This is a genomic window from Glycomyces tarimensis, from assembly GCF_054776215.1.
The window spans coordinates 189,457-303,854 of record NZ_BAAHCB010000004.1 but is presented as its reverse complement, the minus strand read 5'-3'; the positions used below and the strand labels follow the sequence as shown (position 1 = coordinate 303,854).

Genomic DNA, 114,398 nt, shown 5'->3' with positions numbered 1-114,398 from the left:
CGCACCCTCGGCGGCCACCGGCTCTACCCGGCCCAGACGGTGACTCGGCTGCGGCTGATCAAGGCGGCCCAGCGGCTCGGGTTCACACTGGACGAGATCGCCGAACTGACCGACCCGCAGCGGCATCGCCGTCGTCCCGACGGCGGCCTCGCCGCCGGTGCGCGGACCAAGCTCGCCCAGGTCGAGGCGCGCATCGCCGACCTCGAGGCCGTCGCCGAGCTGCTGCGCGCGGCCCTGTCCGCCGGCTGCGACGACCTTGACGCCTGCGCGGCCACGCCCGAGTGCCCGCTCCCGTTCCCCGAGCGCAGACCCGGGCCATGACCGCATTGGTAGGGTCGCGCCCGTGGACATCGCCCGGTCAATCTTCCTGTTCATCCTCGCGGCCCTCGCCGAGATCGGCGGGGCCTGGCTGGTCTGGCAAGGGGTCAGGGAGCACCGCGGCATCCTGTGGATCGCCGCCGGGATCATGGCCCTGGGCGCCTACGGCTTCGTCGCCACCTTCCAGCCCGACCCGCATTTCGGGCGCATCCTGGCCGCCTACGGCGGTATCTTCGTCGCCGGCTCCTTGGCCTGGGGCATGGTCGTCGACGGCTTCCGCCCCGACCGGTGGGACGTGATCGGCGCGTCCATCTGCCTGCTCGGCGTAGCCGTCATCATGTACGCCCCACGCGCCTGACCGCCACTATGCCAAGGTGAACGCATGACGACTCGCGCCCAACTCCGCAAGAGCGCGCTTTCGCACCCTGGAGTGTCCGAGAGCGGACCGGTATTCACCGTCAGCGGCGAGGAGTTCGCGTCGCTCGATGCGAACGCCCACGTGCGACTGCGGCTGCCGCCCGCCGAATCCGAGGACATGGCCTCCCAGCATGCGACTGCCGAACGAGCGGGCGACTTCGTGCGCCTGCCCATCGAAGACATCAACGGCCAGGCTCTCAACTACTGGGTGCGGCGCGCCTGGCTCGCATGCGCGCCGCCGGAGCTCGCCGCCAAGGCATCCACCGCCGAGCAAGCCGGCGCAGGCGAGGTCGGCGACCTGCCGAAGGGCATAGGGCGGCCGGCCACCCGGGCGCTGGCGAATGCCGGCATCACCACACTCGACCAGGTAGCCCGACTCTCGGATGCGGACCTCAAGGCGTTGCATGGCGTCGGGCCCAAGGCCGTGCGCATGCTCCGGGAGGCGCTCGACGCCCGCTGACTCCTCGGCACGACCGGCCTCACCGTCCCCGGTCATACCGGGGAATGAGCCGCTTTCGCGGCCTACTCCCGAAGTTTCGGGGCAAAGGCGACTCCGGGAGGATGTCGCGGCGACGGCGATCGCCCTAGCGTCGGTGCCGAACCGACTCGAGGAGGAAGCCATGCGAATGCCGAAAGCGGCCAAGATCGCCATCGCCGGCGTAGTCGCGGCCGTGGCGATGACCGGCGGCGTCGCCGTCGCGAGCGCCGACGAGTCCGCCGGCGTGCAGGACGAGGCGACGACGCGGGAGCGGGACCAGGCCGCGTTCGACGAAATCCGACGCCAGCAGGAGCAGGCGTGGATCGACCAGGACGGCGCGGCCTTCGCCGCGACCTTCAGCGAGGACGCCGACGTGGTCACCTTCAGCGGCGACCACCTGTCCACCAGGGACGAGATCGCCGAGGGGATGCAGTACTACTTCGACAACTACATCGTCGACTCGCGCCTGAACATGATCAGCGAACACGTGCGCTATGTGGAGCGCGACGTGGTCGTGATCGTCAGGACAGGCTGCATCATCAACGAGGGCGAGAGCGAGTGCCGCGAGGATTCATACTCCACGAACACGAACGTCCTCACGCGTGAACGAGGCCGGTGGCTCCAGACCTCGTTCCAGAACACGCGCCGGTTCGACTTCTGATCGAAAGCCGAAACGGGCCGTCACGGCGATGCCGTGACGGCCGTTCGCGGCGGGAATCGGCTCAAGTCCGACAGGACCGTCCGGTCGGCCACTGGCGCTGGATGCCGCCGGCAGAGGCGTGTGCGTCATCTGCTCCCGGATCGCCGCCGATGCCGCGGCGCGCGCCAGGTCCGGATGCCGACTAAGCTGTGTGGCGTGCCCCCTCGCATACGCGCACCGCGTTTCTCCCCTGTGCTCCTCGCCGCCGGACTGACCCTGCTGTGGCACATCGTGCTGTTCACGGCCGCGGAACTCGTCCCCGGGCAGTCGCGGCCGCATCTCGGCGCCGCCCTCATCACGCTGTGCACCCTGCCGGTCGTCGTCCTGGCGGCGGTCGCCATGGGGAACTGGCGCTACAGCGGTCTCGCGCCGGTCGACTCCCGCCCGAGTAGACGTCGCGCCGTCCGGCTCGTCGCACCGCTGTTCCTGGTGAGCCTCGTTTACACCGTGCCCGGCATCGAAGGCAGCACCGAGACCCTTCTCTACCTGACCCTCTACTGCCTGGCCGTAGGCCTGACCGAGGAAAGCCTGTCGCGGGGCGTGGTCCAGCGGCTCCTCGCTCCGCTCGGTCATGTGCCCGCGGCCGTCTGGGTGGGCGTCCTCTTCGGTCTCGGCCACGCGCTGTCGGGCGTGTGGTTCGGCAGGGATCTCGGCGACACGCTGTTCCAGGTCGTGAGCACCGCGGCCTTCGGCTTCGGATACGCGGCCACTCGGTTCCATCTGGCCACGGTCTGGCCGCTGGTCGCCTCGCACGCGGTCTACAACTTCTCGCAGTTCGCCAGCCCCGGAGCGGCCCCGTGGCCGGTCCAGGCGGCGGTCGCGGCCGGTTTCATCGCTTACGGGATCTGGCTGCTTCGGCTCCTCGATCGGCATACGACGCCGCCACCGAGCAACCGTCGAACGACTCCGGCGGCAGCGGCGACTCGCCGCATGAAGCCTGCACGCCCAAAGCGGCCCTAAGCTGACTCCCTGCCCAGCCCGAGCAGCGCCAGAGGACGTCCTTGCCGAGACCCCGCGCCACGACCTCGTGACGTCGGTGGTCCTCCCAATCCTCCCGGCTGAGCCGCTAGCGCCGGCTGACGACGCGCTCGACCGTGAATGCCGGCGGCGGCCACATCGGCGAGAGCCGCCAAGTCCTCGAAGTCGAGCAGTCGCAGCTCCAAACGCTCAGTGCGAAGCCGCAAGCGACAGATCGGCAGGCGATCGGTGAGCATCCGCGGATGCTCCGCGCTCGCGCACGACCTCAGTCCACGCGTGGACCGCCTACTGCTCCTCGAAGGCCGGCTCGAGTGGCAGCATGTCGAGGAGCGTCTTCGTCATAGCGGCGAATCGCTCGGCGTTCGCCGGATCGAGCGTCTCCAGCCCGAGCGGGACAGGTTTGCCTCGGTCGATCGCCGTGAGCGGCGCCGAGGGCGGATTGTCGATGAACCCGTGGATGGGCGCGATGGATTGCTCGATCGGGCGCGCGGCGAACTTGGCTGCGATCCTGATGAAGAGGCGCGCCGCGCTCGGCAGTGGGGTGAGATCGCCGCTCTGGGTGAAACCGGGGTGGTACAGCACGTATGGGGCGGGGCTGTCCGGCTGCGAGCTGTAGGCGACGCCGAGCAGGTCATTGGCGCGACCGGCCTGGAGTTGGGCTGCGATCATGCTGTACTTGCGCTCGAGCTGGAGGTCGTCCCAGTGGACCTCCCCTTTGGTCATGCCGACGCCCGCGACGTTGACGATCGCCGGAGCCGCGCTTCTTCGCAACAGTGGAGCGAGCTCATGGCTGAGCACGAAGCGACTGAGATAGTAGAGCGCGAAGGTGCGTTCGAAACCCTCCTGGGTCACGGTGCGCTGCGGCGACTGCCGGTTCGCGAAGAGGCACAAGGCATCGATAACCTGGTGGCGTGCGGCGATCTCGTGGATCGCCCGCCGTGTGGCTTCGACACTGGACAGGTCCGCCTGGACGAAGTGCACCCGGTCGGAGGCGTCGATCCGTGCCGCATCGGCTACGAGCCGCCGGCCTTTGGCGGGATTGCTGCCAATGGCGACGATCGAATCGCCGCGTTCGGCCCGGGCGAGGGCCAGCGCACGCCCCATCCCATCGGTGCCACCGCTGATGACGATGACATGGCGGTCTGGCGCAGTCGGTTGCGAGACATGCATATGCGTCTTCCCCAGGTAGTTACCTTCAGTGCGTACTACGATTCTCGGTAACCCCTCGCGGCCGCACAAGGAGGCAGTTTGATGTCCGGTACGCACACGGAGGTTCCTTCCATGGTCAGCGCGGCGCTGCCCGATCCGGTGCCGGCCGACGAGTACGAACAGTGCCCGGTCACCGACGTCCTCCGCCGGGTCGGCGACAAGTGGTCGATTCTGGTGATCGTGCTGCTCGGGAAGCGCCCGTACCGGTTCAACGAGCTCCAGCGCGGGATCGAGACCATCAGCCAACGGATGCTGACGCGCACGCTCCGCGCCTTGGAGAGCGATGGACTGGTGCATCGCGAGGTGTTCCCGACCAAGCCGCCCAGTGTCGAATACAGCCTCACACCGCTCGGTGAGACCCTGCTGGTACCCCTCTCGGGTCTCGCCGATTGGGCCGTCGAGCACGGGCCGGACATCGCGGCCGCGCGGTCGTCACAGAATCCAGAGCGCGACTGAAACCGTGCCCGGCCATGCGACGGCCGCCTGACGCAGTGGGCCTCTCGCGTCAGTGCGGGTCTTTCGCTGCGGCGCCTTCGGGTCCGAGCACGGCCAGGAACGCCAGGGCCTCGGCGTCCGGGGAGCCTGCGGGGGCGCTGTAGAGCACCAGGTGCTGATCGCGATCGGCAAGGTGGAGCGTGTCGCAGTCGACCGTGACGGCACCGACGACAGGATGCTGGAAGGTCTTGGTGAGCATCGGCGAGGGCTGAACGTCGTTGCGTTCCCATAGGCGCGCGAACTCGGCGCTGCCGGTGCGGAGCTCATCGACGAGTCCGGCGATGGCCGGGTCGGAGGGGTACCGGGCGAGCGCGGACCGCAGCTCCATGACGGCATGCTGCCGGAACTCGGCAGCGTCTGCGATCCCGTACAGCGGATCGTCGGCGGGCGACGCGGGCAGGAACGCACGCCGCGCGAGGTTGCGGTCCTCGGGGGCGCGGTCGTCGAAGTCCTCCATGAGCCCCGCGGCGAGGTCGTTCCCAGGCGAGCACATCGAACGCGGCGGATATCACGAACCCGGCGGTCTGCGGGAGCCGTTCCAGAAGGGCGAAGATGCTGGGGCGCACGTCGCGGCGGTGCAGGCCCGTGCGGTTCGGGGCCGTGCCGGCGAGCAGGTGCAGGTGATCGGACTCGGCGTCCGTGAGCCGAAGAGCGCCCGCGATCCCGGCCAGCACCTCGGCCGACGGGCGCGGTGCCCTGCCCTGTTCAAGCCGGACGTAGTACTCGGTGGAAATGTGCGCGAGGACGGCGACCTCTTCGCGGCGCAGGCCGGGAGTGCGGCGCCGGGGACCGGAAGGCAGGCCGACGTCCTCTGGGCGCAGTCGTTCGCGTCGACTGCGCAGGAATGCGGCCAGCTCATGCTTGTCCATAGCTCCAGTATGCGCCGCCCGGTGTGGCTGAGCCTGGTACCGACGATGCCTGGATACGGATCGGCGGGCGAAGGACGCTGAAGCCATGACCGACAACATTGACGCCACGCCCATCGGCCTGCTGGCCGGCAAGATCGTCTTCATCACCGGCGCCAGCCGCGGTATCGGCGCGGCCGCCGCCCGTCTCTTCGCCGCCGAAGGCGCCGCCGTCGTGCTCGCCGCCCGCGGCATCGACGCACTCGATCGCATCGTGACCGAGATCCGCGCCGACGGCGGCACCGCCGACGCGGTGACCGTGGACCTCGCCGACCGCGACAGCATCCGCGCGGCGGTGAACCGGGTCGAGGAACTGCACGGGCGGTTGGACGGCGCGTTCAACAACGGCGGCGTCCTGCAACAGCCCGGTCCGCTGGACACAACCAGTGAGGAGGACGTCGAGGAGCAGTTCGCGGTGAACTTCCGGGCGCACTGGGCCGCGATGAACGCGGAGGCGGCGCTCGCGCGAAAGAGCGGCGGCGGGGCGATCGTGAACACCTCCAGCATCGGCTCCCGCCGCTCCAACCCGCTCCTGCCCGCCTACGGCGCCATGAAACGGGCGCTGAACAGCATCACCGAGACCGCCGCCGTGACCTGGGCTCCGGAGGGCATCCGAGTCAACGGCATTACGCCGGGCGGCACCGCCACAGAAATGATGCACGGGTGGGAGAAGGCGACGCCCGGGATCATCGCGGGGGCCACTGCCGCCACGCCGATGGGGCGCATGGCCGAGCCACGCGAGGTCGCCGAGGTCGCCGCCTGGCTGCTGAGCGACCGCGCCTCGATGGTCACCGGCGCGATCGTCCCCGTCGACGGCGGAGCCGGGGCGTGACCGAGCCGCACGCGGCGGTGCTCATCTCGGGTGCCAGTCGCGGCATCGGTCAGGACGCCCTTGGAGCCTGCCGCCGGCAGAGGGGGCGCGGCTGAGGTGCCGCACTGATCAGGTGTGCGAACCGACGTTGAGGACCCGGCCTGACGAATCCCGGTAGAAGAACCGGGTGACGCCCCACTCTTCGGAAGTCAGCGGGTGAACGATCGCTACGCCGGCCGCGACCGCGGCGTTGTACGCCGCGTGCACATCGTCGACGAAGACCGAGACGTCCGGGTTCACGCTGGCAGTGGCATCGGCGGTCATGAGATTCAACTGACGCCCTTCGCCGTCTGCGAGAGTGACGATCCAGCCGTGGTCCATCACCACTTCCAGCCCGAGCACCTTGGTGTGCTCCTGCACCGCAGTGGCAAGGTCGGTGACGGTCAGGTCCGGGACGATCCGCTCGATGTTCATCCGACCAGTAGATCATCCCCGCCGCGCGGCGCTTCCTTGCGTCTCGGGGAGGCGGAGGCCGAGCTGCCTTACCGAATTCGGATTCCGACCGACTGGAGGGCACTCTCCACCGTGAGTTCCGCACAAGCGGAGCATGTCCGATCCGCTGGCATGGAATCCATGCGTCGAGAATTCTTTACACGCAGAACGCTATCGCATTACGCCCGATAACTGTGATCACGCTCATCGTCAATTGACAGTGGAAATCGAATGATCGCGCGTGTTGATGGTTGACCTGCTATGAATCGCATGTCAAGGTCCTCGTACGCGCAGTGCGCGCACTTCCGAATCCAATCGAATAATTCAGCGGCGGGCCGCCGCTCTAAACGCCAATCCAGTTCGGCGGCCCGCCTCCCATACCAGAGAGGCGAACCTCCCATGGTTAGAGCCAGCCTACGCGAAAACACGCCTGGCGCAAGCGACCAAAACACCTTCGAGCGACACCGCAGCGGCCCCGATTCGGGCCTGACCGAGGTGCCCGGCGACGGCTTCTACGACTGGGCCGGCCGCCGCCTCTTCCTGCCCGACGGCTCCCCCGATCCGGCGACCCCCGGCGTGTACCGCCACGAGTACGACCCCCGCACCACCGACCCGAGCGCACCCGACTCGGACCCGGTCTCCCCCCGCTACGAACCACCGCACCTGCGTCACCGGCCAGGCGACACTTTCGAGATCGGCGGCAAGCCGCACGACGCACTCGACCCCGGCCCTTACGGCACTCCCGGCTGGCGTCCCGACCAGCGCACCGGCAGACACCGCCGCGGAGAACTGCCCGAGCCGCTCCAGCCCGAACCCGCGAAGCCCAGCCCCACTCCGCGACAGCGCCGCCGGCTCCATGCCGAGCCCGACATCGATGAGCCCTACCGGTTCTCCAAACTGCGGGAAGACGCCTGGGACCGCTGGCTGATCGACTCCGAACCGCTGGCCGCCGCGCACACCACCAGGTACTCCGCAGCCGAGCGCGAATGCGGCCGGACCATCGCAGTCGTCATCCGCCTCCTCCGCTGGATCACCACAGTGCTCAAAGGATCCGCGACCGCACCGAGCGACAACACCGACCTCCTGGATACCCAACTGGTCGAAAGCCTGGGCCGAGTCCAGTTCGCTCCGGCCGAACGCACGCTTCAGCCCGCAGGCCACTACACCCTCGAATGGGAGCGGCGATTCGACTCACTCAACCCGGTGGCGGGAGGCGGTGTCCTGTGAGCCGCTCGCGCTTCGCTCCACACCAGATCCGCACTCGATACCTCCACGCGCTCACCGCCCTGCCGATCTCTGTGCAACTCACTGACTCGCCCGACCCAGCGAGCCTGACAGTGCTCGGTAGCGAGACCATCGCGAACCGGACCGTCGACTTCGGCACGATCGCCACGGCCCCGCGCATGTGGCTCGCGTTCGCAGCGACCGATCCGGCGTTGCTCGGTTACGTCACGGGCCTGGCCCTCGGCGAGCCCGAGCTGTGGGTCTGCGAAGCGACACACCGACCCTGGGTGCTCCAGGGCACCAATACTCGTGAGCTCAAACAAGCAGCAACGAGAATCTGGTTCGCCTGCCAACGAGCCTGCGACGGCTGACTCCGCATTGCCGGGGCGGGCAACTCGGCTCGCCCCGGCATCGCCACCCCGAAATGCCGGAGGCAGCACTGACCCAGGCCGCCCGCCAAATCCCGCGGAGCCAGGACGGGCTTACCGGCCAAGCAACGAACTGATCGCCATCTTCATGGATGAGCGCGATACCGACGGATTCGATGAGCTCTTGGCGATCGCGTGGCTGAGGGGAACGAACTCGCGGTCGAATTTCGGCCAGCGGTTTGGGGCTCGGGCGGCTTGGCTTGGGTGATCCGTTCGCTTGCCTTGGAGGTCGGGATGCACGTCCGTGCTGAGTTGAAGGTGCTGTATTTCGGGACTCCCGTGGTCGTGATCAGCAGTCGGAATGAAGATGGGTCGGCGAACCTGGCTCCCATGTCTTCTGCCTGGTGGCTGGGGCAGTCGTGCATGTTGGGCATGGGAGATCGGGCGAAGACCACCGAGAATATGGTGCGGGAGCGCGAGTGCGTGCTGAACCTCGTGCCGAGCGACATGGCGGGCGTCGTCGATCGCCTGGCGGATTTGACCGGAGTCGAGCGGGTCCATCCTCGGAAGGTCGCGAAGGGCTACCGCTTCGAGGCCGACAAGTTCGGTGCCGCCGGGGTGACGCCGCAGTCCTCGGAGCTGGTGCGGGCGCCGCGGGTATTGGAGTGTCCGATTCAGTTGGAATGTCGAGTCGCGGAGGCGCACTCGTTCGCCGGGAGCGCCACGGCTTTCGAGGTCGAGGTCGTGCGGGCTCATGTCGAGGAGCGATTGCTGGTGCCGGGGACCGACTATGTCGACCCGATCGGATGGGATCCGCTCATCATGAAGTTCTGCGAGTTCTTCGGGGGCGGCGAGAATGTTCATTCGTCCCTGTTGGCCGCCAATTGGAACATGCCGCATCCGAGCCTGCCCGCGATTCCTTGACGGGGTGCCGCTGTACTGGTATATCTCCCCTACGCGCCAGTAGGCGCCGCAGCTGAGGGAAGGTCGGCCATGGACAGTGACGTCGTGGTGGTTGGGGCGGGACTCGCGGGACTGGTCGCCACCGCCGAGCTCGCCAGCTTGGGGAAGACGGTCGTCCTCGTCGAGCAGGAGGGCCCGCAGTCCCTTGGCGGGCAGGCGTTCTGGTCCTTCGGCGGATTGTTCCTGGTGGACTCGCCCGAGCAGCGGCGCATGGGGATTCGCGATGCCCGCGACCTGGCTTGGCGGGACTGGCTCGGGAGCGCCGGATTCGACCGGGACGAGGACCACTGGCCGCGCAGATGGGCCGAGGCCTATGTCGATTTCGCCTCCGGCGAGAAGCGGGCCTGGCTGCACGGCTTGGGCGTTCGGTTCTTCCCCGTGGTCGGCTGGGCCGAGCGCGGTGGCTATACCGCTGAGGGGCATGGGAACTCCGTGCCGCGCTTCCACATCACGTGGGGCACGGGGCCCGGCTTGGTCGAGCCCTTCGCGCGGTTGGTGCGGGAGGCCGTGGACGCCGGGCGGGTCCGGCTCGCGTTCCGGCATCGGGTCGACCGGCTGGTCACTTCGGACGGGGTCGTCTCCGGGGTGAGCGGCGCGGTCCTCGCCGACGACGAGGCCCCTCGCGGGGCTTCCAGCAGTCGCGATGTCGCTGGGGAGTTCTCCTTCGCCTCCGAGGCCGTTGTCGTTACCTCCGGGGGCATCGGCGGGAACTTCGACCTGGTGCGGGAGCACTGGCCGGCGCGGATGGGCACGCCTCCCCAGCGGCTCGTCTCCGGGGTGCCCGCGCACGTCGACGGGCGCATGCTCGGGATCGCCGCATCGGCGGGCGCCAACCTCATCAACCGGGACCGCATGTGGCACTACACCGAGGGCATCCAGAACTGGGATCCGATCTGGCCCCATCACGGGATTCGGATTCTGCCGGGGCCTTCTTCACTGTGGCTCGACGCCACTGGGCGACGGTTGCCCTCTCCGCTGTTTCCCGGATTCGACACGCTGGGAACGCTCGAGCACATTCTGAGCACCGGGCATGAGTATTCATGGTTCGTACTGACGCAGAAGATCCTCGAGAAGGAGTTCGCCCTTTCGGGGTCGGAGCAGAACCCGGATTTGACGGGGAAGAACATCAAGCTCCTGCTCAAACGGGTGCTGCCGGGTGCCCCGGGTCCGGTCGAGGCGTTCAAGGAGCGCGGCGCCGACTTCGTGGTGGCCGACACGCTTCCCAAGCTGGTCGACGGGATGAACGCGGTTACAGCAGAGCCGCTGTTGCAGTTCGACGCGGTCAAGGAGGCCGTGGAGGCCCGTGACGGCGAGATGGCCAACACGTTCACCAAGGATCTGCAGGTGACCGCGTTGCGGGGAGCCAGGAACTACCGGGGTGACAGGCTCATTCGCGTCGCTGCACCGCACCGACTGCTCGACCCGAAGGCCGGTCCGCTCATCGGCGTGCGCCTCAACATTCTGACGCGGAAGACCCTCGGCGGACTCCAGACCGATCTGGACGGCCGTGTGCTTCGTGGAGACGGCACCCCCCTGCCCGGCCTCTACGCCGCCGGCGAAGCAGCCGGCTTCGGCGGCGGCGGCATGCACGGCTACCGGTCCTTGGAGGGCACGTTCCTCGGCGGATGCCTGTTCTCCGGCCGCCAGGCCGCCCGCGGCGTCGCCGCATAGCCTGTACGGCGGCGCTGAGAGATGCCTCACGGCCCAGGGCGTCGAGCGCGCGGTGCCTCGCGTGCGGCCCTTCGGGTCGGGGCTCGGATCCTTCTGCGAGGTCGCATCCCCGTTCTAAGGTGGTTGTGGGCTTCTCCTGCCCACCTGCCAGACTGAGAAGGAATCACCTACCTACCGTGGTCCGCTATCATCCAAAGCTCTGTGGACACGAACCCCGCCCCGTCTCACCGGGAACGTCCGAGACAACGGCCGATACGAGCCCGAGAGCCGCGGATCGGCACCTCTATCACGTGGATGGTTGAGCATGAGCGACTATGAACGCCGCGACCAGTACCCCGCCCCCGGCCCGCCCGCCCCGCATGCAGGGCGCGTCGAGATCGGAGGGGTGACCGGCGGTGGCAATGTGGGCCGTGCCTCAGTCGTCTCGGCGGTGCGCGCCCGCACCCCCGAGGAGCCCAAGCCCAAGAAGAAGCGCATGTCGATGCGCCGCCGCCGCGTCTACGCCGCCTTGATCCTGACCGGTCTCATGCTCCTCGGCTCGGGCACCGTCGTCGGCGCCGCGTTCTTCCAGAGCGTCCCGCTGCCGGACGAGCTCAACTTCGGCGAGTCCACCACCTTCACCTACGCCGACGGCTCCACCGCCGTCGCCGGCTACGGCGAGTTCACCCGCAAACTCGTGGACGATTACGACGATCTGCCCCGCCCCGTCGTCTGGTCGCTGCTGGCCCTGGAGGACAAGAACTACTTCGAGCACGAGGGCGTCGACTACAAGGGCACCCTGCGCGCGTTGGTCAACAACGTCACCGGCGGCGACACGCAGGGCGCCTCGACCATCAGCCAGCAGTACGCCGGCATGGTCGCCGAGATCCGCGACGACATCTCTTACGGCCGCAAGGCCCGCGAGGCCATCATGGCCATGAAGCTCGAGCAGAAGTACTCGAAGGAGGACATCCTCCTCCACTACCTGAACCTCAACTTCTACAACCGCGGCGCTTACGGCATCGCCGCCGCCACCGAGGTCTGGTTCGGCGCGAAGCTCGAGGAGGTCACCTGGGGCCAGGCGATGATGCTGGTCATGCAGGTCAAGGCCGGCGACGGCTCCTTCGACCCACGGGTGGTCGAGGAGGGCGACACCGGACCGCTCGACCGCTGGACGCACGGCATGGAGACCCTCCTGACGCTCGAGGACCTCACCGAGGAAGAGAAGCAGCTCGTCCAGGAGGAGCTCGACGCCGGCATGCCAGAGACGCGCGAGCAGACCGAGAACCCGGGCTCGTGGGGCCACGACACGCCCACCGGCTTCATCACCAACCCCACCGACGGCTACATCTGGGAAGAGCTCGAGAGCCGCTACGGCCTGTCCCAGGAGCAGTTCTACGGCAAAGAGGAGGGCACCGGCGGTTACACGGTCGTGCTGACGATCGACCAGGCCGTCCAGGAGCAGGCCGAGGCGACCGCGAGCCGCGGCGACCTCAAGCGGGCCAAGAACGACGACGACGAGTACATCGACGAAGAGGGCAACGTGGTCGACGAGCCGGCCGCCGCCGACGAGTACCGGAACGGCGACGGCTTCTTCGAGTTCGAGAACTCCAACGAGAACGCCGCGCTCTACGACTACCACGAGTCCATGGCCAGCGCCGTCGTCGCCGTCGAGCCGGGCACGGGCCGCGTGCTCGGCTACTACGGCGGCGACAACGGCCTCGGCATCGACAAGGCCGGGCTCGAGAACCCGCACCCGCCGTCGTCGACCTTCAAGATGATCACCGCCGCCACGGCGATCAAGAACGGCGCCTCGATCGACTCGTGGTGGAACTCGGACTCCCCGCGCGAGTTCGAGACCCTCGAAGGCATCGGGGAGGGCGAGAACGAAGGCAAGCTCACGAACGCCGGGCGCGTCGAGAACACCGACATGACCCTCACCGATGCGGTTCGCAAGTCCCGCAACACGCCCATGTACGCCATCGCCGAGAAGTACGGGGCGACGGCGATCCTCCAGACGGCCGTGGACATGGGCCTGCGGACCCTCCAGGACACCACGACCGGCGACATCTACCGGTTCTACAAGGAGTCCGACGGCTCCATCACGTACTCGCGCCACAACACCGTCGAGAATGAGGACGGCTCGTTCGTGACCGACGCGAACGGCAACGTCGACCCGCTCGCCTCGGTCGACGGCTACAACGACGACGGCACGCCGGTGCGCACTCCGGTCGATCCGGACATCCGCAACGAGCCGTTCTACTACCACATCGCCTTCGGGCAGTTCCCGTCCAGCGTCCTGGACGTCGCCACCGCTTACGCCACGATCGCCGCCGACGGCGTCTACCACGAGGCGCACTTCGTGGAGGCGGTCTACAACCGCGACAACAACCTGGTCGAGCCGATCCGCCCGATCGAGCCGGAGCAGGCGCTGGACGCGAGCATCGCCCGCAACCTCCAGTGGGTCGGTTCGGAGATCAGCGGCGAGGGCAACCAGTTCCACCGCCCCTACACCGGCAAGACCGGTACGTGGCAGGCGGGCGACGAGTACGGCAGCGACGCGAACGCCCACACCTGGTACGTCGGCGCGATCCCGCAGCTGAGCATCGCGGCGTGGGTCGGCAACGTCACCGCCGAGTCGGCGCCGCTGCTGAACAAGGACGGCGGCACCGACGGCGTGTTCGGTTCGACCCTGAGCTATCCGGTGTGGGAGCAGTTCATGTCCGGAGCCATCGAGGCGAAGGGCTACGAGGAGCAGGGCTGGACCGACGCGACGCACGTCGGCAGCCCGATCGTCGACGACATCCTCAACGAGGACAACACGATCGATCCCGACAGCCCGTACTGCGCCGCGAATCCGACCGACTCGCGCTGCGGCCAGCAGCACGAGGGCAACGGGAACGGGAACGGCAACGGGTGCGATCCGATCGCCGAATGGCTCGGGCAGTGCCGCGACGACGATGACGAAGGCGGCGGGAACGGGAACGGGAACGGGAACGGCAACGGCAACGGCAACGGCAACGGCAACGACGATTAGTCAGGCGAAGGCGAAACCCTCGCCGCGGTAGGTGGGGACCTCGTCGACGATCGTGGCGTCCGCGATCAGCTGCATGGTGTTGACCCGCTCGGCGAGCTCCCCGGCCTTGGCGTGCCGCATCCAGACCCTGGAGCCGAGCTCCAGGTCGTCCGCGGCCCTGCCGCGCAGCGGCGTCTGGACCTCGCCGGCGCCCTCGGTCTTCGAGTACGCCAGCCCCGTGGGAAAGGTCGGCTTCGGCAGGCGGTCCCAGCCGGGCACGCCGGAGGCGATCCAGCCGCCGCCGAGGGCGGTGACGAGGCCTTTTCTGGGACGGCGCACCACCGGCAGCGCGAAGAACGCGGCCGGGAACGGGCGGATCGAGCGGTAGCCGTCGAACAGCGCCGGCGAGTACAGCCCCGATCCCGCGGCGATCTCGGTGACGGACGGGTCGGCGGCGGTCGAGACCACCGAGCCGGTGCCGCCGCCGTTGACGAACTCGATGTCGGCGACGCTCCTCACCGCGGCGACGGCCTCGGCGCGGCGCTCGGCCAGCTCGGTCTTGGAGAAGCGCTGCATCAGCCGCACCAGCGGATACTGGAGTGCTGCGGCCCGGAAGGCGTCCTGGACGCCGGCGATCTGGCCTTCGTAGCCCATGATCCCGACCAGTCGCACGCCCGGGCGCTTGTCGATCTCCTGCGCCAAGGCGAGGGCGTCGTCCGGCGAGTGCACCGGCGAGCGGCGCGCGCCGATGTGGACCCGCCCGCCGAGCAGTTCGAGCGACACGTCCAGCTCCAGGCACAGCCGCAGCGGCCGCGACGGGCTCGGGTCGACCGTTCGCTTCAGGAAGTCGAGGTGCTCGACCGAGTCGACCATGATCGTCACGCGCCGCGCCAGCTCCTCGTGCTCGGCGAGGTGGCGCAGGGCGTCGGTGTTGGCGGTCGGATAGGCGACCACGACGTCGTCGAACTCCTCGGCGAGCCACAGCGCCTCGGGGAGGGTGTAGGCCAGGACGCCCTTGAAACCGGGCTGTGCGAGCGCCCGTCGCATGAGCGCGCGGCACCGCAGCGACTTGCTGACCAGGCGCAGCGGCTTGCCGATCGCGTTGCGGCGCAAGATGGCGGCGTTGGTGTCGAAGGCGCCGAGCTCGACGACGGCGAAGGGCGGCTGGAGCTTCGCCGTCGCGCGGTCCAGCTCGGCGAACAGGTGCTCCATCGAGCCGATGTTGGGTACGGTCGCGAGGCCCATGCGCTTTCCCTCCTGGTGGGTGTGCGGTTAGATGAAAGCTACCGTTACGTAGAGCGCAGACGAACCGGAGACCCTATGGCTACCTCTCCCTGGCGGAACTGGTCCGGCACCGAAACCGTCGAACCCGCCCGGACGGTGAAGCCCCGCAAGGTGAGCGAGATCGTCGAGGCGGTGCGGACGGCCGCCGACGAGAGGCTGCGGGTCAAGGCCGTCGGCGCCGGGCACTCGTTCAGCGGTATCGCCGCGCCCGAGGGCGTCCTGCTCGACATGGGCGATTTCGACGGCGTGGTCCGGGTCGACACCAAGACGAACCTGGTCACCGTCGAGGCCGGGATGCCGCTGTGTCGGCTCAACGAGGTGCTCGACGCGCACGGACTCGCCTTGGAGAACATGGGCGACATCGACTGCCAGACGGTCTCGGGGGCGATCTCGACCGGCACGCACGGCACCGGCGACCGGTACCGGGGGCTGGCGTGGCAGGTGCGCGGCCTCCAATTGGTACTCGCGGACGGCAGCGTGGTGCGCTGTTCGCGGGAGCAGCGGCCCGAGCTGTTCGCGGCGGCACGGATCGGCCTGGGCGCGCTCGGGATCATCACCGAGGTGACGATCCAGTGCGTGCCGGCGTTCCTGCTGCAGGCGGTGGAGGTGCCGATGCGGCTCGACGCGGTCCTGGGCGGCCTGGACGAGCTGGTGGCCGAGAACGACCACTTCGAGTTCTACTGGTTTCCGCACACCGACCGGACGCTGACCAAGCAGAACAACCGCTTCGCGATGGACGTGCGGCGGCGGCGCCCGACGCGCCTGAGCTACTGGTGGAACGAAGGCTTCACCGAGAACATGCTGTTCGAGGCGAGCAACCGGATCGGCGCGCGCTTCCCGCGCATCGTGCCGCAGCTCAACCGGGTGGCGGGGCGGGTGTGGAGCGCCCGCGACTACACCGACGTCTCCCACAGGGTCTTCACCTCGCCGAGGACGGTGGTGTTCCGCGAGATGGAGTACGCCGTCCCCCGCGAGACGCTGCCGGAGGTGATGCTCTCCCTCAAAACCCGCGTCGACGAGGGCGACCTGAACGTCTCGTTCCCCGTCGAAGTCCGGTTCGCGGCGGCCGACGAGGTGTGGCTGTCGACAGCGCACGGCCGCAAGACCGCGTATGTCGCGGTCCACCAGTACCACCGGCACGACCACGAGGCCTACTTCAAGGCCGCGGCCGAGATCTTCGACGCGGTCGGCGGCCGCCCGCACTGGGGCAAGATGCACTGGCTGGACGCCAAGACGATCGCCGAGCGCTACGACCGGTTCGAGGACTTCCTGGCCGTCAGGGACGAGGTCGACCCGGAGCGGCGGTTCGCGAACGCCTACCTGGAACGCGTGCTCGGCGACTGAGCTTCGGGGTCCCAGTCGAACGGCAGGATCTCGAACGCGTCGAAGCCGGGTGTGAGCGGTCGAGACCAACGGTGAGACGAGCAGCGTCTCGGTTTCCATGATGAGTTCGGAGACCCTCGTGCTGCGGCCGGTCTTCGTCGAAGGCGGCCAGCACCGCCGACGTATCGGCGACGACGATCATCGCTTCAGCGAGCGCCGTTTCATGCTCTCGTAGATCGCTTCGTCCATCTCGTCCACCGACAGCGGGCGCTCACTGCGGTACTTCGGCAGCGGTGGCAGCCGTCGATCCTGCTTCTCGATCTGAAGCAGCCCTTCATCGATGAATCGGCGGATCAGCTCGGCCTTCAGCACACCGGCCCGCCGCGCGACCGCTTCAAGGCGGAGATCCGCGGCCTCATCGAGGTAGACGGTGCTCTTCTTCCGGCCCATGCCATCGATGGTACCGCCCGTTACGGCCCCGGCGCGGCAGTCGGAGTCCGGACCTGGGTTGTCGGCTTGGTGGGTTAGGTTGTTGCCGTGCCAGATGTGCAGTACCGAACACTCGACTCACTGAACGACGCCGAGCTCTATGACCTGTACGAGCCTCCAGAGGAAGACTGGTTGCGGGTCAACTTCGTCTCCAGCGCCGACGGCGCGGCCACGCTCGAAGGACGCTCCGGCCCGCTGTCCGGCACCGCCGACAAGCGGGTCTTCAAGGTCCTGCGCGCCCGCTGCGACGTCCTCGTCGCCGGCTCGGGCACGGTCCTCGCCGAAGGCTACGGTCCGCTCGAACTCAGCGCCGAACGCGTCGCATGGCGGTCCGAGCGCGGCCTGCCGGACGTCCCGATCATGGCGGTCGTCTCCCGCTCGGCCCGGCTCGACCCGGGCGCGCCGCTGTTCACGCAGGCCGCCCGCCGACCCATCGTGATCTGCGCCGCCGACGCCTCGGTCGAGCAGATGGCCGAGCTGCGGGAGGTCGCCGACGTCATCGCCGTCGGCTCCGGCGCGGTCGACTACCGCGCCGCGATCACCGCCCTCCACGAGCGGGGCCTCAAGCAGATCCTGTGCGAGGGAGGGCCGACCGTCTTCGGCGGCCTGATCGCCCAGGACGTGGTCGACGAGTTCGACCTGACGGTCTCACCGCTGCTGGTCGGCGGCGGCCCCATCCGCGCCGCCGAAGGCCCGGTCTCGGAGGCGGCGCGCCAGATGCGGCTGGGCCACGTCCTCGAAGCCGGGGGCAACCTGATCCTGCGGTACCTGCGAGGATGAAGCACATGACTGATTCGGTCGGCAGGGTGCTCGGCACCGAGGACGCCACGCCGCTCTCCTTCTGGGTCGGCGTCGGCCCGGAGGCGTACGCGCAGCTCGACGACGTGCTCACCACCGAACGGGAGGTGCCCGGCATCGGCACCGTCCGCATCTCGGGGGTCGTCACCGCCGTCCGCTCCCGCCACGAGGGCGCCCAGTTCGACTCGGACGTGTTCGACATCGCCGGCGGGCTGCTGCCCGCCCAGGTGCAGGAGGCCGCCGAGGTCACCGTGACCCGTGTCGAGCCCGAGGTGTTCGTCCCGCCGACGCCGGGCGCGGCCGTCGAGCGCGCCACCGGCGCCGAACGGGACCGGGCACTGTACTTCGACGGCATGGAGCGCCAAGTGCCGCTCGGGTTCTCGCGCGACGGCCAGCCGGTGTTCCTCAACGCTGACTTCCTCGACGGCACGCGGGGCGCGCACGTCTCGATCTCCGGCATCTCCGGCGTCGCCACGAAGACCTCGTTCGCGACGTGGCTGCTGTACGCGCTGCTGCACTCCGGAGCGATCGGCGCCGAGGCCGCCAACACCAAGGCGCTGATCTTCAACGTCAAGGGCGAGGACCTGCTCCTGCTCGACCACGACAACACGAAGCTCGACGACGAGATCCGCGAATCGTACCGGCGCCTGGGCATGGCGCCCGGCGCGTTCAAATCGGTCGAGGTCCTCGCGCCGCCCAGGGAGGGCGACAACAACGGCGTCCCCGACGTCGCCTGCCGCTCCACCGGCGTCGACGCGTTCTACTGGACGCTCGCCGAGTTCTGCTCGGGCGGCCTGCTGCCGTTCGTGTTCGCCGACGCCGACGACGACCGCCAGCAGTACACGATGGTCGTCCACCAGGTCGCCGCCCGGCTGCGCAAGGAGGCCCGCCCCAAGGACAACGGCGCGGTCGCCGTCGACGGGCAGCTCCTCACCACCTACCGGGACCTCGTCGACCTCATCTGCGAGCGGCTCTCCGACGACGAGACCCGCACCGAATGGGCCGGCTCGGCCATCGGCCTGGGCACGGTCAACGCCTTCATCCGCCGCCTCATCGCCTCCGGGCGCGACATCGGCCGCCTCATCCGCGGCGACCTGCCCCCCAAGGGCAAGGTCGTCTCCTCCGAAGCCCAAGTGACCGTCGTCGACCTGCACAACCTGCCCGACCGCGCCCAGCGCTTCGTCGTCGGCGTCGTGCTGCGCGGCGAGTTCGAGCGCAAGGAGAAGGCCGGGACGGCCCGGCCGCTCCAGTTCGTCGTCCTCGACGAGCTCAACAAGTACGCCCCCCGCGAGGGCACCAGCCCCATCAAGGACATCCTCCTCGAGATCGCCGAGCGCGGACGCTCACTGGGCGTCATCCTCATCGGCGCCCAGCAGACCGCCAGCGAGATCGAGCGGCGCATCGTCTCCAACTCCGCCGTCCGCGTCGTCGGCCGCCTCGACTCGGCGGAGGCCACCCGGCCCGAGTACGGTTTCCTCACGCAGGCGCAACGCCAGCGCGTCCTCATGGCCAAGCCCGGCACGATGTTCGTCGGCCAGCCCGAGCTGCCCGTGCCGCTCGTGGTCAACTTCCCGTTCCCGGCGTGGGCCACCCGCCCGGCCGAAGCCGGATCCGCCCCGGCCTCCTCGGCCCGGTCGGTGACGGCCAAAGTCGACCCGTTCGATCTGGCCGACGACGATGACGACATCCCGTTCTAGACCAACTGAGGGCTTACAAGTTCGGAAGGAGCTGAGCCTTGCGGATCCTGCACACCTCCGACTGGCATGTCGGCGTCACGCTCAAGGGCCGCTCGCGGCTCGACGAGCAGCGCACCGTGTTCAAGCAGATCGTCGACATCGCGCGCGAGGAGCGCCCCGACGTGGTGATCGTCGCCGGGGACCTGTACGACACCGCCTCGCCTTCGAGCGCCGCGCAGAAGGTCCTCACCGGGACGCTCTCGGCGCTGCGGACCACCGGCGCCGAGGTCGTCGCGATCTCCGGGAACCACGACAACGGGCCCGGCCTGGAGGCGCTGCGCGAATGGGCGGCCGCGGCCGGCATCCACCTGCGCGGGCGCATCGGCAAGGCCGCCGACCACCTCGTCACCGGCGAGACCGAAGACGGGGAACGCTGGCGGCTCGCGGCCCTGCCGTTCGTCAGCCAGCGCTACGCCGTGCGCGCCGCCGAACTGTTCGAGCTCAGCGCCGCCGACACCGAATCGGCCTACGCCGACCACCTGCGGCGCATGGTCGCCGCGCTCTCGCAGAACTTCACCGCCGACGAGGTCGACCTCATCTGCGGGCACCTCACCGTCGTCGGCGGCAAGGTCGGCGGCGGCGAGCGCGAGGTCCACACCGTCGCCGACTACGCCGTCCCCGCCGCGATCTTCCCCTCCTCCACCAACTACGTCGCCCTCGGGCACCTGCACAAGGCGCAGCAGATCCAAGGGCCGTGCCCGATCCGCTACTCCGGCGGGCCGCTCGCGGTCGACTTCGGCGAGGAGGACCACTCCCCGAGCGTCACGATCGTCGACGTCACCGCCGACACGCCCGCCCGCGTCCGGCAGGTCGCGCTCACCGAGGCGGTGCCGCTCAAGACGCTGCGCGGCACGCTCGACGAACTCCGCGAGGCCGCAGTGGACGATCGGGCGTGGCTGCGCGTGTTCGTGAACGAACCGGCCCGGGCCGGGCTGCGCGGCGAGGTCGCCGACCTGTTCCCGAGGGCCGTCCAGATCCACATCGACCCGGTCATGCGCCTCGACGCGACCAAGCCGAGGGAGCGGCGCTCCGGGCGCAGCCCCGGCGAGCTGTTCGACGCCTACCTCGCCGAGACCGGGCACGACGACCCGGCCGTGGCGAAGCTGTTCGCCGAGCTCTACGAGGAGACCCAGACCGTCGCGGCAGAGGAGACCTGATGCGGCCCATACGTCTCGACATGCACGGCTTCGGCTCCTACGCCGAGGCCTCCACGCTCGACTTCACCGACGTCGACTTCTTCGCGCTCACCGGCCCCACCGGCGCGGGCAAGTCCACCGTGCTCGACGCGATGTGCTTCGCGCTGTACGGGCGCACGCCGCGCTGGCGCAACAACACGACGCAGAACGCGATCGCGCCCTCGGCGACCGAGGGCCGGGTTCGCCTGGTCTTCGCCGCCGCCGGTATGCACTACGTGGCCACGCGCATCCTGCGCCGCGACAAGAACGGCAACGTCAAGACCGCGATGGCGGCCCTCGAGCAGTTGCCAGAGGGCGTGGACCCGGCCGACGACGACGAACTGGTCGAGGGCCTGGGCAAGGCGCTCGCCGGGAGCCCGTCGACGGTGAGCGTCGCCGCCGAGCGGATCATCGGCCTGCCGTTCGATCAGTTCACCAAGTGCGTGCTGCTCCCCCAGGGCGAGTTCGCCGAGTTCCTCCACGCCACGGCCGCCGACCGGCGCAAGATCCTCGAGAACCTGCTGGGCCACAGCGCCTACCGGCGGGTCCAGCAGCTCGCGGGGGCCAAGCGCGACACCGCCGCCACCGCCCAGCGCACGCTGGAGGCGCAGTTGGCGAAGATCCCGCCGGTGACCGATGCGGAGCTCGCGGACGGCTCCCTGCGGGTCGAGCGGCTCGAGAAGCTCACCGAGCCGGTGCGCGACAAGGCCGGCGCGCTCGACGGCCTCAACGCCGCCGTCGAGGCCGCGCGGCGGCGCCTGAGCGAAGCCGAGGCGAATCTCGCGTCCCTGACCTACATCAAGCGGCCCAGCGGGGTCGACGACATCGCCGCGCAGGTGGCCGACGCCGCCGCCCGCGTCGCCGCGAAGGCCGCCGAGGTCGAGTCCACCGAGGCCGAGGACGAACGGCTGCGCGCCGAGCTCGACGGTCTCGATCTGACGCTCATCGAACGCCAGCTCAAGGCCTGGGAGGAGCTCGCCGAGACCGACGCGAGTCTGAAGACCGGCCGCGAGCTCACCGACGAGCTGCGCCTCCAGTACGACGAGGCGAAGGAGCTTGAAGGCGCGGCGGCCGAAGAGGTCGAGATCCAGCACGCCGCCGTCCACAAGGCGCGCATGGCCGACCTGGCCGGGACGCTCCGGGTCGAACTGGTCGAAGGCGAGGACTGCCCCGTCTGCGACCGGCCCGTCGCATCGATCCCCGGGCGCGACCTGTCCGCGGCGCTCGAAGAGGCGCAGCAGGCATCACAGCGGGCCACGGCCGAGTACAAGGACGCCCAAGGCGCCGTCGCGAACCTTCAGGCGAGGCTCGAGAACTACGAGGAACGGCTCCTCGAGCTCGACCTCAAGAGGAAGCGCCTGCTCAAGAAGCTCGAAGGCGTCCCCGAGGCGCCCGAGCTCCACGCCCGCCGGGAGGCCGCCACCGAGGCGACGCGGCTGCTGAGCGGCACCGCCGCCGCGCTCAAGGCGGCGCGGCGGGCGCTGCGCGAGGCCGAGAAGCGCCGTGCCGCGGCCGACGAGCAGCAGCAGCGCGCATGGCGCGAGTTCGGGCACGCCCGCGACCAGGTCGCCGTGCTGTCCCCGCCGCCGGCCGGCGACGACTTGGCCGCGAGCTGGCAGAGCCTCGTCGAGTGGGCCGACGCCGCGCTGGAGAGGGCCTCGGCCGAACGCGAGGCCGCGCGCGAGGAGATGCAGGGCCTCGACGGGCGCGCCGCCACGCTCAGGGCCGAACTGCTCGCCGCGATGGCCGAGTTCGACGTCAAGGCGCCGATCACGGGCACGGGGGGCGACTACGTCGCCGCGCACGCCGCCGCCGTCGAATCGGCGCGGGCGTCCTTGGCGAACCTGCGCGACGCCCGCAGCCGGCGCGTGGAGATCGACGCCGAGGCCCGCAAGTTCGCGCGCGAGGCCGAGGTCGCCAAGGAGCTCGCCAAGCACCTGGAGGCGCGCCGGTTCATGGAGTGGCTGCTGAGCGAGGCGCTCGACGAACTCGTGGCCGGGGCGACGGTGATGCTCAACCGCATCACCGGCGGCCAGTACGACCTGATCTACCGCGACCAGGACTTCTGGGTGGTCGACCACCACGACGCCGACATGGCCCGGCCCGCGCGGGGCCTGTCGGGCGGCGAGACGTTCGCGGCGTCGCTCTCGCTCGCGCTCGCGCTGAGCGATCAGTTGGCGAGCCTGTCGCGCGACGGCGCGTGCCTGGAGTCGATCATCCTCGACGAGGGTTTCGGCACGCTCGACCCCGAGACGCTCGATGCGGTCGCCACGACGTTGGAGGCACTCACGGTCTCCTCCCAGCGCACGGTCGGGCTCGTCACGCACGTGGTCGACCTGGCCGAACGAGTCCCCGTGCGCTTCCGCATCACCAAGGACGCCAAGGGCTCCCACGTAGAGAGGACCATTGAGTTAGTCGCGCAGCGCCGGAAGGCGCCGGCTCGCCCACGTCAAGGCCGCGCTGAGGGCCGCCAGCGCGATCATGGCGAGTCCGAACACGGTCACGGCGTCACCGAACCCGATGGCGTCGCTGAGGTACCCCACGCTCAGGGTCAACGACCCGGCGACCGCGTACACGCCGATGTTGAGCGCCGCATTCGCCTCGGCGAGCCGCTCCGATGGGATGTCCCGGTTCAGGAGTGCGAGCCCGCCGAGCATGCCCAGGCCCTGGCCGAGGCCGGCGAAGACGGCCGCGACGACCAGCAGCGGCACCGATGCGGCATGGACGGCGCCGATCAGGGCCGCCATGCAGGACCCCGTCGCGGTCGCCGATGCCCACAGCAGGGTCCGCAGTCGCAGTCCGCGCAGTGCGAACTGCCCGCCGGTGGAGGCCACGAATGCTACGAACGCGACCGTCCCGGCCACGATCAGGTTGTCGGTGTCGAGCAGCTCGGCGAGGAGCGACGGCGAGAGGGAGAGGACGAATGCCGTCGCCACCATGCCGGTGCCTGCGGCGGCGACGCCCAGGAACAGCTCCCGACGATTCGGGCGCGGCACGCGCGGCACGCGCACCCAGCCGCCGCCCCGGTCGGCGGGCCGACCGAGCGGTGCCCGCGCCACGACGGCGATCGCCGTGCCGAGCAGCACGATCTCCACGATGAAGATCGTGACGGTGGGTCCGGGAGCCGTCTCCGCGAGGATGCCGGCCAGCAGCGGGCCGATGGCCGAACCGACGGCGAGGCCGACCGAGCCGAGGACCGCCGCGAGCCGCTTGCGGCCCGGCCCGGCGAGATCGGAGATGGCGGCCGTCCCCGCGGAGACGAGCGCGCCGGACGCGATGCCCGTGAGGACCCGTGCGAGCGACAGCGACGCCACGCCGGAGGCGGTGGCGAACACGACGGCGGCGACCATCGCCAGCCCGAGCGCGGGAATCAGGACGACCTTGCGTCCGAAGCGGTCCGATACGAGGCCCGAGACGAGCAGCGAAACGCCGAGCCCGACCATGTACCACGTGAACACGGCGGTGATCGTGCCTCGGGAGAAGCCGAATTCGAACTGCCAGACGACGTAGAGGGGTGTGACGCCGTTGGACAGCATGAACACCGTGGCGATGGGCCAGGCGGCCGACCGGGCCCATGCGGCCGAGCCCGTCTGCGACGGGGTGACTGTCGGACGGACCACGGTGCGGCTCCCTCGCTATTCGGCGGGCGAAACCGCCCGCGGCCCACGGGGAAGCCTCACCACGCGGAGCACGGCGGCTCTCCGAAGGGCGGTACCGGACTAGTGTGGAGCACAATCGCATCCGGAGCCGCTTTCGAGGGAGATTGAGTCTTGCAGATCACCGTCGACGCCTGGGACCCGTCCTTCGCCGACAACTCCGAGTCGCCCTCGCGGTCGGACTCGGCGACCGTCAACACCGAGGTCGAGATGCCTGCGGGACTGTGGGCGCCGGTCGACGCCCCGTCCTCGGGGCCGCGGCGGCTGCTCGTCGTCGACGGCGTCCGCCGCATCGACGCCCGTGTGGAGCTCACCGACGAGAGTGGCCGCTGGCCGGGCATGTGCGTCTCGTGGGCCGCGGGAGCCGTGGCGTGTGATCTCGACGGCGGCGCGTCCGCTGTCACCGAATCCGCCGTCGAGCGCGGCCTGTTCGCGCCGCTCGATCCCGGTTTCGACTTCGGCCAGTACCCCTACAACAAGACCGACGCGGCGGAATCGGCCGATCTCATCGCCGCGAGCCAGGCCGCCATGACGGCGCTGGAGGCGAAGGTCGCCGCGTCGGTGGCGACGCACGCCGAGCTGTCGGTGCTCGACGGGACCTTGCGCGGGCGCACCAGGCTGCCCAATGCGGTCGGCTACATCAAGAGCCACCACCGCTCCTATCTGCAGGCCCCGCTGAACGGGGTGGTCGAGCGGCTGCGGCCCGGCCAGCGCACGCCGGTCTTCCATCTGATGACGACGTGGCCGCGCTACTCGTGGTATCTGCGGCTGCCGGGCGCGAGCTCGCGCGGCTGGGCGGGCGTGGCCCGGATCGAGGCGGCCGACGGACTCGGCGAGGAGGCGGCGATCGCGCTCGCCGACGCGACGGCGGCGGCCCTGCCGCCCTTGGGGTCGGCCGCGCACAAGGACGCGCGCGCGCCGCAGAACCTGACCCCGATCGCGGGGTTGGAGCGGCGCCTCAAGCGCAAGCTCGGCGACGCGCGGCTGCTGCTGCGCTCGGTCCGGCAGCGCTCGCACGCCGGTTCCGGCGATATCATCGCCGAATGAATGCTGAGACCTTGGCGGGCAAGGCGATCCACGGGACCGCGAGCCTGTCGCGGGATCTCGAAGCGCCGCCCGAGCGCGTCTTCGCGGCCTTCGCCGACCTCGAGGTGCGGGGCCGCTGGTTCCGTATGTTTCCTATGAGCTGCGGGTCAACGGCGTGCGCCGCAACGCGTGGCTCGTGACCGTCAGGTCGACGATGTTCTCATGCGGATCGTCCGCCATGACACCTCCGGGGGAATCGGATTACTCGTTCGAGCGAGTAACGACCGATTCCCCCGGAGGGTTTGGGATTGTCTGACAAGCGACAGGAGCGTCTAGTACCAGCCGTTGGACTCCGAGTGCGACCACGCGCCGCACGGGCTGCCGTAGCGGCCCTGGATGTAGTCCAGCCCCCAGGCGATCTGGGTGCTGGGGTTGCTCTGCCAGTCGGAGCCGTGTGAGGACATCTTGCTGCCCGGCAGGGATTGGGGGATGCCGTAGGCGCCCGAGCTCGGGTTGGAGGCGGTCTCGTTCCAGTTCGACTCGCGGTCCCACAGGGACTCCAGGCAGGAGAACTCGCCCAGGCCCCAGCCCGCGTCGAGCGTCATGGTGCAGCCGATGGCCTTGTTGCCCGAGTACTCCGAGCAGTCGGCGGCGATGCTCACCGAGGGACCCGAGGAGGACGCTTCTTCTTGCTCCGCGGGCTCGGCCGGCTCGGCGGGCTCCTCTTCTTCGGGGATCTCGGCGGCCTCGGTCTTCTCGACGTCCTTGGTGCCCTGCTGCTTGACAGGGATGATCGTCTCCAGGGTCGGGACGTCGCGCCACTCGTAGTCGGTCTCGACGGCTTCGGTGACGATCTCGGAGGCGAGCTGTTCTTCCTCGCTCCGGTCATCGGTCTTGGTGATGGCCGCACCAGCGGTGGTCGCGGAGCTGAGCGCGACGACGGTGGCGGCTATGGATGCGAAGACTCGGTTCCGGACGAGGTGGCTAAGCCCTGGGGTGGACTTCTCGACGGCCGCGTGCTTCGCCTGGGTCAGCTTCTTGGGTGTAAGCACGCGCGTAAGGCTAAATGCGCTTCTGAACGGCTCTCTACCGGTGAGTAATGGCGCCATTACGGCACACTTGCGTATGGGAGCGAAGCCATTGCTAGTCCGTTTCGCCCGATACCGCCACTATCGTATGCATTGCGGCGGGCGCCTGAAGCAAGGCCGTTCTCGCTCATCCGTTCGGCCCATTGACGCCGCCGTTTTCGCCAGAACTTGGCCTACCAAGGTCTACAGAGGTCAATCTCACATCTGTCAGAAACGGTCTTTCCGCTGCTCACGGAGCGTTCATAGTCAGTCGCAGACAATGTCCAAGCGGGCGATTCGCGCCTCGCTCCGCGCGTCGATCACGTCGAGTTCGACGGAGCAGCCGCCTGCTGACCCGTCGTAGGAGATCCGGTGCGCCACCAGGTCCCCGGAGACGAGCTCCTCGTCAGGGAACCGCTCGCCAGTGGCGGATTCGGCCGCCATCTCTTCCAGCTCGCCGAACGCCGTGTCCTCCTCGACAGAGAAGATCCCGGCGAACCCGTAGGTGGCGGACGGGTTGTACGGGGGCGCCAGCAGCCGCGAGCCTTCAGGAACCGCCCCGATCGACTCGTCCTTCCCGAAGAACGGCAGCTCAGCGCCGGGGACCAGCTCGCCGGCGTCGATCGCGGGCGTCGAGACCGGCGCGTCGCCCTCGGGCGCCTCGGCGTCGGCCCAGCGGGTGCGCAACTGTTCCTCCTGCTCCCGAATCTCCTCCTCGCTCATGTCCTCATAGAGCGGATCGTCAGCGAGGTCCGGGACGATGTCGAACCACGAGAAGGCGCCCAACTCCACTCGCAGACGCGGATACGGCTCCTGCTCCTCGGGCCGTTCATCGACCTCCAGGCGGGTCTCGATCTTGGCGAAGCCGTCCTCGGCCCGGCCGAACAGCGAGCAGTCGTAGCGCGACTCCGATTGCGCGCAGACGGACCGTTCATCCTCGCGCACCACCGGACGCAGGCCCTTGTCGGTCATCTGCGCGTAGAGGTCGCGCAGGACGTCGTGCGCGTCGCCGGTGACGAGGAATTCGGCCCCGACCACGTCGTTGTTCTCGGGCATCCCCTCGTACTCCAGGTCTGGTCGCGGGAAGGGGGTGCCGAGCAGGACCGTTCCCTCAGGCACTTTCCAGCCCTCCCAGAACTCGACGCCGGCTTGGACGTATCCGGGGGCGCTCAGGTCGAGTTCGGACTCGGCTGGACCGGCATCGCCGCCGCATCCGCTGACGGCCAGCGCGATCGCGGCCGAAGCGATCCCGAGCACGGTTCGAAGTGACCTCATCGGCCCAGTCTAGGGGCGACATGCCCGCCCCAGGGCCGGCGCGCGGTCACCCCCCTTCGGTCGGCCCTTCAGTGATAGTCGGGGTCGCCGTGGGCTCGACGCCGGGCGACGTCGCCTCCTCCGTCTCCGTGGGCTCCGTACCGGGCGACGTGAGCTCTTCCGACGGCCCGGTCGTCGGCGACTCGTCGCCCTCGGACGGTTCCCGGGGCTGGCACAGCGGGTACTGGTAGCCGTAGCGGCCATCGTCCACATGGTCCGAGCGCGGCCCCGATGTCTCGGCGCCGGGAAGCGCCGTCCCATCATCGAAGGGGTCGGGGCGCATGACGTTCTGGCACGAGTACGGATCGCCGATACGCAGCGGCACCCCGTCCTGGTCGAACAGGTAGACACCGGTGAGCAGCTCACCGTTCTCGTCGTAGACGTAGACGTCGGTGACATGGCCGTACTCGTCGTAGTACTCCACGTAGTGATTGGTGGGGGCCAGATCCACCACCCATCCGCCGAGCCAGGAGTACTGCAGGGCCACGAACGCGGCCAGCGCGACGCCTCCGGCGGCCACCAGGCGCTGATTCCGGCGGCCCCATCCCTCGGACTTCTTCCCCAGCCGCAGTGACGCCCAGACGAACGCGAGCGTGATGGCGGCCAGCAGGATCAGGCCGGGGAGGGAACCGAACGGCGAGTAGAAGATCTCGCCGGCGGTCCACCAGACGAACAGCATCGCCGCCAGCACGCCCCGCAGGACCCACCAGCCCGGCTTCAGACTGCGCCGGAACTCCCCGACATCGCCGACTCCCGCGCTGGCGGCGAAGCGCCCGGCCGCGCTCCGGGCGCGTCGGGTCACGGGCGCGGCCATCGTCGTGAAGCCGCGCTTGAACCGCTGCCTCGCGCTCTCCCGGTCGACCTCCACGGTCTCGCGAAGCTCCCGGGCATAGGCTTCAGGGCTGCCGAGCCGATCGGTGAGGGTGACGCCCGGCTCCAGCTCGGCGGCCACCTCGGTGAGGTGCGCTTCCAGATCGCTCACGAGGTCGTCGCGGATCGCGGCGGGCAACTCGGCCAGGTGGCGCTCGACCGCGAGCTGGTAGGCCGCGATTTCAGCGGTGTGCGGAGGAGTGTCGGTCATGATTGGCCCTTCTTGGCTGTGCCATTCGCGGCGGTGTCGAACAATGCCCGCATCTTGGCGCTGACGTCTTCCCAGGCGTCGCGCATCTGACGGAGGTATTTCCGGCCGGGCTCGGTCAGCGCGTAGTACTTGCGGTGCGGACCCGAGCCGCTGGGCTGGACGTAGGTGGACAGGTAGCCGGCCCGGTAGAGCCGGCGCAGCGTCCCGTACACCGAGGCGTCGCCGAGCTCGTCGAATCCGGCCGTGCGCAGGCGGTGCAGGATCTCGTAGCCGTAGCCGTCTTCGGTCTCCAGGACCCGCAGCACGATGATGTCGAGCAGGCCCTTGAGCATTTGCGATCTGTCCACGCTTAAGACAGTACCATGCATTGCACAGTAGTGAGGTCTGGAAAACGGCGAACCGGCCCCGCCCCCGTGGGGCGAGACCGGTTCTCAGCGTTCTCCTTAGAGCGTCGCCCGGGCGGCACGGAGCCTGGCGAGGCTCACGTCCTTGCCCAGCAGCTCCATCGACTCGTACAGCGGCGGCGAGACCGTCTTGCCGCTGATCGCCACGCGCACCGGTCCGAAGGCCTTGCGCGGTTTGAGGCCCATGCCCTCGACCAGCGCGGCCTTCAGCGCCTCCTCGATGTCCCCGACCGTCCACTCGATGCCCTCGAGCGCGGCGATGGAAGCGTCGAGGACCTCCGCCGCGTCGTCCTTGAAGGTCTTCTTCGCGCTCGCCTCGTCGATCTCGACCTCGACGCCGCAGAACAGGAACCGCAGCATCTCGGCGGCCTGGCTCAGTGTCGAGCAGCGCTCCTGCACGAGCGGGACGGCCACGTCGAGGACGTAGCGCTGCTCGGCGTTCGGCTGCTCGGGGAGCAGATCGCGTTTCTGGAGTTCGGGCACGAGCATCGCGGTCAGCTCGCCGGCGTCGCTCATGCGGAAGTGCGCCGAGCAGATCGCGTCGAACTTCTTCTCGTCGAACCTGGCGGGGTTGGACTTGACGTCGTGCAGGTCGAACGCGTCCAGGAACTCCGCGACGGTGAACACGTCCCGGTCCCCGCTGATCGACCAGCCGAGCGTCGCCACGTAGTTGAGCACGCCCTCGGGCAGGTAGCCCTCCAGCTTGTACTGGAGCAGGTTCGAGCGCGGATCGCGCTTGGACATCTTCTTGCCGCGCTCGTCCACGATGAGCGGCAGGTGCGCGTACTCCGGGACCCCGTCGGCCAGGCCCAGCTCTACCAGCGCGCGCCACATCACGATCTGGCGCGGCGTGGACGACATCAGATCCTCGCCGCGGGTGACCATGTTGACCTTCATGAGCGCGTCGTCGACCGGGTTGGTCAGCGTGTACAGCGGCGAGCCGTCGGCGCGGGCGATCACGTAGTCCGGCACGGTCCCGGCGGGCGTGTTGACCTCGCCGCGGACGGCGTCGACGAACGTGATGTCCTCGTCGGGCATGCGCATCCGGTAGACGGGCTTGCGGCCCTCGTCGCGGAAGGCCTGCTTCTGCTCCTCGGTGAGGGTCCGGTCGAAGTTGTCGTAGCCGAGCTTCGGGTCCTTCCCGGCCGCCTTGTGGCGGGCCTCGACCTCCTCGTTGGTGGAGAACGCCTCATAGGCGTAGCCGCCCTCGACCAGGCGCTTGATGACGTCGGCGTAGACGTCCGAGCGCTGCGACTGCCGGTAGGGCGCGTGCGGCCCGCCGATGTCGGGCCCCTCGTCCCAGTTCATGCCGAGCCACGACAGCGCCTCGACGAGCTGGTTGTAGGACTCCTCGGTGTCGCGCGCGGCGTCGGTGTCCTCGATGCGGAAGACGAACTCGCCGCCCTTGGCCCGCGCGTACCCCCACGAGAACAGGCAGGTGCGGACCAGCCCGACGTGCGGCAGCCCGGTGGGGCTGGGGCAGAAGCGGGTGCGGACGTTACTCACTTGGGACCACCTTGTTGGTCAGCGTGCCGATGCCGGCGATGGAAACGGAGACGGTGTCGCCGCCCTCGATCGGACCGACGCCGGCCGGGGTGCCGGTGAGGACCACGTCTCCGGGCAGCAGCGTCATGACCTGGGAAACGTAGGAGACGAGCGTAGCCGGGTCGAAGACCATGTCCTTGGTCGATCCGAGCTGGCGCACCTCGCCGTTGACCTCACAGCGGATGTCGGTCTCGGCCACGTCCGCGTCGGTCTCGATCCAGGGCCCGAGCGGGCAGAACGAGTCGAAGCCCTTGGCGCGGGTGAACTGGACGTCCTTGCGTTGCAGGTCGCGCGCGGTGACGTCGTTGGCACAGGTGTAGCCGAAGATCGAGGCGGCGGCGGCCTCCTTGTCGGCGCTGCGGGCACCGGGGAGCCCGACGACGACGGCCAGCTCGGCCTCGTGGTCGACCTGATCGGACACCGCGGGGAGGCGGATGGCCTCGCCGGGGCCGATGATCGAGGTCGACGGCTTGATGAAGATCAGCGGCTCCTCGGGCACCTCGTTGCCGAGCTCGGCGGCGTGCTCGGCGTAATTGCGGCCGACGCACACCACTTTGGACGGCAGAATGGGGGCGAGCAGCCGCACGTCCTCGAGCGCCCACCGTTGGCCCGTCAGCTTGACCTGCGCGAAGGGGTGGCCGTCGATCTCCGCGGCGGTCGCGCCGGGGCCCTCCCCCTCGAGTACCGCGAACGACATGCCGGTGGCGTGAGCGATCCGTGCGATGCGCACACTGCGCCCCTCTCTAAGACTGATTCGAAGCTTCCGGGCTCAGCTTAGTTCGCGGCGCGGGGACGGTGAAGTCGCTATACGATCAGCAGGGACGGCACCACAATGAGCGCCGTGCCCAGCAGCGCGCCGACGACGACGCCCATGCCGAGCTTGCGCAGCCTCCCCGAAAGGCCGATGGCGAAGCCGAGCGCGAAGGTCAGCGGCGTGGCGATGAGGCAAGAGATCGCCGAAGAGACGAGTCGGACCGTGAGCGAGGTACCGACATTGTCCACCAGGACGAAGCCGAGGGCCATCGCCAGGAGGACGAGGATCACGAGGCCGAGGAACAGGCCCGAGACGAATCGACGCCGCGAATACACCGCCGATTCGGCGGCATAAGCCGCGGCGCGGGCACGATCGGTCTTGTAGGAAGTCACACTGCAACTCTAGTACGGCACGGCCAGTGAGGGCGTGCGCGCACTGGTACCGGACTCGCCGCGTCGGATCCGACGCGCACCGCGCAGGCCGTGCGAAACTGCCCGGATGCGCCGACTGATCACGCTCTTCGCACTGTCCGCCCTGGTGCTGTGCGCCCAAATTCCGGCGGGCGCGACCGACTCCGAACTGCCTCGTACCACCGCGTCGTTCAACGACGACGTCCGCAAGGTCGCCTACGACGGCGACGTGATCTACGCGGGCGGCATGTTCACCCGCGCCCGCGACGTCGACGGCTCCTTCGCGACCCGCCACTACCTGGCGGCCGTCGACTCGGCGAGCGGCGGGCTGCTGCCGTTCGCCCCCGTGCTCGACGGGCAGGTCTACGACGTGATCACCACCGCCGACCACCTGTACGTCGCCGGCGACTTCCGCCGCGTCGACGGCGTCTCGCTGCCGCGTCTGGCGCGCTTCGCGCTCGACACCGGCGAGCTCGACGAAACGTGGAGGCCGAACCCGTCGGCGACGGTGTTCGCCGTCGAACCGGTCGGCGACACGGTCTACCTCGGCGGGCGCTTCGGCTCCGTCGGCGGGCACGCCCAGTGGTACCTGGCGGCGGTGAGCGCCTCCGACGGCGCCCCGATCACGTCCTTCGCCCCGCGTCTCCAGGAAGGCTCGGTGCGCGACATCGAGTCGGGCCACGGCCGGCTGTACGCCTCGGGCGGGTTCAGCTACGTCGAAGACGACAAGAAGTTCGGGAAGCTCGCCGCGTTCGACCCGTCCACCGGCGGCCTCGACCGCTCGTTCCAGGCCACGGTGTACGTGCTCACGCGCCAGATCGCCCTCGACGGCGAGCACGTGTACGGGGCGCTGGACGGGCGCGGCGGCGAGATCCGCGCGTTCGACCGCTCGGGCGAGGCCCTGTGGCACCAAGGCGTCGACGGCGGCATGCAGGCCGTGACGGTGTGGGGCGGCGTCGTCATCGGCGGCGGGCACTTCGACCTCGCCTGCGAGACGAACAAATCCGGGCCGCGGGGCGAGTGCCTCGACGGAGTCAAGGCCGAGCGCGGCAAGCTTCTGGCCATCGACCGGGACGGGAACCTGCTGCCGTGGAACCCCGGAGCGAACGGCGTCATCGGCGTGTGGGACCTCAAGACCCATCCCGAGGGCACGAGCCTGGCCGTGGGCGGCGCGTTCACCACCTTCGGCGGCGGCTCGATGGAGCAGAAGCGGTTCGCCGTCTTCGACTGACCGGCAGCGCGAGAGCGGCCCCGGGACTTGTGGTCCCGGGGCCGCTGTTCGCTTGCGCTACCGGCGGTTGAGCCCGTAGGCCAGTCCCTCGGCGAGGGCGTTCCAGGACGCCTCGATGAGGTTGGGGGCGACGCCGACCGTGGTCCACTCGGCTTCGCCGTCGCTCATGGTGATCAGGACGCGCGTGACCGCGTCGGTACCGGTCGAGCCGGCGAGGATGCGGACCTTGAAGTCCGACAGGCTCAGTTCGGCCAGGCGCGGGTGGCGCGCGGCCAGCGCGCTCCGCAGGGCCGCGTCGAGGGCGTTGACCGGGCCGTTGCCCTGGGCGGTGGCGATGACGCGCTCGCCGTCGACGTCGAGGCGGACGGTGGCCTCGGAGACGGTGGCGCCCTCGGGGTCGTGGTCGACGATGACGCGGTAGGTGTCGAGCGCGAACGGGCGCGGCAGGCCGCCGGAGAGCTCGTCGCGGACGAGCAGCTCGAAGGAGGCGTCGGCGGCCTCGAACGACCAGCCCTTCGCTTCGAGTTCCTTCACGCGTTTGGTGATGCGGTCGAGCGCGTCCCTGTCGCCGGACAGGTCGACGCCGAGCTCGCGGCTCTTGAGCTCCACCGAGGCGCGCCCGGCCATCTCGGTGACGAGGATGCGCATGTCGTTGCCGACGACCTCGGGTTCGATGTGGTTGTACAGCGCCGGGTCGGCCTTGATCGCGGAGGCGTGGATGCCGGCCTTGTGCGCGAACGCGGCGTGGCCGATGTAAGGGGCGTGCTCGTTGGGAGTCATGTTGGCGATCTCGGCGATGGCGTGCGAGATGCGGGTCATCTTCTCGAGGCAGCCGTCGGGGAGGACCTTCATGCCGAGCTTGGTCTCGAGGTTGGCGATGACGGTGAACAGGTCGGCGTTGCCGGGGCGCTCGCCGTAGCCGTTCGCGGTGCCCTGGACGTGCATGACGCCGGCCTGGACGGCGGCGAGGGTGTTGGCGACGGCGCAGCCGGTGTCGTTCTGCGCGTGCATGCCCAGGCGGATCCGCTCGGCGGGCAGGTGGGCGGCGAGGCGCGAGCGCAGTTCGGTGACGGCAGCGGTGATGTCGGCGGGGATGCGACCGCCGTTGGTGTCGCACAGGACGACCGCTTCGGCGCCGGCTTCGAGCGCGGTGCGCACCACCAGGGTGGCATAGGCCGGGTCGTGGCGGAAGCCGTCGAAGAAGTGCTCGCAGTCGATGAACACCTGCCGGCCGTGCTCGCGGCCGGTGGCCACGGAGTCGGTGATCATCGTCAGATTCTCGTCGGCGGTGGTGCGCAGGGCCTGCTCGACATGGCGCATGTCCGACTTGGCGACCAGGCACAGCACTGGTGCGCGCGAGTCCAGCAGGGCGCGGAAGCCCGGGTCCTCGACGGCGGTGGTGCCGGCTCGGCGGGTCATGCCGAAGGCGACGAGCTTGGCGTGCTTGAAGTTGAGCTCTTCGGCCGCTCGAGCGAAGAATTCGGTGTCGGAGGGGATCGCGCCGGGCCATCCGCCCTCGATGTAGTCGACGCCCAGCTCGTCGAGGAGCTCGGCGACGGCGAGCTTGTCGGCCACCGAGTAGCGGAGGCCCTCCATCTGCGCGCCGTCACGGAGCGTCGTGTCGAAGACGTGGAAGTCCTCGACGTTGTGTGTTTGCGTCACGTTGTGCTCCAGGTAGTTTCAGATCCGATTGGGCTGCTGCGAGGGCCCGCCTGAACGATGACTTGGCCCCAACGAAAAAGACCCCCTGCGGACGCAGGAGGTCTGGCGCTCGGCGGTGGCATCTATTACCGGTGCTCCGCCAGGCGCCCGCAGCGAATAATGAGCTGGAAGGTCACGGTTGGAAGTATGCCACCGGTCACCCGCGCGAGCCAGGACTTCCCGCGATGTGAGACGCGAGGTGTCACCATTGGGTGCGCAGCGTCTTCCGGCGCCACCACAGCGTGAGCACCGCGCCGGCGGTCACCGCGGCGAGGCCGCCCACCGCGGCGGCCGCGATGCCCGCGCCGGTCTGCGGGAGTTTCGGCTGCGAGGCCTGGCCGACCGGGGTCTCCTGCCCCGGCGGCGCTTCCGAAGGCACCGAGCTCGGTGTCGGGGAGGGCGAACCGGAGCTCGCGAAGCGCCACTCCTGGCTGTGCAGCGACTTCTCGACGTCGTGCACCTCGACCGCCTGACCGTCGGCGACGGTGTTGCTCGGAGCCCCGAGCATGTGCCCCTCCGGTGTGATGAACCGCGCGTCGTGGTGGCCGGCCCTGGTGTCGGTCAAGACCTGCCACCACGGCTCCTCGACGCAGTCGACCAGCTTCACCGGCGCGGCGATCGCGCCCTCGGCCATCGCTTCGGCCGCGAGGCACTGGCCCGTCTCGTCGTGGACGATGGCGATCGCGCCCTCGTAGTCGGGCTCGGCGACGTTGTCGCGCTCGGGCGGGACGAGCCGCCACAGCGTCTGCCCGCCCTCGGCGAACACGGCGCCCTCGTCGGTCCAGGTCATCGGCAGATCGGGATGGTCCTTCAAGTACAGCAGGGCCGGTTCCTCAGGCAGCTCGACGGCGTTCGCCGGAGCCGCCCAGGACAACAGCGCGACGGCCGCGAAGGCGGCGGTCCGGATCAACAGGGTACGCATACCCGAATTAGATCAAATTAGGATGTTTCACCTTGTTGCAGGCGGATTCGCCCCCGGATCTCGCTCGCCGCGTCCCCGGCGGCACGCAGCCGATCGGCCGCGTCGGTCAGCGTCTCCAAGGTGGCGTCCGCCGAGCTCGACGCCAGCGCCTCTCGCAGCCCGATCGAGCCGGCCAGACACTCGCCGGCGGCGGCGACCATGTCCTCATAGGCGTCGACCCCCGCGACCAGTCGCTGCACGAGGCGGTCGCGGTCGGCCTCCAGGTGTTCGCGCCTCGGACCCGAGGCGACACTCATCGCCTGCTCGACGTCGCGGACCGTCAACGCCAGGTAAAACAACTCGGGCCCGGCCGTCGCGGCCCCGCCCAGCGCCGCCGTGGCCTCCGGGTTGCCCTCCAGCCGCTGGGCGAGCTGCTCGGCGGTGGCGCTGGCCCGTTCCAGGCGCTGATAGGGACCGAGTGCGGCGCTACGGCGGAACTGCGAGCGCATCCGGCCGCGGCGCAAGGCGTCGGCGGCCTCGCCGAAGAAGCCGCGGGCCTCCTGGCGCAGGCCGGTCGGGCCGTGGAGTTCGAGCGATATCCGCTCGGCGGGCATCACCAGCGACAGACGCCGGTAATCGAGCCAGCGGACCGCGGCGAGCGCGGTCGACAGCCCCGCGGTGACGACCCAGACCCCGTCGGAGCCGGTGACGCCGTCGAAAGGGACGAAGAACGCCGACCCGGCGACGGTGGCGCCGGAGACGGTCGTCCAGAACCGCGCCGCGGACAGCCGGGACCGCAGGCGCCGAGCGGCGCGCTTGCGGGCCTTGGCGTCCACGGGGCGTCGTCCTCCGGTGGCTTACTGAGTCTTGGCGGAGTCGGACTCGGCCTCGGCGGTGCCGTCGTCATCGCTCAGGCTGGCGCGGATGTCGGCGAGGCGGGCGTTGGTCGCCGATTCCTTGGACTCGACGGCGGGGGTGGAGGACTTGTCGGAGCCCGACAGCTTCTCGCCCTCGAGGGAGGCCCGGATCTGCTCCAGACGGGAGGCGCCGGCCATGTCCCGGGTGGCGCGATTGACCTCGAGCATGCGGCCCTCGACGGAGCTGCTGGCCAGTTCGGCGCGGCCCATGGCGTTGGAGTAGCGGCCCTCGATCTTGTCGCGGATCTCGTCGAAGTTCGGCACGTTGCCCGGGGCGGCGGTCTGCGACATCGATTCCAGGGACGAGGCGATGGTCTCCTGCATCTTGGCCTGCTCGAGCTGGCCGAGGAGCTTCGTGCGCTCCTGGAGCTTCTGCTGCAGGACCATCTGGTTGTTCTCGACGGCCTTCTTGGCCTGGTCGGCGGCATTCAAGGCCTGGTCATGCATGGTCTTCATGTCTTCAAGGGACTGCTCGGTGGAGACCAGCTGGCCGGCGAGGATCTCGGCGGTGGACTCGAATTCCTGGGCCTTCTTCTCATCACCTTCGGCACGCGCCTTGTCCGACAACACCAAAGCCTGCCGCGCCTGCGCCTGCAAACGCTCCATTTCGGCCATCTGCCGGTTGAGCTTCATTTCCAGCTGGCGCTGGTTCCCGATAACCGAGGCGGCCTGCCCAACCAGCACCTGGTGCTGCTTCTGCGCTTCCTCGATCGCCTGCTGGATCTGGATCTTGGGATCAGCGTGCTCGTCGATCTTCGCGCCGAACAGCGCCATCATGTATTTCCAGCCCTTGACGAACGGATTGGCCATTATCGGGGTCCCTTCGGTGATGTCTGCAACGCCGACTTCCTTATAGTGTCGGACATCCCCGCCAACAATGTGCGACAGGGTGACGCCTCAATCGCCAAAACTACATCATCGGTGGCGTTCAGGCGGCTGCGCGGACAGCCGAATCGGTCACTTCGCCACGACGGTGACGGGGACGCACTTGCGCGATGGAAGTAGGCGACGCCGGCGGCGCGTGACGGCGGCGGCGCGACTGCTCCTCGGCGCCCTCCTTGTCACGCGGCAGCGGCAGCACCGCGACCGAACGCCCTTGCGCGGGCACGCTGTCGTCCCTCTTTTCGTGGGCCGCGACCTCGAGCGACACCTCCGCGAGGACCTCACTCAGGCGGACCTGCAGGGCCCCGCACACCGACGCGAGGAGCTCGCTGGACGGTTCCTTGTGGCCGCGCTCGATCTCCGAAAGGTAGCCGAGGCTGACATTGGCCTGCTTGGAGACGTCGCGAAGGGTCCGCTTCTGTGCGCGACGGCGCCGACGCAGGGTCTCGCCCAACAGTTCCCGCAACAACACCATCGAACTCTCCTCCACGCCGCTATCGCTCTCACGAGCCTAAGTGGGTCCTGCAAGCCTAGCGCGTCGCCCCCGGCTCGCTCCCCCTCAATTTAAAGGCTTTCCAGAGGTAATCAATTCCCGTCCCGACCGTGAGGAACACCGCCGCGCCCATGAGCACCGGCCCGATCAGGTCGAGCGGCTCGGGCCACGGCCACAGATACCAGGCCACGGCCGCGATCTGGAGCACGGTCTTGAGCTTCCCGCCGCGCCCCGCCGCGATCACCGCGTGCCTGAGCACCGCCACGCGCAGCGCTGTGATGCCCAGCTCCCGCAGCAGGATCACCACGGTGACCCACCACGGCAGCACGTCGTAGAAGCTCAGCAGCACCAGCGCGGTGCCGATGAGGGCCTTGTCCGCGATCGGATCGGCCATCTTCCCGAATTCGGTGACCAGACCGCGCGAGCGCGCCAGCCACCCGTCCACGAAGTCCGTGGCCGAAATGAACACGAACAGCACGCACGCCAGCATCCGCCAGCCCGAGTGCTCCATGCCCGAGACGATCACGCACACCGCGAAGAGCGGGACCATGAAGATCCGGGCCACCGTCACGACGTTGGCGATGTTCCACGGCGACACCGGCCGGGGCTCGGACTTCACCAGGATTCCTCCACGACCTCGGCGACAAGGTCGACGCCGCTGGAATCGACGACCTTCGCCGTCACGAATTCGCCGACCTCCAAGCCCTCGACCTCACCGACCAGCGCGATCGAACCGTCGACCTCGGGCGCCTGATGGGCGCCGCGGCCATCGACTCCATCGTGTTCGACCGACTCGACCAGGACCGTCATCACCTCGCCGACACGGTCGGCGGCGCGCTGGCTGACCAGCTCGTCGACGAGCATCGACACGCGCGTGACCCGCTCGGCGACGACGTCCTCGTCGACGTGCCCGTCGAGCGCGACCGCCTCGGTGCCGTCCTCGTCGGAGTAGGCGAAGACGCCGGTGGAGTCCAGGCGCGCCTCCGAGAGGAAGCCCATCAGCTCCTCGACGTCCTCCTCGGTCTCCCCGGGGAAGCCGACGATGACGTTCGTGCGGGCCCCGGCCTGGGGCTCGCGTTCACGGATCTGCTGAAGCAGCGCCAGGAACGACTCGGTGGAGCCGAAGCGGCGCATGCGGCGCAGCACGGTGGCCGAAGAGTGCTGAAAGGACAGGTCGAAGTACGGGACGACCTTGTCGATGCGGCACATCGCCTCGATCAGCCCCGGGCGCAGCTCGGCGGGCTGAAGGTAGGACAGCCGGATCCACTCGATGCCGTCGATCGCGGCCAGGGACTCGAGCAGGTGCTCCAGAGCGGCCGGGTCGGACAGGTCCTTGCCGTAGGAGGTCGTGTTCTCCGAGACGAGGTTGAGCTCCCTGACGCCGTCCGAGGCGAGCCAGGCGGCCTCGGCGAGGATCTCCTCGGGCGTGCGGGAGACGAAGGAGCCGCGGAACGACGGGATCGCGCAGAAGGTGCAGCGCCGGTCGCAGCCCGAGGCCAGCTTGAGGTTCGCTACCGGTCCCTCGGAGAGCCGGTGCCGCATCACCGTCAGATGGGCCGGGGCGCCGGAGAGCTCGGCGGCCTCGGAGGCCTGCTCGGCGCGCGAGTGGCCGGGCACGACCGCGGCGGCGTCCTGGCGCGCGGCGGGCGCGAGCGGCAGGAGTTTGCGGCGGTCGGTCGGCTGGTGCGACTCGACCTGGCGGCCGGCGAGAATGTCGTCGAGCCGGGCCGCCATGTCCGGGTAGTGGTCGAAGCCGAGAACGGCATCGGCCTCGGGCAGGCTCTCGGCGAGCTCGTTGCCGTAGCGCTCGGCCATGCAGCCGGTGGCGACCACCTTCGCGCCGGTGTTCGAGGCGTCGAGCAGCACGTCGATGGACTCGGCCTTGGCCTGCTCGATGAATCCGCACGTGTTGACCATGACCACGTCGGCGTTCTCACCGTCGTCGGTGATGCGCCAACCACCGGCCGCCAGTCGGGCGGCCAGTTCTTCCGAATCGGTCTCGTTGCGGGCGCAGCCGAGCGTGAGGACCGCGACGCTCTTGGCGGCCGGGTGAGCTGATGACACCACAAAAGCGTACCTACCGACGCGCGCCGACTGCCCGGGCGGCGGCCCGGGCCACAGTGATTCCCACACGGTAAAGTGGCGCACCTCTCCCGACTCGCCCGATTCCGCGAGAAAGCCCCCAAGATGGCCACAGTGCTGTACTATGCTTCTCGCGCCATTGCGTCGATGCCATAGGCTGGTCTCATGTCCCTCATTGGCATCGCCCCTGCCCGCCCCCGCGCCCTCCGGAGAACCGCCGCCGTCGCCGCCGCGGCGCTCGCCGCGCTGACCCTGAGCGCCTGCGGGGCCGCCCCGACCGGCACCCTGAACACCCGCGCCGGATACACGATCTCCAGCACCGACATTCCCGTCTCGATCTGTCCCGAGGGCGACGAATCGCGTCTGGCCCCTGACGAGGGCGCCCTCATCGGCGCCCACTTCGCGCTCCGCGTCGAATGCGTGATCTCGTTCGAGGAGTTCCCCGAGGACTTCCAGCTCGAATATCTGTTCGGGGAGGACGCACAGCTCTACCCGCCCGCCGAGGGGCACGAGTTCACCATGGTCCAGTTCGCACCGGACCCGGGCGTCGAGGGCCTGTACGAGGCCGACTCGCAGACCGACTTGACCGCCGAGCTCGCCATCGGCGAGGAGCAGTGGACCTTCGACGGGGAGGTGCCGCCGCCCGGCTCGGTGTACCTGGCCGTCGCCGAGACGGACGCGGCGGTCTCGCTGGCGGTCACCGACGCCGAGCGCACCCAGTCGATCGACCTGCGCGAGCGCACCCGTTCGGACATCGTCCAGGCGCTCTACCACGGCTCGCGAAACGAGGTCACGACCGAGTACGTGGAGAACTCGATCGATGCGTACACGACGAGCGGCAACTATGAGTACTGGGTGGAGGACTGGGTCTACAGCACCAACTTCGTCGCCACCCGATCGGTGTACACCCCGGGCGAGGGCTGGGTGGCCGAGCTCGACAGGGCGGTGCTGTCGATCAGCTTCGTGTGGCTGCACTCCGGCAGCGGCCTGGTCTGGGAGATCGACCCGGCCGACACCTTGACGGTCTCCGGGCCCGACGGGGAGATGGCGGCGGCGAACGTCGACTTCGAGACCGAGGACTGGGACGAGGACGGCGAGCTCAGGTACTACAGCATGACCTACGACATCCCGGCCGACGCGCTGGCGTTCGACCTCGTATTCGCACCCAGAGGGCCGATCGCCTGGCCCGACGAGGGCGTCGACATGCCGATCTCGGGAGAGAAGACCCACGAGCTGTCGGTGGACTTCTCCTAGATCCTCGCCGGTCGGTGCAGTCGGCGACGTTCGGGATGCGTTGATGGACGCTGATGGACGCTGATGGACGCTGATGGACGCCTGGGGAGCCCGGCAATGGAACTTATCCGGGTGGCGGGAACGGTGTGGGGTTGATGGTTGCGCTGCGCTAAAGGCGTCAGCGACGAAGAGGTGAGTGCTTTGTGGAGGCCGCGTTGGCGGGCGTGGAGGTCCACTTTGGGTGCGGGCCGAGGTGACGGTGTCAGTGTGCCTCCGGTTTGCCATGCGGGGCAAGGCTTCTCGTGGTTCCGGGCGGCGGAAACGTGAGTGTTTTCCCACCCTAATGGGTGATGACAAAGGCTTTGTGACCTGGGAGAATAGAGATATAGCACGAACCAGCGGAAACAGCAGGTTCGTACGAGACCTCAAGGGAGGTGTCAGATGGCCAAAGCGACCAGGAAGCCCAGCAGGACCGAGCGGAGCGAGCGGGCAGCGGCCATCCACACCCACCTTGATGAGGCCGCCGCGTTGATGAACTCGGTGCACGCGCGGGTGCTGTCGGACGTCATCGACGCGAAGGCATGGAACATTCACCGCGACTGCGATGGCTTCTCCGCCCTGCGCGAATGGTTGGTCTCGACCTTCGACTTCCACCTGCGCGTCGCCGCCGACCTCGCCGCGATCGCCCGCACGGCAGGGAAGTTCACCGTCCTCGCCGAGACCGCCACCTCCGCTGCGGCGCGGATCGACCGGGTCGCGGCAGCCGTGCGCCGCCTGGACGCGACCAAGGCCCTGCGGGTCTACGCCCGGACTCCCTACAAGGAGCCGGTGCCCTCCCCGTTCGACGTCGAGACGCTCTGCCCGACGCCGGAGCACCTGATCGCGCAGTACTGCATCCACGCCACCGTCAAAGACGTCCACGCCCAACTCGACGAACTCCAAGCCGCCCTCGACTCCGGTGAGGAGCTGTTGGACGGGCTGGGGCAGCAGTCGTTGCAACGCCTGGATCTGGTGGAGACCGAGAACGGCATGTTCGTGCTCTCGGGCCTGCTGTCGGCCGACACCGGGAAGCTGTTCGCCAAGCTGTTGACCACCGCCGTCCCCCCGCCGCGTCAGGACGAGGTCGACGCCGACGGGTCGCTGCCGCCTGCGGCGAACCGCCGCGCCGAGGCCTTCCACCAGGTGCTCGCGGCCCATGGGAACGACCCGCACGCGGCCAAGCGGCACGGCCACACCGCCACCCTGCACCTGTCAGTCGACATCGACACCCTCGCCGGACACGACACCGGACGCGTCGCCACTCTCGAAGGCGACCCGATCAGCCTGGGTAAGGCCCGCCTGCTCGCCTGCGAAGGCCTGGTCATCCCCAACGTGTTCAACTACCGCACCGGCGAAGCGATCGAACTCGGCCGGGCCCTGCGCCTGCCGAACTCGGCGCTGCGCAGGAAGCTGGAACTCGAGCAGCCCGGCGGGTGCGCGTGGACCGGCTGTCTCGCACCGGTCCAGTGGACCGAAGCCCACCACATCCGCCACTGGGCGAATGGTGGACCGACTGTGGCGGAGAACCTGATCCTGCTGTGCCGGTTCCACCACGGCCGCATCCACACCCCCGGCTGGACCATCACCAAAACCGGACCCGGTAAGGCCCTGATCGTCCACCATGAGGGGCACGAGGACACCGACCCCGACCTCACATGCGGCTGCGCCGACTGGCGGACTGACGCGGACTTGGATGCCGACTTCAGCGACGACATCGCGAACGCCTTCCCCACCGGCCTGTACCCCGAAGAATGGTCGGAGACACTGAAACCCGACCTCGAAGCCGCTGCCGAACAGGCCGAGACCGAGCAGGTCATGGCCGCCGCGAAAACCGCACGCGCCAAACTGCGAGCACGCTTCACCACCCCGACACCCCGGCCTGAACCCGCGACCGAACCCGAACCGGCTTCAGCACCGACACCCGACCCGGAGCAGGGCCAGAGGCGGGAATACGAGACTTCGACACCACTGACCGAGGCGAAGCAGATTCGCGAACCGGTCGGGGCCGCACCGGCACCGGACTACGGACCGCCGCCGGTCTTAACCCGCCCGCTGCGGGATGCCGTGGCGGGGAAGACACCTCATAGGCCGCCAGCTCGAAACCGACAACGGCTTCGAGCACATTCCCATGCCCACACCCCGAACCGGACCACAGATCCCTCGAATCCGCCGCGCAGCCAGTCCCAATCCGACCCGGCACGGCACCACCGACCACCTCCGCGCCGACCAACCCGACACCAGCCCACCTCCCACCGCTTTTGTCGCCGCCATAGCGCAGCCGGGCCATCCACGACACCGACCCCGCCAACGCCCCCGCGACCATTGCCGGACTCAACAGGCGACCCCGCCCGACCACACCGTGTGCCCCACGGCCCTGGTGCATTCCGGCGTACTTCTCGCCGAGGCGGAACCATTGCCGCTAATTTCGTTGTGAGTCTGCGTTGGCTGCTCGTCCGTCCCTGACCGGGGCCGCACCAGGATCGGTCCGCAGTTCTCTGTACAGCGCCCAGCACATGCCGAAGAGGATGAACGTGTACGGGAGGGCCACGAGCGTGACGGCGTCCTGGAGCGCTCTGAGCCCGCCCACGGCCAGCAGCACTGCCGCGACAGCGCCGATGAGCACGCCCCAAGTGACCACGACCCAGCGGTTGGGGCGCATCCTCCCCCGGCCGGTCAGCGTGCCGAGGACCAGGGACGCCGAGTCGCCTCCGGTGATGAAGTACAGGCCGACCAGGACGATCGCGATTCCGCCGGTGATCTGGGCCAGAGGCATGGTCTCGAGAAGGCTGAACAGGGCCGTCTCGAGGCCCTGGTCCAACGACGCGACCAAATCGGCCTCACCGCTGAGCTGCGTTCGCACGGCGGTGCCGCCGACGACGGCGAACCAGACCGCGCAGCCGGCACTCGGCACCAGCAGCACACCGACGATGAACTCCCGGATCGTTCGTCCTTTGGAGACCCTGGCGATGAAGGTGCCGACGAACGGCGCCCAGCTCAGCGCCCAGGCCCAGAAGAACAGCGTCCAGTTCGCCAGCCATTCCTGGTCGGCGAAGGCGCCGGTCGTCGTCGCCAGCGAAGGCAGCTCGTTGAGGTAGGAACCGACGGTGGCGGGCAGCGAATCGAGCACATAGACGGTCGGGCCCACCGTCAGCAGGAAGGCCAGCAGCACCGAGGCGAGCACGATGTTGGTCGTGCTCATCGCCTTGATGCCCCGGTGGACGCCGCTGAACGCCGACACTACGAACGCGAGCGTCAGCGACCCCACGACCACGGTCTGGGCCGTGAGCGACGGCGAGAGTCCGAAGACCGACTCCAGGCCCGCCGTGATCTGCAGCGCGCCCAGTCCCAGGCTCGTCGCCGAACCGAACACGGTGGCGAACACGGTGAGCAGGTCGATCAGCTTGGCGGCCGAGCCCTCCGGTCCGCCTCGGCCGAGCAGTGGCACGAAGACCGACGAGATCCGGTTGCGGCGGCCCTTGCGGAAGGTCACGTAGGCCAGCGCCAGCCCCGTCATGCCGAACACCGCCCACGGGTGCAGAGTCCAGTGGAACACCGCCTGGCGCAGCCCGTCCTGCGCGGCCTGGGGCGTCCCCGCCTCGGCGCCGCTTTCCGGCGGCGGAGCGCTCAGATGCGACAGCGGCTCGGCGGCGCCGTAGAACACGAGCCCGATGCCCATGCCCGAGGCGAACATCATCGCCATCCACGGCAGGGTGGCGAACTCGGGACGGTCGTCATCGGCGCCGAGGCGGATGCGCCCGAATCGGCTCACGGCCACCGCCAGGCACAGGAGCACGAACAGGTTCAGCGCGCTGGTGAAGAGCCAGCTGAACTGGGCGATGACCCAGTCGAGCGCCGTGGAGGAGACGCGGCTGACCGTGTCGGGCGCGAGCACTCCCGCCGCGACCACCGACAGGACGAGGCCGGCCCCGACGGGGAACAGCAAGCCGTCGATGGCTCGGCGACGGTCGGCTTCCGAGCGCTCCGAGGAGGGTGTGGATTCAGCCATAGGCCTCGCATACCCGACCGCACCGGTCAGCAATCAGGGTGTATTCGAGCGCGCTCGGTCAGCCGCTCGCGGGCGGTGGCTTCTCGCCCTGGGCGATTATCGGGAACTCCGCGGTGGTCGAGAGGGTCTCGGCGATGTGGTCGCGGCGGCCGACGGTGGCGATCCGGTCCCAAGCGTGCGGGACGGCTCTCAGCATCGCCTTGAGCGGCTGCGGTGCGGCGTCGACGAAGACCTCACAACCGTCCTCCGCTCGGGTGCATGTCATGACGGCGTGGGCGCCTCGGCGGGTGTCGATGAGCGGCACCAGCGGCGCGAACGGGCTCTCCTCGCCCTCACGCAGCGACTCGGGAGGCTCGACCGGTCCGGGGACCACGGCGCTCACCCTGACACCCTCGATGTCGGCCAGTTCGCGCCTCAGGCAGTAGGTGATCGAGCGCATGGCGTCCTTGGCCGCGAGATACGCCAGGTGCATGGGCGGGCCCGGTCTGGAGAGGACGGACGGCACGTTGACGATGACGCCCGAGCCCTGCGATCGCAGATACGGCACCACCGCGTGCACGCCTTGGTACGTGCCGAACAGTCGGCGCTCGACGCGTCTTCGCCAGGAGGTGTCGGGGAACCGCTCGGCGGCGAGCATATTGATCGAGGCGGCGTTGACCCACGCGTCGATGCGCCCGAAGCGGCGGTGCACATCGGAGGCTATGGCTTTCATGGCGGCGGGGTCGGCTTCGTCGGCGGTGCGCACGAGCACGGCCGCGGCGCCGCGGCGGCATTTGGCCGCGACATGTTCCAGCGCCCCCTTGCGGCGGGCGATGAGCACCACGGCGGCGCCCTTGCGGGCGAAGGCCAAAGCGGCCTCGCGACCGACCCCACTGGACGCTCCGGCGACCGCCACCACCAGGCTTTTCATGTTTCTCATGGCCGTGCCGTACCCCGGAAGTGAATGTTTATGCAGCGGCGTCAGTGCCATTCCGAAGGGCGTTGGGCCACAAGGGACTGAAAGCGCCGGCGGGGCGTCACTCGCCTCGGATGGAGGCGATGACACCGTCCAGGTCGTCGGGCTTGACGAGCACGTCCCGCGCCTTGGTGCCCTCCGAGGGGCCCACGACGCCGCGAGTCTCCATCAGGTCCATCAGCCGCCCGGCCTTGGCGAAGCCGACTCGGAGCTTGCGCTGGAGCATCGAGGTCGAACCGAACTGGGTGGTGACGACCTGCTCGACCGCCTGGCACAGCACGTCGAGGTCGTCGCCGATGTCGGCGTCGATCTCCTTCTTCGCCCCCGGCGGTGCCGTGACCTCCTCGAGGTACTGCGGCTCCATCTGGGACCGCGCGTGCTCCACGGCCGCCTCGATCTCCTCGTCGCTCACCCAGGCGCCCTGGATGCGCTCGGGCTTCGAGGCGCCCATCGGCAGGAAGAGCCCGTCGCCGCGCCCCACGAGTTTCTCGGCGCCCGGTTGGTCGAGGATGACCCGCGAGTCCGACAGCGAGGAGGTCGAGAACGCCAGCCGGGAGGGCACGTTCGCCTTGATCAGGCCCGTGACCACGTCCACCGACGGCCGCTGGGTGGCGAGCACGAGGTGGATGCCCGCCGCGCGGGCGAGCTGGGTGATGCGCACGACCGCGTCCTCGACGTCTCTGGCGGCGACCATCATGAGGTCGGCCAGCTCGTCGACGATCACCAGCAGGTACGGGTGGGGGCGCAGTTCTCGCTCCGATCCGGGGTCCGCCTTGATCTCTCCTGCCCGGACCTTCCGGTTGAAGTCGTCGATGTGGCGCACGCCGGCCTTCGCGAGGTCCTCGTAGCGCATGTCCATCTCCTTGACCACCCACTGGAGCGCGTCCGAGGCTTTCTTCGGGTGCGTCACGATCGGGTGGACCAGGTGCGGGATGCCTTCGTAGTTGGTGAGTTCGACGCGCTTGGGGTCGATCAGGAGCAGGCGCACCTGCTCGGGCGTCGCCCGCATGAGCAGGGACGCCAGCAGCGCGTTGATGCACGAGGACTTACCGGAGCCGGTGGCGCCGGCGATGAGCATGTGCGGGGTCTTGGTCAGGTTGGTGAGGATGTAGCCGCCCTCGATGTCCTTGCCGAGCGCCACGATCATCGGGTGGTCGTCGGACAGTGCCGCCTTGGAGCGCAGGACGTCCCCGAGCGCCACGTCCTCGCGGTCGGTGTTGGGGATCTCGACGCCGATCGCGCTCTTGCCCGGGATCGGGTTGATGATGCGGATGTCGGAGCTCTTGACGGCGTAGGCGATGTTCTTGGAGAGCTGGATGATCCGCTCGACCTTGACGGCCGGGCCGAGCTCGATCTCGTAGCGCGTGACGGTGGGGCCGCGCGTGAATCCGGTGACGGCGGCGTCGACGTTGAACTGCTCGAAGACCTCCTGGAGTGCCGCGATCACGGTCTCGTTGGCCTTCGAGCGCTTCTTCGCGGCCGGGCCGGTGCTCAGCAGCTCCATCGGCGGTCGCCGGTAGTCGCCGTCCATCGCGGCCGTGCCCTCGGAGAGCGTGGGCTGCTCGACGCGCTTGGGCGGCGTCGTGTGCGTCGGCGGTTCGCGCTTCGGCTCGGGCTTAGCCTTGGCCTCGGACTCCGCCTCGGCCGCGGCGGCCTTGCGCTCGGCCAGCTCGTCGGCGCTGAGCTCGGGGACCTCTTCGGGCGAGAGTCGCGGCAGGACGGTGGTGGCGCGGTGGACGTTGCGGGCCTCTTCCTCCTTGAGGCGCTTGGCCTCCTCGCTGGCGCGCCGGGAGCGCGGAGTCGGCTCCTCGTCCTCGTAGGTGTCGACCTTGCCGGTGGCGAGGTCCCACAGCATCATGATCTTGCCGGGCACCTGGTTCAACGGCGTCGCCGTCGCGACGAGGACGCCGAACAGCAGCAGGAGGAACAGCAGCGGGAACGCCACGTACGCCGAGACGCCCATGGCCAGGCCGCTGCCGACGACCCACCCGATCTGGCCTCCGGCGGCCATGCGCTCCTCCATGTCGGTCGGCAGGCCCGAGATGAGGTGGAGCATGCCGAGACTGGCGAGCCAGATCGCGGTCCAGCCGACCAGGGCCCGCCCGTGGGCGTCCTCTGGCGGGCTCTGTCGCATGACGCGCAGTCCCCACAGGACGAGCAGGACGGGCAGTGCCCGGGTCGCCAGGCCCAGTGACCAGTCGAGGCCGAACGCGAAGTGCTCGCCGATCGGTCCGGCGACGTCGAACCAGACCGCGCAGGCGAGGACGATGGCGACGGCGATGAGGAGCAGGCCGAGACCGTCGCGCCGGTGAGCGGGGTCGATCTCACGGGCGGTGGAGGCCTCCTTGCCGACCGATCGCGCCATCCAGCCGGTGGCGCGCGCGGTGCCGACCCACAGTCCTCGCAGTCCGAGGCCGACGGCCTCGATGGGACCGGGGATCGCGTCGGCGCGGCGCTGCTTGGCGGTCTTGCGGGCCGCGGTGGACTTCTTCGCCGGCTTCTTGGCCGCCTTCTTCGCGGTCTTCTTCACCGGTTTCTTGGAGCCGGAGCCGCCAGACCGCCGCGCGGAACCCGCGGTCCGCTTGCGGGCGCTCTTTCGCGCCCGGGAAGTCCTGGCCATCATGTCTCATACGTTACCGCCCGCACGCGCCCGCTCGTAGTCGCGAGGCGCGAGCGGGGCTGCGACTAATGTGAGCGCATGCCGAAAACAGTTCTGGTGACCGGCGCCGGTCGCGGGCTCGGGAGAACCCTGGCCGAGCGTCTCAGCGCCCGCGGTGACACCGTCATCGCTCACGCCCGCAGCGAGTCCGCGCTCGAAGGCGTGCCGTGCGAGCGGCGGCTCGTGTTCGACCTGTCGCGTCCCGAGACCATCGCGCGCGCGGTGGCCGAGGCGGGCATCGAGCACCTCGACGCGCTCGTCCACAATGCCGGGGTCGCGCACGTCGCGCCGGTGGCCGGCCATCGCCTGGAGTGGTGGCACGAGACCATGGCGGTCAACGTCGTCTCCCCCGCCGAGCTGACGCGCGCCCTGCTGCCGGCGCTGCGGGCCTCCAGCGGGCACGTCGTGTTCCTGAACTCGGGCGCCGGGCTCGCCGCCGGCTCGGGCTGGAGCTCGTACGGAGCGAGCAAGCACGGCCTCAAGGCGCTGGCGGACGCGCTGCGCGCCGAGGAGCGGGCCGCCGGCGTCCGGGTCACGAGCCTGTATCCGTCGCATTTCGACACCGACATGCAGCGCAGCGTGCGCGAGCAGTCGGATTCCGACTACGACCCCGAGCGCGCCACCAGTGTCGATTCGATCGCGAAGGCCGTGGTGGACGTGCTGTACATGCCGACGGACATGGTCGTCAACGACGCTCGGATCGAGCCGCCGAACCCGCTGCCGATCCGCCCGAGGGCGTGAGCGGCGCCGATTCGCCCGTTCCCCGGGGGGCGCGGCCGACCGGTAGCATCGGCACGGTGAACGCCATGCCCCCCGAGGAACCCGATCGCCGACACGCGCCCGAGATGTCGTCCCCGGTGCCGCCTGCCCCGCAGCCCGAGCAGCCGCCGTCCGTTCGTCCGCAACCCGATTCGCCTTCACCGGTCGGGTTGATCGTCGCCGGCGCGGGCCTGATACTGCTGTGCCTGTCGGTGCTGCTGCCCCGCGTCGCGATCGACCTCGGCGGAGAGGCCGACTTGTCCTATTTCGGTTTCACGCAGCTCAGCGGCGAGCAGTTCGGGATCGACACGGCCACGGTGCTCCTCAGCGTGGCGCTGCTGTGCGTGGTCGGCCTGAGCGCCTCCCGCGTTCCGGCGCTGCGCTGGCCGAGCAGGCTCGCCGCCGTCGGGATCGCGGCGCTCACGGCCGCGTTCGCCTACCACCCGGTGACGGTGCTTCGGCAGACATTCGAGGCGTACGAGTCGGACGACCCGTCCGGGCAGATCGACGTCAGCGCCGACAACGGCATGTACATCGCCCTGTTCGCGGTGCTGCTGCTGGCGGTCAGCGCGTTCCTGATGCAGCGTCGGAGCCCCGAGCCGGTCGATGCGCAGCCGACCGCCCCGGCGCCGCCTCCGCCGCCGGGCGTCAATCCCACGATCAAGGTCACGCCGGACAACTGACCGGCGACGACGCGAGGAGGGGGACCGCAGGACGGCGGTCCCCCTCCTCGTGCGCGTTTCTCAGACCTCGAGGACGTGCGGGACGATCATCGGGCGGCGGCGGTAGGTGTCGTTGACCCACTTGCCGACGACCCGGCGCAGGATCTGCTGGAGCTGGTGCGGGTCGGAGACGCCGTCGGAGGCGGCTCGTTCCATCGCGTCGTCGATGAGCGGCAGGACGCCCTCGAACGCCTTCGGGTCCTCGGAGAAGCCGCGGGCCGAGACGGTCGGGCCGCCGACGACCTTGCCGTTCTCGGAGTCGATGACGACCGTGGCGGCGATGAAGCCGCCGTCGCCGAGGACGCGGCGTTCGTTGAGGACGGGCTCGCCGACGTCGCCGACGGACAGGCCGTCGACGTAGACGAGGTTGTTCGGAATGTGCCCGACGAGGCGGGCCCGGCCGTCGACGAGGTCGACGACGTCGCCGTTCTCGACGACGATGACCTGGTCGGCCGGGACGCCGGAGTCGATGGCGAGGCGCGCGTGCGCCTGGAGATGCCTGGACTCGCCGTGGACGGGGATCATGTTGGAGGGCTTGACGTTGTTGAGCACGTACAGCAGCTCTCCGGCGGGCGCGTGCCCCGAGACGTGGACCTTCGCGACGTCCTTGTGGATGACGGTCGCGCCGGTGCGGGCCAGGCGGTTGATGACGCCGTAGACGGCGGTCTCGTTGCCAGGCACGAGCGAGGAGGCGAGGATGACCGTGTCGTCGGGCTCGACGGTGATGTGCCGGTGGTCGCCCGAGGCCATGCGCCCCAGGGCGCTCATCGGCTCGCCCTGGGAGCCGGTGGACATGTACACGATCTCGTCGTTCGGGAGCCGTACGGCCTCGTCCATGTTGACCAGCAGGCCCTCGGGGATCTTCAGCAGGCCGAGGTCGCGGGCGATCGCCATGTTGCGGACCATCGAGCGGCCAACGAAGGCGACCCTGCGGCGGTGCGCCCATGCGGCGTCGAGCACCTGCTGGACCCGGTGGACGTGGCTGGCGAAGGAGGCGACGATGATGCGGCCCTTGACGTCCTCGAACAGCTTGTCCAGGACCGGGCCGATCTCGCGCTCGGAGGTGACGAACCCGGGGATCTCGGCGTTGGTCGAGTCCGAGAGCAACAGGTCGACGCCCTGGTCGCCGAGGCGGGCGAAGCCGGCGAGGTCGGTGATGCGCCCGTCGAGCGGCAGCTGGTCCATCTTGAAGTCGCCGGTGTGCAGGACCAGGCCCGCGCCGGTGCGGATCGCGACGGCCAGCGCGTCGGGGATCGAGTGGTTGACGGCGAGGAACTCCAGGCCGAACGGACCCCGTTCGATCGTGTCGCCTTCGGCGACGATGCTGCTCACCGGCTTGATGCGCCGCTCGCGGAGCTTCGCCTCGACCAGCGCCACGGAGAACTTGGAACCCACCAGCGGAATGTCGTTCTTGTGCTCCAGGAGGAACGGGATGCCGCCGATGTGGTCCTCGTGCCCGTGGGTGATCACGATCGCCTCGATGTCGTCGAGGCGGTCGAGGATGGGGGTGAAGTCCGGCAGGATCAGGTCGACGCCGGGCTGCTCGACGTCGGGGAAGAGCACGCCGCAGTCGACGATGAGGAGCCGTCCTTCGTATTCGAACAGCGTCATGTTGCGGCCGATGGCGCCGAGGCCTCCGAGGGGGAGCACGCGCAGGCCGCCTTCCGGCAGCTTGCCGGGTTCGCGGAGATTGTCGGGTCGGGTCAGACTCATCAGACGTCCTTGACGGTAGCGAGGTTCTCGGCGATGAAGTCGGCGATCACCGCGTCGGCGGGCGTGAGCGGCAGACGCGGCTCGCCTCCGGGGAGTCCGCGTTGGGCCAGCGCGCATTTCACGGCGGTGACGCCCTGGGCGGGGCCCTGGAGGGCCCGCATGGCCGGGAGCAGTGCGTCGTTGATCTGGGAGGCGCGTTCGACGTCGCCGTCGTCGAAGGCGTCGAACATGGTGTTGATGTGCTTGCCGACGAGGTGGGCGATGACGGAGACGACGCCGACCTGCCCGGTGGCGTAGGCGGCGAGGTTGAGCGCGTCGACGCCGCAGTAGAAGGCCAGGCCCGTGGCGACGCGGATGCGCTGGCTGGCCGAGAGGTCGGCGGTGGCGTCCTTGCAGGCGATGATGCGCGGGTGGTCGGCGAGGCGGAGGTACGAGGATTCGGTGATGGGCACGCTCGAGCGCGGCGGGATGTCGTAGAGCATGCACGGCAGCTCGGTCGCGTCGGCGATGGCGTTGAAGTGGGCCTCGATGCCTTCCCGCGGGGGCCGCGAGTAGTACGGGGTGACCATCAGCAGGCCGTTCGCTCCGGCCTTCTCGGCCTCCTCGGCGAGCTTGACGGAGTGGCGGGTGTCGTAGGTCGAGGCCCCGGCGACGATGTGGGCGCGGTTCCCCACGGCCTCGACGACGGTCTCGATGATCTGGGCCTTCTCGGCGTCGGTGGTGGTGGGCGATTCACCGGTGGTGCCGTTGAGGACCAGTCCGTCGCAGCCCTGCTCGTCGACGAGGTAGCGGGCCAGTTCGGCCGCTCCCGGGACGTCGAGTTCGCCCGACGGCGTGAACGGCGTGATCATGGCCGCCAGAGTGCGCCCGAATGGGCGGGTCACGTTGCGCATTTGTTTTCACCAATACTGAATTGAGGCGGATCGGGTGCGTCGTCGCCCGGCCGCTCGTTCGTTTCACTGTCTCAAGTTTCGCTGCCTGCCGTGCTGCTTTACGGTGGCTTCCAACGTCTGCGCCCCGGTCAGCCCTCGGTGACGTACGGGCTGTGGGCGACTTCGGTGCCGTCGTCGAGCGAGGCGATCGCGAAGTCGGCGAAGATGTTCGCGGCTTTGTCCTGGAGCTGCCGCAGGCATTCGATGGCCAACGCGCGGATCTCGACATCGGCGTGCTCGGAGGCGCGCATGGCGATGAAGTGCCGCCAGGCGCGGTAGTTGCCGGTGACGACGATGCGGGTCTCGGTGGCGTTGGGCAGTACTGATCGCGCCGCCTGGCGCGCCTGCTTTCGGCGCAGCGTGGGGTTCGCGATGTCGGCGAACTTCTTCTCGAGGCCTTCGAGGAGGTCGTTGTAGGCGCCCTGGGCCGCCTCGGCGGCGGCCAGGAAGCGCTCGTGGAGTTCGGGGTCGTCGGCGATGACGTCGGGCTCGACCATGGCCGCGGAGCGCTCGGGGACGTAGCGCTGCGACAGCTGGGAGTAGGAGAAGTGGCGGTGGCGGATGAGCTCGTGGGTGAGCGAGCGGGAGATGCCGCCGATGTAGAAGCTGACGCTGCCGTGCTCGAGGACCGAGAGGTGCCCGACCTGGAGGATGTGGTCGAGGTAGCCGGCGTTGGTCGCGGTCTTGGGGTTGGGCTTCTTCCAGGACTGGTAGCAGGCGCGGCCGGCGAATTCGGCGAGGGCCTCGCCGCCGTCGGCGTCGGTGGACCAGGGGATGTCGTTCGGGGCCTCGAAGTGCGTCCAGGCGATGAGTCGGACGTCCATCGGTACGATTTCGGGCATGCCCCGCTCCCCCTCGTGATCGGTTTGCTTACAGCTGGTTATTTGCTCTATGAGCGTACTCGGACGGTGGTTGTGGCCTTGACCGCGCCCACGGATGCCGCCGTCTCATCTCTACCCTACGAAGGCCCGCGGTGAACAGGGCTTTTCCCGGGATGCGGCGCGATGATGCGCCACGGAACGTCAGCTCGACTTGACAGACATCAAAAGTGATGTCACTATGGTGTCATGGACTTGACGCCGTACATCGAATCGCTCCGCCGGAGCCTCACCGCCGCCGCCGCACCGGCCGGCGAAGACGCCGCGCGGACCGCAGAACTGCTGTCAGAGGCGCTCGACGCCGGGGCCCGCCTCGCGCTCATGGAGGCCCTCTCCGAAGCCGCCGCCGAGATCACCGCCGGACTCGACCAGGCAGGGTCGTCCGCATCGGTCGACCTGCGCGTGAGAGGCAAGGAGGTCGACCTGCGCGTCACCGACGTCGAGGCGGCCGACACCACGCCGCCGCCCGCGCCGCCGGTCGACGACGACGTCGCACGCATCACGCTGCGCCTGCCCGAGTCGCTCAAGGAGGACGTCGAGAAGGCGGCCTCCGCGGACGGCGCCTCGGTCAACGCCTGGCTCGTGCGGGCGGTCAACACCGCCGTCCACACCTCGCGCACCGTGGGGCCGACCAGCGGCGCGCGATACAGCCAACGCATCACCGGTTACGCCCGGGCCTAGGGGAAGAGTGCCGCACTCATGAACGAGTACACCGAATTCAGCCACGACGGTCCGATCACCGCGTCGATCACCCTCGCCGAGGGCTCGGCCACCGTCACCGCCCACGAATCCGACCAGGTCCTGGTCGAGATCAAGCCGGCGCAGCGCAAGTCCGACGGCGACACCGACGCCGCCGACCTCGCCCGCGTCGACTTCGAGAACGGGCACCTGCGCGTCGTCGCACCAGAGAAGCCGCAGAACTGGCTGTTCAAGAAGCAGATCGGCGTGCACATCACCGTGAAGGTCCCCGTCGGATCCGACATCGCGGTCAAGTCGACCTCGGCCCCGATCAGCCTGCACGGCAAGCTCGGCCCCGTCTCGATCAACACCGTCGCCGGCTCGGCGACGATCGAGCAGGCCGCGAGCGTGCGCGCCAACTCCGTCTCGGGCGCGGTCAGCGTCATCGACGCCGTCGACGAGTTCCGCGCCAACACCGCCTCGGGCCAGGTCCGAGCCGACCACGTAGGAGGGGACCTCTCGGCCAAGACCGTCGCCGGCGCGGTCATCGCCGAGCGGGTGGACGGCTCGGCCCGTGTCAACACCGTCTCGGGCGCCATCGAACTCGGCGCGCTCAAGTCGGGCGCCTGCCGCGCGAACACCGTCTCCGGGCGCATCAGCCTCGGGGTCGTCGCCGGCACCGACGTGTGGATGGACCTGGACGCCAAGGCCGGGACCGTGACCTCCGAACTCGCCGCGGGCGACACCTCGCCGGCTCCCGGCGGCGACGCCACGAGCCTCGAAGTGCGGGCTCGCTCCCTCTCGGGAGACATCTACCTGCACAAGGCGAACGCCTACAAGTAGCGGGCGCTACACGAAGAGCGCGGTGAACGGCTCCCACGGCAGATTGCGGGCGATCCAGTACACGCCCCATGCGATGAGGAACGACGTCAGGACGCCGGGGGTGAGGTGGAACATCGGCAGTCTCCACCGCACCCTCGGCGCGACGCGTGGCACCGCCCAGGCCAGGTAGATCCAGACGATGAACGGGGCCGCGAACACGGCCATGGCGTGATGCCGGGCCGCCTCGGGCAGATTCATCGTCACCAGGTAGTAAAAGGCGCGCGTGCCGCCGCAGCCCGGGCAGTCGAAGCCCGTGATCACCTTGAACAGGCACGTCGAGGGGCCGGTGTTGTCGGTCGGGTTCGTCGCCACGACCCCGCCGGCCGCTGCCGCGAAGCAGCCCAGCAGCGCCACCGGCGCCAGCCACCGCCGCGCCAGCAGCGACGCGGTCAGCCGCGAGACCGCGTTCGGACGCGGCGCGGGCCTCTCGGGCTTCTCAATGGTCGCTTCCTCGACTGCGCACACGATGCCTCCCGTCTCACAGGGTATCCCGCGCCCGCGATCCGTGCGCGTCGGCCGATCTGGACGAAATCGCCGGCCCGACGCGCCACCGCGCCTAGGCTCGAGGCATGCCGCGTCTTTCGAATGGGACCACGCGCCGGGCGCTGGCCGCCGGCGCCGCCGTCGGGCTCTTGATCACCACCTCCGGTTGCCTCAGACTCGACCTGGAGCTCCAGATACGGCCCGACGACACGGTCGGGGGGACCTTCACCGCCGCCTGGAGCGAGGAGTTCCTCGAAGAGGCCCGCTCGGGCGAGGACCCCATCGAACAGTCCGAACTGGACGCCTTCTTGGAGGCGCTGCTGGAGGGCGTGCCCGACGCCGAACGCAGCAGCTACAGCGCCGAGGGCTACGTCGGCCAGACCGCGAGCTTCACCGACCGGCCCCTGAGCGAGTTCGCCGATCTCGGCGGCGACGAATGGGGTTACCTGCGGATCACCCACGAGGACCGCCGGTACGTGCTCGACGGGTACTGGGACCTGCGCGCGAACGGCTTCCTCGAACCCGAGGACCTGGAACGGGCCGAGATCCTCATCCGGGTCGACTTCCCTGCCAAGGTCACCGCTCACAACGGCGAGCTCGAGGGGCGCGCCGTCACTTGGACGATGACGCCGGGCCGGCAGTACGAGCTGCACGCCGAGGCCGAGCAGTACAACGGCCTGGCGTGGCTGGCGATCGGCGTCGGCTCGCTCGCCGTGGTGCTGGGCCTGCTGTGGCTTTGGCAGTGGACGAGGCTGCGGAAGTTCTCGCGTTGAACGACGTGACCAATGAGCGCCGTTGCCTGCGGCACAAACCGTTGCCGCAGCGTGCACGCGCCGTATCGTAGGGAGCCGACTCCCGGCATCACAGAACCGTAACGGAAGCAGGAGGGGCGGTGACCGAATACCGTTCGAACGGCAAGAACTCGAAGCCGAAAGAGCAGCACAACCCCGAGCTCGACCTCAGTATGGGCCAGGTCCTCGCGGCGACCGGCGCGACCACCATCGGCACGATCCTCATCAAGTACCTCGACCTGTGGGGCACCACGCTCGGCACCGCGGCGCTCAGCGTCTGCACCTCCATCGGCGCGGTCCTGCTCCTGCGGACGATGCGGCGCACGAGTGAGGGGATCAAGACGCAGTTCTCGGCGATCTCCCCCGCCGCCCGGGCCGACCAGGAGCAGACCGTCGAACTCGGCGACAACCCCACGCGCGTCACGGCCACCGCGCCGATCCCCACGGTCACCGCCGACGGCGAGACCAAGGCCAGCAACGCGGCCGAGCCGCTGGGCGACGGCGAGTACCTGCCGAAGACCGCCTACCGCAGGCGAACCCTCCTCACCATCGTCGCCTCCAGTGTGCTCGTGTTCGGACTGACGATGGGCCTGCTGCTCCTCCTCGGCGGCGCCACCGGCGACCCGGGCCGGTTCATCCAGCAGCCCGCTCCCGAGCAGACGGCGCCCACGATCGTCGAAGAGGTCGAACCCGAGACGAACGAGCCCGATGAGGGGGACACCACCGGACCCACTGACACCCCCACGACGAGCGAGGACGACACCGAGGAATCGCCGGGCGAGCAGAGCGAGGAGGCTCCGACCGAGGCCGATCCCACGCCGGACGAGCCGAGCCCCGAACCCACCGTCGAGCCGACCGTCGAACCCGACGAGGGCATGGGCGGCACCGAGGCGAGCCCGCCGCCTCCCGAAGACGAAGGCTTAGTCGAGCAACTCGTCGATGCCGACAGTCAGGCCGGGACGGCCCGGAACCGCGCGGACGGCCAGGAGCACGCCGGGCATGAACGAGGCGCGGTCGAGCGAGTCGTGGCTGATCGTGAAGCGCTCACCGGGGCCGCCGAAGCGGACCTCCTGGCTCGCCACGTAGCCGGCCGAGCGGATCGCGTGGATGTGGACGCCGTCGACCTCGCCGCCGCGCGCGCCGGTCGCGTCCTCTGCCGTCGCGTCGGGCATCCGGGGCATGTCGGCCTCGGCCCTGGCGGCGGCGATGAGCCGCGCGGTGTGCACGGCCGTGCCGCTGGGCGCGTCGACCTTGCGCGGGTGGTGCGTCTCGATGATCTCGGCCGAGGCGAAGTGCTTGGCGGCCTTCGCGGCGAACTGCATCATCAAGACCGCGCCGATCCCGAAGTTGGGCGCGACCAGGCAGCCGACCTCCGGGGCCTCGCCGAGCATGTCGCGGACCCGGTCGAGCCGGGCTTCGTCGAAGCCGGAGACGCCGACGACGGTGTGCAGTCCGCGGTCGAGGCACCAGGCGAGATTGTCCATGACGACCCCGGGCAACGTGAAGTCGACGACGACGTCGACGCCGGCCTCGGTGAGCTTCTCGAGGGGCTCGTCGTGGTCGACCGCCGCGGCCAGCTCCAGGTCATCGGCGTCGGCGACGGCCTCGCACACGGCCGTTCCCATCCGGCCCCGCGCGCCCAGGACACCCACCTTGATCATTCGAACTCCCCTCGGTCGAACGGCCCCACGGCCGCGGTCGTCATCGGCTGCGACAGGATATCCGCCGCCACCGCCCGGACCTCGTCCATGGTGACGGCCTCGTTGCGTGCCAGGTCCTCGTCGACGGTCGTCAGGTCGCCGTACAGCAGCTCGTCGCGGCCGAGCCATTCCATGCGGGAAGCGGAGTCCTCGAGCGCGAGGATCACGCCGACCTCGTACATCTTCTTGCCGCGCCGCAGTTCCTCTTCGGTGACGCCCTCGTTCGCGACGCGCCCGAGTTCGGCGAGCACGAGGTCGCGCACCTCGCGGGCCTTGTCGGGACTGCACCCGGCGTAGACGCTGAACGAGCCGGTCGCGCCGAAGTGCGCGGTCGAGGAGCTCACCGAGTAGGCCAGGCCGCGTTCCTCCCGGATGGACTGGAACAGCCGCGAGGACGAGCCGCCGCCGAGGACGGAGCTGAGCACGCCGAGGGCGTAGATGCGGTCGTCCTTGCGGGAGAACGTGCGGCAGCCGATCACCAGATTGGCCTGCTCGACGTCCTCGTTGACGACCGCCAGCGCCTCGGGGAACCGGGAGACCTCCTCGCGGGGGCCGCGCCACGGCGCTTCGGCGCCCTCGGGGAGCGGCGCGAACGCCTCGCGGGCGAGCTTCACGAGCTCGTCGTGGTCGACTCCCCCGGCCGCCGACACGACCAGGTTCGATGGCAGGTAGTGACGGCGGTAGAAGTCGCGGACCTGCTCGCCGGTGATCGCGGGGACCGTCTCGGCGGTGCCGGCGATGTCGCGCCCGATCGGACCGTCGCCGAACAGGGCCCGGTGGAAGTGGTCGTAGACGACCTCGGACGGGTCGTCGGCCGAGGAGGCGATCTCTTCGAGGATCACCCCGCGCTCGACGTCGACGTCCTTGTCCTCGATGAGCGAGGACGAGACCGCGTCGCCGAGCACGTCGACGGCGAGCGGCAGATCGTCGGCGAGCAGCCGCGCGTAGAAGCAGGTGTGGTCGCGGGCGGTGTAGGCGTTCGAATCGCCGCCGACGGCCTCGACGGCCTCGGAGATCTCGGCGGCGGTGCGCTTGGCCGTCCCCTTGAACAGCAGGTGCTCCAGGAAGTGCGAGGCCCCCGACATCTCGGGGGACTCGTCTCGGGAGCCGACGCCGACCCACGCGCCGATCGAGGCCGACCGCATCACGGGGACCGACTCGGTCAGCACGCGCAACCCGCTGGGCAGCACCGTGCGTCGCACCGTGCCGCCCAGCGGGTTGTCAATGAGCGTTCGAGTCTGAGGGCGACTCATTTACTCCTCAGAGCCTCCGCCTTCATCCGTGCGGCGGGTCCTGCGGCGACGGCGCTCGCCGCCCCCGGACTGGTCGTCGCGGCGGGGCCGGTCGTCGTCCGAGCGACGCGGTCCGCGGTCGCCCCGAGAGCCCCGGTCGCCACCGCGCCCGCGGTCGCCCCGGTCGCCTTCGCGGCGCTCCGGACGGCCCTTCTTGTAGCCCTCCGGCTCTTCGCCTTCCGCGTAGACCTTGTCGAGGTAGATCTTGCCGCGGTTGTCGATGTCGCCGATCTCGACCTCGATCTTGTCGCCGACGCCGAGCACGTCCTCGACGCGGTCGACGCGCTTGCCGTCGCCCACCTTCGAGATGTGCAGCAGGCCGTCGCGGCCCGGCGTCAACGAGATGAAGGCGCCGAAGTCGGTGGTCTTGACGACGGTGCCGAGGAAGCGGTCGCCCACGTTCGGCAGGGTCGGGTTGGCGATCCCGTTGATGGTGTCCACCGCGGCGGCCGCGGCGTCCCCGCTCTCGGCCGACACGTAGATGGTGCCGTCGTCCTCGACGGTGATGTCGGCGCCCGTGTCGTCCTGGATCTGGTTGATCGTCTGGCCCTTCGGGCCGATGATCGCGCCGATCTTGTCGACCGGGATCTTCAGCGTGGTGATCCGCGGAGCGGTCGCGGCGAGCTCGCCGGGCTCCGAGATGGCCTCGCCCATGACGTCCAGGATCGCGTGGCGGGCGTCGTTGGCCTGCTGGAGCGCCTTCCCGAGGACCTCCGAGGGGAGGCCGTCGAGCTTGGTGTCCAGTTGGAGCGCGGTCACGAACTCGGGGGTGCCGGCGACCTTGAAGTCCATGTCGCCGTAGGCGTCCTCGGCGCCGAGGATGTCGGTCAGCGTGACGTACTTGGTCTCGCCGTCGACCTCCTCGCTGATCAGGCCCATCGCGATGCCCGCGACGGGGGCCTTGATCGGCACGCCGGCGTTCATGAGCGCCATGGTCGAGGCGCAGACCGATCCCATCGACGTCGAGCCGTTCGAGCTCAGCGCCTCCGAGACCTGGCGGATGGCGTACGGGAACTCCTCGCGGCTCGGGAGCACCGGCACCAGAGCGCGCTCGGCGAGCGCGCCGTGGCCGATCTCGCGGCGCTTCGGGGAGCCGACCCGGCCGGTCTCACCGGTCGAGTAGGGCGGGAAGTTGTAGTTGTGCATGTAGCGCTTCTTGCTGACCGGCGACAGCGTGTCGATGGCCTGCTCCATGCGCAGCATGTTCAGCGTGGTGACGCCCATGATCTGGGTCTCGCCGCGCTCGAACAGCGCCGAGCCGTGGACGCGCGGCAGGATGGCGACCTCCGCGGCGAGCGGCCGGATGTCCACCGGAGAGCGGCCGTCGATACGGACGCCGTCGGTGATGACGCGCTTGCGGACCAGCTTCTTGGTGAGCGACCGCAGCGCCGCGGACAGCTCGCCTTCACGGCCCTCGAAGTCCGCGCCGAGCTTCTCGATCATGACCGACTTGACGCGGTCGAGCTCGGTGTTGCGATCGGTCTTGTCGGCGATGGTGAGCGCCTGATCGAGCTCCGCGGAGACCGCGGATTCGACGGCGGCGAACGCGTCGTCCATGTACTCGGGGAAGCGCGGGTAGTCCGCGGCGGGCTTGGCGGCGACGCCCGCCAGCTCGGACTGGGCCCGGACGAGCTCGGCGATGACCGGCTTGACCGCTTCGAGGCCGCCGGCGACGACCTCTTCGGTGGGCTTGGTGGCGCCGCCCGCGATGAGCGAGACGGTGTTCTCGGTGGCTTCGGCCTCGACCATCATGATCGCGACGTCGCCCGATTCCAGCACGCGGCCGGTCACGATCATGTCGAACGTGGCCTGCTCGATCTGTTCGAGGGTCGGGAAGCACACCCACTGCTCGCCGATGAGGACCGCGCGGGTGGAACCGAGCGGACCCGAGAAGGGCAGGCCCGAGAGCTGCGTCGACATGGAGGCGCCGTTCATGGCGACCACGTCGTACTCGTCGCGCGCGTCGACCGCCAGGATCGTGCCGATGACCTGGACCTCGTTGCGCAGGCCGCTCACGAAGGAGGGGCGCAGACCGCGGTCGATCAGGCGGCAGGTGAGGATGGCGTTCTCGCTGGGGCGTCCCTCGCGGCGGAAGAACGAGCCGGGAATGCGCCCGGCGGCGTACATCCGCTCCTCGATGTCGACCGTCAGCGGGAAGAAGTCGAAGTGGTCCTTCGGGTTCTTCGAGGCGGCCGTGGTGGCGAGGACCACGGTGTCGTCCATCTGGACGATGGCCGAGCCCTGGGCGAGCTTCGCCAGTCGACCGGTGGAGAAGACGATCTTGCGAGTGCCGAATTCCCCGTTGTCGATGACGGCTGTGGCGTGATGCTCCCCGAGATTGAAGGCCTCGGGTGTCCGTGAAGTCTCTTCGGACATTGAGTGTCTGACTCCTCATGTGTAGTTCGGAGCGCGCCTTGCCATGTTGGGGCCGGTCTTCGATCGAAGCACACGGAGCGCTGTCCCGATCTGATGCGGGACGGTCCGGATGCCACTACCGAGGACCGGCGGTCTCTGGCGAGTCGCGCCGTGCCTCGCGGTGAGGCACTGTGGCAGAGCGGCTGCTCTCCACTCCCACCCTACGTTATCGGGCGGGCGCGGCGGCAGCCGCGAAGCGAAAAGGGAGCAGCCCGACGGCTGCTCCCCGGCGATGCCTGCGGTCCGGGCGCGGGCCCGGCCGTCAAGTCGTCTAGCCGCGGATACCGGTGCGCTCGATCAGCGCGCGGTAGCGGGTGATGTCCTCGGTCTTGAGGTACTTGAGCAGACGGCGGCGCTTGCCGACCAGGAGGAGCAGGCCACGACGCGAGTGGTGGTCGTGCTTGTGCTCCTGGACGTGAGCGGTGAGCTCGGCGATGCGTGCCGTCAGCAGCGCCACTTGGACCTCGGTCGAGCCCGAGTCGCCCTCGTGGACGGCGTATTCCTTGATGATCTCAGCCTTCTTCGTGGCATCGAGCGCCATGCGAACACCTTTCTAATGCAGAGTTCCGGCCAGACCCACGGTGTCGAGCAGGTCGGTCGGGCCACTGTAAGAAACAGTGACTTTACAGAATATTACAGGGGCTTCAGTCCAGCTCCAACGCCACACGCGTCGCTGCGACGTCCGTCTCGATCTGTTCTACCAGCTCGTCGACGCTGTCGAAGGCGATCTGGCCGCGCAGGCGGGCGGCGAAGTCGAGCCGGACCTCGACGCCGTAGAGGTCGCCGGCGAAGTCGAGCAGGTGCGCCTCGACGCTGCGCTCGGTGCCCTCGAAGGTCGGGTTGGTGCCGACGCTGATCGCCGCCGGCAGTCTCCCGGAGTCGACGTGCAGCCAACCGGTGTAGACGCCGTCGGAGGGGATCGCGAAGCCCGGCAGCGGCGCGATGTTCGCGGTCGGGAAGCCGATGTCGGCGCCGCGGCCGGCGCCGTGGACGACCGTGCCCTCGACGCCGAAGTCGCGGCCGAGGATCTCGGCGGCGCCGGCCACGTCGCCCTCCGCGACGCGCGCGCGGACGCGTGTGGAGGAGAACGTCTCCTCGTCGGCGCTCAGCGTCTGGGCGAGGACCTCGAAGCCGAGCTCGTCGCCGAGCCGGGCGAGGCGGTCCACGTCGCCGGCGGCCTTGTGGCCGAAGCGGAAGTTCTCACCGACGACGACGCCGGCCGCGTGCAGGCGGTCGACCAGGACGCCGCGGGCGAAGTCCTCGGGGCTGAGCAGCGAGAGCTCCTTGGTGAACGGCAGGACGCACACGCCGTCGACGCCGAGCGAGCCGAGCAGTTCGATGCGCCGCCGGACGCTGGTGAGCTGGGCCGGGACCGCGTGCGGGGCGACGACCGCGGTGGGATGGGGGTCGAAGGTGACGACGACGCAGCGGGCGTCGCGTTCGTCGGCCGCCTTGATGGCGCTGCGGATGAGGGCCGCGTGACCGCGGTGCACGCCGTCGAACACGCCGATGGCCACCACCGAGGCGGGCCAGCCGTCAGGGGTCGCGTCTATTCCACGCCAGGTTTCCACGGGGACGATCTTCTCACTGCCGCTCGGCGATCGCCCAGCGGACGAGGCGCGCAGTGGCCGCGGCCCTAGAGCATCATCGACGAGTCGGCGTTGCCGCCGGAGGCGAAGATGAGCAGCATCAGCACGCCCACCGTGACCAGCAGGAATATCCCGACGAGCAGCCATCCGGTACCGACGGTCTCCGGTGGGGCCTCGCCGCGCGCCTCCGAGCGGCGCTGCGCGGCGGCCCGTTCGGCAACCGTGCGGCGGAACTCCTCGGGGAGTCCTCCGGTGGAACTGGGGCACATGGCTGCTCCTGACACGCGGTGAGTGCGGCGAAACCTGTCTTCCCTCAATTCTTGAGGAAGCGTCGGGTATCTGACTCAGTTTTCGGAGAACCACCGTCAGACAGGCCCAAATCGCCCGGTCGTGGAATTACATGGCCGTCAGCACTCCGGCGGATGCTCACATGAAGCACGCCGGCGACGGCCCGCCTCGGAGGGGAGCGGGCCGTCGCCGGCGTGGTCGCGGTCGCTGCCGACTAGCCCTTCACGGAGCCGGCCAGCAGTCCTCGGACGAAGTACCGCTGGAGCAGCAGGAACACGATCAAGGGGACGATGATCGCGATGAACGCCGCCGCGGGCAGGCGCGTCCAGCCGAAGCCCCAGGTGCCGGCCATGTCACCGAGCACGGCGGTGAGCGGCCTGGTCGCCTCGCCGCCGCCGAAGGTGCGCCCGACCAGGAAGTCGTTCCACACCCACAGGAACTGGAAGATGGCGATCGAGGCGATCGCGGGCGTCACCAGCGGCAGGACGACCTTGCGGAACGTCTGCGAGTGGCTGGCGCCGTCGATGCGCGCCGCCTCCATCACGTCTCTGGGCAGTTCGCGCATGAAGTTGTGCAGCAGGTAGACCGCCAGCGGCAGGCCGAAGATCGAGTGCGCGATCCACACCTGCACGATCGTCTGCACGCCGTCGAGCTCCCAGGGGGGCATGATCGTCACGCCGCCGATCGACAGTCCCCTGCTGAAGAACGACAGCATCGGGATGAGCGCCATCTGGAGCGGCACCACCTGCAGCGCGAAGATGCCGATGTAGAGCAGATTGCGCCCCTTGAAATCGATCCACGACAGCGCGTAGGCGGCCAGCGCGGCGAAGGTGACGGGGATGAGCACGCCCGGGATGGTGATGACGACGGTGTTGATGAGGTTGCGGACGAGGCCGCCGCCGGCGTCGTCGCTGTAGAGCACGTAGTTGTACGTGTCGAGCGTGAAGCTGGGGTCGGTGAAGACGGTCCACCAGCCGGTGGCGCGGATGTCGTCCTCGGGCCGCAGCGAGGAGATGAAGAGCCCGGCGGTCGGGATGGTCCACAGCACGGCGATGAGGACCGCGAAGAAGCTGGCGAGCCTGTGGGAGAGCAGGCGCCTGATGCGGTCGCCGCGGGATTCGCCGAGCTTGGCGGCGGGTTTCCGGGCCGCCTCGGTCTTGACGCTCATCGGGCCTCCATTTCCTGGCGGCGCACGTTGCGCACCTGGTAGATGACGACGGGGACGACGAGCAGGAACAGCAGCACCGCCATCGTGGAGCCGCGGCCGCTGTCGCCGAGTCGGAACGCCTGGTCCCACATGTTGTGGGCGAGGACGTCGGTACCGTGGTGGCCGCCGGTCATGGCACGGACGATGTCGAACAGCTTCAGTGTGGCGATGAAGACGGTCACGGCCACGACGATGATGGCCGAGCGAATCGACGGGACGGTGACGTTCCAGAAGATCTCGGTCGGGTTGGCGCCGTCGATGCGGGCGGCCTCGACGATCTCGATCGGGACGCCCTTGAGCGCGGCGGACAGGACCACGGTGGCGAAACCGACTTCGATCCAGATGAGGACGACCATCAGCAGGAAGTTGTTCAGCGGGAAGGTGTTGAGCCAGTTGACCGGGTCCATGCCGAGCCAGACGAGCACCTGGTTCATCAGGCCGATCTGGTCGCCGGACGCGTCGTACTGGTAGATGAACTTCCAGATGATGGAGGCGCCGACGAAGGAGATGCCCATCGGGAGGAAGACCAGGGCCTTGTAGGTGCGCTCACCTCTTCTGCCGTCGATGAGAACGGCGTAGACCAGTCCGAGCGCCGTCGACAGCAGGGGTACGACGATGATCCACAGGGCGGTGTTGATGAGGGTCTGCACGGCGTCGGGGTCGGACAGGGCCCACCCGTAGTTGTCCAGGGCGACGAACTCGGTGCCGTCGGAGTTGAAGAACGACATGGCGATCGTGCGGATGGCCGGGTAGACCAGGCCCACCAGGAGGAAGAGCAGAGCCGGGAACAGGAAGACCGCGGCGACCAGGCGGCTGCGGTCGCGTCTTGATGCCAGCTCGGCGAGCCCGTAGAGGGCGAGCATGACCGCGACGAAGGCGATGAGGCCGACGGCCAGCAGCCCGAAGCGGTCCATGAGTTCGGAGATGTTCACGATCCAGCGCGCTCCAAATGTTCGGGCGATAAGCCGAGCGGGGCCGCCAGGACCCCGCTCGGCATCGTCATTCGGTTGATCGTCGTACTAACTAATTGGGCCAGGAGTTCTCGATGTCGTCGGCGATCTGCTCGGCAGTCTTGTCGCCGTCGACCCACTGGACCATGCCGGTCCAGAAGGAGGAGGCGCCGACCTGGCCGGGCATGAGGTCCGAGCCGTCGAAGCGGACGGTGACCTCCGGGTCGGTCAGGATCTCGGTCGCGAACTCGTTGATCGGCGTGGTGGCGTTGGACGGGTCCACCCCCTGGTGGGCGGTGCTCCACGGGCCGGTCTGGAGGCGGGCGTTGTGGTAGAGCTCCGAGGCCAGGAACTGGCGGGTGGCCTCGGTGGCCTCCGAGTCGTCGAAGGCGGCCACGAACTCGCCGCCGACGAGCATGGTGTTGTCGGTGTCGTTGGTCTCGGGGAAGCGGAAGGCGAACACGTCGCCGTCCTCGGCGACCTCGGTGCCCTCGGGCCACATGGCGCCGTAGAAGGACGCCTGGCGGTGCATGGCGCATTCGCCGTCGAGGATCGGGTAACCGGCCTCCTGGAACGGGGTCGAGCTGATGGTGTCGGTCCCGTCGTGGATGTAGTCGTCGTTGCGCAGGATGGTGCCGGCCTTCTCGATGGCGGCGACGATCTGCGGGTCGTTGAACGGGATCTCGTGGTTGACCCACTGGTCGTACAGGTCGGTGCCTTCGCGCAGGACGATGTCCTCGATCCAGTCGGTGCCGGGCCAGCCGGTGGCGCCGCCCGATTCGAAGCCGACGCACCAGGGGGCGACGTCGGTTCCGGCGATCTCGTCGGAGAGGGCGATCATCTCGTCCCAGGTGGTCGGGATCTCGTAGTTGTTGTCCTCGAAGAAGGAGGGCGAGTACCAGATGAACGACTTGGCGTTGCCCGAGTGCGGCGGCGCGTAGAAGGTGCCGTCGACGGTGCCGTACTGGAGCCAGTCCTCGGTCCATCCCTCGGTGGCCAGAGTGGTGACCTCTTCGGATGCCGGGACCAGGTCGTCGGTGTAGTTGGCCATGAGGCCGGGCTGCGGGAACAGCGCGATGTCGGGGGCGTTGCCGCCGTCGACGCGCACCGTCATGTCGGATTCGAACTCGCCCGAGCCTTCGTAGTCGATGCTGATGCCGGTGCACTCCTCGAAGAAGCTCCAGGCCTCGACCATCTCGTCGGCCTCGGTGTCGCGGATGGAGCCGAGGATGGAGACGTTCTCGCCGTCGAAGGAGCCGTAGTCCTCGTAATTGGCGCAGTCCTGTGCCGCGTCGGGCACTTCTCCTCGGGATTCACCTTCGTCTTCGGGCGCGCCGCATGCGGTGGCCGCGAGCGCAATAGCGCTGGTGGCAGCCGCTAGGCACATCATTCGTCGAGTCTTGCTCATCGAAGTTTCCCTCTCTATGCAGATGCTGGTCGCCCGGCGATTCCGACTGCCTCCCACGTTCCGTCGGATGTACACCGCGCTCGCGCACTGCGCGTTCCGTTCGGAACTGCCTCACTCGCCGTTGAGAACGACGCTGAAATCGTGCGCTGGATAACATTCAGTGTCAAGGCTAAATTACCGAATCGTTACTGAAGGTGACAGTTTCGATATCTGTTTTGGCCCTATGCATGGGAGCGGTGACATCAACGTATCATCACCACCGTCGGAATTATCGAGAACTCGGCGCCGGCGCCGCCATCCGCCCTGAAAGGTGCCCTTCATGACAGAGCTTCACTTCCCTGATGGCTTCCTCTGGGGGACCGCCACCGCGTCCTACCAGATCGAGGGAGCCGCCGGCGAGGACGGCCGCGGACCGTCCATCTGGGACACGTTCTCGGACACGCCGGGGAAGACGTGGCGCGGCCAGTCCGGGCGCGTCGCGTGCGATCACTACCACCGGGTCGACGAGGACATCGAGCTCATGCGCTCGATGGGCGTCGACACCTATCGCTTCTCCATCGCATGGCCGCGGATCCAGCCCGACGGCTCGGGCCCGGCCAATCCCGCGGGCCTCGACTTCTACGACCGGCTCGTCGACAAGCTCACCGCCGCCGGCATCAAGCCGATGCCGACGCTCTACCACTGGGACCTGCCCCAGACGCTGGAGGACCACGGCGGCTGGCCGGCGCGCGAGACCGCCGAGCGCTTCGGCGAATACGCCGCGATCGTCGGCGCGCGCCTGTCCGACCGTGTCGACACGTGGTGGACCCTCAACGAGCCGTGGTGCTCGGCCTATCTCGGCTACGGCAACGGCCACCACGCCCCCGGGCGCACCGAGCCCGCCGCCGCCCTCGCGGCCGTTCACCATCTGCTCCTCGGCCACGGCCTCGCGACCAAGGCGCTGCGCGCCGCCGGGGCCGAGCAGGTCTCGATCGTGCTCAACCCGACACAGTGCCGAGGCGACGAGGAGGCCGTCAAGGTCGTCGACGGGGTCGCCAACCGGGTCTTCTTCGACCCGCTCTTCAAGGGCGCCTACCCCGAGGACGTCCTCGCCAACACCCGCCACCACACGGACTGGAGCTTCGTGCGGGACGGCGACCTGGAGACGATCAACCAGCCGATCGACCTGCTGGGCGTCAACTACTACTCCCCCACCTACCTGCGCAACGTCCCCGGCGCGCCGGAGAGCCCCGTGGGCCCCGGCTCGGTCGACATCGAGACCTGGGCCCCCGAGGACCTGGACGTCACCGACATGGGATGGTCCATCGACGCGAGCGCCCTGTTCGACCTGCTGGTGCGCATCCACAAGGACTACGGCGTGCCGGTCATGATCACCGAGAACGGCGCCGCCTACCCGACCGGTCCGAACGAGGACGGCGAGATCGTCGACACCGAGCGCGTCGAATACCTGCGCTCCCACATCGCGGCCGTCCACGAGGCGATCCAGGCCGGCGTGGACGTGCGCGGATACACCGCATGGTCGCTCATGGACAACTTCGAGTGGGCCTTCGGTTACGACAAGCGCTTCGGTCTGGTCTACGTCGACTACGCCACCCAGCGGCGCATCCCGAAGGCCAGCGCGAAGTTCTACGCCGGCGTCATCGCCGCCAACGCCGTCGAAACGAACTAGGGCAGGCCCTACACCGGCTCCAGCGCCGCCCGCAGGCTCGCGACGATGCGTTCGGGCGTGTCGGCGCGCATGACCGCTCCCATGACCGCCGCCCCCGCCGCGCCCGCCTCCCGGGCGGCGCGGGCGCGGTCCGGGCCGGTCACGCCGCCGAGCGCGTACACCGGGACCGGACTGGCCGCGACGCGTTCGGCGAGCCCTTCGAGCCCGATCGCCGGGCCGTAGCCGGGCTTGGAGTCGGTGGCCCAGATCGGCGAGTAGGTGACGTAGTCGAGTCCGGGGTCGATCGACTCTCCAGCGTGGACGGAGCGGCCGAGGCAGTCCGGCCGCGGCTCGGGCACCGGGAAGCGGGCCGACAGATGCGCCGCCCGTACCGGTTCGGCCGGGTCGGCGACGACCATGTCCCCGCCGGAGGCGGCGAGTACGGGCTCGAGTCGTTCGGCCAGTCGCCGCCGCTCGGCCCACGCCAGGTGCTTCTCGCGCAGCAGCAGCGAGAACGGGCCGCCGCGCAGCGCGCGTTCGACCTGCGCCACAAGGGGTCGCGGACACCCGGTGACGTCTGTGACGACAAGGAGCCGATGTTGCGGGACGGCCATGAGAGGCGAGCCTATCGGATTTGCACGTTAGATCCCGCGCGCATGTGGTCGACCCTTTTAACACTTCCGTATCGGTTCACGGTCCTAACTTGCGTAATTCACGACACAGATGAAAGACTGCTGTGGATGAATATCGGCGATCAAATCAACGTGCTGCGTACCGAGGGGGAGCGGATCGCCATCGCGGGAGGAGAACTCGCGCTCAACTCCGCTGTGCCGACTTGCCCCGGTTGGACCGTCAAGGACCTCTTGACCCATATTGGAACGGTCCATCGCTGGGCGACGGCCATAGTCGCCGGCGCTTTGCGCTACGACCCCCGACAACGCGAATTCCAACATGTCGTCGGCCCCGCGCCGCACGACGAACTGCTGGTCGACTGGGTCCGTGTAGGACTCGGGACACTGGCCGCGACCCTCGAGGAGGCGCCCGACGACCTTCGCTGCTGGCAGACGTTCCCATCGGAATCGTCCAAACGGTTCTGGGTGCGACGCCAGGCCCACGAGACCACGATCCACCGCGTCGACGCGGAGCAGGCCAGGGGCGACGAGATCTCCCCGATCAACCGCGACTTCGCCGCGGACGGCATCGACGAGCTCCTGCTGGGCTTCCACGGGCGGCCTTCCAGCCGCGTGCGGGCGCTCCGACCTGCGGTCCTCCACATCCACGCGATCGACCTGACCCCCGGCAGGGGCGACTGGTACATCCACCCGACCGACTCCGGCCCGCTGGTGACGTTCAACGAGGTGGAATCCCCCCATTGCACGATCGAGGGGCCGGTGGAGCTGCTGTACCTGGCGCTCTGGAACCGGCTTCCCTTCGACGACCTCACGGTGAGCGGCGACCCGGCACTGCTGCAACTGTGGCGCAATTACTCGGCGGTGCGCTGGGTCGACCCGGTCGACGCTTAGCGACTAGAGCGCTACAAAGCGCTACGCCAGGTGGGGAGGTCGCGCTTCGGCGCGGGACCGGTGGGCGGGTCGGTGCTGCCGGAACCGACCCGTGGACCCGTATGCTCTCGTGGGTGAACCGAGAGCATCTCGCACCGACTGACGCTGTTCCGCGCGCGGCCCTGTGGATCCTCGTCCCGGCCGCCGTCGCGACCATCGCCGCGCTCGCCCTGCTGTGGCCCTACCACCTCTCCGAGGCCGAAGACCAGGGCTTCGGCACCGAGGTCACCGGCCACGTCATCTCGATCCACGAGACCGAGTGCGACCCCGAGCAGACCGAACTGTCCGAGGAGCTCCAGGCCGACCGCTGCGGCGACGTGCTGCTCCGGCTCACCTCCGGGCCGGACGCGGGCGCCGAGATCCTCGTCGACATCCCGGCCGGGCCGGGCGCGACCGAGGTCGAGCCCGGGCAGGAAGTCGTGCTCATCTACACGCCCGACTCGGTGAGCGGGCAGCAGTACCACATCATCGACCACGAGCGCTCGGGTCCGCTGTGGGCGCTGGCGGTCGCCTTCGCGCTCGCCGTGATCGCCTTCGGCCGCTGGAAGGGCGTGCGGTCGCTGGCGAGCCTGGGCATCACCTTCGGCATCGTGCTGCTGTTCATCGTCCCGGCGATCCTCGACGGCCGCTCGCCGATGCTGGTGGCGATCGTCGGCGCGGCGGCGATCATGCTGGCCTCGCTGTACCTCTCGCACGGATGGAACCGGACGACGACGGTGGCGGTGCTCGGCACGCTGGCCGCGCTCGTGCTCACCGGCGTTCTCGCCCAGGGCGCTGTGCACCTGGCGCACCTCAACGGCGTGCTGGACGAGGAGACGATGTCGCTGGCGATGCAGTATCCGATCGACATGTCGGGCCTGCTGCTGGCCGGCATCCTCATCGGCGCGCTCGGCGTCATCGACGACGTCACCGTCTCCCAGGCCGCGACGGTCGACGAGGTCGCCAAGGCCAACCCGAAGTGGGGGCGCGCCCGGCTGTTCCGCTCGGGAATGCGCGTCGGGCGCGACCACTTGACGAGCGTGGTGAACACGCTCGTGCTCGCCTACGCGGGCGCCTCACTGCCGCTGCTGGTCCTCATCGCCGCCGCGAACCGCCCCTTGGGACAGGTCTTGACCAGTCAGATCATCGCGACCGAAATCGCGCGGACCGTGGTGGGCACGCTCGGACTCATCGCGGCGGTGCCGATCACGACGTGGCTGGCCGCGGCGCTGGCCAGGCGCGAGCCGCCGAAGGACCGTGAGCCGAACGAGCGCCGGCGTCCGCGGCCGAAACCCGATCCGGAGCCCGCCTCGGACTGGGACGCCGAAGAGTCGCCGTATCCGCCGTCGCATCTGCGCTTAGAACTGGTCGGCGGCCGTCATGAGTTTCCGCGCGGCCTGGTGGAGCGCCTGGAGGACGGTCATGACGGCCGGTCGGCCGGTCGAGGCGGTGCGGTGGACGGCGTAGACGTCGCGGCCGGACAGCGGTTCGGCGACTCGCCGCACCGCCACGTCGCGCCGCTCGGCGGCGGCCATCCACGGGGCGACGGTGACGCCGAGGCCTTTCGCCACCAGCGTGAGGATCGTGTCCAGTCCTTCGAACTCCGAGACCGGGGCCCGGATGCCCTCGGCGCGCCACAACCGGTCCAGGGCCATGCGCGAGGGCTCGCCGGCGGGCGAGGCGATCCACGACTCCTCGGCGAGGGCGTGTGCCGACAGTTCGCGCACCGCCGTCAGCGGGTGCTTCGTCGGCAGGACGGCGACGAGCGGATCCGAGACCAGGTGGTGGTAGGTGAGCGGGCCGACCCGGCTCGGGCGGCGGATGCCCGACCAGTCGTCGATGAGGGCCAGGTCGATCTCGCCGGCGCGGACGCGGCTGAGGCTCTCCTCGACGGTGTGCTGCTGACGCAGCACCATCGTCAGTTCGGGGTAGCGGCGCAGGCGGCGGACGATCGGGCCGGCCAGGGCGACGGCGACGGTGGGGAAGGCGGTGATGATGACACGGCCCCTCGGTTCGGCGGTCTCGGCGGCAAGGTCGGTCTCGGCGGCGTCGATCGCGTCGAGGATCGTGCCGGTGTGCTCGACCAGGCGGCGTCCGGCGTCGGTCAGCTGCGCCGAGCGGGCGGTGCGTTCGAGCAGGGCAACGCCGGTCTCCTTCTCCAGGGCGGCCAACTGCTGCGAGACCGCCGAGGCGGTCTGAGCGGTGGCGGCGGCGGTGGCGGCGATCGACCCGTGAGCGGCGAATTCGTAGAGCAGTCGCAGGCGGCGGACGTCCAGCATAAGGCAATCTTACGCTCGGCAACAGGCAGAGATACTTGCATTGATGCTCTCGCGGCAGCACGCTTAGCGGTGTAGAGACCATCTATGAAGGAGACGCAAGTGACTGTCTCAGCCACTCTTGCCGCAAGTGAGACGATCGCCGCCCGCCGCGCCGCCGGGGAGGAGGTGCTCGCGCTCGCCTTCGGTGAGGCCGGTATTCCGGTGCATCCGCTGCTGGGACAGCGTCTGGCCGAGGCGGCGGGCGAGAGTTCGTACGGCCCGGTCGCGGGGATCCGCCCCGCCCGCGAGGCCGCCGCCGGGTACTGGACGCGGCGCGGCCTGACCACCGGGGAGCACCAGATGCTCCTGGGTCCGGGCTCCAAGCCGCTGCTGTTCGCGGTCCTGCGGGCCGTCGGCGGCGATGTCGTCGTGCCCAGACCCGCGTGGGTCTCCTACGCGGCGCAGACCGAACTGATGGGCCGCGAGGCGATCCGCGTGCCCGTGCCGGCCGGCGAGGGCGGCGTCCCCGACGCCGACGCGCTCACCGCGGCGGTGCTGCGGGCGCGCGCCGAGGGCCGCGACCCGCGTGTCGTGGTCGCCACGCTGCCGGACAACCCGACGGGCCGGCTCGCCTCCGAAGGGGCGGTCAAGGCGATGTGCGAGGCCGCGCGCGAGCTCGATCTGGTGATCCTGGCCGACGAGATCTACCGCGACCTGGTCTTCGACGACGGCGCGTTCCCCTCGCCGGCCATGTGGGCGCCGGAGCGGACGGTGACGACGACGGCCCTGTCCAAGAACTACGCGCTCGGCGGCTGGCGCATCGGCGCGGCCCGCTTCCCCGCTTCGCCCCGAGGCGAGCGGCTGCGGGAATCGGTGCGCGGCATCGCCTCCGAGGTGTGGTCGTCCACGCCGATGCCGATGCAGCACGCCGCGGCCTACGCCTGGTCGGACCCCGACGAGCTGGTCAACCGGATCGCCGCGGCCCGCCGCCTGCACGGTTCGGTGGCGCGGAGCGTCGCCGCGATCCTGCGCGACGTCGGCTGCGAGGTCGCCGACCCGCAAGGCGGGTTCTACGTGTGGCCCGACTTCGAGCCGCTGCGGGCGCACTTGGCGTCGCAGTGGTCGGTCAAGGGCGGGGAGGACCTGGCGCGGGTGCTGCTCGACGAGTTCGGCGTCGGGGTGCTGCCCGGTTCGGCGTTCGGCGACCACGCCGAGGCGCTGACACTGCGGGTGGCGGTCCCGGGCCTGTACGGCTCGTCCGAGACCGAGCGCTTGGCGGCGCTGGTCTCGGACGAGCCGCTGGCGATGCCGTGGGTGGCCGACGCGCTCGACGGCCTGCGCGCCAAGCTGGGCGGGCTCACCTCCACATGTTGAGGACCGTGATGACGCTGTAGACGACGGCCACGACGATGACGATGCCGATGATGAAGAACAGGGCACCGACGAATCGCTGGACCTCCAGCTCACGGCCTTCCCTGACCGGTCCCCTCCAGCGGCCGTAGCGCCAGTGGTCGCGCCCGGGCGTGAGGTCGTCGAGGTCCAGGAGGAGTTCCTGGAGTTCGGCGACGCTCACGGCCCGGCGCGCCAGTTGCCGGCGCAACCGGTACTCCCTCGTGTCGAGCCGGCCCCTGCGGCGGGCGAACGCGAGACGGTCGAGTGTGATCCGCTTGTCGGTCTTCGAAGCGGGAACTGCGTAGGCGTCCATGACACCCTCCCCACCTATTCTGCCTCAATCATGACAGAGATGAGAGAACCCCGCATTCCTCGTTTTACGCGCGAGTGCCCTACTCGAGCAGCTCGGAGATCGCCCGGGCCAGTTCGGTGTCCTTGGCGGAGACCTTGTTCTGGGCCGAGTGGGTGGTGGTCGAGACCGTCAGCTTGTTGTACTGGATGGTCAAGTCGGCGTGATGGTTTCGCTGCTCCTGGAGCCACCCGACGGCGGCCGCCGCGGCCAGGGCCGCAAGGTGACCGTCGAAGGTCCACGACCGTTCGAGGCGGTCGCTCTCGTGGTGCCAGCCAGGCAATTCGGATAGCGCGAGCTCGATGTCGGCTCCGGTCAACGGTTTGTCGCTCATGCCTCGATTGTGTCAGCTCTCGTCGATGAGTGAGACGAGTCCCGTGTCCAGGTCGTAGACGGCGCCGACGACGAGCACCCCGTCGAGGGAGGCACGCCGGGACAGGTCGGCCACGGTGCGGCGGACCTGGAGCCGCATCGCGTGCGAAGCGGTGTTCTTCTCGCCACTCGCTTCGGAGAGGGCTTGCGAGGCGGGCTGCCACAGCTGCTCGACGAGGTAGTCGCTGCGCGGGTCGTGCGAAGCGTCCTCGACCGCGCGCAGCGCGGCGTTGATCGCGCCGCACCGCTCATGGCCGAGCACCACGATGAGGCCGATGCCGAGCCCGGCGGCGGCGAACTCGAGGGAGCCGACCGCGGCCCGGTCGGGGACGTGGCCGGCGGTGCGCACCACCAGCAGCTCCCCGAAGTCGCAGTCGAACACGGACTCGGCGGTGACGCGCGAGTCGATGCAGGTGAACACGGCCGCGTCGGGGCGCTGGTCCGGCGCGGCGGTACGGGCCGCGACGATGTCCCGCTTGAAGCGGGGCTCACCGGCGACGAATCGGCCGTTGCCTTCGAGCAGGCCGGCCAACGTCGAGGCGGCGCGGTGGTTCTCCGTGAGCGAGGATGCGGTCAATTCTGGCACCCCTGAATAGTGCCGAACCGGACCATGCGATCGCAAGTCGAACCTGCCGGACGACACACAACTTTTACCGACCGTGCGTTATCGCTCCGTGATCTGCCGGTCCCGAAACAGGATGTGAGCGTCCCACTCCCATACCCTATGATGTCCTCACGCAAGCTTCACCCGTCTGACCTGGAGAAACCTGTGCGCACCTACGGCGACGGCTGCCCCGCCGCACACGCCCTCGACCTCGTCGGCGAACGCTGGTCGCTCCTGATCGTCCGCGAGCTCATCCTCGGCCCCAAACGCTTCACCGACCTGCGCGGCGGCCTCCACGGCGCCAGCGCCAACGTCCTCTCCCAGCGGCTGCGCGAACTCGAATCGCACGGCGTCATCACCAAGCGCCGCCTGCCGCCGCCGGCCGCCTCCCAGGTCTACGAACTGACCGAATGGGGCCGCGACCTCGAAGGCATCATCGTCCAACTGCTGCGCTGGGGCGCCCGCTCGGCCGGCATGCCGCTGGACGCGCCGATCGGCACCGACGCGCTCATCCTCGCGCTGCGGGGCCTGTTCATGCCCGTCGCCGCCCAGGGCTTCGACGCCGCCTTCGAGCTGTGGATCGGCGACCGGCCGTTCATCGCCGAGATCCTCGACTCCCAACTCCTGCTCGCCCCCGGCCGGCCCGAACACCCGCACGCGATCATCCGGACCGACCCCGAGACGCTCAAACGCCTCACCCTCGGCGGGCGCAGCCTCGACGTGTCCCTGCACGCCGGGCGCATCACCGTCCAAGGCGACCAGGCGATGGCCGAGCGGTTCCTCGGCATGTTCCGGCTGCCCGAACCGGCGGCGGCCTCCAGGGTCGACGGCGACGTCGGCTAGCTAGAGGACCCGCCGCTTCGCCTTCGATCGGATCTTGGCGTGGCCGCCGGAGTCGCCCGCAGGCCTGGCCCGGCGGTCGGTGATGAGCATGTGCCCGGGAGCGTGCGTGATCGCGAACGGGAGCTTCGCGGCGACGAGCGCCTCCTGCAGCGTCACCCCGCACGCCCAGAACACCGGGACGTCATCGGGCGTGACATCGACCGGATCGCCGAAATCGGGCCGGTCCAGATCGCCGATGCCGAGCGCCGAAGGGGCGCCGACGTGGACCGGCAGGCCGTGCGCGTACGGCAGCCGGGCGGTGATCATCGCCGCCCGCGCCACCATGTGCGCCGGCATCGGACGCATCGACACCACCATCCGCGAGCGGAACCGCCCGGCCGACAGGCACGGCAGGCCGGTGCGGTACATCGACACGTTCCGGCCCTGATCGAGGTGCCGCAGCGGGATCCCCTGGCTCTCCAGCAGCGGCTCGAACGTGAAACTGCAGCCGATCAGGAACGTCACGAGGTCCGGAGCCCACAGCGAGGCCACCTCCGTGCGCCACTCGACCAGCGAGCCGTTCCGCCACACCAGATAGGCCGGCAGATCGCGACGCAGATCCGCTCCTTCGGCGAGCGCGGTCGTGAACCGGCCCGGCCCGACGATGTCCAGCAGCGGGCACGCCCGCGGGTTGCGCACCGCGAACCGCCGCAGCGCGACGGCGTGGCGGCGCGGCACGCTGATCAGATTCGCCTGCACGTACCCCTTCGCCCACCCGCTCGTCGAGGCGACGAAACCCTCGCGGAACCGGGCCCGGGCCTGGGCGGGAAGGACCATCGCTTGGGGGCGCTGTCTCGTGAACATGTCTCCTCCTCGTTGTCTCGGTAGGTCGAGCATCGAGGCCGCCTCGCCAGAACCCTCACGACTTGTTCACGAGACCGCTCCCGGCCCAGGCGGTGTCGCTTCCGGCACAGCGGGTATCCCGGTGCGGATGAGGCCGCCGATCCGGAGAGCAGCACCCGAGCGCCAGGCGTGGGCGGAGAGCCTGGCGGAACGACTCGACCGGCCGATGAGCGTGCTGGGCGTCATCTTCGTATTGGTGGTGCTCGGCCAGGCGGTGGCACAGAGCGCCGCGCTCACCGCGGTGCTGTCGGTCGCCGCGTGGCTGCTGTGGCTCGTCTTCGCCGGCGAGTACGCGCTGCGCCTCTACGTCGCACCGCATCGCCTGGCGTTCCTGCGGCGGACCTGGTGGCAGTTGATCTTCCTCGCCGTGCCGTTCCTGCGGATCGTCCGCGTCGCCCAGATGGCCAGGGCCGCCCGATTCGGCCGCGTGGTCTCCTCGGCGGTGCGCGGCACCCGCTCGACGGGGCGGCTGCTATCGAGCCGGCTCGGATGGCTCGGCTCGCTCAGCCTCATCGTCATCCTCGGCTCCAGCCAGTTGCTCCACGCGTTCTCCGGGTACGAGCGCTACGGCGACGCGCTGCACGACGCGGCGATGGGGACCATCACCGGCGAGCCGCTGAGCGCCGGCGGCGACTTCGCGCGCCTGCTCGAAGTCGTCTTGGCCGCGTTCTCCGTCGTCGTGTTCGCGACCTTGGCGGCCTCCCTCGGGGCGTACTTCCTCGACGAAGACCGGCGATCGGGCGGGACCGGCCCGCCCTCGGCCCGCGGGTGAAGCGAAGTCCCGCCCCGGCAAGCGGTCCGGCGACCGTGAACCTCGCCGCGACGCCCTAGACTGGACATCCGCTCACATTCACCCCGCGTGCTGACGCATGCCCACGCGACACCGGCACGCCGCGATGGGAGGTGGCCCTTGGAGTTCGCCATCCTCGGCCCCTTGCAGCTGACCCGGTCCGCCCGCCCGGTGCCACTGCCGGGCCGCATCCTCCCCCGCCTCATGGCCGTGCTCCTGCTCGAAGCCGGCCACGTCGTACCGCACGCCAAACTCGTCGAAGCGCTGTGGGAGGACCGGCCCCCGTCGACCGCGCGGCGCCAGATCCAGAACACCGCCGCCACCGCCCGAGGGCTGCTGTTCGATCACGACGAAGGCGAACTCGAGACCGTCGGCGACGGCTACCGGCTGCGCGTGCGCCCCGAACAGCTCGACTCGCTCCGCTTCCAGACCGGGACGCGCATCGCCCGCGAACAGGTCGCCGCCTCCGAACCCGAAGCGGCCCTGAGCAGCCTGCGCGACGCCGTGGCGCTGTGGCGGGGACCGGCGCTCGCCGGCCTGACCGGCCGGCTCATCGAGTCCGGGGCGCGGCTGTGGAACGAAGAACGCGCCGCCGCCGAAGAACAGCGCGCCGAACTCGAACTCGCATTGCGAACCTCGACGCCCGTGGTCGCCGGCCTGCGGCGCGTCCTCGAAGACCACCCCTACCGACAGCGCGCCGCCGAACTGCTCATGACCGCCCTCCACCGCGAGGAACGCGTCGCCGAAGCGCTCGACGTGTACGAGCAGATGCGCCGCAGACTGAGCGACGAGCTCGGCATCGACCCCGGCCGGCGCCTGCGCGAACTCCACACCGCGATCCTGCGCGACGACCCGGCCCAGCGCGTACCGAAAGAGGCCCTGGACCTCCCGCCGGCACGCGAGCCGCTGCCCGCTCCCGCGCAGCTGCCGGCCGACAGCGTCCACTTCACCGGCAGAAGCCAGCAGATCGCCGTGCTCGACCGGCTCCTGGAGCCGGGCCCCAGCGCCGCCGTGCTGTCCGGCATCGGCGGCTCCGGCAAGACCGCGCTGGCGCTGCACTGGGCGCACCGGGTCCGCGAGCGGTTCCCCGACGGGCAGCTGTACGTGAACCTGCGCGGCTTCGACCGGGCCCCGCCGCTGACACCGCTGGACGCGCTCGCCGGATTCCTGCGGGCGCTCGGGGTGCCGACCGAGTCGATCCCCTCGGACGCCGACGAGGCCGCCGCGCTGTACCGCTCACGCCTGGCCGACACGAGGACCCTGGTCATCCTCGACAACGCGCGCGGCTCGGACCAGGTCAAGCCGCTGCTGCCCGGCACGGGCGGGTGCACCGCCGTGGTCACCAGCCGCTTCCGGCTCGCCGAACTGGCGACGGTGCACGACGTCCTCCCGGTCACCGTCGCCTCGCTCGCGCCGGACGACTCGGTGGAACTGCTGGAGGGCCTCATCGGCGCCGAACGGGTCGGGGCCGAGCGCGCGGCCGCGGCACGGATCACGAAGCTGTGCTCAGGGCTTCCCCTGGCGCTGAGGATCGTCGGCACCAACCTCGCCGGTCAACCGGAGGCGACGCTCACCGACACCGCGGCCGAACTGTCGGACCGGGACCGGCTCGCGCGCCTGGCCGTCGAAGGCGACCCCACGACCACGGTCGCCGCCGCGTTCGACCTGTCGTACCAGTCCCTGCTGCCCGACGAGGAACTGCTGTACCTGAACCTGGCGCTCCTGCCGGGCGCCGACTTCAGCGAAGCACTCGCCGTCGCGCTCACCAGCTGGGAACCCTCGGCCGCCGAGCGGATCCTCGCCCGGCTCGTCGCCGCCCACCGGATCGAGGAATACCGGCCCGGCCGCTACCGGTTCCACGACCTCGTCCGCGAATACGCCAGGCGCAAAGCCGAGAAAGCGTTCGACGAGACGGCGATCCAACGCCTGCGCGAACAGGTCGTCGACTGGTACGCCACCAGCGGCCCCCTGCTGCCCACCGACGAATACCGCAACATCGTCGCCACCTTCCTCGAATGGAACGGCCACCCGACGGTGTCGCGCCTGCTCACGAAACTCATCGCGTTCGCCGACGCCGGATACCGCGAAGAACTCGGCCACCACGACGAGCTCGGCTACCGCGACGAACCCGCCGACGCCGTGTACGAACTGCCCGAACTCGCCGCAGTCGCCGAACGAGGCATCGAAACCGGCGGACACTCCCCCGACCCCATGGACGCCGTGCGCGCCTACGCCCTCGCCGACGCCGTCGCCTACGCCTCCGGCGACCTCCCCAAATCCATGGCCTACGCCCAGAAGACCCTCAAAGCGCTCCGGCGCACCCCCCACGGCGACCGCACCGGCAAAGCCCGCAACGACCTCGCGACCACCCTCACTCAACTCGGCCGCTACCGCGAAGCGGTCTCACTCCTGCGCGAAGCCGTCGTCGCCGCCAACCGCTCCGGCAACCGCCACGTCCGAGTCGAAGTCCTCACCTCACTCGGCACCGTCCTGCGCCGCATGGGCATCTTCGCCGAATCCGAGACGCTCCTGCTGCGCGCCCGCGACATCGACGCCGCCGCCGAAGACGGTCCCACCTCCGTCTACCCGCTCCTGTCACTCGCCGAGCTGTACATCGACATGGGACGCGTGACCCCCGCCGAAGCGCTGTGCCAGACCGTCGCCGACATGCTCCGCGACCACCCCTCGAAATACTTCCGCGCCAGACTCTACTTCCGGCAATCGGCGGTCCACGTCGCCGACCAGGACCACGTCAGAGCCGAAGCCGCCCTCATCCGCGGCCTCGAACTCGTCGAAGCCGTCAACTCCTGGCGCCACCAACTCGTCTACACCTACCGCCTCGCCGAACTCCTCGTCGACACCGGACAGACCGACCGCGCCGCCGACGCCCTCGAACGCGTCCGCGACCTCGACCGATACCAGACCTCCGAAACACTCGCCGTGCGCGCACGAGTCCTGTGCAAACTCCACACCCGCACCGGCGACCTCACCACGGCCGTCAAACTCGGACGCCAGGCCTCCGACGTGTTCGCCGCCATGCCCGACCCGCTGCGCCAGGCCAAGAGCCTCCTCGCGCTCGCCGCCGCCCACATCGAACGCGGCGAACACGTCGCCGCGGCCGAATGCCGCGCCGAAGCCGAAGCCCTGCTCGCCGCACTCGGCCTCGACCCGCACCGCCGCGACAGCGGTCCAGTCGCCTGACGGATGCCGGACCAGTCGAAGCGTCCGTAGCGTTGCGGGCAAGCCACCGACGCGAAACGAGGAGTCCACATGCACGCGATCCGGCAGCACCGCTTCGGCGGCCCCGAAGTCCTCCAGTACGAGGAAGTGGCCGACCCCGAACCCGGCCCCGGCCAAGTCCGCATCGACACCAAAGCCGCCGGCGTCCACCTGCTCGACACGGCCTTCCGGTCCGGAGACGACGAGAAGACGCCGTACGGACTCCCCGAACTGCCCATGATCCCGGGCCGCGAAGCGGCCGGCATCGTCGACGCCGTCGGCGAGGGCGTCGACCCGACATGGATCGGCAAACGGGTCGTGGCCCACCTCGGCTTCGCCTCCGGCGGCTACGCCGAAAAGGCCGTACGCGACATCGAATCCGTGCACGCCCTGCCCGAAGGAGCCGGCTACGCCGAAGCCGTCGCCATGATCGGCACCGGCCGAACCACACTGATGGTCCTCCAGGCCGGTCCGGTCAGTGCCGAGGACGTCGCCGTCATTCCGGCCGCCGCCGGCGGCATCGGCACGCTCCTCGTGCAAGCCTCACGGAACGCCGGGGCGCACGTCATCGGCCTCGCCGGCGGACCCGACAAGACCGACCAGGTGCGAAACAACGGCGCCGACGCCGCCATCGACTACCGTGCCGACGACTGGACCGAGCAACTCGACTCGGCCCTCGACGGCCGAGAAGCCACCGTCCTCTACGACTCCGTCGGCGGAGTCGTCGGCCGAGCCGCACTCGAACGGCTCGGCTTCGGCGGCCGCGCCATCGTGTTCGGCTGGTCCTCCGGGACGGCCACCGAGCTCTCCATGGACGACATCGTCCAGCGCGGCCTCACCGTCACCTCCGCGCTCGGCCCAAAACTCGTCGCCGACATGGGCGGCCTGCGCCGCCTCGAAGAACGCTCGCTCACCGAACTCGCCACCGGGCGGCTCAGGCCGGCCGTCCACACCTTCCAACTCGCCGAAGCGGCCGAAGCCCATCGCGCCCTGGAGAGCCGGGGCACGACGGGCAAAGTGGTCCTCGTCCCCTAGGAGGCCTTGACCAGCTCCGAAGCCGCGATCCGCGGCACATCGGCGTGGGCGCGGGCGAGCACGAACGACAGACCGAGTCCGGCCAGCGCCAGCGCAACGCCCGCCAGGATCGGGGAGGTCAAACCGAAGCCCGCACCGATCGCCAGGCCACCGAGCCAGGCGCCGTTCGCGTTGGCCAGATTGAACGCCGCGTGGTGCAACGACGACGCCAGCGACGGAGCCTCATGGGCGCCATCGAGCAGCAGTCGCTGCAGCACCGGGCCGACAAGCGACGACGCCGTGGCCATCAAGAACACACCGCCGATGGCCAGCGCCGGAACCGCCATGCTGAAGAACATCATCAGCAGCACCGCCGCGATCGTGGAGAAGGCACCGAACAGGCCCGGAATCGGGAACCGGTCGGCGATCTGGCCGCCCAGCACATTGCCGCACGTCATACCGATGCCGAAGACCGCCAAGGTAACCGCGATCGCCACCGGCGCCAGACCCGTGACGTCCTCCAGGATCGGCGTCAAATAGGTGTAGCAGGCGAACATGCCGCCGAAGCCGACCGCGCCGGTGATGAGCGGCATGAGCACGCGGGCGTTGCCGACCGCACGGATCTCATCGATCGCGCGAGTCGGCGCGATGACACCCTTCGTGTCGGGGACCGTCAACCAGATCGCCGCCATGGTGACCAGACCGATCGCGGCGACACCGACGAACACGACACGCCAACTGACATGACCGATCAACAGCGCACCGATCGGAACACCGACGATCGTCGCGACCGTCAGACCCGACATGATTCCCGCGATCGAGCGGGCACGCCGGGCATACGGCACCAGACTCGCGCCCACGACCGCCGCCGCCCCGAAGAACGCGCCATGCGGCAGACCCGCAAGGAACCTCGTACCCAGCAAGAACGCGAAATCGGGAGCGAGCGCCGTCGCCGCATTGGCGACAGTGAAGAAACCCATGAGGGCGATGAGCAGGCGCTTTCGTCCCAGCCTCGTGGTGGCGACGGTCAGCAACGGCGCGCCGATGACGACGCCGATGGCGTAAGCCGACACCAACAGGCCGGCATGAGCGAGCGAGACCCCCTCGGCAGAGGCGACCTCGGGAAGAATGCCCATGACGACGAACTCGGCAGTACCGATGGCGAACGCGCCGATGGACAAGGCGAACAAAGGCAGACGCATAGAGCGGCTCCGGAAACGAACGAAGATGCGGAAGATGACGATGAAGCTGTCACCGGCTGCTTCGTTGCCTGGCCGGCTGCTTGGGGAGACACGCAAGCCGTCGACCGACTCGCACTGCACCGATGCCGACGCAGGGGAACGCGCCGACAGATCAAGAGTAGGAACCGACACGGCTCACCGGGAGTCCGTCAGATGAAATTCAATGGTGACATCAATCAAGTCCTCATGACGGACGCGCTACAGCCGTCCGCCCCCGCTCCGCAGCCACCCCCGCCAGACTCGCGAACGCCTCCGCGGAAGCCGAACCCGGCTCCGGCACATACACGACCAACCGCATCGCGTCGTTGACTTCCATGACCTGGCAGTCGAACTCCACCCGACCGACGAGCGGATGATCAACGCCCTTGGCCACGGCAGCACGCACCGCGACCTCATGATCAGCCCACATCGCCCCGAACTCCGGGCTCACCCGCAACAACTCCTCCACCAGCGAACGCAGCTCACTGTCGCTCGGATGACGCGCCAAACTCGCGCGCACATCCGCAACACACTCCCGGAGGAAACCACTGTGACGCGGATCCGCCAAACGCTCGGCCGCCCCCGGCTTCGTGAAACCCGTACGCAGAATATTGAGCTCGGAGGAGCTCAGCTCCGCCAGGAAACCCATGAAGACGTCAGCCAAGGCGTTCCAAGCGAGCATGTCGTAAGCCGCGTTGACGACGTACGCCGGAAAGTCGTCGAGTCCGGCGAGCAAGTTCAGCACCGTCTTCGGCACCTCCCTCCCCGGCGGAGCCAGATCAGGCGACTCCCCCACCAGATAGAAAAGGTGCGCACGCTCGTCACGGTCAAGCACCAGCGCACGAGCCAGCGAACTCAACACCTGCCGCGACGGCTTCGGACTCCGAGCCTGTTCCAACCGGACGTAATACTCGACCGAAATCCCGGCAAGCTGCGCCACCTCCTGACGACGCAGCCCCGGCGTACGCCGACGCGACCCCTCAGGCAGACCCACATCGCCCGGCCGAATCGCCGCACGACGCACACGCAAGAAGTCCGCTAGCTGCCGTCGATCCATGCCTCGAGTCTCCCCCACCGAGCGACACCGAACCAGGTACCGGCTGTACCACCATAAACAGGGCTCTTTTCGTCGCGCCGAATCCGACCCACGCTCATCGCATGATCAAGAAAATCGCACTCATCACCGGCGCCAACAAAGGCATCGGATACGCCACCGCACAAGGCCTCGGCCAAACCGGCGCCACCGTCCTCGTCGGCGCCCGCTCCAAAGAACTCGGCGAACAAGCCGCCGAAGAACTCCGCGCCGGCGGCACCGAAGCCGAATGCGTCCACCTCGACGTCACCGACACCGACTCCATCGCCGCCGCCGCGACACACGTCGACGAGGCCTACGGCAGGCTCGACATCCTCGTCAACAACGCCGGCATCGCGCTGGCCGACGGCAACTGGAACACCAGCGAGCTGACGCTCGCGACCGCGCGCAAGGTCTTCGAGACCAACGTGTTCGGGGTGATCGCGGTGACCAACGCGTTCCTGCCGCTGATCCGCAGGTCGGCGGCCGGCCGGATCGTGAACGTCTCCAGCGAGATCGGCTCGATGTCGACCATGCTGCGGGACGACCTGCCGTTCTCGGGCCTGCAGCCGGGCGCCTACGGCGCCTCGAAGGCGGCGCTCAACATGCTCACCGTCTCGTACGCCACGGAGCTGAAGGACACCCCGATCAAGGTCAACGCCGTGACCCCGGGTTTCACGGCGACCGACCTGAACGGCCACCAAGGCATCCGCAAGGTCGAGGACGGCGCCAAGGTCGCGGTCGACATGGCCCTCATCGGCGAGGGCGGCCCGACGGCCGGCTTCCGCCACGACGGCGTGCCCTACCTGGAGGGCACGGTCGTCCCCTGGTAGCTCGGGTCAGCGATCAGCGGCAGGACTTCGAGCCCCAGGAGTCCTGAATACGAAAGAAGGCCCTGCGGAGCAGGGCCTTGACAGTGGGGCAGGCAGGACTCGAACCCGCGACCGACTCATTATGAGTGAGCTGCTCTCACCTCCTGAGCTACTGCCCCTAGCGGCCAACATCTTCTCATACCTACGGCGCCCGCGGTGGCCCCAGGGGCCGGATCCGACAGGGCGACACAGGGCCCGAAGCACGCCGGACTCCCCGCGCGCCGAGGCGGACGTTACAGGATGTTCACGAGTGTCGCATTGTTCCGAAACGGTCGTGTGCGACCGCGCAACCGATTTTCCCTGTTTGGTCGATAACATCTGAGTCACATTCACAACGGTTCCATAACGAGACGTGTAGCTGTGCCTTAGCTCTCCCTAAGATTCGGCTCACTCGCACCGTGGATTGTTTCTCGAACATTGCACGACACTGCACGGTGCCCGAACCTCCGAGGGGGCGCATTGAGACGAGCAGTTCTGATGCTGTCGGCCGTTCTGGCCGGCCTGGTACTGGGATTGGGGGTGAGCAGCTCCGCGACGGCCCAGGACGGGACCGGGGTCAACGGCACCCTCAAGGACCAGGAAGACAACCTGATCCCCGGGGTCACCGTCACCGTCACCGACGCCGGCGGCAATGAGATCGCGACGGTGACCAGCGCCGACGACGGCACCTGGTCCGTCCCGCTCGACGCGCCCGGCACCTACATCGTCACGCTCGACGAGTCGACGCTCCCGAACGGTTTGCTGGTGCGCAACGGCCGCCCGCAGCTGGAGGTGGAGGTTCGTTCGACCAATAACCGGACGGTGCTCTTCCCGCTCGACACGCAGCTCGATCCCGACGCCGTGCCGGACGAGAGCGACAGCGCGGGCGGGGACGACGCCGCCGACGACGAGGGCGAGGAGGGGTCCACCGGCAGCGCCGCGGGCCCCGAGGCCGAGGACGAGATCGATCCGGAGATCGAAGGGGCCGGCACCGCGACCCGCGCTGTCAGCCTCTTGTTCAGCGGCCTGCACTTCGGGCTCATGATCGCGCTGGCGGCGGTGGGCCTGTCGATGGTCTTCGGCACGACCGGCCTGACGAACTTCTCCCACGGTGACCTGGTCACCTTCGGCGGCGTCATGGCCTTGCTGTTCAACATCACCGTGGGTCTTCCCGTCTGGATCGCCGTGATCGGCGCGGTCGCGGCGGGAGCCCTCTTCGGTTGGCTCCAGGACTGGGGGCTGTGGTCGCGGCTGCGCAATCGCGGTACCGGGCTGGTGTCGATGATGATCATCTCGATCGGTGTCGCGCTGCTGATCCGTTTCGCCACCTTGTTCTTCGTGGGCGGTGAGCGCCAGCGCTATGACGAGTACGTCGGCCAGGAGCCGTGGGATTTCGGGTGGCTGGTCATTACGCCCAAGGAGGTCTACACGGGCTTGATCGCGGCGCTGGTGTGTTCGGCGGTCGGTTTGGCGCTGGTGTTCACGCGCCTGGGCAAGGCGACGCGCGCGGTTGCGGACAATCCGTCGCTGGCGGCGTCGACCGGTATCGACGTCAACCGGGTGATTCGTCTGGTTTGGACGATCGGTGGGGCGCTGGCGGCGCTGGCCGGCGTGTTCTTGTCGGTGAACGACGGTGTCAAGTTCGACATGGGGCAGCACTTGCTGCTGCTGGTCTTCTCGGCGGTCGTTCTGGGCGGCCTGGGCACCGCGTTCGGTGCCTTCTTGGGCGCCATGCTCATCGGCATCTTCGTGCAGATGTCCACGCTGGTCGTCTCCCCCGAGTTGAAGTATGTCGGGGCGCTGGCCGTTCTCATTGTCGTCATGCTGACGCGGCCGCAGGGGATCCTGGGTCGTCGCGAGCGGATCGGCTGAGGTTAGGAGACCACTATGGATTGGCACTTTGTCTTCAGCCAGGCGCTCACACAGGCGATCGGCCCGACGATGCTCATTTATGCGATCGCGGCGATCGGGCTGAACGTGCAGTTCGGGTACACGGGACTGCTCAATTTCGGTCAGGCGGCGTTCGCCGCGATGGGCGCGTACGGCCTCGCTCTGACGGTGGTGGCCTTCGGGCTTCCGTTCTGGTGGGGTATCGCGATCGGTCTTGCCGCGGCGGTGGTGATGGCGCTGCTGCTGGGCGTTCCGACGTTGCGGCTGCGGGCCGATTATCTGGCGATCGTGACCATTGCCGCGGCCGAGATCGTGCGGCGGTTGGCGCGCGCGACGGTCTGGTCGGAGTACACCGGCGGTTCGGACGGCATGCGGGGCTTCAGTGAGCCGTTCTTCGAGATGAGTCCGTACGATCCCGATGCGAACTGGTCGCTGGCGTTCCTTTCGATGGAGAACGGGCGGCTCATGGTCGATCTGGGGATCGTGGACTTCCAGTATTCGAGCCGGGATCTGTGGATCATGACGGTCGGCTGGGGCCTGGTCGCGGTGTTCCTGGTCGTGGTGGGTCTGCTGGTGCACAGCCCTTGGGGTCGTGTGTTGAAGGGCATCAGGGAGGACGAGGAGGCCGTTCGCAGCCTCGGTAAGAACGTCTTCGCGTACAAGATGCAGGCGTTGGTGATCGGTGGCATCATCGGTGCCGCCGCGGGCTTCATCTTCGCGTTGAGTCGCGCGAACGTGCAGCCTGACACGTTCAGTACCGATTTCACGTTCTATTTCTACGTGGTGCTGATTCTCGGCGGTGCGGCCCGGCTGTTCGGGCCTGTGCTGGGCGCGGCGATCTTCTGGTTCTTGTTCAATCTGCTGTCGCAGACGCTGAACCAGGGTGTGCGTTCTGGGGCGATCCCCTCGGAGGTGCTGTCGACCACGCAGATCGGTCCGCTGGTGTTCTTCTTGCTGGGCCTGGGCATGGTGCTGCTGCTGATCTTCCGGCCGCAGGGCGTGCTCGGCAATCGAAGGGAGCTGATGCTCGATGTCAGGTAACGAGCCGGGGCGCGAGCCGGATCCGTCGCGCGCGATGCATCGGGCGGCGCTGGAGTCGCTCGCCGATGTCGCGCCCGAGCCGGGTGTGGCGAAGCCGGATCCGATCTTGTCGGCGACGGGCATCAGGCGCGCGTTCGGCGGCCTGGTGGCCGTCGATGTGGAGCACCTGGAGGTGCAGCGCGGCACGATCACGGCCCTGATCGGTCCGAACGGGGCCGGGAAGACGACGCTGTTCAATCTGCTGACGGGCTTCGATCAGCCGAACAAGGGCGCGTGGACGTTCGACGGGCGCAGTGCCAAGCGGATGCGGTCGTATCAGTTGGCGCGGTCGGGGATGGTGCGTACGTTCCAGTTGACGAAGGCGCTGACGCGGATGACGGTGCTCGACAACATGCTGATCGGCGCGTCGAAGCAGATCGGCGAGCGCATGTGGGCGGGTCTGATCCCGGCGCTGTGGCGCGCTGAGGAAGCCGCCAATAAGGCGCGGGCGTTGGAGCTGCTGGAGCGGTTCAATCTGGCCGAGAAGCGGGACGACTACGCCGGTGAGCTGTCAGGTGGCCAGCGCAAGCTCTTGGAGATGGCGCGGGCGCTGATGTTGGAGCCGAAGATGGTCATGCTCGACGAGCCGATGGCGGGTGTGAACCCGGCGTTGAAGCAGTCGCTGCTGGAGCACATCAAGGGGCTCCGGGAGGACGGGATGACGGTGCTGTTCGTGGAGCATGACATGGACATGGTGCATGAGATCGCCGATTGGGTGGTCGTGATGGCGGCCGGTCGGCTCATCACCGAGGGCACGCCTGATCAGATCTCTGCCGACGAGCGTGTGATCGATGCTTATCTGGGCGCGCATCATGACGCCGCGGCTCATTAGGGGGGCACGGGATGTCTGACGAGGAATTGAACGAGGGTTCCGAGGGGGTCGCGCCGACGGGTGCGCCCCTGGCGGAGGTCGCGGAGTCGTCGAGTGAGGTGTGTTCCCGTGAGGGGCATGTGGCGGCTTCGGGTGACGCGCTGTTGCGCGCGGATGAGATCGTCGCGGGGTATGTGCCGGGTGTGTCGATCTTGAACGGCACTGACTTGTATGCCGACGAGGGCGAATTGGTGGGCATCATCGGCCCGAACGGGGCTGGGAAGTCGACGCTGTTGAAGGCGATTTTCGGTCTGGTCGGGGTCGGTTCGGGAACGGTGACGCTGCGGGGCGAGGACATCACGAACCAGAAGGCGCACCAGTTGGTGCCGCGCGGGGTGGGTTTCGTGCCGCAGACGAACAACGTGTTCTCGACCTTGAGCGTGTACGAGAATCTTGAGATGGGCGTGTTCTTGCGTCCGAAGCGGTTCAAGGAGCGGTTCGAGTTCGTCGCGGATCTGTTCCCGGTGCTCGCCGATCGGCGGGCGCAGCGGGCGGGGTCCCTGTCGGGCGGTGAGCGTCAGATGGTGGCGATGGGCCGGGCGCTCATGATGGAGCCGTCGGTGCTGCTGTTGGATGAGCCGTCGGCCGGTTTGTCGCCGAACATGCAGGACGAGGTCTTCTACAACACGAAGCAGATCAATTCGACGGGTGTCACCGTGGTGATGGTCGAGCAGAACGCGAGGCGGTGCCTGCAGATCTGTGATCGGGGCTATGTCCTGGATCAGGGCCGTAGCGCCTATACGGGTCCCGGTGCGGCGCTGATCGACGACCCGAAGGTCGTCGAGTTGTATCTCGGCACTTTGGGCCGGGCGCGCTAGCGGCACAACGGCGACCGGGGCGGCTCCCTTCTGGGAGCCGCCCCGGTCGCCGTTGTATCGGGTCGTCCGCTACTCCAGGGTCTGGAACAGGTAGTCGATGTTGACGTAGGTGTTGTCGGCCTGGTACTCGTAGATGCCGATGGTGGCGGCGGTGACGTCGCCTTCGGGTGAGAACTCGATGGGGCCGGAGGCGCCTTCGTAGTCGATGTCTTCACCGTCGGCGAGCAGGTCGGCGCATTCTTCGAAGCCGGAGCACTTGGTGCCTTCGCGGCTGACGTCGATCATGTTGTCTTTGATGGTCTCGGAGTCGTAGCCCTCGCCGGCGACGGCGGCGAGTGCGAGCAGCAGGGTCGCGTCGTAGGACTCGGGGCCGTAGGTGAAGTCGACGAGTTCGGGGTCGACTTCGAGCAGGCGGTCCTGGATGCTGGCCGGGTCGGCGCCGGGGAAGGTGCCCTTGGTGTCTTGGAGCATGCCTTCGGGGAATTCGTCGCCGTAGTTGGAGAGGTTGCCGTCGACCATGTACCAGCCGAGGTCCTGGGGGCTCAGATTGGCTTCGACGAGTTCGGGTGCGAGGTTGGTGAACTCGTTGAAGGTGATGAGGACGACGGCGTCGGCATCGGCGGCGGCGAGTTCGGAGACCTCGGCGGAGAACTCGGTGGCGTTGGGGTCGTAGATCGTCTTCATGACGACTTCGCCGCCGAATTCGGTCAGGTTCTGTTCGACGGAGTCGGCGAGGCCGGTGCCGTAGGAGTCCTGGAGTGCGAGGATGGCGACCGATTCGTGGCCGTCTTGGATGATCTGGTCGGCGAGGACGCGGCCTTGGAGGACGTCGGAGGGCGCGGTGCGGAAGTAGTAGTCGCCGCGTTCGTAGGTCGTGAAGTCGGGCGAGGTGTTCGCCGGGGAGATCTGGACGATGCCCTCTTCGTAGAGCTTGTCGATGAATTGGAAGGACACACCGGAGGAGGCGGAGCCGATGACCGCGTCGACGTCTTGGGCGATGAGGGAGTCGGCGGATTGGCTGGCGATGTCGGTGGAGGTGTCGCCGGAGTCTTCGTGGAGGACTTCGACGCATTCGTCGAGCACGCCGCCGGCTTCGTTGATCTCTTGGACGGCGAGGTCGACGCCGGCGAATTCGGGCGGGCCGAGGAAGGCGAGCGAGCCGGTCTGCGGCAGGATCGTGCCGAGTTTCATACCGGAGCCTTCGCAGGCGCCGTTGGAACTTCCTGAGTCCTCGTCGGTGCCGCACGCTGCGAGCGCGAACGCTGTGACGCCTGCTGTCGCTACTGCTAGCAGCGCTCGGGGAAAGCGAGACATGGCTTCTCCTAGTTGTGTTCGAGATGTGCATCCGTAGGCCGGATCAGAGGTTGGCGTGATGCGAGTTACACCCTATGGCGTCCGGGGTCCTTGCGCTAGGTTCCGTGACCACACCCGATCCGATATGTGATGGCCCCGTGATGTTTCCGCGATGGTTTTTTCGGGTTCGTTTCCGGTGAAAGAAGGGCATATTTTCAATCCACTGGGGAAATTGTTTCGAGGGATGCGGACGCGTCCGCAAACGGTTCTCGAGGGGCCGGAGTGGCGAAAGTGATGCGGTGTCGCTCCCTCCTCCGGGGGAGCCGGGCCGCTCTGCGGGGGGAGGCCCGGCGGAGGCGTTTCGCCGAGGCTTTCGGCATGAGACAAGAAACTGCTCCCAAGACGGCCGCTCGGAGGCGGGCGGGATTCGCCGCCTTCCTGTGGTCGCTGACCGCCGTTCCCGTCGGGCTGTGGCAGCTGCTCGACCCCGACGGCGGGCCGTTCGCCGAGCCGACCAACGCCGCCACGGTCGGCCTGCCGGGCCTCCTGGAGGGGGCCGGCGCACCGCTGCTGTTGATGGCGGCGGGTATCGCGGGTCTGTTCCTGGCCCGCGCCTCCCGTGCCCTGTGGCCGGTGACGGCCGCTTACACGGTCGTGTTCGGGATGCTCATCCCGACGACGTCGGTGATCTCGCTCGTCGGTTACCTGGTCACGTTCTGTCTTCCGGTCTTCCTGGTCACCGCGCCGGTCCTGTTCGCCCGCGGCAAGGTCGGGCGGCTGGTCGCGGCCGGGGCGGTCGCCGCGGTGATCGCCGCGCTCGCGGCGGCCGGGCCGCTGGACCCGGCGGTGATCGGCAGCCTGCTGCGGAATCTCGGTTCGGGCGTGGGCGACTTGGGGCTGTATCCGCTCACGGAGCTGTGGTCGGCGGCAGGCGGGGCGTGCTGGCTGGCGATGACCGCGCGGCTGCTGCTGGACGCCCGCGCGGGCGAGACGCCCCGCTGGCTGACTCCCGAGGGCTCGGCCCGGTGGGGCCGGCGGGCCGCGTATCTGGCGTTCGCGTGCTCGCTGCCGTACGGCTTGACGAGGCTGACGTGGCTGACGCCGTGGCCGTACCTGATGGACGCCGAAGCGCTCGCGGCGCATCCGGACATGCGCGTCTGGGGCCTGCTGCTGGGCTTCGCGTGCCTGGGCGGCGGGGTGCTGTGCCTGGGTCTGGCGGCCCGCTGGGGCGAGCGGTGGCCGTACTGGGTGCCGGCGCTGGCGGGGCGGCCGGTGCCGCCGGCGGCGGCGATCGTGCCGGCCTCGATCGTGTCGTACCTGTTCACGATCACCGGCGTGCCGTTCATCCCGCTGGCGTTCGAGGCCGGACACCCGGAGCTGATCGCGGTGTTCCCGTTCCTGCCGTGGGGCGGGGCGCTGGCGGCCGCGACGCTGGCCTACGCGATCCGGCGGGGCGCGGTGCGCACTGAGGCCGCGAACTGAGGGAACCGCGAAAGCGAAGCCGGGGTCGGCCGGGCCGGCCCCGGTCTGTTCGCTTGAACTTCGGCTCGGCGGGCAATATGGTTGCCTCGCGCAAGCCATTCGGCGCATCCGCAAGGCACAGCAAAGGAAGCGACCGCACATGCTCGACATCCTCGTGGCCGGCGGCGTCGGCGTCGACACGATCGTCCGCGTCCCCGAGATCGGACCCTTCGACGGGGACAACCTCGGTGTCGATCCGATCCGGGACTTCGTCGCCCACACCGGCAACGGCGTCTCCCTCGGCTGCCTGCACCTGGGGCTGGCGACCCGGTTCATCGACTACATCGGCGAGGACGCGCAGGGCGAGATGATCCTGCGCCGCTACGAGGAGGAGGGCCTGGACTTCCGCCATCTGGTCTCCGAGCGCGGCACCTCGCGGTCGGTGAACCTGGTGGACGACGAGGGCCGGCGGTTCTCGTTCTACGACTTCCGGCACGCCCCGGACCTGCGCTTGCCGCCGGAGTTCTACCGGCCGCACCTGGCCGAGGCCGCGCACGTCCACATCTCGATCGCGAACGTCACGCGGAGCATGCTCGCCGACCTCGACGACGGCGTGCCGGTCTCGACGGACCTGCACGCCTGGGACGGCGAGGCCGAGCACCACAAGGAGTACGCGCTGCGGGCCGACACCGTGTTCCTGTCGACCGCGAGGCTCGGCGGCGACTTCGAGCGGGCGATGCGCTGGATCATCGACAACGGGCGGGCGCGCCTGGTGATCGCGACCGCGGGCGAGCGGGGCGGGTTCGTGCTCGAGCGCGGCGGCGGCGTCCGGCCCTACGAGGCGCTCGACCCGGTGGCCGAGTTGAGCGGGGCCGTGCCGGAGTGGGCGACGTGGCGCCCGATCGACTCGAACGGCGCCGGGGACGCGTTCGTGTCGGGTTTCCTGTGGTCGCGCCGCCGCGGCGACGACCTCGCGACCGCGATCGACGCCGGCCGCGTCAGCGGCGCCTTCGCCTGCCGCAAGGCCGGCACCCACTCCGAGTTCATCGCCGAGCCGCTCCTGGCCGAGAGCCTCGCCGCCCTGCGAGCGGGGGCCGTCTCACAGTGACTCGGTCCGGTTCGCCGTCGTCATCGCCCTGGCGCGGGCGATGACCTCGTCGAACGGGGACGGCTCGGCCGGCGGGGGCGGGGCCACCTCGCGGTGGTCGGGCTGGATCACCAGCATGAACGCCGAACCGACCAGGCCCGCGACGATCGGCGCGCCCAAGGCGATCTCGACGGCCGGCCACGCGCCCTCGGCGACGCGCACGATCACCATGTACGCCGACCAGGTCAGGATCGACCAGGTCGCCGCGAACGTGACCAGGTCCCTCCGGCGCCGCAGGTCCGTGCGCACCAGCCAGGCCAAGGCGTCGGCCAAGGCGCCCGAGACGACGAACAGGACCACGAAACCGCCGTTGTCGAAACCCGCGGTAGCGCCGGCCATGAGCGCGGGGAAGGCGAACGCGGCCGTGAAGAACCCCGGCGGCAGCCGGAAGCGCCCCGAGGCCACCACCACGAGACCGAGCACGGCGAGCGTCGTGAACATGATGCTCGCCGCGACCGCCCACCCGAGGTGCCCCTCGGGTGCGTCCAGGCCCGCGGCCACATCGGCGGGGCGCTTCGTGAACGCGAACGCGTACGACAAGAACAGCACCGCGGCCGCGAACACGTGGCCGAGCGCCAGCGCCGGCGACGCGAACCGCAGGTAGGCGTTGATCGGTTCGGGCTCGGCGCCGAGGTGGTCGCGCCGCCACGCCGACAGCCACGGCGAGGCGACGATGAGGACGCCGCCCACGGCCAGGCCCAGATGCGCGGGGGCGAACAGGGCGTCGAGCGCGGTCTCGGGGCCGAACACGGCGTGCCAGATCGCGTCGGCGACGGCGGAGGCGATGAACACCGGGACGCCGATGACGGCCGGGCCGTAGCCGTGGGGGACGGCGGCGAGGCCGGTGCGTCCGTCGGCGCGGTGGGCGCGCACGAGGAGGTAGGCGATCCAGCCGGCGGTGGCGGCGAAACCGGTGTAGAACAGCAGCTGCCACCAGGTGAGGAACGATTCGGGCCGGTCGGTGGCGCGCGCCCACACCAGGGCGATGAGCCCCGCGAGGAACCAGGCCGAGGCGCCGGCGGTGATGAGGTCGTGCCACCAGGTCGCGAAATGGCGGGGGTGCCGGGAATGCTTCAAGAGGTGCATCTTGTATTCCAGCAATCTGTCTAGGGGTGTGATGGCCATGATCACATCATGGCCCATGCCCCCTTGCGGCGCAATTCAGGCCGTACAGGTCAGCAGTCCGGGTCGTTACTCGACGAACTCGACGAGGAACAGTTTCGGCCAGAGCTTGCCGGTGATGTAGAAGGTGCCTTCCTGTTCGGCCGCGGCGATGCCGTTGAGGACGTCGGCGGCGCCGGCTTCGGCCTGGGTGAGCAGGCCGGAGGCGTCGACGACGGCGCCGACGGCGCCGGTGGACGGGTCGATGCGGACGATCTCGTCGGTCTGCCAGACGTTCGCCCACACCTGCCCGTCGACGCATTCGAGTTCGTTGATCCGCGTGAGCGGCTCGCCGTCCACTGTGACCTCGACGGTGCCCTGCTCGGTGAAGGTGTCCGGGTCGCGGAAGGTGAGGGTGGCCGAGCCGTCGCTCATGACCAGGCGCTCGGAGTCATGGCAGATCCCCCAGCCTTCACCTTCGTACTCGACGGTGTCGACGACCTCGAGCGTGGCGGGGTCCCGCTGGTAGGCGATGCCCTCCTGCCAGGTGATCTGCCAGACCGCGTCGTCGGTGAGGGTGAGGCCCTCGGCGAAATGATCGTCGGGGAGCGCCTCGGAGTCCAAGACCTCGCCGGTGCCGGGTTCGACGAGTCGGATGTCCGAGGCCCCGTACAGGCCGGTGCTTTCGTAGAAGACGCCGTCGCGCAGCTCCAGGCCTTGGGTGAACGCGGCGGGGTCGTGGTCGAAGGTGTCGAGGACCTCGACGCTGAGCCGTTGCGCGCCCGGGTCTTCGGGGAGGGTCTCGCTGGGGCCGGCGTCGGCGTCGGCGGTGCCGCAGCCGGCCAGCGCGACCGTTGCGGCGGCGCCGAGGAGCGCTGCGGACCGAATCTGATCGAACACTGCTCTCTCCAGGTGCTCTCAGGTGATGCTCCGTACCGTACTGGCTATGGCATAGGAGGACAAGGCCCCGTTTGCCGGGGAACGGCCTCGGCTCGGTGGCCGAGTGGCCGCTTGGACGGATGGGGCGGCCTAGCCGTGTTCGATAACCCCGACCGGTCCGCATCCGGCCCGTTTTCCCGCTCACTGCGTTGTCAGGCGGTCCGGTTACAACTCCGGTAGCCGAACCGCCTTCCGCCTGGCGAGCGGCAAAATCGACTCGGATTCGACCTCGCCCGGGGTCGTCACACACGGCCTAGTCGTGTTGGCGCCACCGGGTCACGGTCGCCGAGACGGTGGCGCGGATGGGCGCCTCGAGCCGGTCGACGGCCGCGGCGAGGGCGGAGTCTTCGTGGTGCCTCGCGCTGGGGCCCATGGCGACCAGTCGGAGGGCGTCGCCGCGTTCGAGCTCGATCGGGTAGCGGACCTCCTCGGTCCGCTCGGGGGTGAAGTCGGCGGCGAGCTGCTCGGCGGTGCGCCGTTCTTTCGCGGGGTCGACGTTGAGCAGTGCGAGGGCGTCGACCAGTTCGCGCAGGTGGTCGGCCTGGGGCGTGAGCACGACGAGGTGTCCTTCGGGGTGGAGGACGCGGGCGATCTCGTCGGGGTTGCGGGGGGCGAAGACGTTGAGGACGGCCGCGGCGGCTCCGGTGCGGACCGGGAGCGTCTTCCAGGCGTCGGCGAGGACGGCGGCGAGTCGTTCGCCGGTGCCGCCGCGCAGTGGTCGTTTGGCGGTGCGGCGCAGGGCGTACTTGGAGGTGTCGAGTCCGATGCCCTCGCGCTGTCCGTCGGCGGCGAGGGCGGCGGCGAGGTAGTGGCCGGTGCCGCAGCCGGGTTCGACGACGACGCCGGGTGCGTCGGTGCGGCTCGCTCGGGCGGTGGCTTCGATGAGCGGGTCGTAGACGCCGGAGGAGAGGAAGTCCTCGCGGGCGGCGACCTGGCCCGCGGTGTCGCCGGTGGTGGTGTTGGCGCCGGGGGCGAGCAGTGGGGCGTAGCCGCCTTTGGCGATGTCGAAGGAGTGTCCTGCGGGGCAGTGGAGGCGCCGCTCGGTCTGGTCGAGGGCCTGCGCGCAGTTGGGGCAGGCGAGCGCGGCGAGCGCGGGGAGGGTCACTGGGCGGCCTCGGGGTCGAGCAGGCGGACGAAGGCGCGGTAGGCGTCGACGAGGTCGACCGCTTCGGGTTCGTGGAGCCACTGGAATTGGAGGCCGTCCATGATGGCGACCAGGAGGGGCGCGGCTTCGGCGGGCGTGAGCCCGGAGGGGGTGCGTTCGCCCCATTCGCGGCGCAGGACGGATTCCATGTCGTGCCTGGCGGAGCGGTAGCGGTCGCGGAAGTAGTCGCCGGCGGGGTGGTCTTCGGTGACCGATTCGCCGAGGAGCGCGGAGAAGGTGCGGATGAGTTCGGGGCGGGCGGCGTTGGCCTGGACGAGCGAGTCGAGGTTGGGCATGCGCCAGGTCTGTTCGACGGCTTCGGGCTCGCCGCCGGTGTCCCATTCGTCGCGTTGCTTGAGGACGGCGATGAGCAGTTCGTCCTTGGTCGGGAAGTAGTGGAGCAGGCCCTGCTGAGTGAGTCCGACCTTGTCGGCGACGGCGGCGAGGCTGGAGCCGCGGAAGCCGCGTTCGGCGATCACCTCGATCGCGGCGCGGAGGATCTCCTCGCGGCGTGCCTGGCCTCGGGCGCCGTGCTTGACGCCGCTGGACGATATGGGTGCTGGTGGCATCGACTGCTCTCTGACGGTGTATTGGATCCTTCGTTACAGCCTAGTTAATTACAATACGGCAACAAGACGTACCGATTACTCGGTGACGATGTCACACTGTGGCGGTGACCGACACCCGTATGGAAAGGCCATTGGCGATGACTGATGCCGAATGGACGGTTCCGGCCGACCGTCCCGACTACGCCGACGCCGTCGAGGCCGCGCTCGCGCGGCTCGACCTGGACACCAAGGCCGCGCTGCTCGCCGGCGTCGACATGTGGCGGACGCTGGAGATCCCCGAGGCCGGGCTGCGGTCGATGACCGTCTCGGACGGCCCCATCGGGGTGCGCGGCCGGTTCTGGACCGCCGCCGACCCGTCGCTGGCCCTGCCGAGCCCCACCGCGCAGGCCGCGTCGTGGGACCCCGCGTTCGTGCGCGAGATCGGGCACCTCCTGGCGGCCGAGTCGCGCCGCAAGCACGTCGACGTGCTCCTCGCCCCCACCATCAACCTGCACCGCTCACCGCTCGGCGGCAGGCACTTCGAGGCGTTCTCGGAGGACCCGTACCTGACCGGCCGCATCGCTCAGGCCTATGTGGCCGGCGTGCAGGAGGGCGGCGTGGGCACCACCATGAAGCACTACGTCGCCAACGACGCCGAGACCGACCGGTTCACGGTGGACAACATCATCGGCGAGCGGGCGCTGCGCGAGCTGTACCTGCGGCCGTTCGAGATGATCACCGAGGCGGTGCGCCCATGGGGGGTCATGACCGCGTACAACTCGGTCAACGGCACCACCATGACCGCGCACCGGGAGCTCATGCGGGTGCTGCGCGACGAGTTCGGCTTCGACGGCTTCAACGTCTCGGACTGGTCGGCCGCGCGCCACACCGTAGAGGACGTCCAGGCCGGTCTCGACCTGGCCATGCCCGGCCCGTACACGCCGTACGGGGCGAAGCTGGCCGCGGCGGTGCGCGAGGGTCGCGCCGACGAGGCCGACGTCGACGCCGCCGTGCGGCGCATGCTCACCCTCGCCGCCCGCGTGGGCGCGCTGGAGGGCGTCGAGCCGGCCGTGAGCGAGCCCGCCGCCGAGCCCGAGGACGCGCGCGAGTTCCTGCGCGAGACGGCCCGCCGCTCCTTCGTCCTGGTCAAGAACGACGTGCCGACCGGGGACGAGGCGGCGGTGCTGCCGCTGACGGCCGACGTCGTCGCCGGGATCGCGCTCATCGGACCGGCCGCCGCCGACGCCCGCGTCCTCGGCGGCGGTTCGGCCACCGTCTTCCCCGAGCAGGTCGTCGCCCCGCTCGAGGGGCTGCGCGAGCGCCTCGGCGACCGCGTCGACTACCACCGGGGCGTGGACCTGTACGAGCAGATCCTCCCGGCCAAGCACGGCTTCGACCTGCGGGTGCGACCCGTCGCCGGCGACGGCACCGCCGCGGCGGCCGAGCCGCTGGCCGGCGGCGACGTCAAATGGATGGGCTACGTCCCCGGCGGCATGTCCACCGAGGACTTCGACCACGCCGTGCTCGACGGCACCTACACCGCGACCGCCACCGGCGAGCACACCTTCGGCACGAGGGGGTCGGGCCACCTCAAGCTCGTGATCGACGGTCGGACCATGTTCGACGACCACTACTCGGTCAACCCCGACGACCCCTTCGAGGCGTTCTTCGGCCCCGGCGTCGAGCGCGGCACCGTCCACCTCGAACAGGGGCAGACCGTCGACGTGCGCCTGGAGTTCACTCCGGCCGCCTTCCCGCCCGGATTCCCGCGATCGGTGCTGTTCGGACTCATGCACACCGAGCCGCGACCCGACGAGGACGAGCTCCTCGCCGACGCGGTCGCGGCCGCCGGCCGCGCCGAGGCCGCCGTGGTCGTCGTCTCCACCACGGCCCTCACCGAGTCCGAAGGCTGGGACCGGGCGAGTCTGCGCCTGCCCGGACGCCAGGACGAACTGGTCGCCGCCGTCGCGGAGGCCAATCCGAACACGATCGTCGTCGTCAACTCCGGCTCCCCGGTCGAGATGCCGTGGCAGGACGACGTCGCCGCGATCCTGCTCACCTGGTTCCCCGGTCAGGAGGGCGGCCGGGCCCTGGCCGACGTCCTGCTCGGCGCCGAACCGGGCGGGCGGCTGCCCACGACCTGGCCCAAGACCCTCGCCGACGCGCCGGTGACGCGAGTCGAACCGGACGAGAAGGGCGAACTGCACTACGACGAAGGCGTCTTCATCGGCTACCGGGCCTGGGAGCGGCGCGGAGGCCCCGCGCCGGCGTACTGGTTCGGGCACGGCCTGTCCTACACCGCATGGGAATACGAGCACCTGACCGTCGAAGGCGACACGGTCACCGTGCGGGTGCGCAACGCCGGCGACCGCGCCGGACGCGAAGTCGTCCAGGTCTACCTGGCGCCCGAACCGGAAGCCGAGGTGCCCGGCGGCATCGAGGCGCACCGCCTCGCGGGCTTCAGCGCCATCAGCGCCGAGGCCGGGGAAATCGTCGAAGTGAGCGTGCGGCTCGACGAGCGGGCGTTCCAGGTGTGGGACGAGGCCGGCTCCGACTGGCGGACCGTGCCGGGCACGTGGACCGTCGAGGCCGGCCGCTCCGTCGGCGACCTGCGGCTGAGCGCGCCGGTCAAGCGCCCGTGAACGCATCGAACGGCGGGCGAGGTCTGCACCTCGCCCGCCGTTCGGCGCTCATGGACGGGTCAGAACCCCGGGGAGTCCTCGCGCATTTCGCGCTCGCTGCGTGCCGGCGTGGTCACTCCGGCCGAATCCCACGGCTCCGCCTTCGGCTTCTCGTCGGCGGCGGTGAAGCCCTCGACGATCTCCCCGAACTTGGTGCCCTTCATCTTGTCCTGCGCCACCGTCGCGGCCTTGTTGGCCTGAGTGCGGACCGAAGTCGCCACGTGCTGGACCCTGTCGTCACCCGTGACCTGCCTGGTCCAGCTGAGGATCTGCTCGTACCGTTCCCTTCCTGCCTTCGTACCCAGGACGTAGCCGATCCCGAGTCCGGCCACGAAATACCATCTGCGCATGGTTTTGCCTCCCTCGGCTCGGCAAGTTTTCGAGCCGTTACTTAGCGCGGTCGCCTACAGCGGCCATTCTGCCTCACCACGGGGTGCCCCGAAGGTCCATGACGGAAACGTCATAAGCGGAATGTGCAAGTCACGACACATCTGAGCGCCCCTCGCCGATTTCCTGCGACACGCGGACGTCATCCGCATGCATGACGAACCGGCCGCGGGCCCCGGACTCGGACCCATGCCACACCGCCCCCCGTGGCACGGGAGCATTCCGGTCCTGTACGCTCGTATCCGGTTCGCCCGGCGAAAGCCACGGCAAGCCCCCTTCCCCGATAGCTCAATTGGCAGAGCATTCGACTGTTAATCGAAGGGTTGATGGTTCGAGTCCATCTCGGGGAGCCACCACTTTGAGACAGTGGAGTACGGCCCGGCCGGCGGAGACGCCGAACCGGGCCGCTTTTCTTGCTTCCAGGCGGACGAGGTGACGTGATGACGACCGACAATCCCAGGTTCCGCCCCGTGCCGATCGGCACCGGACAGACCGGCACTCGGACCGAGACCGACGCGATGGGCGCGATCGAGGTGCCCGCCGAGCACTACTGGGGCGCCCAGACCCAGCGGGCGCTCATCCACTTCCCGATCGGCCAGGACCGGATGCCGACCGCGCTCGCCCACGCCTTCGGATACGTCAAAAAGGCCGCGGCGCTCGTCAACGCCGCCGACGGGCGGCTCGACCCCGCGCTCGCCGATGCGATCGCCGCCGCCGCCGACGAGGTCATCGCCGGCGAACTCGACGAGGAGTTCCCGCTCTCCGTGTGGCAGAGCGGCTCGGGCACGCAGTCCAACATGAACGTCAACGAGGTCATCGCCAACCGCGCCAGTCAACTGCTCGGCGGCGACCTCGGCGCCAAGGACCCCGTGCACCCGAACGACCACGTCAACCTCGGGCAGTCCTCCAACGACGCCGTCCCCACCGCCATGCACATCGCGACGCTGCTCGCCGTGCGCGAGCGGACCATGCCGCAGCTCGGCGCCCTCGCCGACGCGATCTGGGACAAGGCCGTGCAATGGGTCGACGTCGTCAAGATCGGCCGCACCCACCTCCAGGACGCGACCCCGCTCACCGTCGGACAGGAATGGTCGGGCTGGGCCGCGCAACTGCGCGACGCCCGCACCCGGCTCGAAGGCTCACTCGAAGCGGTCGGCGAACTCGCCATCGGCGGCACCGCCGTCGGCACCGGCATCAACGCCCCCGAAGGCTTCGCCGAAGCGATCGCCGCGACACTCGCCGAACTCACCGGGCTGCCGCTCGTCACGGCGCCGAACAAGTTCGCCGCACAAGGCTCCCTCGACGGCATGGTCGCCGTCAGCGCCGGCCTGCGCGGCGCCGCCGTCGCGCTCATGAAGATCGCCGGCGACATGCGCTGGCTCTCCTCGGGCCCGCGCGCCGGTCTGCACGAACTCAAACTCCCCGCCAACGAGCCCGGCTCCTCGATCATGCCCGGCAAGGTCAACCCGACCCAGCAGGAGGCCGCCATCATGGTCTGCCTCCAGGTCATCGGCGAAGACTCGATCGTCGCCTCCGCCGGTGCGCAAGGCAACTTCGAACTCAACACGATGCGGCCGATCATCATCGACAACGTGCTCCACTCGGCCCGGATCCTCGGCGACGCCGCCGAAACGCTCCGGACCTTCAGCGTCGAAGGCACCGAGCTCGACGAAGACAGCGTCGCCGACTACGTCGGCCGATCACTCATGCTCGTCACCGCGCTCAGCCCCCACATCGGCTACGACAAGGCCTCGGCCATCGCCCACAAGGCCGACGAGGAAGGCACGACCCTGCGCGAGGCCGCCTTGGCGCTCGGCGTGGACGCGGCCGACTTCGACCGGATCGTCGACCCTTCGGCCATGGTCGGCGACCCGCACCGCGACCTCGGACTCGACCGGTAGACCGGGCCCCTCGCGGGGACGTTCGGGAGGGGGCGCCGACCGTTGTCAACAATGGTCGATGTGTGCAAGTGGTGATCGCTCTGGACCGGCCGGTGAGGTCCATGGCTTGTCTGCCGGCCGGTCGGCGATTAGGGTCGCAGTCAACCGTTCCAGGAGGGACTCATGCCCGCATCGCCGCTCGACTCGGCCGCTCAGCGCTACTTCGAACTCCAGTTGGCCGACAACCCGATGGCGGCAACGTTCTACGGCGTCGCCGGGTACGACCACCTGCTGCCCGACCCGAGCCGGGACGGCGCGCAGCGGCGGCTGGCGCATCTCAAGGTCACCCGTGACGCCTTGGAGGACATCGACCCCGCGTCGCTGGAAGGGCAGGACCGGATCACCCGGGCGATGCTGGACCGGCTGGTGCGCGACGAGACCGGGGCGATCGAGGCCGCGCTGCACGAGGTCGGCCTCACCGCGTCGATCGCGGGCGTCGTGTCGCGGATGCTCTCGGGCGTGCCGAACATCAACCTCGACTCCGAACGGCGGAGCACGGACTATCTCGCTCGAATGGCCGGGCTCGGCGCCTACTTCGACGCGGCGCTGGAGCGGTACCGGATCGCCGGTCGCGAAGGCCGGCACCAGACCCGGCACGGGGTGCTCGCCGCGATCGCGCAGATCGACGACTATCTGGCCGGTCCGGTCGCCGAAGACCCGCTGCTGCGGCCCGAGCCTTCGGGCGTCGAGGCGCAGACGTGGCGCGAAGCGGCGGCGCTCATCGTCGAACGGCAGGTCCGGCCCGCCCTGGAGCGCTGGCGCACCGTGCTGGACGCGGAGCTGCTGCCCGCCGCGCGCTCCGACGAAGAGGTCGGCGTCTGCCATGTGCCCGGCGGCGAAGCCGGCTACCGGGCCGCGTCCCGGCAGTTCACGACCACCGACCTCACGCCCGAGGAGATCCACCGCATCGGACTCGACGAGCTCGAGCGGCTCCGAGACGAGTTCGGCGCTCTGGGCGCGAAGGCCTTGGGCACCGGCGACACCGACGAGGTGATCGCGCGGCTCCGCTCCGATCCGTCGCTGCGGTACGAGCGGGCCGAGGACCTCCTCGACGACGTCACCACGGCGCTTCGGCGCGCCGAAGCGGCACTGCCGCAGGCGTTCTTGGACTACGACATCGCGCCGTGCGAGGTCCGGGCCGTCCCCGAGGCCGCCGCCAAGGGCTCCACGCTCGCCTACTACACCGGGCCCGCGCTCGACGGCTCGCGCCCGGGCACCCACTGGGTCAACACCTACCAGCCCGAGACGCGCACCCGCTTCGAGTACGAGGCGCTGGCCTTCCACGAGAGCGTCCCCGGCCACCACCTCCAGTTCGCGCTCGCGCAGACCCTCGACGGACTGCCCTTGTTCCGGCGCTTCGCCTACGTCACCGCATTCGGCGAAGGCTGGGGCCTCTACACCGAGCGGCTCTGCGACGAGATGGGGCTCTACAGCGGCGACCTGGCCCGGCTCGGCATGGTCTCCTTCGACGCGTGGCGGGCCTGCCGGCTGGTGGTCGACACCGGAATGCACGCCTTCGGCTGGTCCCGCGACAAGGCGATCGCGTTCATGCGCGCCAACACCGCGCTGTCCGAGGTGAACATCGCCAACGAGGTCGACCGGTACATCGCCTGGCCGGGGCAGGCATTGGCCTACATGATCGGGCGCCGCCACATCGGCGAGCTGCGGGAGCGGGCCCGGCGCGAGCTGGGCGGCGCCTTCGACCTGCGGCACTTCCACGACCGCGTCCTGTCCAGCGGATCGATTCCACTGGAGACCATGACCGGCATCGTCGACGAATGGATCGCCGAGGCCCGCGGCTGATCAGGACGAGCCGTTGCGCGAGAACGCGGTCGGGATTCCTGCATCGCGAACTCAGGACCGTTGCGGCGCCGCGCAGCGAGCGATCGCATGATCACGCGATCCAATGATCTTCGTCCGGTTCGTTCGCCCCCGTGGAGAACATCACCTTCTGAGACGACCCCTTCTCACGGTCGTGAGTTTAGGTTAGGCTAACCTCCGTTGTCTTCCCCGGCGGTCGGAACCGGCCGCCCACGAAAGGACGTAGCTCAGTGCCGACCAGTGCCGCAGACCTCCGCCCCGCGCCCACCCCACCGGCCTCCACAGAGGCACCCGCACTGCTCAACCGAGACTCGGCCGAGACGTATCGCTCCATCATCGACCAGGTGACCCGCCGCGTCGCCGAACGCTTCGCCCGCGTCGACCGCCCCTGGACCGGCATCACCCCCGCCGAACTCGCCCCCGCCGTCGAGGCGGTCGACCTCGACCGGCCGCTGCCCAGCTTCGAAGACGCGCTCGACGAGATCGGCGACCTGTATCTGCGGGACGCCGTCTGGTTCCACCATCCGCGCTACCTCGCCCACCTCAACTGCCCCGTCGCCCTCCCGGCGGTCGCGACCGAGACCGTCCTCGCCTCGGTCAACACCAGCGTCGACACCTGGGACCAGAGTGCCGGCGGCACCTTCATCGAGCGTCGCCTCATCGACTGGACGGCCGGACGCATCGGCTTCGACGCCGAGGCCGACGGCGTCTTCACCTCCGGTGGTACGCAGTCGAATCTGCACGCGCTGCTCCTGGCCCGCGACGAGGCCGTCGAGCACATCGTCAAGAACGCCGAGACACCGCTGCGCGGCGTCGAGGTCCTCCCCCGCCTGCGCCTGTTCGCCTCCCCGCACAGCCACTTCAGCGTCGTCAAGGCCGCCAGACTCCTCGGCCTCGGCGAGGACGCCGTCGTCACCGTCCCGGCCGACGCCGGCTATCGCATGAACCCGCGCGCGCTCGACGCGGCCCTGGAGACCTGCCGCGGCGAAGGGCTCTACCCGGCGGGCGTCATCGCCACCGCGGGCACCACCGACTTCGGCTCGATCGACCCGCTCGGCGCCATCGCCGAAGTCTGCGAGGCGCACCGCGTCTGGTTCCACGTCGACGCCGCCTACGGCTGCGGCCTGCTCGTCTCGCCGAACCGCCGGCACCTCGCCGCCGGAATCGAACGCGCCGACTCGGTCACCGTCGACTACCACAAGTCGTTCTTCCAGCCGGTCAGCTCCTCGGCGGTGATCGTGCGCGACCGCGCCTCACTGCGGCACGTCACCCACCACGCCGACTACCTCAACCCCGCCGAGACCGTCCTGCCCAACCAGGTCGACAAGAGCCTCCAGACCACGCGGCGGCTCGACGCGCTCAAACTGTGGATGACACTGCGCTCCTTGGGACCCGACCGGATCGGCGCGATGTTCGACCGCGTCTGCGACCTGGCGTCCCAGACCTGGGCGCACCTGGAGGCCGACCCCCGATTCGAGACCGCCGCGCCCGCCTCCCAGCTCTCGACCGTCCTGTTCCGCGTCGCGGGTGACGACGAGGCACAGCGCCTGGTCCGCGAGGCCATCGCCGCCTCCGGAGAAGGCATGGTCGCCTCCACCCGCGTCGAGGGCCGCACCGCCCTCAAACTCACCCTCCTCAACCCCGAGACGAGGCTCTCGGACATCGTCGGAGTCCTCGACGCGCTCGCGCGCCACGCCGCCAAGCTCCAGGAGACCAAATGACCTACGACTTCATCGGCATCGGCCTGGGGCCCTTCAACCTCGGCCTCGCCTGCCTGACCGAGCCAGTCGACGGACTCGACGGTCTCTTCCTGGAACGCAAGGCCACCGTGGACTGGCACCCCGGGATGCTCATCGAAGGCACCACGATGCAGGTGCCGTTCATGGCCGACCTCGTCACCCTCGCCGACCCCACCTCGCCGTACTCCTTCCTCAACTACCTCAAGCACAACGGCCGGATCTACCCGTTCTACATCCGCGAGTCCTTCTTCCAGCTGCGCAGCGAATTCCAGGACTACCTGCGCTGGGCGGCCGCGAAACTCGACAACCTGCTGTTCGAGCGCGAGGTGACGTCCGTGGAATGGGACGAAGGGCGCGAGGCGTACGCCGTCCACAGCTCAGGACCCGAAGGCGAGCGCGTCGACTTCGCGAGGCGCCTCGTGCTCGGCACCGGCACCCCGCCGTGGGTCCCCCCCGCGTGCCGAGAACTCGACGCCGACACCGTCTGCCACGCCTCGTCCTACCTCGAACACCGCGACCGGCTGCGCGAATGCGCGAGCGTCACCGTGGTCGGCAGCGGCCAGAGCGCCGCCGAGATCTACCGCGACCTGCTCGGCGACATCGAGTTCGGCGGCTACCGGCTCAACTGGGTGACGCGCTCGCCGCGCTTCTTCCCCCTGGAGTACACCAAGCTCACCCTCGAGATGACCAGCCCCGACTACGTGGACTACTTCACCGCGCTGCCCGGAGCCACCCGCGACGAGCTCAACGCGAGCCACAAGGGACTGTACAAGGGCATCAACGCCGACCTCATCAACGAGATCTACGACCTGCTGTACCAGAAGAAGGTCGAGCACGGCGAGGTCCCGACCCGGCTGTACACCAACTGCACCGTTGAGAAGGCCGCCGGCGGCGACGGCGTCACCCTCGGCATCCGCCAGCACGAGCAGGACCGCGACTTCGAACTGCGCACCGAAGGGCTCGTCCTCGCCACCGGCTACGGCTACCGGGTGCCGGAGTTCCTCGACCCGGTCAGCGACCGGCTCCGCTTCGACGCCGCCGGCCGCCTGGCGGCGCGCCGCGACTACAGCGTCGACGCCGCCGGGAACGGCGAGGTGTTCGTGCAGAACGCCGAGCTCGGCACCCACGGCTTCGTCACCCCCGACCTCGGCATGGCCGCCTACCGCAACTCGTGGATCATCCGCGCCATGACCGGCCGCGAGGTCTACCCGATCGAGCGGCGCATCGCCTTCCAGGAGTTCGCCGCGCCGGAGGTCGCCGAATGATGCGCGCACCCGAAGGCTTCAAACGCCGGGACGACCGGCTCGGCGACTTCACGCTGCGCCCCGTCGACCCCGCCGGCGACGCCCCGCTGATCCACGAATGGGTCACGCACCCCAAGTGCCGGTACTGGATGATGACCGAGGCGTCCATAGCGGACGTGTGGGCCGAGCACGAGTCCATCGCCGCCAGCGGGCACCACTTCGCCTACCTCGGGATCCACCGGTTCCGCTCGACGTTCCTCGTCGAGGTCTACGACCCGGCGCACACCGAGCTCGCCGACGTCTACGACGTCGCCGAGGGCGACGTGGGCATGCACGTCCTCACCGCGCCGACCGACTCCCCCGTCCCCGGCTTCACCAAGGGCGTCATGGTCACCGTCATGGAACTGCTCTTCACCGGATTCGGCGCCGACCGCGTCGTGGTGGAACCGGACGCGACGAACGCCCCGATCCACAAGCTCAACGACTACGTCGGCTTCCGGCCCGAACGCACCGTGCGATTGAGCGACAAGCAGGCACTGCTCAGCTTCTGCACCCCGAGCGACTACGAGCGGTCCGCCGCGAGAGGAGTCAAGCGATGACCAGCCCCATCGACCACCTCAATCCCGAGCACTGGCACCAGGCCACACGGAACCTCTTGGCCAAGGCCATCGGCGAGTTCGCCCACGAACGACTGCTCTCGCCGGCACCGGCCGGCGACCACTGGACCCTGACCGGCGGCGGCGAACGGTACCTGTTCAAGGCGAGCCGGCTCGCGCTCGACCACTGGGCCGTCGACGCCGCGTCGCTGCGCCGCGAGAACGCCGACGGCGAGACCGTGCCGCTGGACGCCTCCGGGTTCTTCATCGCGTTCCAAGACGAGCTCGGACTGAGCGACGCGGTCCGCCCGGTCTACCTCGAAGAGGTCGCCAGCACCGTCAACCGCGGCGCCTACCAGCTCGCGCGGCCCCAGCCGAACGCCGACGACCTCGTCGACGCCGACTTCCAGCGCATCGAGGCCGCCATGACCGGCGGACACCCCTGCTTCGTCGCCGGATCGGGGCGCCTCGGCTTCACCTCCGGCGACTACCGCGACTACGCGCCCGAGACCGGATCGGGCGTCCGCCTGGTCTGGGTGGCCGCGCTCGAACAGCACGCCGTCTTCGCCACCGCGCCCGAGCTCGAACGCGACTGGCTCCTGGAGACCCAGCTCGACGCCGAGGCCCGCGAGCGGTTCGCGCCGGTGCTCGCGAGCCGGGGCCTGACCTTCGACGACGTCCACCTCATTCCGGTCCACCCGTGGCAATGGCGCAACAAGATCTCGACGACCTTCGCCGCCGAACTCGCCGAGGGCCGACTGGTGTACCTCGGGGAGGCGAACGACGAATACCAGGCACAGCAGTCCATCCGCACGTTCTTCAACCGCACCAGGCCCCAGGCCGACTACGTCAAGACCGCGCTGTCGGTGCTCAACATGGGATTCATGCGCGGACTGTCCGCCGAGTACATGGAGGTCACGCCCGCGATCAACGAATTCGTGGCCGACCTCGTCCACGGCGACGCGACCCTGAAGCGGTCGGGCGTGACGGTGCTGCGCGAGCGCGCGGCCGTCGGCTACCGGCACCCCGCCTACACCTCGAGCGCACCGAAAGGCTCACCGTACCGAAAGATGCTGGCGGCGCTGTGGCGCGAGAGCCCCATCCCGAAGCTCGGCCGTGGCGAACGAGCGGCCACGATGGCCTCACTGCTGCACGTCAACGCCGAGGGCCGACCGTTCGCATCGGCGCTCATCGCCCGCTCCGGGCTCAGCGCCGAGCGATGGCTGCGGCGCTACCTGGAGGCCTACCTGGTGCCGCTGCTGCACTGCTTCTACAAGTACGGTCTGGTGTTCATGCCGCACGGCGAGAACGTCATCCTCGTGCTGCTGTACGGCCGGGTCGCCCAGGTGTTCCTCAAGGACATCGGCGAGGAGGTCGCGGTCCTGGACCCGTCCATGCCGGTGCCGCCCGAGGCCGAGCGGATCCGGGCCGACGTCCCCGACGACGTCCGGACCCTGTCCATCCTCACCGACGTCGTCGACTGCTTCCTGCGGTTCCTCGCCGCGATCCTGCACACCGACGGCGTGCTCGACGAGGACGACTTCTGGCGCACGACGGCCGAGACGATCAAGCGCTACCAGTCCGAGCACCCCGAACTCGCCGAGGAGTTCGCGCGCTTCGACCTGTTCGCCGAGACCTTCCCGCTCTCGTGCCTGAACCGTTTGCAGCTCAAGAACAACCAGCAGATGGTGGACCTGGAGAACCAGGAGGAGAGCCTCATCTACGCCGGTCGGCTGGACAATCCGCTCGCGCGATGGCGCTGAGCCGGGCGGGGTGACACGGCACGCCATGATGGAGGGATGAACTTCGACTTTGATTTCTCGGGCCGCCCCGTCCTGATCACGGGAGCGAGTCACGGGCTGGGCCTGGCGACGGCGAACCTGCTCGCGGCCACCGGCGCGCCGCTGGCCTTGTGCGCGAGAGGCGCGGCGGCGCTGAACGAGGAAGCCGAGCGCCTCCGCGAGAAGTTCGAGGCCCCGATCTTCACGCGAGGGCTCGATGTCACCGACGAGCAGACGCTGGCGGAATTCGTCGCCGAGGCAGGCAAGCGCCTCGGCGACTTCAGCGGCATCGTGGCCAATGTGGGCGGCGCCCGCGGCAACGACCTGAAGGACACCTCGCCCGACGACTGGGCCTACACCTTGGGCGTCAACGTGGTCGGCGCGATGACGGCGCTGCGGGCCGCGGTGCCGCAACTGGCGCGCACCGGCGGTTCGGCGGTCCTGGTCTCCTCGATCTCGGGCGCCAAGCCCGCGCCGGGCCTCACCTACGGCGCCACGAAGGCCGCGCTCGACCACGCCGCCGCGATCCTCGCCCAAGAGCTCGGCCCGCAAGGCATCCGCGTCAACGCCGTCGCGCCCGGATCGATGCTCGTGCCCGGCCGCCGCTGGGACCGGATGCGCCTCGAACGTCCCGAGCGGTACGCCGAGTTCCTCAAGGAGTTCCCCGGCGGGAAACTCGTCGACCCCGCCGAGGTGGCCTCGGTGATCGCGTTCCTGCTCTCGGAAGGCTCCACGGCGATCAACGGGGCGGTGATCCCCGTCGACGGAGGCCAGAACGCGCCGAGCGCCTACGGCTACTGAGCCGGTCTACGGCTCCGCGGGCGTCGCCGCCAGTGCGGCCTCCTCCTGCGGCCCGGGCGCGGCGGCCCTGCCGAGGAGGCTGTGCGCTATGTCCTGCGGAGCAGGAGCGGCACCACCGCAAGAGTGACGACCGCGCAGAACACGTTGAGCATCCCGTAGCTCAGGTACTCCACGATCGGGCCCGAGGCGATGCCCGCGCCCATGGCGGCCAGGCCCATGACCATGTCCGAGAAGCCCTGCGTGGAGGGCCGCTCCGCGGGACTCACCGCGCCGGTGACCATGGACGCCGAGGCGACCGTCATCGCCGACCAGCCGATGCCCAGCAGCACGAGCCCGACGCTGATCTGCACGTGATTGGTCACCGCGGCCGAACCCGCGACGGTGCAGGAGGCGACGAGCAGCACCGTGCCCGACAGCAGGACCGGCCTGGAGCCGTAGCGGTCGACGAGCTTGCCGATGATCGGTGCGAAGGCGTACATGCCGCCGATGTGCAGGCCGAGAATGACGCCGACGACCGTGAGCGCCTCGGCCGGATCCACCATGCCGTGCTTGATGTGCAGGGCCGTCATCGCCATGACGCCGACCATCACGAAGTGGCCCAAGGCCGCCGCGATGACACCGGTGCGGACCGTCGTGTTGGCGCGCGCCATGCGGAATCCGTCCGCCACCGACCGCCGCGGCGCCTCGGACTCGCCCGAGATGGCCCGGGCCGTCAGCAGTGGGTCAGGGCGCAGGAAGACGAGCAGGATGACGGCGGTGACCAGGCACAGGACACCCATCGCGACCGTCGGGCCGACGTAGTCGGGGCCGCCCGCCCAGCCCTTCCAGGCGCGCTCGGCGAGCGCGGCCAAGGACGGGCCGGTGACCGAACCGATGGTCGCCGCCCACACGATCGTGGACAGGTGGGTGCCTCGCTTGTCGGCCGGCGACAGGTCCGCCGCGGCGTACCGCGACTGGAGTCCCGCGTACGAGGCGCTGCCGAGCAGGAAGTACCCGCCGATGGCGAGGGCGGCGAGCTCCATGTGGATCGCGGCGACGACCACGGCGGTGCCCGCGACGGCGCAGACGTAACCGAAGGCGAGACCGCCGCGGCGGCCGAAGCGCTCGGTGATCCGGACCGCCGGGATGACGATGAGCGCCGAACCGCCGACGAAGAGGCTCTGGGCGAGACCGGCGTAGGTGCTCGATCCCGTCATGTCCTCGATGAGGATGGCGCCGAACGCGATGCCGATGCCGACGGCGAGGCCGCCGAGGATCTGGGTGCTGAACAGGATCGACAGGACACGCCGCTGGATGGCGGCGGTATCGGGGGGTGCCTTCGCTGTATCCATTGGGGGGAGTTTCCTTTCTGGGGTCGTCAGACCGGCGGGGAGGCCGGACCGGCCGCTGCGGCGATGGCGTCGGCCACCGCGGGGGCGCGCTCGGGGTCGAGGCGGGCGGTGCTCACCCGGATGCCCTGAGCACCGTTGAAGGAGTACGAGCGGCCCGGGGCGACCGCGTAACCGGCGTCGCGCAGGGCGAGGACGGCGGCCGTCTCGTCGGCCACCGGAACCCACACGTTGAGCCCGGACCGGCCGAAGACGTGGATGCCCCGCTCGGCCAGCGCCTCGCGCAGCGCGGACTGCCGTTCGGCGTAGGTGCGGCCGGCGCGCTCGACCAGGGCGGCGACGTCCTCGTCCTCCCAAGCCGCGATGACGAAGTGCTGGAGGATGCACGAGACCCAGCCGTGGGCGATGGCCATGCGGCCCTGGACGCGGGACTTCGTGTCGTGGTCGGCGGCGACGAGCGCGCACCGCAGGTCCGGGCCGTAGGGCTTGGACGCGGAGCGGACGTACATCCAGTGCTCGGCGGCGTCGGCGACGACGTGGAGCGGGATCTGGCTCAGCTCGCCCCAGTGGTCGTCCTCGATGACGAACACGCCGGGGTGGGCGGCGATGACCTCGCGAAGGGCCGCGGCGCGCTCGACGGAGACGGCGGCGCCGGTGGGGTTCTGGCCGCGTGCGGTGAAGACGAAGGCGCGGGCCCCGCCCTGCAGGGCTCGCTCGAGTTCGGACGGTATGGGGCCGTCCGCGTCGATGCGGACCGGCGTGACCTGATACCCGGCGGACAGCAGCAGGTCGCGGCCGTTGGACCAGGTGGGCTCCTCGACGGCGACGGTGTCGCCGGGTTCGATCCGGGCGGCCAGGCCGCGCTCGAAGGCGTCGAGGGCGCCGGAGGTGACGGTGAGCTCGCCGCGGACGCCGTCGGCGGCGAAGCGCTCGCGCGTGAGGTCGAGCAGGTCGGGGCAGGGTCCGCCGTTGCGGTAGTCGCCGGGGCTGACCTCCACGTGCGGTTTGAGGGCGTCGAGTTGGGGCAGGAGCTCGGGGTCGGGCTCGCCGCTGACGAGGTCGAGGACGCCCGGCGGGACGGTGATGGTGCCCGGCGGGGTGAAGGCGGAGCGCTCGCGCACGAAGGTGCCGGCGCGGCCGCCGGTCTCGACGACGCCGCGCTGGCGGAGCTGCCGGTAGGCGGCGGCGACGGTGCCCGCGGCCACGCCGAGGTCGGCGGCGAGCTTGCGGACGGCGGGCAGGGTGCGGCCGGGGCGCAGATGGCCGTCGCGCACGCCGACCTCGACGCTGGCGGCAATCTCGTTCGCGGAGGAACCGGTGATCTGATACTGTACCGACATAGCCAAGAGATTGTATCAGTACAAAATCAGACGATGGGAGTACCCCCATGAGCGCCCTCTTCCCCCAGACCGAACGCACCACTCCCCGGCGGTGGAAGGAACGGATCGACTACTCCAAGGCCCCGGCGTTCCAGATCCTCGACGAGGCCCTGTTCTGCGACGTGGCCTTCACCGGTCCCGAGGGCGCTCCGCGCGTGATCCCGACCTTCCATGCGCGGCTGGGCAACACGGTGTACTTCCACGGATCGACCGGCTCGTCGATCGGCCTGGCGGCCAGGGAGGGCTTCGACGTGTGCTTGACGGCCACGATCGTGGACGGCCTGGTCTACTCCAAATCGTGGTTCCACCACTCGATGAACTTCCGCAGCGTGGTGGCGCACGGGAGGGCCGCGCTGGTGACCGACGCCCACGAGAGCTGGCTGGCCATGCGCGCACTGATCGAGCGCATGTCGACGGGCCGCTCCGAGCGATCCAGGGAACCCAGCGAAAAGGAAACGGCCGCGGCGGCGATCGTGGCGCTC

100 protein-coding genes, 2 tRNA genes and 3 pseudogenes (2 of these 105 only partly in view) are annotated in these 114,398 nt (G+C 69.4%); 52 read left to right on the top strand and 53 right to left on the bottom strand.

Going from position 1 to position 114,398, the window contains the following annotated elements:
* From ACYVK3_RS05255 to ACYVK3_RS05235, 5 genes are all read left to right on the top strand, one after another.
* Nucleotides 1-321: the 3' portion of a MerR family transcriptional regulator gene (locus ACYVK3_RS05255; protein WP_460496208.1), read on the top strand. 102 nt of this gene lie to the left of the window's left edge; 321 of the gene's 423 nt are visible here — the last part of the coding sequence; its start codon lies off the left edge, out of view; its stop codon occupies nt 319-321.
* 22 nt (nt 322-343) lie between these two features.
* Complete coding sequence (locus tag ACYVK3_RS05250; RefSeq protein ID WP_460496207.1) at nt 344-676, top strand: YnfA family protein; 333 nt, start codon at nt 344-346, stop codon at nt 674-676.
* A 24-nt stretch (nt 677-700) separates the two neighbouring features.
* Nucleotides 701-1,195 carry a helix-hairpin-helix domain-containing protein gene (locus ACYVK3_RS05245; protein ID WP_460496206.1) on the top strand — a complete coding sequence of 165 codons (495 nt, stop codon included), beginning with the start codon at nt 701-703 and terminating at the stop codon, nt 1,193-1,195.
* Nucleotides 1,196-1,355: 160 nt separating this feature from the next.
* A complete protein-coding gene (locus ACYVK3_RS05240) occupies nt 1,356-1,874 on the top strand; it encodes a nuclear transport factor 2 family protein (RefSeq protein ID WP_460496205.1) in 519 nt (172 codons plus the stop codon).
* Nucleotides 1,875-2,069: 195 nt separating this feature from the next.
* Complete coding sequence (locus ACYVK3_RS05235; RefSeq protein ID WP_460496204.1) at nt 2,070-2,873, top strand: CPBP family intramembrane glutamic endopeptidase; 804 nt, start codon at nt 2,070-2,072, stop codon at nt 2,871-2,873.
* Between the two features lie 303 nt (nt 2,874-3,176).
* Here the strand turns inward: ACYVK3_RS05235 and ACYVK3_RS05230 are convergent, their stop codons facing one another.
* The gene (locus ACYVK3_RS05230) at nt 3,177-4,061 is read right to left on the bottom strand and encodes an SDR family NAD(P)-dependent oxidoreductase (RefSeq protein ID WP_460496203.1); all 885 of its coding nucleotides are present in this window, start codon (nt 4,059-4,061) and stop codon (nt 3,177-3,179) included.
* 81 nt (nt 4,062-4,142) lie between these two features.
* Between ACYVK3_RS05230 and ACYVK3_RS05225 the strand changes: the two genes are divergently transcribed.
* Nucleotides 4,143-4,556, top strand: coding sequence for a winged helix-turn-helix transcriptional regulator (locus ACYVK3_RS05225; protein WP_460496201.1), 414 nt, complete (start codon nt 4,143-4,145; stop codon nt 4,554-4,556).
* Between the two features lie 49 nt (nt 4,557-4,605).
* On the opposite strand, the pseudogene ACYVK3_RS05220 reads toward ACYVK3_RS05225, so the two are convergent.
* Nucleotides 4,606-5,464: pseudogene (locus ACYVK3_RS05220) on the bottom strand (helix-turn-helix transcriptional regulator).
* A gap of 85 nt (nt 5,465-5,549) precedes the next feature.
* Between ACYVK3_RS05220 and ACYVK3_RS05215 the strand changes: the two are divergent.
* Entirely contained in the window at nt 5,550-6,332 is a 783-nt protein-coding gene (locus tag ACYVK3_RS05215; protein ID WP_460496200.1) for an SDR family NAD(P)-dependent oxidoreductase, read from the top strand.
* Between the two features lie 108 nt (nt 6,333-6,440).
* Here the strand turns inward: ACYVK3_RS05215 and ACYVK3_RS05210 are convergent, their stop codons facing one another.
* Nucleotides 6,441-6,785, bottom strand: coding sequence for a VOC family protein (locus ACYVK3_RS05210; RefSeq protein ID WP_460496199.1), 345 nt, complete (start codon nt 6,783-6,785; stop codon nt 6,441-6,443).
* Between the two features lie 513 nt (nt 6,786-7,298).
* Between ACYVK3_RS05210 and ACYVK3_RS05205 the strand changes: the two genes are divergently transcribed.
* The 5 genes from ACYVK3_RS05205 to ACYVK3_RS05185 all read left to right on the top strand — a co-directional run bounded on the left by ACYVK3_RS05205 (nt 7,299) and on the right by ACYVK3_RS05185 (nt 14,045).
* Nucleotides 7,299-8,030 (top strand): hypothetical protein, encoded by a 732-nt coding sequence (locus tag ACYVK3_RS05205; protein ID WP_460496198.1) that lies wholly within the window; start codon nt 7,299-7,301, stop codon nt 8,028-8,030.
* A complete protein-coding gene (locus tag ACYVK3_RS05200; protein ID WP_460496197.1) occupies nt 8,027-8,398 on the top strand; it encodes a hypothetical protein in 372 nt (123 codons plus the stop codon). The genes ACYVK3_RS05205 and ACYVK3_RS05200 overlap by 4 nt, the downstream gene beginning before the upstream one ends.
* 291 nt (nt 8,399-8,689) lie before the next feature.
* Nucleotides 8,690-9,319 carry a flavin reductase family protein gene (locus ACYVK3_RS05195; RefSeq protein WP_460496277.1) on the top strand — a complete coding sequence of 210 codons (630 nt, stop codon included), beginning with the start codon at nt 8,690-8,692 and terminating at the stop codon, nt 9,317-9,319.
* Between the two features lie 69 nt (nt 9,320-9,388).
* Nucleotides 9,389-11,029, top strand: a complete 1,641-nt coding sequence (locus ACYVK3_RS05190) for an FAD-binding dehydrogenase (protein WP_460496196.1) — start codon at nt 9,389-9,391, stop codon at nt 11,027-11,029.
* Between the two features lie 304 nt (nt 11,030-11,333).
* Nucleotides 11,334-14,045 carry a transglycosylase domain-containing protein gene (locus ACYVK3_RS05185; RefSeq protein WP_460496195.1) on the top strand — a complete coding sequence of 904 codons (2,712 nt, stop codon included), beginning with the start codon at nt 11,334-11,336 and terminating at the stop codon, nt 14,043-14,045.
* Here the strand turns inward: ACYVK3_RS05185 and ACYVK3_RS05180 are convergent, their stop codons facing one another.
* Nucleotides 14,046-15,269 carry an amino acid deaminase/aldolase gene (locus ACYVK3_RS05180; protein WP_460496194.1) on the bottom strand — a complete coding sequence of 408 codons (1,224 nt, stop codon included), beginning with the start codon at nt 15,267-15,269 and terminating at the stop codon, nt 14,046-14,048. It abuts the gene before it with no gap.
* Nucleotides 15,270-15,344: 75 nt separating this feature from the next.
* On the opposite strand from ACYVK3_RS05180, the gene ACYVK3_RS05175 reads away from it, so the two are divergent.
* Nucleotides 15,345-16,652: an FAD-binding oxidoreductase gene (locus ACYVK3_RS05175; RefSeq protein WP_460496192.1), complete on the top strand. Its 1,308-nt coding sequence runs from the start codon at nt 15,345-15,347 to the stop codon at nt 16,650-16,652.
* A 177-nt stretch (nt 16,653-16,829) separates the two neighbouring features.
* Here ACYVK3_RS05175 and ACYVK3_RS05170 read toward each other — a convergent pair whose 3' ends face one another.
* Nucleotides 16,830-17,081: a CopG family transcriptional regulator gene (locus ACYVK3_RS05170; protein WP_460496191.1), complete on the bottom strand. Its 252-nt coding sequence runs from the start codon at nt 17,079-17,081 to the stop codon at nt 16,830-16,832.
* An 87-nt stretch (nt 17,082-17,168) separates the two neighbouring features.
* Here ACYVK3_RS05170 and ACYVK3_RS05165 point away from each other — a divergent pair, with 87 nt between their 5' ends.
* From ACYVK3_RS05165 to ACYVK3_RS05150, 4 genes and pseudogenes are all read left to right on the top strand, one after another.
* Entirely contained in the window at nt 17,169-17,900 is a 732-nt protein-coding gene (locus ACYVK3_RS05165; protein ID WP_460496190.1) for a pyrimidine reductase family protein, read from the top strand.
* A gap of 5 nt (nt 17,901-17,905) precedes the next feature.
* Nucleotides 17,906-19,615, top strand: coding sequence for an ATP-binding protein (locus ACYVK3_RS05160; protein ID WP_460496189.1), 1,710 nt, complete (start codon nt 17,906-17,908; stop codon nt 19,613-19,615).
* Nucleotides 19,616-19,653: 38 nt separating this feature from the next.
* Nucleotides 19,654-20,811 (top strand): metallophosphoesterase family protein, encoded by a 1,158-nt coding sequence (locus ACYVK3_RS05155; protein WP_460496188.1) that lies wholly within the window; start codon nt 19,654-19,656, stop codon nt 20,809-20,811.
* Nucleotides 20,811-23,099 (top strand): annotated as a pseudogene (locus ACYVK3_RS05150) (AAA family ATPase); the annotation flags it as partial. The gene ACYVK3_RS05155 and the pseudogene ACYVK3_RS05150, both read left to right, overlap by 1 nt.
* A gap of 141 nt (nt 23,100-23,240) precedes the next feature.
* On the opposite strand, the gene ACYVK3_RS05145 reads toward ACYVK3_RS05150, so the two are convergent.
* A complete protein-coding gene (locus tag ACYVK3_RS05145) occupies nt 23,241-24,365 on the bottom strand; it encodes an MFS transporter (RefSeq protein ID WP_460496275.1) in 1,125 nt (374 codons plus the stop codon).
* Nucleotides 24,366-24,599: 234 nt separating this feature from the next.
* Here ACYVK3_RS05145 and ACYVK3_RS05140 point away from each other — a divergent pair, with 234 nt between their 5' ends.
* The gene (locus ACYVK3_RS05140; protein ID WP_460496187.1) at nt 24,600-25,532 is read left to right on the top strand and encodes a hypothetical protein; all 933 of its coding nucleotides are present in this window, start codon (nt 24,600-24,602) and stop codon (nt 25,530-25,532) included.
* Complete coding sequence (locus tag ACYVK3_RS05135; RefSeq protein ID WP_460496186.1) at nt 25,529-25,711, top strand: hypothetical protein; 183 nt, start codon at nt 25,529-25,531, stop codon at nt 25,709-25,711. The genes ACYVK3_RS05140 and ACYVK3_RS05135 overlap by 4 nt, the downstream gene beginning before the upstream one ends.
* A gap of 132 nt (nt 25,712-25,843) precedes the next feature.
* Here the strand turns inward: ACYVK3_RS05135 and ACYVK3_RS05130 are convergent, their stop codons facing one another.
* From ACYVK3_RS05130 to ACYVK3_RS05100, 7 genes are all read right to left on the bottom strand, one after another.
* Entirely contained in the window at nt 25,844-26,563 is a 720-nt protein-coding gene (locus ACYVK3_RS05130; protein WP_460496185.1) for a lysozyme family protein, read from the bottom strand.
* A 282-nt stretch (nt 26,564-26,845) separates the two neighbouring features.
* Nucleotides 26,846-27,853 carry a hypothetical protein gene (locus ACYVK3_RS05125; RefSeq protein ID WP_460496184.1) on the bottom strand — a complete coding sequence of 336 codons (1,008 nt, stop codon included), beginning with the start codon at nt 27,851-27,853 and terminating at the stop codon, nt 26,846-26,848.
* 46 nt (nt 27,854-27,899) lie between these two features.
* Complete coding sequence (locus ACYVK3_RS05120; protein ID WP_460496183.1) at nt 27,900-28,973, bottom strand: DUF1700 domain-containing protein; 1,074 nt, start codon at nt 28,971-28,973, stop codon at nt 27,900-27,902.
* Nucleotides 28,970-29,320 carry a PadR family transcriptional regulator gene (locus ACYVK3_RS05115; protein ID WP_460496182.1) on the bottom strand — a complete coding sequence of 117 codons (351 nt, stop codon included), beginning with the start codon at nt 29,318-29,320 and terminating at the stop codon, nt 28,970-28,972. The genes ACYVK3_RS05120 and ACYVK3_RS05115 overlap by 4 nt, the downstream gene beginning before the upstream one ends.
* Nucleotides 29,321-29,416: 96 nt before the next feature.
* Nucleotides 29,417-30,883 (bottom strand): glutamate--tRNA ligase, encoded by a 1,467-nt coding sequence (gene gltX / locus ACYVK3_RS05110; protein ID WP_460496181.1) that lies wholly within the window; start codon nt 30,881-30,883, stop codon nt 29,417-29,419.
* Nucleotides 30,876-31,652 carry a fumarylacetoacetate hydrolase family protein gene (locus ACYVK3_RS05105; protein WP_460496180.1) on the bottom strand — a complete coding sequence of 259 codons (777 nt, stop codon included), beginning with the start codon at nt 31,650-31,652 and terminating at the stop codon, nt 30,876-30,878. Before ACYVK3_RS05105 ends, gltX begins: the two co-directional genes overlap by 8 nt.
* A 74-nt stretch (nt 31,653-31,726) precedes the next feature.
* Entirely contained in the window at nt 31,727-32,068 is a 342-nt protein-coding gene (locus ACYVK3_RS05100; RefSeq protein ID WP_460496179.1) for a hypothetical protein, read from the bottom strand.
* Between the two features lie 106 nt (nt 32,069-32,174).
* Between ACYVK3_RS05100 and ACYVK3_RS05095 the strand changes: the two genes are divergently transcribed.
* Complete coding sequence (locus ACYVK3_RS05095) at nt 32,175-33,317, top strand: PQQ-binding-like beta-propeller repeat protein (protein WP_460496178.1); 1,143 nt, start codon at nt 32,175-32,177, stop codon at nt 33,315-33,317.
* 57 nt (nt 33,318-33,374) lie between these two features.
* On the opposite strand, the gene cimA is transcribed toward ACYVK3_RS05095, so the two are convergent.
* The 7 genes from cimA to rimO form a co-directional block, all read right to left on the bottom strand.
* A complete protein-coding gene (cimA, locus tag ACYVK3_RS05090; protein ID WP_460496176.1) occupies nt 33,375-34,979 on the bottom strand; it encodes a (R)-citramalate synthase in 1,605 nt (534 codons plus the stop codon).
* A gap of 241 nt (nt 34,980-35,220) precedes the next feature.
* Entirely contained in the window at nt 35,221-35,940 is a 720-nt protein-coding gene (locus tag ACYVK3_RS05085; RefSeq protein WP_460496175.1) for an LPXTG cell wall anchor domain-containing protein, read from the bottom strand.
* A 17-nt stretch (nt 35,941-35,957) separates the two neighbouring features.
* Nucleotides 35,958-36,755 (bottom strand): phage shock envelope stress response protein PspM, encoded by a 798-nt coding sequence (gene pspM, locus ACYVK3_RS05080; protein ID WP_460496174.1) that lies wholly within the window; start codon nt 36,753-36,755, stop codon nt 35,958-35,960.
* Nucleotides 36,756-36,776: 21 nt separating this feature from the next.
* A complete protein-coding gene (locus ACYVK3_RS05075) occupies nt 36,777-37,646 on the bottom strand; it encodes a PspA/IM30 family protein (protein WP_460496173.1) in 870 nt (289 codons plus the stop codon).
* Nucleotides 37,647-37,764: 118 nt separating this feature from the next.
* Nucleotides 37,765-38,193 carry a helix-turn-helix domain-containing protein gene (locus ACYVK3_RS05070; protein ID WP_460496172.1) on the bottom strand — a complete coding sequence of 143 codons (429 nt, stop codon included), beginning with the start codon at nt 38,191-38,193 and terminating at the stop codon, nt 37,765-37,767.
* 55 nt (nt 38,194-38,248) lie between these two features.
* Nucleotides 38,249-38,830 (bottom strand): CDP-alcohol phosphatidyltransferase family protein, encoded by a 582-nt coding sequence (pgsA, locus tag ACYVK3_RS05065; RefSeq protein WP_460496171.1) that lies wholly within the window; start codon nt 38,828-38,830, stop codon nt 38,249-38,251.
* Nucleotides 38,827-40,278 (bottom strand): MiaB/RimO family radical SAM methylthiotransferase, encoded by a 1,452-nt coding sequence (gene rimO, locus ACYVK3_RS05060; protein WP_460496170.1) that lies wholly within the window; start codon nt 40,276-40,278, stop codon nt 38,827-38,829. The genes pgsA and rimO overlap by 4 nt, the downstream gene beginning before the upstream one ends.
* A gap of 180 nt (nt 40,279-40,458) precedes the next feature.
* On the opposite strand from rimO, the gene ACYVK3_RS05055 reads away from it, so the two are divergent.
* The gene (locus tag ACYVK3_RS05055; protein ID WP_460496169.1) at nt 40,459-41,547 is read left to right on the top strand and encodes a hypothetical protein; all 1,089 of its coding nucleotides are present in this window, start codon (nt 40,459-40,461) and stop codon (nt 41,545-41,547) included.
* Between the two features lie 420 nt (nt 41,548-41,967).
* Nucleotides 41,968-44,028, top strand: a complete 2,061-nt coding sequence (locus tag ACYVK3_RS05050) for a DUF222 domain-containing protein (protein ID WP_460496168.1) — start codon at nt 41,968-41,970, stop codon at nt 44,026-44,028.
* Here ACYVK3_RS05050 and ACYVK3_RS05045 read toward each other — a convergent pair.
* From ACYVK3_RS05045 to ACYVK3_RS05035, 3 genes are all read right to left on the bottom strand, one after another.
* Nucleotides 43,985-45,571, bottom strand: a complete 1,587-nt coding sequence (locus tag ACYVK3_RS05045; protein ID WP_460496167.1) for a BCCT family transporter — start codon at nt 45,569-45,571, stop codon at nt 43,985-43,987. The two genes, ACYVK3_RS05050 and ACYVK3_RS05045, sit on opposite strands and share 44 nt — an antisense overlap.
* 58 nt (nt 45,572-45,629) lie before the next feature.
* Entirely contained in the window at nt 45,630-46,490 is an 861-nt protein-coding gene (locus tag ACYVK3_RS05040; protein WP_460496166.1) for an SDR family NAD(P)-dependent oxidoreductase, read from the bottom strand.
* Between the two features lie 97 nt (nt 46,491-46,587).
* Entirely contained in the window at nt 46,588-48,891 is a 2,304-nt protein-coding gene (locus tag ACYVK3_RS05035) for an FtsK/SpoIIIE family DNA translocase (RefSeq protein WP_460496274.1), read from the bottom strand.
* A 333-nt stretch (nt 48,892-49,224) separates the two neighbouring features.
* Here ACYVK3_RS05035 and ACYVK3_RS05030 point away from each other — a divergent pair, with 333 nt between their 5' ends.
* Both ACYVK3_RS05030 and ACYVK3_RS05025 read left to right on the top strand, forming a co-directional pair.
* Nucleotides 49,225-49,926: an SDR family oxidoreductase gene (locus ACYVK3_RS05030; protein WP_460496165.1), complete on the top strand. Its 702-nt coding sequence runs from the start codon at nt 49,225-49,227 to the stop codon at nt 49,924-49,926.
* Nucleotides 49,927-49,982: 56 nt separating this feature from the next.
* Nucleotides 49,983-50,627, top strand: coding sequence for a hypothetical protein (locus ACYVK3_RS05025; RefSeq protein ID WP_460496164.1), 645 nt, complete (start codon nt 49,983-49,985; stop codon nt 50,625-50,627).
* 60 nt (nt 50,628-50,687) lie between these two features.
* Here ACYVK3_RS05025 and ACYVK3_RS05020 read toward each other — a convergent pair whose 3' ends face one another.
* From ACYVK3_RS05020 to thyX, 3 genes are all read right to left on the bottom strand, one after another.
* Nucleotides 50,688-52,379, bottom strand: coding sequence for a ribonuclease J (locus ACYVK3_RS05020; protein WP_460496163.1), 1,692 nt, complete (start codon nt 52,377-52,379; stop codon nt 50,688-50,690).
* Nucleotides 52,379-53,272, bottom strand: coding sequence for a 4-hydroxy-tetrahydrodipicolinate synthase family protein (gene dapA / locus ACYVK3_RS05015; RefSeq protein ID WP_460496162.1), 894 nt, complete (start codon nt 53,270-53,272; stop codon nt 52,379-52,381). The genes ACYVK3_RS05020 and dapA overlap by 1 nt, the downstream gene beginning before the upstream one ends.
* A 128-nt stretch (nt 53,273-53,400) precedes the next feature.
* Nucleotides 53,401-54,153, bottom strand: a complete 753-nt coding sequence (gene thyX / locus ACYVK3_RS05010) for an FAD-dependent thymidylate synthase (RefSeq protein ID WP_460496161.1) — start codon at nt 54,151-54,153, stop codon at nt 53,401-53,403.
* A 225-nt stretch (nt 54,154-54,378) separates the two neighbouring features.
* On the opposite strand from thyX, the gene ACYVK3_RS05005 reads away from it, so the two are divergent.
* Complete coding sequence (locus tag ACYVK3_RS05005; protein WP_460496160.1) at nt 54,379-54,870, top strand: hypothetical protein; 492 nt, start codon at nt 54,379-54,381, stop codon at nt 54,868-54,870.
* 18 nt (nt 54,871-54,888) lie between these two features.
* Nucleotides 54,889-55,710 carry a DUF4097 family beta strand repeat-containing protein gene (locus tag ACYVK3_RS05000; RefSeq protein WP_460496159.1) on the top strand — a complete coding sequence of 274 codons (822 nt, stop codon included), beginning with the start codon at nt 54,889-54,891 and terminating at the stop codon, nt 55,708-55,710.
* Between the two features lie 6 nt (nt 55,711-55,716).
* Here ACYVK3_RS05000 and ACYVK3_RS04995 read toward each other — a convergent pair whose 3' ends face one another.
* Nucleotides 55,717-56,214 carry a DUF2752 domain-containing protein gene (locus ACYVK3_RS04995; RefSeq protein WP_460496158.1) on the bottom strand — a complete coding sequence of 166 codons (498 nt, stop codon included), beginning with the start codon at nt 56,212-56,214 and terminating at the stop codon, nt 55,717-55,719.
* Between the two features lie 104 nt (nt 56,215-56,318).
* Between ACYVK3_RS04995 and ACYVK3_RS04990 the strand changes: the two genes are divergently transcribed.
* Nucleotides 56,319-57,005, top strand: a complete 687-nt coding sequence (locus ACYVK3_RS04990) for an LppM family (lipo)protein (protein WP_460496157.1) — start codon at nt 56,319-56,321, stop codon at nt 57,003-57,005.
* Between the two features lie 938 nt (nt 57,006-57,943).
* Here ACYVK3_RS04990 and dapB read toward each other — a convergent pair.
* The 9 genes from dapB to ACYVK3_RS04945 all read right to left on the bottom strand — a co-directional run bounded on the left by dapB (nt 57,944) and on the right by ACYVK3_RS04945 (nt 67,872).
* Nucleotides 57,944-58,684 carry a 4-hydroxy-tetrahydrodipicolinate reductase gene (gene dapB / locus ACYVK3_RS04985; RefSeq protein WP_460496156.1) on the bottom strand — a complete coding sequence of 247 codons (741 nt, stop codon included), beginning with the start codon at nt 58,682-58,684 and terminating at the stop codon, nt 57,944-57,946.
* Nucleotides 58,681-59,976, bottom strand: a complete 1,296-nt coding sequence (locus tag ACYVK3_RS04980) for a M16 family metallopeptidase (RefSeq protein ID WP_460496155.1) — start codon at nt 59,974-59,976, stop codon at nt 58,681-58,683. Before ACYVK3_RS04980 ends, dapB begins: the two co-directional genes overlap by 4 nt.
* Nucleotides 59,977-62,391, bottom strand: coding sequence for a polyribonucleotide nucleotidyltransferase (locus ACYVK3_RS04975; protein WP_460496154.1), 2,415 nt, complete (start codon nt 62,389-62,391; stop codon nt 59,977-59,979).
* A gap of 310 nt (nt 62,392-62,701) precedes the next feature.
* Nucleotides 62,702-62,971 (bottom strand): 30S ribosomal protein S15, encoded by a 270-nt coding sequence (gene rpsO / locus ACYVK3_RS04970; protein WP_460496153.1) that lies wholly within the window; start codon nt 62,969-62,971, stop codon nt 62,702-62,704.
* A 103-nt stretch (nt 62,972-63,074) separates the two neighbouring features.
* Nucleotides 63,075-64,001 (bottom strand): bifunctional riboflavin kinase/FMN adenylyltransferase, encoded by a 927-nt coding sequence (locus ACYVK3_RS04965; protein WP_460496152.1) that lies wholly within the window; start codon nt 63,999-64,001, stop codon nt 63,075-63,077.
* Between the two features lie 65 nt (nt 64,002-64,066).
* Complete coding sequence (locus ACYVK3_RS04960; protein WP_460496151.1) at nt 64,067-64,288, bottom strand: hypothetical protein; 222 nt, start codon at nt 64,286-64,288, stop codon at nt 64,067-64,069.
* Nucleotides 64,289-64,521: 233 nt separating this feature from the next.
* Nucleotides 64,522-65,475 (bottom strand): carbohydrate ABC transporter permease, encoded by a 954-nt coding sequence (locus tag ACYVK3_RS04955; protein ID WP_460496150.1) that lies wholly within the window; start codon nt 65,473-65,475, stop codon nt 64,522-64,524.
* A complete protein-coding gene (locus ACYVK3_RS04950) occupies nt 65,472-66,428 on the bottom strand; it encodes a carbohydrate ABC transporter permease (protein ID WP_460496273.1) in 957 nt (318 codons plus the stop codon). The genes ACYVK3_RS04955 and ACYVK3_RS04950 overlap by 4 nt, the downstream gene beginning before the upstream one ends.
* Before the next feature lie 109 nt (nt 66,429-66,537).
* Nucleotides 66,538-67,872 carry an ABC transporter substrate-binding protein gene (locus ACYVK3_RS04945; protein WP_460496149.1) on the bottom strand — a complete coding sequence of 445 codons (1,335 nt, stop codon included), beginning with the start codon at nt 67,870-67,872 and terminating at the stop codon, nt 66,538-66,540.
* A gap of 319 nt (nt 67,873-68,191) precedes the next feature.
* Here ACYVK3_RS04945 and ACYVK3_RS04940 point away from each other — a divergent pair, with 319 nt between their 5' ends.
* Nucleotides 68,192-69,541, top strand: coding sequence for a glycoside hydrolase family 1 protein (locus ACYVK3_RS04940; RefSeq protein WP_460496148.1), 1,350 nt, complete (start codon nt 68,192-68,194; stop codon nt 69,539-69,541).
* Nucleotides 69,542-69,549: 8 nt separating this feature from the next.
* Here the strand turns inward: ACYVK3_RS04940 and ACYVK3_RS04935 are convergent, their stop codons facing one another.
* On the bottom strand, nt 69,550-70,134 hold the full coding sequence (locus ACYVK3_RS04935) for a thiamine phosphate synthase (protein ID WP_460496147.1): 585 nt from the start codon (nt 70,132-70,134) through the stop codon (nt 69,550-69,552).
* A 150-nt stretch (nt 70,135-70,284) separates the two neighbouring features.
* Here ACYVK3_RS04935 and ACYVK3_RS04930 point away from each other — a divergent pair, with 150 nt between their 5' ends.
* Nucleotides 70,285-71,043, top strand: a complete 759-nt coding sequence (locus ACYVK3_RS04930; RefSeq protein WP_460496146.1) for a maleylpyruvate isomerase family mycothiol-dependent enzyme — start codon at nt 70,285-70,287, stop codon at nt 71,041-71,043.
* 101 nt (nt 71,044-71,144) lie between these two features.
* Nucleotides 71,145-72,275, top strand: a pseudogene (locus ACYVK3_RS04925) (YibE/F family protein); the annotation flags it as partial.
* Nucleotides 72,276-72,419: 144 nt separating this feature from the next.
* On the opposite strand, the gene ACYVK3_RS04920 reads toward ACYVK3_RS04925, so the two are convergent.
* A complete protein-coding gene (locus ACYVK3_RS04920) occupies nt 72,420-73,340 on the bottom strand; it encodes a LysR family transcriptional regulator (RefSeq protein WP_460496272.1) in 921 nt (306 codons plus the stop codon).
* A gap of 99 nt (nt 73,341-73,439) precedes the next feature.
* On the opposite strand from ACYVK3_RS04920, the gene ACYVK3_RS04915 reads away from it, so the two are divergent.
* The gene (locus tag ACYVK3_RS04915; protein WP_460496145.1) at nt 73,440-74,693 is read left to right on the top strand and encodes a pyridoxal phosphate-dependent aminotransferase; all 1,254 of its coding nucleotides are present in this window, start codon (nt 73,440-73,442) and stop codon (nt 74,691-74,693) included.
* Here the strand turns inward: ACYVK3_RS04915 and ACYVK3_RS04910 are convergent.
* The 3 genes from ACYVK3_RS04910 to ACYVK3_RS04900 all read right to left on the bottom strand — a co-directional run bounded on the left by ACYVK3_RS04910 (nt 74,677) and on the right by ACYVK3_RS04900 (nt 76,018).
* Nucleotides 74,677-75,024 (bottom strand): hypothetical protein, encoded by a 348-nt coding sequence (locus ACYVK3_RS04910; protein WP_460496144.1) that lies wholly within the window; start codon nt 75,022-75,024, stop codon nt 74,677-74,679. The two genes, ACYVK3_RS04915 and ACYVK3_RS04910, sit on opposite strands and share 17 nt — an antisense overlap.
* Nucleotides 75,025-75,103: 79 nt before the next feature.
* Entirely contained in the window at nt 75,104-75,394 is a 291-nt protein-coding gene (locus ACYVK3_RS04905; RefSeq protein ID WP_460496143.1) for a 4a-hydroxytetrahydrobiopterin dehydratase, read from the bottom strand.
* Nucleotides 75,395-75,406: 12 nt separating this feature from the next.
* Nucleotides 75,407-76,018: a carbonic anhydrase gene (locus tag ACYVK3_RS04900; RefSeq protein ID WP_460496142.1), complete on the bottom strand. Its 612-nt coding sequence runs from the start codon at nt 76,016-76,018 to the stop codon at nt 75,407-75,409.
* A gap of 183 nt (nt 76,019-76,201) precedes the next feature.
* On the opposite strand from ACYVK3_RS04900, the gene ACYVK3_RS04895 reads away from it, so the two are divergent.
* Complete coding sequence (locus ACYVK3_RS04895; RefSeq protein WP_460496141.1) at nt 76,202-76,879, top strand: winged helix-turn-helix transcriptional regulator; 678 nt, start codon at nt 76,202-76,204, stop codon at nt 76,877-76,879.
* Here ACYVK3_RS04895 and ACYVK3_RS04890 read toward each other — a convergent pair whose 3' ends face one another.
* Nucleotides 76,880-77,722 (bottom strand): putative hydro-lyase, encoded by an 843-nt coding sequence (locus ACYVK3_RS04890; RefSeq protein WP_460496140.1) that lies wholly within the window; start codon nt 77,720-77,722, stop codon nt 76,880-76,882.
* 127 nt (nt 77,723-77,849) lie between these two features.
* Here ACYVK3_RS04890 and ACYVK3_RS04885 point away from each other — a divergent pair, with 127 nt between their 5' ends.
* The 3 genes from ACYVK3_RS04885 (at nt 77,850) to ACYVK3_RS04875 (ending at nt 82,805) form a co-directional block, all read left to right on the top strand.
* Nucleotides 77,850-78,533 carry a hypothetical protein gene (locus ACYVK3_RS04885; protein ID WP_460496139.1) on the top strand — a complete coding sequence of 228 codons (684 nt, stop codon included), beginning with the start codon at nt 77,850-77,852 and terminating at the stop codon, nt 78,531-78,533.
* Between the two features lie 138 nt (nt 78,534-78,671).
* Nucleotides 78,672-81,752 (top strand): AfsR/SARP family transcriptional regulator, encoded by a 3,081-nt coding sequence (locus ACYVK3_RS04880; RefSeq protein ID WP_460496138.1) that lies wholly within the window; start codon nt 78,672-78,674, stop codon nt 81,750-81,752.
* Between the two features lie 69 nt (nt 81,753-81,821).
* Nucleotides 81,822-82,805 (top strand): zinc-binding dehydrogenase, encoded by a 984-nt coding sequence (locus tag ACYVK3_RS04875; RefSeq protein ID WP_460496137.1) that lies wholly within the window; start codon nt 81,822-81,824, stop codon nt 82,803-82,805.
* On the opposite strand, the gene ACYVK3_RS04870 is transcribed toward ACYVK3_RS04875, so the two are convergent.
* Together ACYVK3_RS04870 and ACYVK3_RS04865 are read right to left on the bottom strand one after the other, a co-directional pair.
* Nucleotides 82,802-84,106 (bottom strand): MFS transporter, encoded by a 1,305-nt coding sequence (locus ACYVK3_RS04870; protein ID WP_460496136.1) that lies wholly within the window; start codon nt 84,104-84,106, stop codon nt 82,802-82,804. The two genes, ACYVK3_RS04875 and ACYVK3_RS04870, sit on opposite strands and share 4 nt — an antisense overlap.
* Before the next feature lie 103 nt (nt 84,107-84,209).
* Nucleotides 84,210-85,061: a helix-turn-helix transcriptional regulator gene (locus ACYVK3_RS04865; RefSeq protein WP_460496135.1), complete on the bottom strand. Its 852-nt coding sequence runs from the start codon at nt 85,059-85,061 to the stop codon at nt 84,210-84,212.
* A 101-nt stretch (nt 85,062-85,162) separates the two neighbouring features.
* Here ACYVK3_RS04865 and ACYVK3_RS04860 point away from each other — a divergent pair, with 101 nt between their 5' ends.
* On the top strand, nt 85,163-85,909 hold the full coding sequence (locus tag ACYVK3_RS04860; protein WP_460496134.1) for an SDR family oxidoreductase: 747 nt from the start codon (nt 85,163-85,165) through the stop codon (nt 85,907-85,909).
* Nucleotides 85,910-85,993: 84 nt separating this feature from the next.
* Here the strand turns inward: ACYVK3_RS04860 and ACYVK3_RS04855 are convergent.
* Nucleotides 85,994-86,067: transfer RNA gene (locus ACYVK3_RS04855), tRNA-Ile, on the bottom strand.
* 358 nt (nt 86,068-86,425) lie between these two features.
* Between ACYVK3_RS04855 and ACYVK3_RS04850 the strand changes: the two genes are divergently transcribed.
* From ACYVK3_RS04850 to ACYVK3_RS04835, 4 genes are read left to right on the top strand one after another with little or no spacing between them, the layout of a single operon-like run.
* On the top strand, nt 86,426-87,799 hold the full coding sequence (locus tag ACYVK3_RS04850; RefSeq protein ID WP_460496133.1) for a branched-chain amino acid ABC transporter permease: 1,374 nt from the start codon (nt 86,426-86,428) through the stop codon (nt 87,797-87,799).
* A gap of 15 nt (nt 87,800-87,814) precedes the next feature.
* Nucleotides 87,815-88,858 (top strand): branched-chain amino acid ABC transporter permease, encoded by a 1,044-nt coding sequence (locus ACYVK3_RS04845; RefSeq protein ID WP_460496132.1) that lies wholly within the window; start codon nt 87,815-87,817, stop codon nt 88,856-88,858.
* Complete coding sequence (locus tag ACYVK3_RS04840; protein WP_460496131.1) at nt 88,848-89,729, top strand: ABC transporter ATP-binding protein; 882 nt, start codon at nt 88,848-88,850, stop codon at nt 89,727-89,729. The genes ACYVK3_RS04845 and ACYVK3_RS04840 overlap by 11 nt, the downstream gene beginning before the upstream one ends.
* An 11-nt stretch (nt 89,730-89,740) precedes the next feature.
* On the top strand, nt 89,741-90,586 hold the full coding sequence (locus tag ACYVK3_RS04835; RefSeq protein ID WP_460496130.1) for an ABC transporter ATP-binding protein: 846 nt from the start codon (nt 89,741-89,743) through the stop codon (nt 90,584-90,586).
* A 69-nt stretch (nt 90,587-90,655) separates the two neighbouring features.
* On the opposite strand, the gene ACYVK3_RS04830 is transcribed toward ACYVK3_RS04835, so the two are convergent.
* Entirely contained in the window at nt 90,656-91,777 is a 1,122-nt protein-coding gene (locus ACYVK3_RS04830; RefSeq protein WP_460496129.1) for an ABC transporter substrate-binding protein, read from the bottom strand.
* Nucleotides 91,778-92,257: 480 nt separating this feature from the next.
* Here ACYVK3_RS04830 and ACYVK3_RS04825 point away from each other — a divergent pair, with 480 nt between their 5' ends.
* Both ACYVK3_RS04825 and ACYVK3_RS04820 read left to right on the top strand, forming a co-directional pair.
* On the top strand, nt 92,258-93,361 hold the full coding sequence (locus ACYVK3_RS04825; RefSeq protein WP_460496128.1) for a hypothetical protein: 1,104 nt from the start codon (nt 92,258-92,260) through the stop codon (nt 93,359-93,361).
* 139 nt (nt 93,362-93,500) lie between these two features.
* The gene (locus ACYVK3_RS04820; RefSeq protein WP_460496127.1) at nt 93,501-94,448 is read left to right on the top strand and encodes a carbohydrate kinase family protein; all 948 of its coding nucleotides are present in this window, start codon (nt 93,501-93,503) and stop codon (nt 94,446-94,448) included.
* On the opposite strand, the gene ACYVK3_RS04815 is transcribed toward ACYVK3_RS04820, so the two are convergent.
* From ACYVK3_RS04815 to ACYVK3_RS04800, 4 genes are all read right to left on the bottom strand, one after another.
* Nucleotides 94,440-95,612, bottom strand: coding sequence for a hypothetical protein (locus ACYVK3_RS04815; protein ID WP_460496126.1), 1,173 nt, complete (start codon nt 95,610-95,612; stop codon nt 94,440-94,442). The two genes, ACYVK3_RS04820 and ACYVK3_RS04815, sit on opposite strands and share 9 nt — an antisense overlap.
* A 66-nt stretch (nt 95,613-95,678) precedes the next feature.
* The gene (locus ACYVK3_RS04810; protein WP_460496125.1) at nt 95,679-96,488 is read right to left on the bottom strand and encodes a glutaminyl-peptide cyclotransferase; all 810 of its coding nucleotides are present in this window, start codon (nt 96,486-96,488) and stop codon (nt 95,679-95,681) included.
* Between the two features lie 292 nt (nt 96,489-96,780).
* Nucleotides 96,781-97,632 carry a class I SAM-dependent methyltransferase gene (locus ACYVK3_RS04805; RefSeq protein WP_460496124.1) on the bottom strand — a complete coding sequence of 284 codons (852 nt, stop codon included), beginning with the start codon at nt 97,630-97,632 and terminating at the stop codon, nt 96,781-96,783.
* Nucleotides 97,629-98,240, bottom strand: coding sequence for a TetR/AcrR family transcriptional regulator (locus ACYVK3_RS04800; RefSeq protein WP_460496123.1), 612 nt, complete (start codon nt 98,238-98,240; stop codon nt 97,629-97,631). Before ACYVK3_RS04800 ends, ACYVK3_RS04805 begins: the two co-directional genes overlap by 4 nt.
* 137 nt (nt 98,241-98,377) lie before the next feature.
* Here ACYVK3_RS04800 and ACYVK3_RS04795 point away from each other — a divergent pair, with 137 nt between their 5' ends.
* On the top strand, nt 98,378-100,861 hold the full coding sequence (locus tag ACYVK3_RS04795; RefSeq protein WP_460496122.1) for a glycoside hydrolase family 3 protein: 2,484 nt from the start codon (nt 98,378-98,380) through the stop codon (nt 100,859-100,861).
* A 59-nt stretch (nt 100,862-100,920) separates the two neighbouring features.
* Here the strand turns inward: ACYVK3_RS04795 and ACYVK3_RS04790 are convergent, their stop codons facing one another.
* Entirely contained in the window at nt 100,921-101,250 is a 330-nt protein-coding gene (locus tag ACYVK3_RS04790) for a hypothetical protein (RefSeq protein ID WP_460496121.1), read from the bottom strand.
* Nucleotides 101,251-101,564: 314 nt separating this feature from the next.
* Between ACYVK3_RS04790 and ACYVK3_RS04785 the strand changes: the two genes are divergently transcribed.
* From ACYVK3_RS04785 to ACYVK3_RS04750, 8 genes are all read left to right on the top strand, one after another.
* Nucleotides 101,565-101,640: transfer RNA gene (locus ACYVK3_RS04785), tRNA-Asn, on the top strand.
* An 87-nt stretch (nt 101,641-101,727) separates the two neighbouring features.
* A complete protein-coding gene (locus ACYVK3_RS04780) occupies nt 101,728-103,188 on the top strand; it encodes a class II fumarate hydratase (protein WP_460496120.1) in 1,461 nt (486 codons plus the stop codon).
* A gap of 162 nt (nt 103,189-103,350) precedes the next feature.
* The gene (locus tag ACYVK3_RS04775; protein WP_460496119.1) at nt 103,351-105,030 is read left to right on the top strand and encodes a DUF885 domain-containing protein; all 1,680 of its coding nucleotides are present in this window, start codon (nt 103,351-103,353) and stop codon (nt 105,028-105,030) included.
* A 248-nt stretch (nt 105,031-105,278) separates the two neighbouring features.
* On the top strand, nt 105,279-106,769 hold the full coding sequence (locus tag ACYVK3_RS04770; protein ID WP_460496118.1) for a pyridoxal phosphate-dependent decarboxylase family protein: 1,491 nt from the start codon (nt 105,279-105,281) through the stop codon (nt 106,767-106,769).
* A complete protein-coding gene (locus ACYVK3_RS04765; RefSeq protein WP_460496117.1) occupies nt 106,766-108,052 on the top strand; it encodes a lysine N(6)-hydroxylase/L-ornithine N(5)-oxygenase family protein in 1,287 nt (428 codons plus the stop codon). Before ACYVK3_RS04770 ends, ACYVK3_RS04765 begins: the two co-directional genes overlap by 4 nt.
* A complete protein-coding gene (locus ACYVK3_RS04760) occupies nt 108,049-108,630 on the top strand; it encodes a GNAT family N-acetyltransferase (RefSeq protein WP_460496116.1) in 582 nt (193 codons plus the stop codon). The genes ACYVK3_RS04765 and ACYVK3_RS04760 overlap by 4 nt, the downstream gene beginning before the upstream one ends.
* Nucleotides 108,627-110,390, top strand: a complete 1,764-nt coding sequence (locus ACYVK3_RS04755) for an IucA/IucC family protein (protein ID WP_460496115.1) — start codon at nt 108,627-108,629, stop codon at nt 110,388-110,390. Before ACYVK3_RS04760 ends, ACYVK3_RS04755 begins: the two co-directional genes overlap by 4 nt.
* Nucleotides 110,391-110,426: 36 nt before the next feature.
* Nucleotides 110,427-111,209 carry an SDR family NAD(P)-dependent oxidoreductase gene (locus ACYVK3_RS04750; RefSeq protein ID WP_460496114.1) on the top strand — a complete coding sequence of 261 codons (783 nt, stop codon included), beginning with the start codon at nt 110,427-110,429 and terminating at the stop codon, nt 111,207-111,209.
* Nucleotides 111,210-111,295: 86 nt separating this feature from the next.
* Here the strand turns inward: ACYVK3_RS04750 and ACYVK3_RS04745 are convergent, their stop codons facing one another.
* A complete protein-coding gene (locus ACYVK3_RS04745) occupies nt 111,296-112,540 on the bottom strand; it encodes an MFS transporter (protein ID WP_460496113.1) in 1,245 nt (414 codons plus the stop codon).
* Nucleotides 112,541-112,566: 26 nt separating this feature from the next.
* The gene (locus ACYVK3_RS04740; protein WP_460496112.1) at nt 112,567-113,877 is read right to left on the bottom strand and encodes a transcriptional regulator domain-containing protein; all 1,311 of its coding nucleotides are present in this window, start codon (nt 113,875-113,877) and stop codon (nt 112,567-112,569) included.
* A gap of 47 nt (nt 113,878-113,924) precedes the next feature.
* On the opposite strand from ACYVK3_RS04740, the gene ACYVK3_RS04735 reads away from it, so the two are divergent.
* Nucleotides 113,925-114,398: the 5' portion of a pyridoxamine 5'-phosphate oxidase family protein gene (locus ACYVK3_RS04735; protein ID WP_460496111.1), read on the top strand. Its footprint extends 123 nt past the window's final position; only the first 474 of its 597 coding nucleotides appear in the window; it begins with the start codon at nt 113,925-113,927; its stop codon lies off the right edge, out of view.

Coding starts and splice junctions, on each gene's coding strand:
- ACYVK3_RS05000 (WP_460496159.1), top strand. CDS start 54,889: ATGAACGAGTACACCGAATTCAGCCACGACGGTCCGATCACCGCGTCG.
- ACYVK3_RS04830 (WP_460496129.1), bottom strand. CDS start 91,777: ATGAAACTCGGCACGATCCTGCCGCAGACCGGCTCGCTCGCCTTCCTC.
- ACYVK3_RS05195 (WP_460496277.1), top strand. CDS start 8,690: ATGCACGTCCGTGCTGAGTTGAAGGTGCTGTATTTCGGGACTCCCGTG.
- ACYVK3_RS05190 (WP_460496196.1), top strand. CDS start 9,389: ATGGACAGTGACGTCGTGGTGGTTGGGGCGGGACTCGCGGGACTGGTC.
- ACYVK3_RS04780 (WP_460496120.1), top strand. CDS start 101,728: ATGACGACCGACAATCCCAGGTTCCGCCCCGTGCCGATCGGCACCGGA.
- dapB (WP_460496156.1), bottom strand. CDS start 58,684: ATGATCAAGGTGGGTGTCCTGGGCGCGCGGGGCCGGATGGGAACGGCC.
- ACYVK3_RS04910 (WP_460496144.1), bottom strand. CDS start 75,024: ATGGACGCCTACGCAGTTCCCGCTTCGAAGACCGACAAGCGGATCACA.
- ACYVK3_RS05225 (WP_460496201.1), top strand. CDS start 4,143: ATGTCCGGTACGCACACGGAGGTTCCTTCCATGGTCAGCGCGGCGCTG.
- ACYVK3_RS04825 (WP_460496128.1), top strand. CDS start 92,258: ATGAGACAAGAAACTGCTCCCAAGACGGCCGCTCGGAGGCGGGCGGGA.
- ACYVK3_RS04840 (WP_460496131.1), top strand. CDS start 88,848: ATGTCAGGTAACGAGCCGGGGCGCGAGCCGGATCCGTCGCGCGCGATG.
- ACYVK3_RS05055 (WP_460496169.1), top strand. CDS start 40,459: ATGTCCCTCATTGGCATCGCCCCTGCCCGCCCCCGCGCCCTCCGGAGA.
- ACYVK3_RS04760 (WP_460496116.1), top strand. CDS start 108,049: ATGATGCGCGCACCCGAAGGCTTCAAACGCCGGGACGACCGGCTCGGC.
- ACYVK3_RS04755 (WP_460496115.1), top strand. CDS start 108,627: ATGACCAGCCCCATCGACCACCTCAATCCCGAGCACTGGCACCAGGCC.
- ACYVK3_RS05070 (WP_460496172.1), bottom strand. CDS start 38,193: ATGGTGTTGTTGCGGGAACTGTTGGGCGAGACCCTGCGTCGGCGCCGT.
- ACYVK3_RS05045 (WP_460496167.1), bottom strand. CDS start 45,571: ATGGCTGAATCCACACCCTCCTCGGAGCGCTCGGAAGCCGACCGTCGC.
- ACYVK3_RS04790 (WP_460496121.1), bottom strand. CDS start 101,250: ATGCGCAGATGGTATTTCGTGGCCGGACTCGGGATCGGCTACGTCCTG.
- ACYVK3_RS05180 (WP_460496194.1), bottom strand. CDS start 15,269: ATGGGCCTCGCGACCGTACCCAACATCGGCTCGATGGAGCACCTGTTC.
- ACYVK3_RS04885 (WP_460496139.1), top strand. CDS start 77,850: ATGAGGCCGCCGATCCGGAGAGCAGCACCCGAGCGCCAGGCGTGGGCG.
- ACYVK3_RS04850 (WP_460496133.1), top strand. CDS start 86,426: ATGCTGTCGGCCGTTCTGGCCGGCCTGGTACTGGGATTGGGGGTGAGC.
- ACYVK3_RS04800 (WP_460496123.1), bottom strand. CDS start 98,240: ATGCCACCAGCACCCATATCGTCCAGCGGCGTCAAGCACGGCGCCCGA.
- ACYVK3_RS05035 (WP_460496274.1), bottom strand. CDS start 48,891: ATGGCGCGATCGGTCGGCAAGGAGGCCTCCACCGCCCGTGAGATCGAC.
- ACYVK3_RS05215 (WP_460496200.1), top strand. CDS start 5,550: ATGACCGACAACATTGACGCCACGCCCATCGGCCTGCTGGCCGGCAAG.
- ACYVK3_RS04945 (WP_460496149.1), bottom strand. CDS start 67,872: ATGAGCAAGACTCGACGAATGATGTGCCTAGCGGCTGCCACCAGCGCT.
- ACYVK3_RS05135 (WP_460496186.1), top strand. CDS start 25,529: ATGAATGCTGAGACCTTGGCGGGCAAGGCGATCCACGGGACCGCGAGC.
- ACYVK3_RS04990 (WP_460496157.1), top strand. CDS start 56,319: ATGCCGCGTCTTTCGAATGGGACCACGCGCCGGGCGCTGGCCGCCGGC.
- ACYVK3_RS05050 (WP_460496168.1), top strand. CDS start 41,968: ATGGCCAAAGCGACCAGGAAGCCCAGCAGGACCGAGCGGAGCGAGCGG.
- ACYVK3_RS04875 (WP_460496137.1), top strand. CDS start 81,822: ATGCACGCGATCCGGCAGCACCGCTTCGGCGGCCCCGAAGTCCTCCAG.
- ACYVK3_RS04935 (WP_460496147.1), bottom strand. CDS start 70,134: ATGGCCGTCCCGCAACATCGGCTCCTTGTCGTCACAGACGTCACCGGG.
- ACYVK3_RS05085 (WP_460496175.1), bottom strand. CDS start 35,940: ATGCGTACCCTGTTGATCCGGACCGCCGCCTTCGCGGCCGTCGCGCTG.
- ACYVK3_RS05160 (WP_460496189.1), top strand. CDS start 17,906: ATGACTGATTCGGTCGGCAGGGTGCTCGGCACCGAGGACGCCACGCCG.
- ACYVK3_RS05030 (WP_460496165.1), top strand. CDS start 49,225: ATGCCGAAAACAGTTCTGGTGACCGGCGCCGGTCGCGGGCTCGGGAGA.
- ACYVK3_RS04820 (WP_460496127.1), top strand. CDS start 93,501: ATGCTCGACATCCTCGTGGCCGGCGGCGTCGGCGTCGACACGATCGTC.
- ACYVK3_RS04860 (WP_460496134.1), top strand. CDS start 85,163: ATGATCAAGAAAATCGCACTCATCACCGGCGCCAACAAAGGCATCGGA.
- ACYVK3_RS05125 (WP_460496184.1), bottom strand. CDS start 27,853: ATGAGGTCACTTCGAACCGTGCTCGGGATCGCTTCGGCCGCGATCGCG.
- ACYVK3_RS04975 (WP_460496154.1), bottom strand. CDS start 62,391: ATGTCCGAAGAGACTTCACGGACACCCGAGGCCTTCAATCTCGGGGAG.
- ACYVK3_RS04905 (WP_460496143.1), bottom strand. CDS start 75,394: ATGAGCGACAAACCGTTGACCGGAGCCGACATCGAGCTCGCGCTATCC.
- ACYVK3_RS05170 (WP_460496191.1), bottom strand. CDS start 17,081: ATGGGCCGGAAGAAGAGCACCGTCTACCTCGATGAGGCCGCGGATCTC.
- ACYVK3_RS04920 (WP_460496272.1), bottom strand. CDS start 73,340: ATGCTGGACGTCCGCCGCCTGCGACTGCTCTACGAATTCGCCGCTCAC.
- ACYVK3_RS04955 (WP_460496150.1), bottom strand. CDS start 65,475: ATGAGCGTCAAGACCGAGGCGGCCCGGAAACCCGCCGCCAAGCTCGGC.
- ACYVK3_RS05175 (WP_460496192.1), top strand. CDS start 15,345: ATGGCTACCTCTCCCTGGCGGAACTGGTCCGGCACCGAAACCGTCGAA.
- ACYVK3_RS04865 (WP_460496135.1), bottom strand. CDS start 85,061: ATGGATCGACGGCAGCTAGCGGACTTCTTGCGTGTGCGTCGTGCGGCG.
- ACYVK3_RS05185 (WP_460496195.1), top strand. CDS start 11,334: ATGAGCGACTATGAACGCCGCGACCAGTACCCCGCCCCCGGCCCGCCC.
- ACYVK3_RS04745 (WP_460496113.1), bottom strand. CDS start 112,540: ATGGATACAGCGAAGGCACCCCCCGATACCGCCGCCATCCAGCGGCGT.
- ACYVK3_RS05145 (WP_460496275.1), bottom strand. CDS start 24,365: ATGCTGTCCAACGGCGTCACACCCCTCTACGTCGTCTGGCAGTTCGAA.
- ACYVK3_RS04750 (WP_460496114.1), top strand. CDS start 110,427: ATGAACTTCGACTTTGATTTCTCGGGCCGCCCCGTCCTGATCACGGGA.
- ACYVK3_RS05210 (WP_460496199.1), bottom strand. CDS start 6,785: ATGAACATCGAGCGGATCGTCCCGGACCTGACCGTCACCGACCTTGCC.
- ACYVK3_RS04940 (WP_460496148.1), top strand. CDS start 68,192: ATGACAGAGCTTCACTTCCCTGATGGCTTCCTCTGGGGGACCGCCACC.
- ACYVK3_RS05240 (WP_460496205.1), top strand. CDS start 1,356: ATGCGAATGCCGAAAGCGGCCAAGATCGCCATCGCCGGCGTAGTCGCG.
- ACYVK3_RS04775 (WP_460496119.1), top strand. CDS start 103,351: ATGCCCGCATCGCCGCTCGACTCGGCCGCTCAGCGCTACTTCGAACTC.
- ACYVK3_RS05230 (WP_460496203.1), bottom strand. CDS start 4,061: ATGCATGTCTCGCAACCGACTGCGCCAGACCGCCATGTCATCGTCATC.
- ACYVK3_RS05120 (WP_460496183.1), bottom strand. CDS start 28,973: ATGACCGACACTCCTCCGCACACCGCTGAAATCGCGGCCTACCAGCTC.
- ACYVK3_RS05245 (WP_460496206.1), top strand. CDS start 701: ATGACGACTCGCGCCCAACTCCGCAAGAGCGCGCTTTCGCACCCTGGA.
- ACYVK3_RS04980 (WP_460496155.1), bottom strand. CDS start 59,976: ATGAGTCGCCCTCAGACTCGAACGCTCATTGACAACCCGCTGGGCGGC.
- ACYVK3_RS04960 (WP_460496151.1), bottom strand. CDS start 64,288: ATGTGCCCCAGTTCCACCGGAGGACTCCCCGAGGAGTTCCGCCGCACG.
- ACYVK3_RS05095 (WP_460496178.1), top strand. CDS start 32,175: ATGCGCCGACTGATCACGCTCTTCGCACTGTCCGCCCTGGTGCTGTGC.
- ACYVK3_RS05020 (WP_460496163.1), bottom strand. CDS start 52,379: ATGAGTCTGACCCGACCCGACAATCTCCGCGAACCCGGCAAGCTGCCG.
- ACYVK3_RS04740 (WP_460496112.1), bottom strand. CDS start 113,877: ATGTCGGTACAGTATCAGATCACCGGTTCCTCCGCGAACGAGATTGCC.
- dapA (WP_460496162.1), bottom strand. CDS start 53,272: ATGCGCAACGTGACCCGCCCATTCGGGCGCACTCTGGCGGCCATGATC.
- ACYVK3_RS04835 (WP_460496130.1), top strand. CDS start 89,741: ATGTCTGACGAGGAATTGAACGAGGGTTCCGAGGGGGTCGCGCCGACG.
- ACYVK3_RS04765 (WP_460496117.1), top strand. CDS start 106,766: ATGACCTACGACTTCATCGGCATCGGCCTGGGGCCCTTCAACCTCGGC.
- ACYVK3_RS04950 (WP_460496273.1), bottom strand. CDS start 66,428: ATGGACCGCTTCGGGCTGCTGGCCGTCGGCCTCATCGCCTTCGTCGCG.
- ACYVK3_RS04815 (WP_460496126.1), bottom strand. CDS start 95,612: ATGGCCATCACACCCCTAGACAGATTGCTGGAATACAAGATGCACCTC.
- rpsO (WP_460496153.1), bottom strand. CDS start 62,971: ATGGCGCTCGATGCCACGAAGAAGGCTGAGATCATCAAGGAATACGCC.
- ACYVK3_RS05075 (WP_460496173.1), bottom strand. CDS start 37,646: ATGGCCAATCCGTTCGTCAAGGGCTGGAAATACATGATGGCGCTGTTC.
- thyX (WP_460496161.1), bottom strand. CDS start 54,153: ATGCCCGAAATCGTACCGATGGACGTCCGACTCATCGCCTGGACGCAC.
- ACYVK3_RS05040 (WP_460496166.1), bottom strand. CDS start 46,490: ATGAGAAACATGAAAAGCCTGGTGGTGGCGGTCGCCGGAGCGTCCAGT.
- ACYVK3_RS04845 (WP_460496132.1), top strand. CDS start 87,815: ATGGATTGGCACTTTGTCTTCAGCCAGGCGCTCACACAGGCGATCGGC.
- ACYVK3_RS04890 (WP_460496140.1), bottom strand. CDS start 77,722: ATGTTCACGAGACAGCGCCCCCAAGCGATGGTCCTTCCCGCCCAGGCC.
- ACYVK3_RS05005 (WP_460496160.1), top strand. CDS start 54,379: ATGGACTTGACGCCGTACATCGAATCGCTCCGCCGGAGCCTCACCGCC.
- ACYVK3_RS04795 (WP_460496122.1), top strand. CDS start 98,378: ATGACTGATGCCGAATGGACGGTTCCGGCCGACCGTCCCGACTACGCC.